General features: G+C 69.2%; 116 protein-coding genes, 4 tRNA genes and 7 pseudogenes (1 of these 127 only partly in view). 102 read left to right on the forward strand and 25 right to left on the reverse strand.

Features of this window, described 5'->3' with window-relative positions:
* Window positions 1–94 precede the first annotated feature (94 nt).
* Together AB0N06_RS04225 and AB0N06_RS04230 are read right to left on the reverse strand one after the other, a co-directional pair.
* Entirely contained in the window at window positions 95–1,450 is a 1,356-nt protein-coding gene (locus AB0N06_RS04225; RefSeq protein WP_366133216.1) for a sensor domain-containing protein, read from the reverse strand.
* Between the two features lie 248 nt (window positions 1,451–1,698).
* Window positions 1,699–2,898 (reverse strand): sensor domain-containing protein, encoded by a 1,200-nt coding sequence (locus AB0N06_RS04230; protein WP_366133217.1) that lies wholly within the window; start codon window positions 2,896–2,898, stop codon window positions 1,699–1,701.
* A 178-nt stretch (window positions 2,899–3,076) separates the two neighbouring features.
* On the opposite strand from AB0N06_RS04230, the gene AB0N06_RS04235 reads away from it, so the two are divergent.
* From AB0N06_RS04235 to AB0N06_RS04305, 15 genes are all read left to right on the forward strand, one after another.
* On the forward strand, window positions 3,077–3,478 hold the full coding sequence (locus AB0N06_RS04235) for an NADH-quinone oxidoreductase subunit A (protein ID WP_358856921.1): 402 nt from the start codon (window positions 3,077–3,079) through the stop codon (window positions 3,476–3,478).
* Entirely contained in the window at window positions 3,469–4,098 is a 630-nt protein-coding gene (locus tag AB0N06_RS04240; protein ID WP_366133218.1) for an NADH-quinone oxidoreductase subunit B family protein, read from the forward strand. Before AB0N06_RS04235 ends, AB0N06_RS04240 begins: the two co-directional genes overlap by 10 nt.
* Window positions 4,095–5,357, forward strand: coding sequence for an NADH-quinone oxidoreductase subunit C (locus AB0N06_RS04245; protein ID WP_366133219.1), 1,263 nt, complete (start codon window positions 4,095–4,097; stop codon window positions 5,355–5,357). Before AB0N06_RS04240 ends, AB0N06_RS04245 begins: the two co-directional genes overlap by 4 nt.
* Complete coding sequence (locus AB0N06_RS04250) at window positions 5,354–6,322, forward strand: complex I subunit 1 family protein (RefSeq protein WP_366133220.1); 969 nt, start codon at window positions 5,354–5,356, stop codon at window positions 6,320–6,322. The genes AB0N06_RS04245 and AB0N06_RS04250 overlap by 4 nt, the downstream gene beginning before the upstream one ends.
* On the forward strand, window positions 6,322–6,918 hold the full coding sequence (locus tag AB0N06_RS04255; protein WP_366133221.1) for an NADH-quinone oxidoreductase subunit I: 597 nt from the start codon (window positions 6,322–6,324) through the stop codon (window positions 6,916–6,918). Before AB0N06_RS04250 ends, AB0N06_RS04255 begins: the two co-directional genes overlap by 1 nt.
* Window positions 6,915–7,469, forward strand: a complete 555-nt coding sequence (locus AB0N06_RS04260) for an NADH-quinone oxidoreductase subunit J (protein WP_327244868.1) — start codon at window positions 6,915–6,917, stop codon at window positions 7,467–7,469. Before AB0N06_RS04255 ends, AB0N06_RS04260 begins: the two co-directional genes overlap by 4 nt.
* Window positions 7,469–7,879 (forward strand): NADH-quinone oxidoreductase subunit NuoK, encoded by a 411-nt coding sequence (nuoK, locus tag AB0N06_RS04265; RefSeq protein ID WP_358856874.1) that lies wholly within the window; start codon window positions 7,469–7,471, stop codon window positions 7,877–7,879. Before AB0N06_RS04260 ends, nuoK begins: the two co-directional genes overlap by 1 nt.
* Window positions 7,876–9,876 (forward strand): NADH-quinone oxidoreductase subunit L, encoded by a 2,001-nt coding sequence (locus AB0N06_RS04270; protein ID WP_366133222.1) that lies wholly within the window; start codon window positions 7,876–7,878, stop codon window positions 9,874–9,876. Before nuoK ends, AB0N06_RS04270 begins: the two co-directional genes overlap by 4 nt.
* A 27-nt stretch (window positions 9,877–9,903) precedes the next feature.
* On the forward strand, window positions 9,904–11,454 hold the full coding sequence (locus AB0N06_RS04275; RefSeq protein ID WP_366133325.1) for an NADH-quinone oxidoreductase subunit M: 1,551 nt from the start codon (window positions 9,904–9,906) through the stop codon (window positions 11,452–11,454).
* On the forward strand, window positions 11,451–12,995 hold the full coding sequence (locus tag AB0N06_RS04280) for an NADH-quinone oxidoreductase subunit N (protein WP_366133223.1): 1,545 nt from the start codon (window positions 11,451–11,453) through the stop codon (window positions 12,993–12,995). The genes AB0N06_RS04275 and AB0N06_RS04280 overlap by 4 nt, the downstream gene beginning before the upstream one ends.
* Before the next feature lie 106 nt (window positions 12,996–13,101).
* On the forward strand, window positions 13,102–13,563 hold the full coding sequence (gene mscL / locus AB0N06_RS04285) for a large conductance mechanosensitive channel protein MscL (protein ID WP_366133224.1): 462 nt from the start codon (window positions 13,102–13,104) through the stop codon (window positions 13,561–13,563).
* Between the two features lie 212 nt (window positions 13,564–13,775).
* A complete protein-coding gene (htpX, locus tag AB0N06_RS04290; protein WP_366133225.1) occupies window positions 13,776–14,639 on the forward strand; it encodes a zinc metalloprotease HtpX in 864 nt (287 codons plus the stop codon).
* Window positions 14,636–15,028 (forward strand): YccF domain-containing protein, encoded by a 393-nt coding sequence (locus AB0N06_RS04295; RefSeq protein WP_358856879.1) that lies wholly within the window; start codon window positions 14,636–14,638, stop codon window positions 15,026–15,028. The genes htpX and AB0N06_RS04295 overlap by 4 nt, the downstream gene beginning before the upstream one ends.
* A gap of 124 nt (window positions 15,029–15,152) precedes the next feature.
* The gene (locus AB0N06_RS04300) at window positions 15,153–15,710 is read left to right on the forward strand and encodes an SMI1/KNR4 family protein (RefSeq protein ID WP_366133226.1); all 558 of its coding nucleotides are present in this window, start codon (window positions 15,153–15,155) and stop codon (window positions 15,708–15,710) included.
* Window positions 15,711–15,809: 99 nt separating this feature from the next.
* Window positions 15,810–16,082: a GlsB/YeaQ/YmgE family stress response membrane protein gene (locus tag AB0N06_RS04305; protein ID WP_366133227.1), complete on the forward strand. Its 273-nt coding sequence runs from the start codon at window positions 15,810–15,812 to the stop codon at window positions 16,080–16,082.
* Window positions 16,083–16,097: 15 nt separating this feature from the next.
* On the opposite strand, the gene AB0N06_RS04310 is transcribed toward AB0N06_RS04305, so the two are convergent.
* The 3 genes from AB0N06_RS04310 to AB0N06_RS04320 form a co-directional block, all read right to left on the reverse strand.
* Window positions 16,098–16,757, reverse strand: coding sequence for an alpha-ketoglutarate-dependent dioxygenase AlkB (locus AB0N06_RS04310; protein WP_366133228.1), 660 nt, complete (start codon window positions 16,755–16,757; stop codon window positions 16,098–16,100).
* A gap of 56 nt (window positions 16,758–16,813) precedes the next feature.
* Window positions 16,814–17,323 (reverse strand): methylated-DNA--[protein]-cysteine S-methyltransferase, encoded by a 510-nt coding sequence (locus tag AB0N06_RS04315; protein ID WP_366133229.1) that lies wholly within the window; start codon window positions 17,321–17,323, stop codon window positions 16,814–16,816.
* A 191-nt stretch (window positions 17,324–17,514) separates the two neighbouring features.
* Window positions 17,515–18,003, reverse strand: a complete 489-nt coding sequence (locus AB0N06_RS04320; protein ID WP_030926258.1) for a YajQ family cyclic di-GMP-binding protein — start codon at window positions 18,001–18,003, stop codon at window positions 17,515–17,517.
* A gap of 168 nt (window positions 18,004–18,171) precedes the next feature.
* On the opposite strand from AB0N06_RS04320, the gene AB0N06_RS04325 reads away from it, so the two are divergent.
* Window positions 18,172–18,253, forward strand: a tRNA-Tyr gene (locus tag AB0N06_RS04325).
* Window positions 18,254–18,342: 89 nt separating this feature from the next.
* Here the strand turns inward: AB0N06_RS04325 and AB0N06_RS04330 are convergent.
* A pseudogene (locus AB0N06_RS04330) lies at window positions 18,343–18,489 on the reverse strand (site-specific integrase); the annotation flags it as partial.
* A 35-nt stretch (window positions 18,490–18,524) separates the two neighbouring features.
* Window positions 18,525–18,662, reverse strand: a pseudogene (locus AB0N06_RS04335) (hypothetical protein); the annotation flags it as partial.
* A 402-nt stretch (window positions 18,663–19,064) separates the two neighbouring features.
* Between AB0N06_RS04335 and AB0N06_RS04340 the strand changes: the two are divergent.
* On the forward strand, window positions 19,065–21,059 hold the full coding sequence (locus AB0N06_RS04340; protein WP_366133230.1) for an NAD(P)-binding protein: 1,995 nt from the start codon (window positions 19,065–19,067) through the stop codon (window positions 21,057–21,059).
* A gap of 279 nt (window positions 21,060–21,338) precedes the next feature.
* Here AB0N06_RS04340 and AB0N06_RS04345 read toward each other — a convergent pair whose 3' ends face one another.
* Window positions 21,339–21,995 (reverse strand): SDR family oxidoreductase, encoded by a 657-nt coding sequence (locus tag AB0N06_RS04345; protein ID WP_366133231.1) that lies wholly within the window; start codon window positions 21,993–21,995, stop codon window positions 21,339–21,341.
* 34 nt (window positions 21,996–22,029) lie between these two features.
* Window positions 22,030–23,292 carry an amidohydrolase family protein gene (locus AB0N06_RS04350; protein ID WP_366133232.1) on the reverse strand — a complete coding sequence of 421 codons (1,263 nt, stop codon included), beginning with the start codon at window positions 23,290–23,292 and terminating at the stop codon, window positions 22,030–22,032.
* A gap of 368 nt (window positions 23,293–23,660) precedes the next feature.
* Here AB0N06_RS04350 and AB0N06_RS04355 point away from each other — a divergent pair.
* The 8 genes from AB0N06_RS04355 to AB0N06_RS04390 all read left to right on the forward strand — a co-directional run bounded on the left by AB0N06_RS04355 (window position 23,661) and on the right by AB0N06_RS04390 (window position 28,687).
* Window positions 23,661–23,733, forward strand: a tRNA-Thr gene (locus tag AB0N06_RS04355).
* 47 nt (window positions 23,734–23,780) lie between these two features.
* Window positions 23,781–23,853: transfer RNA gene (locus tag AB0N06_RS04360), tRNA-Met, on the forward strand.
* An 89-nt stretch (window positions 23,854–23,942) separates the two neighbouring features.
* Entirely contained in the window at window positions 23,943–24,107 is a 165-nt protein-coding gene (gene rpmG, locus AB0N06_RS04365) for a 50S ribosomal protein L33 (RefSeq protein WP_003956487.1), read from the forward strand.
* Between the two features lie 117 nt (window positions 24,108–24,224).
* Complete coding sequence (locus AB0N06_RS04370) at window positions 24,225–24,677, forward strand: MaoC family dehydratase N-terminal domain-containing protein (protein ID WP_366133233.1); 453 nt, start codon at window positions 24,225–24,227, stop codon at window positions 24,675–24,677.
* Window positions 24,677–25,105: a MaoC family dehydratase gene (locus AB0N06_RS04375; RefSeq protein WP_366133234.1), complete on the forward strand. Its 429-nt coding sequence runs from the start codon at window positions 24,677–24,679 to the stop codon at window positions 25,103–25,105. Before AB0N06_RS04370 ends, AB0N06_RS04375 begins: the two co-directional genes overlap by 1 nt.
* Before the next feature lie 162 nt (window positions 25,106–25,267).
* A complete protein-coding gene (locus AB0N06_RS04380; RefSeq protein WP_366133235.1) occupies window positions 25,268–25,816 on the forward strand; it encodes a TetR/AcrR family transcriptional regulator in 549 nt (182 codons plus the stop codon).
* A gap of 297 nt (window positions 25,817–26,113) precedes the next feature.
* Window positions 26,114–27,538 carry a DHA2 family efflux MFS transporter permease subunit gene (locus AB0N06_RS04385; RefSeq protein WP_366133236.1) on the forward strand — a complete coding sequence of 475 codons (1,425 nt, stop codon included), beginning with the start codon at window positions 26,114–26,116 and terminating at the stop codon, window positions 27,536–27,538.
* Window positions 27,539–27,631: 93 nt separating this feature from the next.
* Window positions 27,632–28,687 (forward strand): UDP-N-acetylmuramate dehydrogenase, encoded by a 1,056-nt coding sequence (locus tag AB0N06_RS04390; RefSeq protein ID WP_366133237.1) that lies wholly within the window; start codon window positions 27,632–27,634, stop codon window positions 28,685–28,687.
* A 13-nt stretch (window positions 28,688–28,700) separates the two neighbouring features.
* Here the strand turns inward: AB0N06_RS04390 and AB0N06_RS04395 are convergent, their stop codons facing one another.
* Window positions 28,701–29,336, reverse strand: a complete 636-nt coding sequence (locus AB0N06_RS04395; RefSeq protein ID WP_358856889.1) for an NAD(P)H-binding protein — start codon at window positions 29,334–29,336, stop codon at window positions 28,701–28,703.
* Window positions 29,337–29,422: 86 nt separating this feature from the next.
* Here AB0N06_RS04395 and AB0N06_RS04400 point away from each other — a divergent pair, with 86 nt between their 5' ends.
* The gene (locus AB0N06_RS04400; protein ID WP_366133238.1) at window positions 29,423–30,028 is read left to right on the forward strand and encodes a TetR/AcrR family transcriptional regulator; all 606 of its coding nucleotides are present in this window, start codon (window positions 29,423–29,425) and stop codon (window positions 30,026–30,028) included.
* 50 nt (window positions 30,029–30,078) lie between these two features.
* On the opposite strand, the gene AB0N06_RS04405 is transcribed toward AB0N06_RS04400, so the two are convergent.
* Both AB0N06_RS04405 and AB0N06_RS04410 read right to left on the reverse strand, forming a co-directional pair.
* Window positions 30,079–31,104: an adenosine deaminase gene (locus tag AB0N06_RS04405; RefSeq protein WP_366133239.1), complete on the reverse strand. Its 1,026-nt coding sequence runs from the start codon at window positions 31,102–31,104 to the stop codon at window positions 30,079–30,081.
* Window positions 31,105–31,344: 240 nt separating this feature from the next.
* Window positions 31,345–32,571 carry a pyridoxal phosphate-dependent aminotransferase gene (locus AB0N06_RS04410; RefSeq protein WP_366133240.1) on the reverse strand — a complete coding sequence of 409 codons (1,227 nt, stop codon included), beginning with the start codon at window positions 32,569–32,571 and terminating at the stop codon, window positions 31,345–31,347.
* 225 nt (window positions 32,572–32,796) lie between these two features.
* Between AB0N06_RS04410 and AB0N06_RS04415 the strand changes: the two genes are divergently transcribed.
* The 13 genes from AB0N06_RS04415 to tuf all read left to right on the forward strand — a co-directional run bounded on the left by AB0N06_RS04415 (window position 32,797) and on the right by tuf (window position 50,492).
* Window positions 32,797–32,869, forward strand: a tRNA-Trp gene (locus AB0N06_RS04415).
* A 106-nt stretch (window positions 32,870–32,975) separates the two neighbouring features.
* Window positions 32,976–33,263, forward strand: coding sequence for a preprotein translocase subunit SecE (gene secE, locus AB0N06_RS04420; RefSeq protein ID WP_037687986.1), 288 nt, complete (start codon window positions 32,976–32,978; stop codon window positions 33,261–33,263).
* 73 nt (window positions 33,264–33,336) lie between these two features.
* Window positions 33,337–34,209: a transcription termination/antitermination protein NusG gene (nusG, locus tag AB0N06_RS04425; protein ID WP_366133241.1), complete on the forward strand. Its 873-nt coding sequence runs from the start codon at window positions 33,337–33,339 to the stop codon at window positions 34,207–34,209.
* A 231-nt stretch (window positions 34,210–34,440) separates the two neighbouring features.
* Complete coding sequence (rplK, locus tag AB0N06_RS04430) at window positions 34,441–34,875, forward strand: 50S ribosomal protein L11 (protein ID WP_358856895.1); 435 nt, start codon at window positions 34,441–34,443, stop codon at window positions 34,873–34,875.
* A gap of 80 nt (window positions 34,876–34,955) precedes the next feature.
* Window positions 34,956–35,678, forward strand: a complete 723-nt coding sequence (gene rplA, locus AB0N06_RS04435; RefSeq protein ID WP_358856896.1) for a 50S ribosomal protein L1 — start codon at window positions 34,956–34,958, stop codon at window positions 35,676–35,678.
* A 569-nt stretch (window positions 35,679–36,247) separates the two neighbouring features.
* Window positions 36,248–36,778: a 50S ribosomal protein L10 gene (gene rplJ / locus AB0N06_RS04440; protein WP_093540771.1), complete on the forward strand. Its 531-nt coding sequence runs from the start codon at window positions 36,248–36,250 to the stop codon at window positions 36,776–36,778.
* 111 nt (window positions 36,779–36,889) lie between these two features.
* Complete coding sequence (gene rplL, locus AB0N06_RS04445) at window positions 36,890–37,273, forward strand: 50S ribosomal protein L7/L12 (protein WP_114246089.1); 384 nt, start codon at window positions 36,890–36,892, stop codon at window positions 37,271–37,273.
* 599 nt (window positions 37,274–37,872) lie between these two features.
* Window positions 37,873–41,358 (forward strand): DNA-directed RNA polymerase subunit beta, encoded by a 3,486-nt coding sequence (gene rpoB / locus AB0N06_RS04450; protein WP_366133242.1) that lies wholly within the window; start codon window positions 37,873–37,875, stop codon window positions 41,356–41,358.
* A 98-nt stretch (window positions 41,359–41,456) separates the two neighbouring features.
* Window positions 41,457–45,356, forward strand: a complete 3,900-nt coding sequence (locus AB0N06_RS04455) for a DNA-directed RNA polymerase subunit beta' (RefSeq protein WP_366133243.1) — start codon at window positions 41,457–41,459, stop codon at window positions 45,354–45,356.
* Window positions 45,357–46,128: 772 nt separating this feature from the next.
* Complete coding sequence (rpsL, locus tag AB0N06_RS04460) at window positions 46,129–46,500, forward strand: 30S ribosomal protein S12 (RefSeq protein WP_003948652.1); 372 nt, start codon at window positions 46,129–46,131, stop codon at window positions 46,498–46,500.
* Between the two features lie 2 nt (window positions 46,501–46,502).
* Window positions 46,503–46,973 carry a 30S ribosomal protein S7 gene (gene rpsG, locus AB0N06_RS04465; RefSeq protein WP_030977935.1) on the forward strand — a complete coding sequence of 157 codons (471 nt, stop codon included), beginning with the start codon at window positions 46,503–46,505 and terminating at the stop codon, window positions 46,971–46,973.
* Window positions 46,974–47,011: 38 nt separating this feature from the next.
* Complete coding sequence (gene fusA / locus AB0N06_RS04470) at window positions 47,012–49,138, forward strand: elongation factor G (RefSeq protein ID WP_366133244.1); 2,127 nt, start codon at window positions 47,012–47,014, stop codon at window positions 49,136–49,138.
* Window positions 49,139–49,298: 160 nt separating this feature from the next.
* Window positions 49,299–50,492: an elongation factor Tu gene (tuf, locus tag AB0N06_RS04475; RefSeq protein ID WP_266358734.1), complete on the forward strand. Its 1,194-nt coding sequence runs from the start codon at window positions 49,299–49,301 to the stop codon at window positions 50,490–50,492.
* Between the two features lie 105 nt (window positions 50,493–50,597).
* On the opposite strand, the gene AB0N06_RS04480 is transcribed toward tuf, so the two are convergent.
* The 3 genes from AB0N06_RS04480 to AB0N06_RS04490 form a co-directional block, all read right to left on the reverse strand.
* Window positions 50,598–52,577 (reverse strand): PIG-L family deacetylase, encoded by a 1,980-nt coding sequence (locus AB0N06_RS04480; RefSeq protein ID WP_366133326.1) that lies wholly within the window; start codon window positions 52,575–52,577, stop codon window positions 50,598–50,600.
* Window positions 52,578–52,885: 308 nt separating this feature from the next.
* On the reverse strand, window positions 52,886–55,693 hold the full coding sequence (locus tag AB0N06_RS04485) for a poly(A) polymerase (RefSeq protein WP_366133245.1): 2,808 nt from the start codon (window positions 55,691–55,693) through the stop codon (window positions 52,886–52,888).
* A gap of 2 nt (window positions 55,694–55,695) precedes the next feature.
* Entirely contained in the window at window positions 55,696–55,944 is a 249-nt protein-coding gene (locus AB0N06_RS04490; RefSeq protein ID WP_366133332.1) for a hypothetical protein, read from the reverse strand.
* Between the two features lie 408 nt (window positions 55,945–56,352).
* On the opposite strand from AB0N06_RS04490, the gene rpsJ reads away from it, so the two are divergent.
* The 32 genes from rpsJ to truA all read left to right on the forward strand — a co-directional run bounded on the left by rpsJ (window position 56,353) and on the right by truA (window position 74,336).
* Entirely contained in the window at window positions 56,353–56,661 is a 309-nt protein-coding gene (gene rpsJ, locus AB0N06_RS04495) for a 30S ribosomal protein S10 (protein WP_003948644.1), read from the forward strand.
* A gap of 13 nt (window positions 56,662–56,674) precedes the next feature.
* Complete coding sequence (rplC, locus tag AB0N06_RS04500) at window positions 56,675–57,319, forward strand: 50S ribosomal protein L3 (RefSeq protein WP_366133246.1); 645 nt, start codon at window positions 56,675–56,677, stop codon at window positions 57,317–57,319.
* A 4-nt stretch (window positions 57,320–57,323) separates the two neighbouring features.
* Window positions 57,324–57,974, forward strand: coding sequence for a 50S ribosomal protein L4 (gene rplD / locus AB0N06_RS04505; protein ID WP_366133247.1), 651 nt, complete (start codon window positions 57,324–57,326; stop codon window positions 57,972–57,974).
* Window positions 57,974–58,297: a 50S ribosomal protein L23 gene (rplW, locus tag AB0N06_RS04510; RefSeq protein ID WP_037688005.1), complete on the forward strand. Its 324-nt coding sequence runs from the start codon at window positions 57,974–57,976 to the stop codon at window positions 58,295–58,297. The genes rplD and rplW overlap by 1 nt, the downstream gene beginning before the upstream one ends.
* 39 nt (window positions 58,298–58,336) lie before the next feature.
* Window positions 58,337–59,173, forward strand: coding sequence for a 50S ribosomal protein L2 (gene rplB / locus AB0N06_RS04515; protein WP_266982598.1), 837 nt, complete (start codon window positions 58,337–58,339; stop codon window positions 59,171–59,173).
* A gap of 12 nt (window positions 59,174–59,185) precedes the next feature.
* Window positions 59,186–59,467, forward strand: coding sequence for a 30S ribosomal protein S19 (rpsS, locus tag AB0N06_RS04520; protein WP_003966956.1), 282 nt, complete (start codon window positions 59,186–59,188; stop codon window positions 59,465–59,467).
* Between the two features lie 42 nt (window positions 59,468–59,509).
* Entirely contained in the window at window positions 59,510–59,857 is a 348-nt protein-coding gene (gene rplV, locus AB0N06_RS04525; RefSeq protein ID WP_004571827.1) for a 50S ribosomal protein L22, read from the forward strand.
* Window positions 59,857–60,693, forward strand: coding sequence for a 30S ribosomal protein S3 (gene rpsC / locus AB0N06_RS04530; protein ID WP_037688007.1), 837 nt, complete (start codon window positions 59,857–59,859; stop codon window positions 60,691–60,693). Before rplV ends, rpsC begins: the two co-directional genes overlap by 1 nt.
* 5 nt (window positions 60,694–60,698) lie before the next feature.
* A complete protein-coding gene (rplP, locus tag AB0N06_RS04535) occupies window positions 60,699–61,118 on the forward strand; it encodes a 50S ribosomal protein L16 (RefSeq protein ID WP_072485538.1) in 420 nt (139 codons plus the stop codon).
* Complete coding sequence (gene rpmC, locus AB0N06_RS04540; RefSeq protein ID WP_014047786.1) at window positions 61,118–61,342, forward strand: 50S ribosomal protein L29; 225 nt, start codon at window positions 61,118–61,120, stop codon at window positions 61,340–61,342. Before rplP ends, rpmC begins: the two co-directional genes overlap by 1 nt.
* Entirely contained in the window at window positions 61,342–61,626 is a 285-nt protein-coding gene (gene rpsQ, locus AB0N06_RS04545) for a 30S ribosomal protein S17 (protein WP_030977953.1), read from the forward strand. Before rpmC ends, rpsQ begins: the two co-directional genes overlap by 1 nt.
* A 106-nt stretch (window positions 61,627–61,732) precedes the next feature.
* Window positions 61,733–62,101: a 50S ribosomal protein L14 gene (gene rplN / locus AB0N06_RS04550; protein WP_003966950.1), complete on the forward strand. Its 369-nt coding sequence runs from the start codon at window positions 61,733–61,735 to the stop codon at window positions 62,099–62,101.
* 2 nt (window positions 62,102–62,103) lie between these two features.
* Window positions 62,104–62,427, forward strand: coding sequence for a 50S ribosomal protein L24 (gene rplX / locus AB0N06_RS04555; protein ID WP_073786786.1), 324 nt, complete (start codon window positions 62,104–62,106; stop codon window positions 62,425–62,427).
* Window positions 62,427–62,984, forward strand: a complete 558-nt coding sequence (gene rplE / locus AB0N06_RS04560; protein ID WP_037688009.1) for a 50S ribosomal protein L5 — start codon at window positions 62,427–62,429, stop codon at window positions 62,982–62,984. The genes rplX and rplE overlap by 1 nt, the downstream gene beginning before the upstream one ends.
* A gap of 2 nt (window positions 62,985–62,986) precedes the next feature.
* Complete coding sequence (locus tag AB0N06_RS04565; RefSeq protein WP_003948630.1) at window positions 62,987–63,172, forward strand: type Z 30S ribosomal protein S14; 186 nt, start codon at window positions 62,987–62,989, stop codon at window positions 63,170–63,172.
* Window positions 63,173–63,396: 224 nt separating this feature from the next.
* On the forward strand, window positions 63,397–63,795 hold the full coding sequence (gene rpsH / locus AB0N06_RS04570) for a 30S ribosomal protein S8 (RefSeq protein ID WP_005313538.1): 399 nt from the start codon (window positions 63,397–63,399) through the stop codon (window positions 63,793–63,795).
* 21 nt (window positions 63,796–63,816) lie between these two features.
* Window positions 63,817–64,356 (forward strand): 50S ribosomal protein L6, encoded by a 540-nt coding sequence (rplF, locus tag AB0N06_RS04575; protein ID WP_366133248.1) that lies wholly within the window; start codon window positions 63,817–63,819, stop codon window positions 64,354–64,356.
* Window positions 64,357–64,358: 2 nt separating this feature from the next.
* Window positions 64,359–64,742 carry a 50S ribosomal protein L18 gene (rplR, locus tag AB0N06_RS04580; protein WP_030914149.1) on the forward strand — a complete coding sequence of 128 codons (384 nt, stop codon included), beginning with the start codon at window positions 64,359–64,361 and terminating at the stop codon, window positions 64,740–64,742.
* Between the two features lie 47 nt (window positions 64,743–64,789).
* Complete coding sequence (rpsE, locus tag AB0N06_RS04585; protein WP_072485533.1) at window positions 64,790–65,395, forward strand: 30S ribosomal protein S5; 606 nt, start codon at window positions 64,790–64,792, stop codon at window positions 65,393–65,395.
* On the forward strand, window positions 65,395–65,577 hold the full coding sequence (rpmD, locus tag AB0N06_RS04590) for a 50S ribosomal protein L30 (RefSeq protein WP_030914154.1): 183 nt from the start codon (window positions 65,395–65,397) through the stop codon (window positions 65,575–65,577). Before rpsE ends, rpmD begins: the two co-directional genes overlap by 1 nt.
* 1 nt (window position 65,578) lies before the next feature.
* Entirely contained in the window at window positions 65,579–66,034 is a 456-nt protein-coding gene (gene rplO / locus AB0N06_RS04595) for a 50S ribosomal protein L15 (RefSeq protein ID WP_037688017.1), read from the forward strand.
* Between the two features lie 223 nt (window positions 66,035–66,257).
* The gene (gene secY, locus AB0N06_RS04600) at window positions 66,258–67,577 is read left to right on the forward strand and encodes a preprotein translocase subunit SecY (RefSeq protein ID WP_366133249.1); all 1,320 of its coding nucleotides are present in this window, start codon (window positions 66,258–66,260) and stop codon (window positions 67,575–67,577) included.
* On the forward strand, window positions 67,577–68,236 hold the full coding sequence (locus AB0N06_RS04605) for an adenylate kinase (protein ID WP_366133250.1): 660 nt from the start codon (window positions 67,577–67,579) through the stop codon (window positions 68,234–68,236). Before secY ends, AB0N06_RS04605 begins: the two co-directional genes overlap by 1 nt.
* Window positions 68,237–68,359: 123 nt before the next feature.
* Window positions 68,360–69,196 (forward strand): type I methionyl aminopeptidase, encoded by an 837-nt coding sequence (gene map, locus AB0N06_RS04610; protein WP_358856907.1) that lies wholly within the window; start codon window positions 68,360–68,362, stop codon window positions 69,194–69,196.
* A gap of 180 nt (window positions 69,197–69,376) precedes the next feature.
* Complete coding sequence (gene infA, locus AB0N06_RS04615; RefSeq protein WP_003956442.1) at window positions 69,377–69,598, forward strand: translation initiation factor IF-1; 222 nt, start codon at window positions 69,377–69,379, stop codon at window positions 69,596–69,598.
* Window positions 69,599–69,658: 60 nt separating this feature from the next.
* A complete protein-coding gene (gene rpmJ, locus AB0N06_RS04620) occupies window positions 69,659–69,772 on the forward strand; it encodes a 50S ribosomal protein L36 (RefSeq protein ID WP_003956441.1) in 114 nt (37 codons plus the stop codon).
* Between the two features lie 198 nt (window positions 69,773–69,970).
* Window positions 69,971–70,351: a 30S ribosomal protein S13 gene (rpsM, locus tag AB0N06_RS04625; protein ID WP_018519286.1), complete on the forward strand. Its 381-nt coding sequence runs from the start codon at window positions 69,971–69,973 to the stop codon at window positions 70,349–70,351.
* 105 nt (window positions 70,352–70,456) lie between these two features.
* Window positions 70,457–70,861: a 30S ribosomal protein S11 gene (rpsK, locus tag AB0N06_RS04630; protein WP_003956432.1), complete on the forward strand. Its 405-nt coding sequence runs from the start codon at window positions 70,457–70,459 to the stop codon at window positions 70,859–70,861.
* 29 nt (window positions 70,862–70,890) lie between these two features.
* Window positions 70,891–71,517 carry a 30S ribosomal protein S4 gene (gene rpsD, locus AB0N06_RS04635; RefSeq protein ID WP_366133251.1) on the forward strand — a complete coding sequence of 209 codons (627 nt, stop codon included), beginning with the start codon at window positions 70,891–70,893 and terminating at the stop codon, window positions 71,515–71,517.
* A gap of 109 nt (window positions 71,518–71,626) precedes the next feature.
* Entirely contained in the window at window positions 71,627–72,649 is a 1,023-nt protein-coding gene (locus tag AB0N06_RS04640; RefSeq protein WP_024755423.1) for a DNA-directed RNA polymerase subunit alpha, read from the forward strand.
* A gap of 244 nt (window positions 72,650–72,893) precedes the next feature.
* Window positions 72,894–73,394, forward strand: a complete 501-nt coding sequence (rplQ, locus tag AB0N06_RS04645) for a 50S ribosomal protein L17 (RefSeq protein WP_266982582.1) — start codon at window positions 72,894–72,896, stop codon at window positions 73,392–73,394.
* An 87-nt stretch (window positions 73,395–73,481) separates the two neighbouring features.
* A complete protein-coding gene (gene truA, locus AB0N06_RS04650) occupies window positions 73,482–74,336 on the forward strand; it encodes a tRNA pseudouridine(38-40) synthase TruA (protein WP_366133252.1) in 855 nt (284 codons plus the stop codon).
* A 196-nt stretch (window positions 74,337–74,532) separates the two neighbouring features.
* Here the strand turns inward: truA and AB0N06_RS04655 are convergent, their stop codons facing one another.
* The gene (locus AB0N06_RS04655; protein ID WP_366133253.1) at window positions 74,533–75,387 is read right to left on the reverse strand and encodes a hypothetical protein; all 855 of its coding nucleotides are present in this window, start codon (window positions 75,385–75,387) and stop codon (window positions 74,533–74,535) included.
* Between the two features lie 261 nt (window positions 75,388–75,648).
* On the opposite strand from AB0N06_RS04655, the gene AB0N06_RS04660 reads away from it, so the two are divergent.
* From AB0N06_RS04660 to glmM, 4 genes are all read left to right on the forward strand, one after another.
* Window positions 75,649–77,277 (forward strand): ATP-binding cassette domain-containing protein, encoded by a 1,629-nt coding sequence (locus AB0N06_RS04660; RefSeq protein WP_366133327.1) that lies wholly within the window; start codon window positions 75,649–75,651, stop codon window positions 77,275–77,277.
* A 227-nt stretch (window positions 77,278–77,504) separates the two neighbouring features.
* Complete coding sequence (gene rplM, locus AB0N06_RS04665) at window positions 77,505–77,948, forward strand: 50S ribosomal protein L13 (RefSeq protein WP_018960214.1); 444 nt, start codon at window positions 77,505–77,507, stop codon at window positions 77,946–77,948.
* Between the two features lie 44 nt (window positions 77,949–77,992).
* Entirely contained in the window at window positions 77,993–78,520 is a 528-nt protein-coding gene (gene rpsI / locus AB0N06_RS04670; RefSeq protein WP_358861585.1) for a 30S ribosomal protein S9, read from the forward strand.
* A 218-nt stretch (window positions 78,521–78,738) separates the two neighbouring features.
* Window positions 78,739–80,097, forward strand: a complete 1,359-nt coding sequence (gene glmM / locus AB0N06_RS04675) for a phosphoglucosamine mutase (RefSeq protein WP_366133254.1) — start codon at window positions 78,739–78,741, stop codon at window positions 80,095–80,097.
* A gap of 141 nt (window positions 80,098–80,238) precedes the next feature.
* Here the strand turns inward: glmM and AB0N06_RS04680 are convergent, their stop codons facing one another.
* The 5 genes and pseudogenes from AB0N06_RS04680 to AB0N06_RS04700 all read right to left on the reverse strand — a co-directional run.
* A complete protein-coding gene (locus tag AB0N06_RS04680; protein WP_366133255.1) occupies window positions 80,239–81,177 on the reverse strand; it encodes a DUF389 domain-containing protein in 939 nt (312 codons plus the stop codon).
* A gap of 29 nt (window positions 81,178–81,206) precedes the next feature.
* Window positions 81,207–82,202: a type I pantothenate kinase gene (coaA, locus tag AB0N06_RS04685; RefSeq protein WP_366133256.1), complete on the reverse strand. Its 996-nt coding sequence runs from the start codon at window positions 82,200–82,202 to the stop codon at window positions 81,207–81,209.
* Between the two features lie 121 nt (window positions 82,203–82,323).
* Window positions 82,324–83,322 (reverse strand): CU044_5270 family protein, encoded by a 999-nt coding sequence (locus AB0N06_RS04690; protein ID WP_366133257.1) that lies wholly within the window; start codon window positions 83,320–83,322, stop codon window positions 82,324–82,326.
* On the reverse strand, window positions 83,310–83,924 hold the full coding sequence (locus AB0N06_RS04695) for a sigma-70 family RNA polymerase sigma factor (protein WP_366133258.1): 615 nt from the start codon (window positions 83,922–83,924) through the stop codon (window positions 83,310–83,312). The genes AB0N06_RS04690 and AB0N06_RS04695 overlap by 13 nt, the downstream gene beginning before the upstream one ends.
* Before the next feature lie 246 nt (window positions 83,925–84,170).
* Window positions 84,171–84,431, reverse strand: a pseudogene (locus AB0N06_RS04700) (ROK family protein); the annotation flags it as partial.
* Between the two features lie 77 nt (window positions 84,432–84,508).
* On the opposite strand from AB0N06_RS04700, the pseudogene AB0N06_RS04705 reads away from it, so the two are divergent.
* From AB0N06_RS04705 to AB0N06_RS04750, 10 genes and pseudogenes are all read left to right on the forward strand, one after another.
* Window positions 84,509–85,102: pseudogene (locus AB0N06_RS04705) on the forward strand (ROK family protein); the annotation flags it as partial.
* A gap of 23 nt (window positions 85,103–85,125) precedes the next feature.
* Window positions 85,126–86,022 (forward strand): annotated as a pseudogene (locus AB0N06_RS04710) (M81 family metallopeptidase); the annotation flags it as partial.
* 161 nt (window positions 86,023–86,183) lie between these two features.
* On the forward strand, window positions 86,184–88,031 hold the full coding sequence (glmS, locus tag AB0N06_RS04715) for a glutamine--fructose-6-phosphate transaminase (isomerizing) (protein ID WP_366133259.1): 1,848 nt from the start codon (window positions 86,184–86,186) through the stop codon (window positions 88,029–88,031).
* A gap of 24 nt (window positions 88,032–88,055) precedes the next feature.
* Complete coding sequence (locus AB0N06_RS04720; RefSeq protein ID WP_358861589.1) at window positions 88,056–88,424, forward strand: holo-ACP synthase; 369 nt, start codon at window positions 88,056–88,058, stop codon at window positions 88,422–88,424.
* Window positions 88,425–88,428: 4 nt separating this feature from the next.
* The gene (locus tag AB0N06_RS04725; protein ID WP_366133260.1) at window positions 88,429–89,889 is read left to right on the forward strand and encodes an NAD(P)H-hydrate dehydratase; all 1,461 of its coding nucleotides are present in this window, start codon (window positions 88,429–88,431) and stop codon (window positions 89,887–89,889) included.
* 58 nt (window positions 89,890–89,947) lie between these two features.
* On the forward strand, window positions 89,948–90,331 hold the full coding sequence (locus tag AB0N06_RS04730; RefSeq protein WP_366133261.1) for a DUF488 family protein: 384 nt from the start codon (window positions 89,948–89,950) through the stop codon (window positions 90,329–90,331).
* A 165-nt stretch (window positions 90,332–90,496) separates the two neighbouring features.
* Window positions 90,497–91,654, forward strand: a complete 1,158-nt coding sequence (gene alr / locus AB0N06_RS04735) for an alanine racemase (RefSeq protein ID WP_366133262.1) — start codon at window positions 90,497–90,499, stop codon at window positions 91,652–91,654.
* A gap of 64 nt (window positions 91,655–91,718) precedes the next feature.
* Complete coding sequence (locus AB0N06_RS04740) at window positions 91,719–92,981, forward strand: alpha/beta hydrolase (protein ID WP_366133263.1); 1,263 nt, start codon at window positions 91,719–91,721, stop codon at window positions 92,979–92,981.
* Window positions 92,950–93,507: a tRNA (adenosine(37)-N6)-threonylcarbamoyltransferase complex ATPase subunit type 1 TsaE gene (gene tsaE / locus AB0N06_RS04745; protein ID WP_366133264.1), complete on the forward strand. Its 558-nt coding sequence runs from the start codon at window positions 92,950–92,952 to the stop codon at window positions 93,505–93,507. The genes AB0N06_RS04740 and tsaE overlap by 32 nt, the downstream gene beginning before the upstream one ends.
* A 130-nt stretch (window positions 93,508–93,637) precedes the next feature.
* Window positions 93,638–93,838 carry a hypothetical protein gene (locus AB0N06_RS04750; protein WP_366133265.1) on the forward strand — a complete coding sequence of 67 codons (201 nt, stop codon included), beginning with the start codon at window positions 93,638–93,640 and terminating at the stop codon, window positions 93,836–93,838.
* Window positions 93,839–93,864: 26 nt separating this feature from the next.
* Here the strand turns inward: AB0N06_RS04750 and AB0N06_RS04755 are convergent, their stop codons facing one another.
* Complete coding sequence (locus AB0N06_RS04755) at window positions 93,865–94,428, reverse strand: hypothetical protein (protein WP_366133266.1); 564 nt, start codon at window positions 94,426–94,428, stop codon at window positions 93,865–93,867.
* 150 nt (window positions 94,429–94,578) lie between these two features.
* Between AB0N06_RS04755 and tsaB the strand changes: the two genes are divergently transcribed.
* The 9 genes and pseudogenes from tsaB to AB0N06_RS04800 all read left to right on the forward strand — a co-directional run bounded on the left by tsaB (window position 94,579) and on the right by AB0N06_RS04800 (window position 100,150).
* A complete protein-coding gene (tsaB, locus tag AB0N06_RS04760; RefSeq protein WP_366133267.1) occupies window positions 94,579–95,241 on the forward strand; it encodes a tRNA (adenosine(37)-N6)-threonylcarbamoyltransferase complex dimerization subunit type 1 TsaB in 663 nt (220 codons plus the stop codon).
* Window positions 95,238–95,753, forward strand: a complete 516-nt coding sequence (gene rimI / locus AB0N06_RS04765) for a ribosomal protein S18-alanine N-acetyltransferase (protein ID WP_345515005.1) — start codon at window positions 95,238–95,240, stop codon at window positions 95,751–95,753. The genes tsaB and rimI overlap by 4 nt, the downstream gene beginning before the upstream one ends.
* Window positions 95,753–96,850, forward strand: coding sequence for a tRNA (adenosine(37)-N6)-threonylcarbamoyltransferase complex transferase subunit TsaD (gene tsaD, locus AB0N06_RS04770; RefSeq protein WP_366133268.1), 1,098 nt, complete (start codon window positions 95,753–95,755; stop codon window positions 96,848–96,850). The genes rimI and tsaD overlap by 1 nt, the downstream gene beginning before the upstream one ends.
* Window positions 96,847–97,137 carry a hypothetical protein gene (locus AB0N06_RS04775; protein WP_366133269.1) on the forward strand — a complete coding sequence of 97 codons (291 nt, stop codon included), beginning with the start codon at window positions 96,847–96,849 and terminating at the stop codon, window positions 97,135–97,137. The genes tsaD and AB0N06_RS04775 overlap by 4 nt, the downstream gene beginning before the upstream one ends.
* A pseudogene (locus AB0N06_RS04780) lies at window positions 97,134–97,235 on the forward strand (LytR family transcriptional regulator); the annotation flags it as partial. The gene AB0N06_RS04775 and the pseudogene AB0N06_RS04780, both read left to right, overlap by 4 nt.
* 124 nt (window positions 97,236–97,359) lie before the next feature.
* Window positions 97,360–97,716 (forward strand): YciI family protein, encoded by a 357-nt coding sequence (locus tag AB0N06_RS04785; RefSeq protein ID WP_366133270.1) that lies wholly within the window; start codon window positions 97,360–97,362, stop codon window positions 97,714–97,716.
* Between the two features lie 235 nt (window positions 97,717–97,951).
* Complete coding sequence (locus AB0N06_RS04790; protein WP_366133271.1) at window positions 97,952–99,232, forward strand: RNA polymerase sigma factor; 1,281 nt, start codon at window positions 97,952–97,954, stop codon at window positions 99,230–99,232.
* 66 nt (window positions 99,233–99,298) lie between these two features.
* Window positions 99,299–99,763 (forward strand): VOC family protein, encoded by a 465-nt coding sequence (locus AB0N06_RS04795; RefSeq protein WP_366133272.1) that lies wholly within the window; start codon window positions 99,299–99,301, stop codon window positions 99,761–99,763.
* 255 nt (window positions 99,764–100,018) lie between these two features.
* Window positions 100,019–100,150 (forward strand): hypothetical protein, encoded by a 132-nt coding sequence (locus AB0N06_RS04800; protein ID WP_366133273.1) that lies wholly within the window; start codon window positions 100,019–100,021, stop codon window positions 100,148–100,150.
* Window positions 100,151–100,255: 105 nt separating this feature from the next.
* Here AB0N06_RS04800 and AB0N06_RS04805 read toward each other — a convergent pair whose 3' ends face one another.
* Both AB0N06_RS04805 and AB0N06_RS04810 read right to left on the reverse strand, forming a co-directional pair.
* Window positions 100,256–100,423 carry a hypothetical protein gene (locus AB0N06_RS04805; RefSeq protein ID WP_366133274.1) on the reverse strand — a complete coding sequence of 56 codons (168 nt, stop codon included), beginning with the start codon at window positions 100,421–100,423 and terminating at the stop codon, window positions 100,256–100,258.
* A gap of 22 nt (window positions 100,424–100,445) precedes the next feature.
* Window positions 100,446–101,504 carry an aldo/keto reductase gene (locus tag AB0N06_RS04810; RefSeq protein WP_366133275.1) on the reverse strand — a complete coding sequence of 353 codons (1,059 nt, stop codon included), beginning with the start codon at window positions 101,502–101,504 and terminating at the stop codon, window positions 100,446–100,448.
* A 125-nt stretch (window positions 101,505–101,629) separates the two neighbouring features.
* Between AB0N06_RS04810 and AB0N06_RS04815 the strand changes: the two genes are divergently transcribed.
* Both AB0N06_RS04815 and AB0N06_RS04820 read left to right on the forward strand, forming a co-directional pair.
* On the forward strand, window positions 101,630–102,295 hold the full coding sequence (locus tag AB0N06_RS04815) for a hypothetical protein (RefSeq protein ID WP_366133276.1): 666 nt from the start codon (window positions 101,630–101,632) through the stop codon (window positions 102,293–102,295).
* A 53-nt stretch (window positions 102,296–102,348) separates the two neighbouring features.
* Window positions 102,349–102,714 (forward strand): hypothetical protein, encoded by a 366-nt coding sequence (locus tag AB0N06_RS04820; protein WP_366133277.1) that lies wholly within the window; start codon window positions 102,349–102,351, stop codon window positions 102,712–102,714.
* A 306-nt stretch (window positions 102,715–103,020) separates the two neighbouring features.
* Here the strand turns inward: AB0N06_RS04820 and AB0N06_RS04825 are convergent, their stop codons facing one another.
* A complete protein-coding gene (locus tag AB0N06_RS04825) occupies window positions 103,021–104,193 on the reverse strand; it encodes a class I SAM-dependent methyltransferase (RefSeq protein WP_366133328.1) in 1,173 nt (390 codons plus the stop codon).
* 195 nt (window positions 104,194–104,388) lie between these two features.
* On the opposite strand from AB0N06_RS04825, the gene AB0N06_RS04830 reads away from it, so the two are divergent.
* From AB0N06_RS04830 to groL, 6 genes and pseudogenes are all read left to right on the forward strand, one after another.
* The gene (locus AB0N06_RS04830) at window positions 104,389–104,649 is read left to right on the forward strand and encodes a hypothetical protein (RefSeq protein WP_366133278.1); all 261 of its coding nucleotides are present in this window, start codon (window positions 104,389–104,391) and stop codon (window positions 104,647–104,649) included.
* A pseudogene (locus tag AB0N06_RS04835) lies at window positions 104,646–104,780 on the forward strand (polysaccharide deacetylase family protein); the annotation flags it as partial. The gene AB0N06_RS04830 and the pseudogene AB0N06_RS04835, both read left to right, overlap by 4 nt.
* A gap of 703 nt (window positions 104,781–105,483) precedes the next feature.
* Window positions 105,484–110,103 (forward strand): DNRLRE domain-containing protein, encoded by a 4,620-nt coding sequence (locus AB0N06_RS04840; RefSeq protein ID WP_366133279.1) that lies wholly within the window; start codon window positions 105,484–105,486, stop codon window positions 110,101–110,103.
* Between the two features lies 1 nt (window position 110,104).
* Window positions 110,105–110,554 carry a hypothetical protein gene (locus tag AB0N06_RS04845; protein ID WP_366133280.1) on the forward strand — a complete coding sequence of 150 codons (450 nt, stop codon included), beginning with the start codon at window positions 110,105–110,107 and terminating at the stop codon, window positions 110,552–110,554.
* A gap of 488 nt (window positions 110,555–111,042) precedes the next feature.
* Window positions 111,043–111,351, forward strand: coding sequence for a co-chaperone GroES (gene groES, locus AB0N06_RS04850; RefSeq protein WP_003998759.1), 309 nt, complete (start codon window positions 111,043–111,045; stop codon window positions 111,349–111,351).
* Between the two features lie 100 nt (window positions 111,352–111,451).
* On the forward strand, window positions 111,452–111,948 hold the beginning of the coding sequence (groL, locus tag AB0N06_RS04855) for a chaperonin GroEL (protein WP_327244799.1). Its footprint extends 1,129 nt past the window's final position; only the first 497 of its 1,626 coding nucleotides appear in the window; it begins with the start codon at window positions 111,452–111,454; its stop codon lies off the right edge, out of view.

Raw genomic sequence — 111,948 nt, forward strand, 5'->3', positions numbered from 1 at the left:
GGAGGGGCCCCCTCCGCGTCGCCTCCCTCCTCCGCCTTGCCAGGCTTGCCCCTCGCCCCGCTCCTTCCTCCACCCCACCCATGTGCGCGGCCTCTTAGCCGCGCCACGGGAGCTCGGCCGTGACCCGCGTCGGCCCGCCCACCGGGGAGTCGACGACGAGGATGCCGTCCACCGCGTCCAGCCGCTCGGTCAGACCGGCCAGACCGCTGCCCGCCGACAGGTCCGCGCCGCCCCGCCCGTTGTCGGTGACCTGCAGCATCAGCCGGTCGGCCGTACGCCACACATCAACCGTCGCATGCGTCGCGCAGGCATGCTTGCTGACGTTCTGCAGCAGCTCGGACACGGTGAAGTACGCAATCCCCTCGATGGCCTGCGCGGGCCGCGACGCCAGGTCGACCTCGACCGTCACCGGGACGGTGCAGCGGGAGGCGACGGCGGAGAGCGCGGCGTCCAGGCCGCGGTCGGTGAGGACGGCGGGATGGATCCCCCGGGCGAGGTCGCGGAGCTCCTGCAGGGCGACCTTCACCTCGCCGTGCGCCTCGTCGACCATGCGGGCGGCGGCCTCGGGGTCCTGCGCCAGCTTCTCCTTCGCGAGACCCAGATCCATGGCGAGGGCGACGAGGCGGGCCTGCGCGCCGTCGTGCAGATCGCGTTCGATGCGCCGCAGGTCGGCGGCGGCGGTGTCCACGACCACACCCCGGTCCGACTCCAGCTCCGAGACGCGCGACGCGAGCCGGGACGGCCCGAGCAGCCCGTACACCATCACCCGGTCCACGCACGTCAGGCCACGGACGATCCACGGGGTGACGAGGACGAGTATCAGGCCGGTCGCACTGGTCTTGGCCAGCTCGAAGGGCGAGTCGAGATAGATGTCGTGCGAGGCGTCGCCGTACAGCTGGATGCCGCCGGTCCCCGCGTAGGTGGGGAAGACCCACTGCCACAGCGGATACGTGAAGGCCGCCCACGCGCACGTCCACAACGTCAACGAGAAGATGAACGCGAAGACGGCCCACGGGAAGTGCAGCAGCGCATAGAGAAGGTGCCGCCAGGACGCCCCGCTCTTCAGCACCGCGCCGACCCAGGACATCAGCCCGCCGGTGCTGCCGCGCACCGGCGCCGGATCCGCCACCTGGAGCCTCAGCAGCCCCCGCGCCCGGGCCCGCTCCATGGCGCCGATTCCGCGGCACATGGCCAGGGTGCCGGCAAGGAGCGGAATGCCGAGGAACGTGATCAGCAGACCCGCGCTGGCAGAGGTCAGGGCCACCGCGAGGCCGAACACCACCGTACTGATGGGCAGACTCAGCAACAGATAGCCGAACTCGCGCCAGGTCCTCGCCTCGAACGGCGCGCGCAGCGCCGCCGCAACGACGTGCTTCACCGTGGAGTGGTCCTCGGGGCCGGAACCGGACCGCTGAGGGTCGCGAGTGTCCGGTCCGTATGCCGTGGCCATGGTGCCGTCCGTTTCTCCGCTCGGCGGATGGAGTGGGTCTTCTTCGGCAGCCCGTACAGGCCGCCACCTCAAGAGTGCTGTCCGGCAAGGCCCCTCACCATGAGGCCGGTATCCCTTTTCGGCCGGGGGTTTTCCCCACCCCCGGCTGCGGCCTGGGCCCCCTCCTGCGGGGTCGGACCGGAACGGGGCGCGGGTCCGACGCGTGTACCCGCAACCCCGCGAGCCCGGCACGATCCGCAAGAAAGGCCCTATGGCCGTTTTGCGGCGCCTGCACCGTCCCCGCCCCGGTCCCGCCAGGGCAGCTCGGCCACGACTGTCGTCGGCCCGCCGACCGGCGAGGTCAGGACGAACAGCCCGTCCACCGCCCCCAGCCGCTCCGCCAGCCCGGACATCCCCGTACCGCCGCCCATCTGCGCCCCGCCCCGGCCGTCGTCACTGACCTGGATCAGCAGCCGTTCCTCCGACCGCCACACCTCGACGGACGCCGAACTCGCACCACTGTGCTTGCTGACGTTCTGCAGCAGCTCGGACACGGTGAAGTACGCAATCCCCTCGATCGCCTCCGCAGGGCGCGACGGCAGATCCACGCCCACCGTCACCGGGACGGTGCAGCGGGAGGCGACGGCGGAGAGCGCGGCGTCCAGGCCGCGGTCGGTGAGGACGGCGGGATGGATTCCCCGGGCGAGGTCGCGGAGCTCCTGCAGGGCGACCTTCACCTCGCCGTGCGCCTCGTCGACCATGCGGGCGGCGGCCTCGGGGTCCTGCGTCAGTCTCTCCTTCGCCAGGCCGAGCCCCATGGCGAGGGCGACGAGGCGGGCCTGCGCGCCGTCGTGCAGATCGCGTTCGATGCGCCGCAGGTCGGCGGCGGCGGTGTCCACGACCACACCCCGGTCCGACTCCAGCTCGGCGATCCTGCGCTCCAGCTCGTCCGAGGGCGAGAGCAGCCCCCGCGCCATCGCCCGGTCCGCGTTGGCCAGCAGCCGCGCCGTGAAGGGCAGCACGGGCCACAGGACGAACAGACTCAGGAACGTCACCGTGAACGTGAGCACGCCCCAGGGCAGCCGGATGAAGGAATACAGCACCGCCCGCCAGCCCACCGGATCCTTGAGACTCGACCACAGCCACGGAAGGACGCCGCGGTCACGGCGGCCCAGTGCGGTCGCGCTCGGCTCGTCGATACGCACCCCCAGCAGCGCCCGGGCCCGGCCCCGCTCCGCCCTGCCGAGCAGCCGCGCCCCCTGCAGCCCGCCGGCGAGAAGCGGCAGACCCACCACCGTGACGGAAAGCCCCACGCCGATACCGATCATGAAAACTGTGTAAACGAACCCGGCAACGGCCATCGGCAGGTTGGACAGGAGATAGGAGATCTCCTTCCACGTCCACGGATCCAGTGCGAAGCGGGCGGGCGGCGGCCGGTCGTTGTCGGGCGCCGGGGGGCTCAAGGTCATGCGCCCAGCCTGCCGGGCCGGGCCCGCGCACGCCATGGGGTTCATGGGCGGGGTGAGGTAGGGATAACCCCACCCCTTGCCCGACGCGGCTGCTTACCACTTCTTTAGCAGGGCCTAGACTCCCGTGCGTACAGACGTCGAACAGGTATGAGGGAGCGGAGGGGCGGACGTGGCCTACGTGGCGGACCTGCCGGAATCGACCGTTCTCGCGACGGACTACTTCCAGAGCTATTCGGTCGTCGGACTGCTCGCCGTGATCGGCGTGCTGTTCGTCGCCGTCGCCTTCGGAGCGGGCCGGCTGCTGCGCCCCGTGGTGCCGACACCGGAGAAGCTCCTCACCTACGAATGTGGCGTGGACCCCGTCGGCGAGGGCTGGGCGCACACCCAGGTTCGCTACTACGTCTACGCATTCCTCTATGTGATCTTCGCTGTCGACTCGATCTTCTTGTTCCCGTGGGCGACTGTATTTGCAGCACCCGGATACGGCGCGACCACACTGGTGGAAATGTTCATCTTCCTCGGTTTCCTCGCCGTGGGACTGCTCTACGCATGGAAGAAGGGCGTCCTCGAATGGACGTGACGAGCCCGCAGACCCCCGAGCCGCAGCACCGGCCCGAACCAATGCTGCTGCCCGAACCGAAACGGCTCGGCGTGCTCTCCCGGCTCGCACCCGAGCCCATGAAGGTGGTTCTGAACTGGGGCCGCCGCTACAGCCTCTGGGTCTTCAACTTCGGGCTCGCCTGCTGCGCCATCGAATTCATCGCCGCCTCCATGGCCCGGCACGACTTCATCCGCCTCGGCGTGATCCCGTTCGCACCGGGGCCCCGCCAGGCCGACCTCATGGTCGTTTCCGGCACGGTGACGGACAAGATGGCCCCGGCCGTCAAGCGGCTGTACGAGCAGATGCCCGAGCCCAAGTACGTCATCTCCTTCGGCGCCTGCTCCAACTGCGGCGGCCCGTACTGGGACTCGTACTCCGTGACCAAGGGCGTCGACCAGATCATCCCCGTCGACGTGTACGTACCGGGCTGCCCGCCGCGCCCGGAAGCCCTGCTCCAGGGCATCCTCAAGCTCCAGGAGAAGATCGCCCGCGAGTCGCTGGGCGAGCGGTACGCGACCGGCGGCAGCCGCCCCTCCACCGCCGCACTCCGCAGCGGCCTGGTCGCCGCCCCGCCGGCCCCGGGGGAGGAGCGGAAGTGACTGATCCGGAAACGGCGCAGGCCTACGACCGCCTGCCGGAAGCCGTCACCGAACTCTTCGGCGAGGACGCCACGGCGGAGTACGCGTACGACCTGCTGACCGTCGACGTCCCGCCGGCCGCCTGGACCACCGCCCTCGAGACGGCCCGCTCCCTGCTGGGCTGCACCTATTTCGACTGGCTGAGCGCAGTCGATGAACCCGGCACAGGCTTCCGTGTCTGCGCCCATGTCGCCGCCCCGGCGGCGGGCAAGGTCCGTCGGCTCCTGCTCCGTACGACCGTTCCGCACGACGCCGCGGTCCTGCCGACCGCCACCCACGTCTACGCGGGCGCCGCCTGGCACGAGCGCGAGACCCACGAAATGTTCGGCATCGGCTTCGAGGGCCACCCGCACCTGGTCCCCCTTCTTCTCCCCGAAGGTTTTGAGGGTCACCCGCTGCGCAAGGACTTCGTCCTGGCGGCGAGGGTCGCCAAAGCATGGCCGGGCGCCAAGGAACCGGGCGAATCCGAGCACGGCGGCCCCAAGCGGCGCACGATGCTGCCGCCGGGCGTGCCCGACCCGAATGAATGGGGCCCCCTCAAGGGCCAGCTCCCGCCTGCCCCGGCCCGCCCGGCCCGAGCAGCCCGCCCCGCGGGCGACCGCCCCGTGCGCAGGGCCCGCAGCGTGAGCGAGGGCTCGGCGAGCCAGCAGCCCGAGCCGGCAGCCCCGGCCGCCGCGGGTACCGGGACCACGCCGCCGGCCACCACCCCGACCGCGACTCCGCGCCGCACCCGCAGCGCGTCCCAGGGCTCGGCGAGCCAGCAGGGGGCTCCGGTGGAGCAGACGCCGGGAGTGACGGAAGCGGCGCCTTCGGCGGCCACGCCGAAGTCCGGCGCGCCGGGCACTGCGGCGACGGACTCGACCACCTTCCCGTCGGCAGCGGCGGGGACCGCGCCCTCAAAGACCGCGCCCTTGGAACCGACGCCGGAGGCGGCAGCCCCGGAGCAGGCACCCAGGTCCCGCGGCGCGGACGCGCCCTGGCACCACGCCCGCCCGGCCTTCGACGCGACCCCCGAACCGGACACCTCGCAACCCCCCCGGCGTCCGAGGAGCGGCGGCCCGGAGGCGGAGCCCCCGGTGCGGGAAGGGGCGGACAGGGGAGAGGCCCCGCGCAGCGGCCCCACCCCCGAAGGCACCGAACCCGCGGTCGCCCCCGAAACCCCCGAAACCCCTGAAACCCCTGAAACCCCTGACCACCCCGCCGGAGGCGATACCGCGTGAACGACGTACTCGACGTCGCCCTCCGGCTCATCATCGTCTTCGGGGTGTTCATGGTCGTCCCCCTCGTCGTGGGCCAGACCGAACACAAGGTGATGGCCCACATGCAGGGCCGCCTGGGCCCCATGTACGCGGGCGGTTTCCACGGCTGGGCCCAGCTCGTTGCCGACGGCGTGAAGTTCGCGCAGAAGGAAGACGTCGTCCCGGCCGAGGCCGACCGCCGCATCTTCCAGCTCGCCCCCGCCGTCGCCCTCCTCCCGTACCTCCTCGTACTCGTCGCCATTCCGATCGGCCCGAGCGAGGGCGCGGTCGGCCAGGTGGTCGACGCGGGCATCTTCTTCGTCCTCGCCGTCATGGGCGTGGGAGTGCTCGGCTCACTGATGGCGGGCTGGGCATCGGCCAACAAGTTCTCCCTCCTCGGCGGTCTCCGCACCGCCGCCCAGCTCCTCGCGTACGAACTTCCGATGCTGCTCGCCGCGGCCTCCGTCGCGATGGCCGCAGGCACCGTCTCCCTTCCCGGCATCGTCAACGCCTTCGAGTGGTGGTGGCTGCCGTGGCAGATCGTCGGTGCCCTGGTCTTCTTCGTGGCCGGACTCGCCGAACTGCAGCGCCCGCCGTTCGACATGCCGATCGCCGACTCGGAGATCATCTTCGGCGCGTACACCGAGTACACGGGCCTCCGCTTCGCCCTGTTCCTGCTCGCCGAGTACGCGGGTATCGTCGTCCTGAGCGCACTGACCACCGTCCTCTTCCTCGGCGGCTGGCACGGCCCGCTCGGTGCCGACGGACTCGGCTGGGTCTGGACGCTCCTCAAGATCGCGGTCCTCGCCTTCGTCGTCATCTGGCTGCGGGTGAGTTACCCCCGCCTCCGCGAGGACCAGCTGCAGAAGCTCGCCTGGACCACGCTCATCCCGCTCGCTCTCGCGCAGATCGCGCTCACCGGCATCGTGAAGGTGGCGATCAGCTAATGCCTCCGATCCCCGGCTCCGGCCTCGCCAAGGGTCTGGCCGTCACCCTGCGGACGATGACGAAGAAGACGGTCACCGCCCAGTACCCCGACGTTCAGCCCGAACTCCCGCCGCGCTCCCGCGGCGTCATCGGGCTGTTCGAGGAGAACTGCACGGTCTGCATGCTCTGCGCCCGTGAGTGCCCGGACTGGTGCATCTACATCGACTCCCACAAGGAGACGGTGCCCGCCGCCGCACCGGGTGGCCGCGAACGCAGCCGCAACGTGCTCGACCGCTTCGCCATCGACTTCTCCCTCTGCATGTACTGCGGTATCTGCATCGAGGTCTGTCCCTTCGACGCGCTGTTCTGGTCGCCGGAGTTCGAGTACGCGGAGACCGACATCCTCGAACTCACCCATGAGCGGGACAAGCTCCGCGAATGGATGTGGACGGTGCCCGAGCCGCCCGCACTCGATCCGGGTGCGGAGGAGCCGAAGGAGATCGCCGCCGCCCGCAAGACGGCGGAGAAGCTCGAAGCTCAGCGCGCCCAAGAAGCCCAGCAAGCCCAGCAAGCCCAGCAGACCCCGCAGCAGGAAGAAGAGGAAGGAAAGGAGTGACCCTCGCAGCCGCCGCGGCCCACCCCGGTTTCCTCTCCCCGACCGGCATCGAGATCGCCTTCGTCCTGGTCGGCGTCGCCACCATCGGCGCAGCCCTCATCACCGTCACGACCAAGCAGCTGGTGCACGCCGCCCTCTGGCTGGTCGTGGCGCTCGGCGGCCTCGCCGTCGAGTACCTCCTGCTGACCGCGGAGTTCATCGCCTGGGTACAGGTACTGATCTACGTCGGTTCCGTCGTCGTCCTCCTTCTCTTCGGGCTGATGCTCACCAAGGCCCCCATCGGCCGCTCCCCGGACGCCGACTCCGAAAACCGCTGGGCCGCCCTCGGTGTCGCCGTCGCCGCCGCGGCCGCCCTCGTCTGGGTCGTCGTGGACGCCTTCCGCACGACCTGGATCGACCTGGACGGACCGGCCCACGGATCCACCGAAGCCACCGGCGCCTTCCTCTTCCGGCACTGGGTGCTGCCCTTCGAAGCACTCTCCGTCCTGCTGCTCGCCGCCCTTGTCGGCGCGATCGTCCTGTCCCGCAAGCGCAGTAAGGAGCAGAGCTGATGCACCTCGCCTATCCCGCCGTGCTCGCCGCCCTCCTCTTCTGCACCGGGCTGTACGGAGTCCTCGCACGCCGCAACGCGATCCTGGTCCTGATGTCCGTCGAGCTGATGCTCAACGCCGTCAACCTCAACCTCGTCGCCTTCGACGTCTGGTTCCGCGACGCCCTGCACTCCGGCCAGGCCCTCACCCTCTTCACCATCGCCATCGCCGCAGCCGAGATCGGCATCGGCCTCGCGATCGTCCTCGCCGTCCACCGCAACCGCGGCAGCTCGGACGTCGACCGCCTCCGCGACACCGCCGAGACCGACGCCGCGGAATCCCTCCCCGGCGACGAGGACGACACCACCGGCACCGAAGACCAGGCCACTGCTGCGGCAGGGAAGGCAAAGAAGGCAGAGGCCACCGCGTGACCACCACGACCCTCGCCGTCCTCGTTCCCCTCCTTCCGTTCCTGGGCGCAGCCACCGGCCTGCTCCTCGGCCGCACCGCCCCCGGGTACGTACGCCCCCTCGCGATCCTCCCCACCCTCGGCGCGGCCGTGATCGCCGTCGTCGTCGCCGCACGCCAAGGCGGCGGCCCGGCCATCGATGCGTCGACCCGGCTCACACCCACCGGCTCGGTCCCGATCGACCTCGCCCTCCACCTCGACGGCTTCGCGGTCCTCGTCGCCGTCCTGGTCGGTCTCGTCGCGACCTGCGTACAGATCTACTCGACCGCCTATCTGCGCCACGACCCCCGCTACCCCTCGTACGCGGCACTCGTCTCCCTGTTCACCTCCGCGATGCTGCTCGTCGTCTACTCCGGCGACCTGATGGTGCTGCTGGTCGGCTGGGAAGTCATGGGCATCTGCTCGTACTTCCTCGTCGGCCACTACTGGGAGACACCCGAAGCCCGCGCCGCCTCCCTCAAGGCGTTCCTGGTCACCAAGCTCGGCGACGTCCCCTTCCTGATCGGCCTGTTCGCGCTTGCCGCCGACACCGGCACATTCCGGATCACCGGCATCCTCGGCGCCGTCGCCCACGGCGGGCTCGACCACCCCACTCTCATCGCCCTGCTGCTCCTCGCGGGCGTCGCGGGCAAGTCCGCGCAGTTCCCCCTGCACACCTGGCTGCCCGACGCGATGGCCGGCCCGACCCCGGTCTCCGCGCTGATCCACGCCGCGACGATGGTCGCCGCCGGCATCTACTTCGTGGCCCGGCTCCTCCCGGTCTTCGCCGAATCCGGCGCCGCCCTCGTCGTCCTCGCCGTCATGGCGGCGGTCACGATGATCGGGTCGGGACTCGCCGCGCTCGCCCAGGACGACATCAAGCGGGTCCTCGCCTACTCGACCATCGGCCAGCTCGGCTACATGGCCGGCGCCCTGGCCGTCGGCGACCGCGGCGCCGCCGTCTTCCATCTCCTCTCGCACGGCGCGTTCAAAGCCGTCCTCTTCCTCGCGGCCGGCGTGGTCATCCACGCCGCCGGGACCAACTCGCTCACCGCCATGTCCCGCATGGGCGGACTGGCGAAGCGCATCCCGGACGCCTACTGGACGATGACCGTCGCCCTCCTCGCGCTCGCCGCCATCCCGCCGTTCGCCGGCTTCTTCTCCAAGGAAGCCATCCTCGTCGCCGCCGAACACACCGCCCTGGGCGAACGCCACGTCGCCCCGGCCGCCGCCGGCTGGACCGTCCTCGTCGCCGGACTGCTCGCCGCCGTCCTCACCGCCGCGTACGCCACCCGCCTCTGGCTCCTCGCCTTCCGCGGCCGCGGCGCCGAGGCCCCCGACCACGGCAGGCAGCCCGTCGCGATGACCGCCGTCCTCTGGGTCCTCGCCATCCCCACCATCGGCTTCGGACTCACCGTCGGCGTGATCACCGACTGGTTCGACGGCCACAGCCTCACCCCGTCCGTGACCACCGCCGTCCTCTCCACCGGCGTCGGCCTCGTCGGCGGCCTCGTCACCTACGGCGCCTGGCGCCACACCACGGCCCTCGCCGCCCGCACCCCCGCCGGTGCCGTCGTCGCCCACCCCGACGCCGAACCCGCACTCATCGAGGCCGAGGCCATGACCCACCACACCGCCGGATACGGCGACACCCCGGGGACCCCCGACCCGGCCGACCCCGGACGGCTCCTGCTCGGCCCGCTCCACCGCCACGCCGCCACCGGCTTCCACCTGGACGCCCTCTACGCGACGCTGTTCGTCCGCCCCGTCCAGGCCGCGGCGAGCCTCGTCAGCTTCCTGGACCGCGAGGTCGTCGACACCTACGTACGCGGCGCCGGCACCGGCGCGCGCTGGCTCGGCGCCGCCGTCCGCCGCGCCCAGACCGGCAACGTGCAGACCTACCTCAGCGCACTGCTCGCCGGTTCCCTTGTCCTGGCGATCGCCGCCGTCGTTTTTGCCAACGTCAACGCCGGGTCGTGAGCCGTGATCGATATCAGCGAATCCGTGATGCAGTTCCTTCTCGCGTTCATCGTCGTCGGCCCGCTCATCGGCGCCGTCGCCGCTCTCCTGCCCGCCCCGCCCGGGCTGAAGGGAAAGAGCCCCGACCAGGCCGTGCTCCGCCACGGCGTGACCGTCACCGGCGCGATCCTCATCGCCGCGATCGTCCTGGCCCTCGGCTTCGACCACGCCCACCCGTCGAAAATGCAGGCCACCACCGACATCAGCTGGATCCCGGCGCTCGACGTCCGCATCCACCTCGGCATCGACGGCATCTCGCTCCCCCTTCTCGTCATGACCGCGCTGCTGACCTTCCTCTGCGCGCTCTACAGCTACTTCAAAATGCCCGAGGGCCCCTCCCCGAAGGCCTTCGTCGCACTCGTCCTCGTCCTCGAGTCCGGCACTCTCGCGACCTTCGCCGTCCTCGACCTGCTGCTGTTCTTCCTGGCATTCGAGATGGTCCTCATCCCGATGTACTTCCTCATCGCCCGCTGGGGCGGCGCACAGAAGCAGGCTGCCGCCTGGAAGTTCATCCTCTACACACTGCTCGGCTCAGTGATCATGCTGCTGGGCCTGCTCCTCATCGGACTGACGAGCGGCACCTTCGACATGGTGGCACTCGCCGCTGACAACGGCCGTGGGCTCACCTCGTCCGTGCAGGTCATCGCCGTTCTCGCCATCGGCATCGGACTCGCGATCAAGACCCCGATGTGGCCGCTGCACAGCTGGCTCCCGGACGCCCACACCGCCGCCCCGACCGTCGGCTCGGTGCTCCTCGCGGGCGTCCTGCTGAAGATGGGCACGTACGGATTCGTCCGCATCCTGCTCCCCATCACCCCCGACGGGATGCAGACCTTCGCGCCCTACCTCGCCGCCTTCGCCGTCGTCGGCATCGTCTACGGATCCCTCGCCTGCCTCGCGCTCGCCCGCCCCGGCTCCAAGGGCGACCTCAAGCGCCTGATCGCGTACTCCTCCGTCGGCCACATGGGCTTCGTCCTCCTCGGCATCGCGAGCATGACCCCCACCGGCGTCAACGGCGCGCTCTTCGCCAACATCGCCCACGGCCTCATCACCGGCCTGCTGTTCTTCCTGGTCGGCGCAGTCAAGGACCGCTACGGCACCGCCGACCTCGACACCCTCTCCGGCGCCACCGGGGCCGCCCTCTACGGCCGCGCCCCCCGCCTCGGCGGTCTCCTCGCCTTCGCCGCGGTCGCCTCGCTCGGCCTGCCCGGCCTCGCCGGATTCTGGGGCGAGATGCTCGCTCTGTTCGGCGCCTTCGACCCGGCCGGCGGCCTCAGCCGCCCCGCCTTCCTCACCTTCATGTCGATCGGCGCGTTCGGCACACTGCTCACCGCCGCGTACATGCTCATCGTCGTACGCCGCGTCTGCATGGGCGAGAAGCGCGAGGAACCGCACCGCATCGCCGACATCCGGACGTACGAATTCGCCGCCTGGACGCCGCTCGCCGCCCTCACCGTCCTCGCCGGCCTGTGGCCCGCCGTCCTCCTCGGACTCACCGACCCGGCCGTGCAGAAGCTCCTCGCAGGAGGCAAGTCGTGACCACAGCGGCCGAGACCACCAGCCTCGTCCAGTCCGTCGACTGGCTCGCCATCGCACCCCCCGTGATCGTCGCGACGGTCGCCCTGATCATCCTCGTCGCCGACCTCTTCCTCCCCCGGGAGCGCAAGCCGCTGCTCGGCTGGGCGACCATCGCCGGACTCGTCGCCGCACTCGCCTTCCTCGTCCCGCTGCGCGACGGCGACCACTCCACCTTCTGCCTCACCACCGGCACCGGCACGGCCTGCAGCTACACGGCCGACCACTTCGCCCTGGTCATCCAGTTCCTCGTCCTCGGCGGCGCGCTTCTCACCGCACTGCTCTCCCTCGGCGACATCCGCAAGCTCCCCGCGGGCGAGTTCTGGTTCCTGCTGCTGTCCTCCGCGGCCGGTGCCGCACTCCTGCCCGCCGCCCGCGACCTCGCCACCCTCGTCGTCGCCCTCGAAGTCGCCTCCCTGCCCGCCTTCGCCCTCATCGGCATCAAGCGCGGCGACCGGCGCTCCTCCGAGTCAGCCCTGAAATTCTTCCTCTCCTCGGTCGTCGCGACCGCCGTCACGCTCCTCGGCGTCAGCTTCGTGTACGCGACAACCGGCACCCTCCACCTCACGGAACTCGCCACCCGACTCGACGCCGTCCCAGGTCAGCTCGACACCCTCGCCCAGGCGGGCGTCGCTCTCACCCTCGTCGGCTTCGCCTTCAAGACAGCCGCCGCACCCTTCCACTTCTGGGTTCCCGACACCTACATCGGCGCCCCGCTCCCCGTCGCCGCGTACCTCTCGGTCGTCGGTAAGGCAGTCGGCTTCTCCGGGCTCATCCTCGTCACCGTGATCGGATTCCCGTCCTACGCCGACGTCTGGGGACCCGCACTTGCCGTCGTCGCCGCACTCACCATGACCATCGGCAATGTCGCCGCCCTCCGCCAGACCGCCACCCGCGCCCGCAGCGCCGTACGCCTGCTCGCCTGGTCGTCCGTCGGCCAGGCCGGCTACCTCCTGGTGCCGATCGCCTCCGCCGCGTACTCCAGCGACGACCAGATCGGCTCCACCGTCGCCTACGCCCTCATGTACGCCGTCGTGAACCTCGGCGCCTTCGCGGTGGTCGCCCTCGTCTCCCGCACAAGCCCGGACAACCGTCTCTCCGACTACCGCGGCCTGTACGCCACCCGCCCCCTCGCCGCCCTCGCCATGGCCTTCTTCCTGCTCTGCCTCGCCGGACTGCCGCCAGGCATCGTCGGCCTCTTCGCCAAGGTCACGGTCTTCTCCGCCGCCGTCGACGCAGGCCTCGGCTGGCTCGCGGTCGTCATGGCCGTCAACGTCGTGATCGCGCTCTACTACTACCTCCAGTGGACGGCGGCACTCTTCCGCGGACCGGAAGAGCCCGAGGCGGCGGCGGCCCCGGCAGGCGCAGCGGGCACGGAACCCACCCTGCGCGTGACCGCACCGGCGTCCCTCACCGCCGCGATCGCCCTCACCGCCGCCGTCGGCATCGTGCTCTCCGGAGCCCCGCAGCTCGTGCTCAGGTTCGCCGCGGTCAACCTCTTCTGACCACGCACCGGCCCCGCCCAAGATCGGCTTGCCTCGGCCGGACCGCACAGGGCAGGGTCATGCCCGCACACCACGCATACGTACACACAAAAGAGGAGCCAGGGCAGTGCTGAACGGGTTCAAGGACTTCATCCTGCGCGGAAACGTGATCTCCATGGCGGTCGGACTCGCCGTCGGAGCCGCGTTCACCGCAGTCGTCACGGGATTCAGCAACGCATTCATCGTGCCGCTGATCGGAGTCATCACCCGAGGCACCGGAGACTTCAACAAGGCCACCTTCCAGGTCGAGGGCGTGACGTTCCCCTACGGCCTGTTCGTCAGCGCCGCCATCGCCTTCCTGATCACCGCCGCCGTCCTCTACTTCTGCGTCGTCGTCCCCATGGCGAAGGTCCAGAGCCGCTTCACAGCCAAGGCCGAGGAGAAGCTCGACATCAAGGCCACCCTGCGCGACTGCCCCCGCTGCTACACGGCCATCCCGGCCATCGCCTCCCGCTGCGCCCACTGCACCAGCGAGATCAAGCCCGACCCCGAGGCCCTCGCGCTCGCCGGAATCCCCGCCCAGCGCTGACCCACCCCCGCGGCCGCCCGCACCGACACCGCGACACCCGTACGGCCCAGCGCCTGCTCCGGCCCGAACAGCCGGACAGGCCCCGCCCTCCGGCCGCACGCACAAGGGAACTAGCTCTCCTCGCCTGGCGTTGACCAGTACGGGAGGCTCCACTGGGGAGTGGAGCACCACCCAGCAAGGGTTCCCCTGCTGCACCACTTGGAGGGCGTACCGTGCACCGCCGGCACAACGGGCTGAAGACCGCCGTACTCCTCGGGGGCCTGTCCGCACTCATCATCGTCATCGGCAGTTTCTTCGGACGTACGGGCCTGATCGTCGCGCTCTTCGTAGCCGTCGGCACCAACGCCTACGCCTACTGGAACAGCGACAAACTCGCACTACGGGCCATGCGGGCCCGCCCGGTCAGTGAATTCGAGGCGCCACAGCTCTACCGCATGGTCCGCGAACTCTCCACCACGGCCCGCCAACCCATGCCACGGCTGTACATCTCCCCGACCCAGGCACCCAACGCCTTCGCCACCGGCCGCAACCCGCGCAACGCGGCAGTGTGCTGCACCGAAGGCATCCTGCAGATCCTGGACGAACGCGAACTGCGAGGCGTCCTCGGCCACGAACTCAGCCATGTCTACAACCGCGACATCCTGATCTCGTCAGTCGCCGGAGCACTCGCCTCCGTCGTCATGTTCCTGGTCAACTTCGCATGGCTGATCCCGGTCGGCCGGTCCAACGACGACGAAGGCCCCGGCATCTTCGGCATGCTGCTGATCATGATCCTCGGCCCGCTCGCCGCCAGTGTCATCCAACTTGCCGTCAGCCGCTCCCGCGAGTACGAGGCAGACGCCTCGGGCGCCCAACTGACCGGCGACCCCCTGGCCCTCGCCGGCGCCCTGCGCAAACTGGACGCAGGAACGAAACAGCTCCCCCTGCCACCCGAGCCGAGGATCGAGACCGCGAGCCACATGATGATCGCGAACCCCTTCCGCCCCGGCCAGGGCATGTCCAAGATGTTCTCCACGCACCCGCCGATGGCGGAGCGCATTGCCCGACTTGAGCAGATGGCAGGTCATCGCCCATGAAGACAATCCTGAACGTCATATGGCTGGTCCTGTGCGGATTCTGGATGTTCCTCGGTTACATGCTCGCCGGCGTCCTGCTGTGCATCACCATCATCGGCATTCCCTTTGGCCTCGCAGCCTTCCGCATCGGCATCTACGCACTGTGGCCCTTCGGCTACACCGTCGTCGACCGCCGCGACGCCGGCGCGCCCTCCTGCGTGGGCAACATCCTCTGGCTGATCCTCGCAGGCTGGTGGCTGGCCCTCGGCCACATCACCACCGGAATCGCCCTCTGCATCACGATCATCGGCATCCCGCTCGGCATCGCGAACTTCAAGATGATCCCGGTCTCCCTCATGCCCTTCGGCAAGGAAATCGTCCGAACGGATCAGCCGTTCGCCACCCGGTAGAACACAACACGACCAGGGGGCAGTGGGGAGCCGGGCGGCCCATCCGTCGAAACGCCCCCGACTGCACAGGAGGGCATCAGGCCACCCTCCACTGATTGTCAGTGCCGTCCTCCACCATGAACCCATGAACGACACCGAGCAGTTGCTGACGGCCGTGGAGAAGACTGCGCACACCACCCCACGGTGGGAGAAGCACCCCCTCCCGGCAGCTCTGTCCACCCAGGACATCGCCCAGGCCGAAGCGGCCCTCGGCTTCGCGCTGCCGCCACTGCTGACCGCCCTCTACACCCGGATCGCCAACGGCGGCTTCGGCCCGGAATACGGTCTGCTGCCCCTCACTGGCAGCCCCGCCCCCGACGGCGAGCACTCCGCCGTCGAGCAATACCTCGCCCACCGCAGATCCGCGAGCGAGGAAGGGCAGTGGCCGTGGCCGGAAGGCGTACTGCCGATATGCAGCCTGGGGTGCGGCATGTACAGCTGCGTGGACTGCCGCACCGACCGCACCACCGTCCTGCTCTTCGAGCCGAACGCCGACGAACCGCAGCACGCCTGGTATGTCGACCAGCCTGATCTCGCCACCTGGCTGCGCACATGGTTGGACGGAGCGGGCTGGTACGGGGAGGACGCCGACGACGAAGCAATGGACCTGCAGCCCTGGCCGGACTACAACACCCGCATATGAACAGGCTGTGAGCTGCCGCTCATCCCGCTCGACCAGCAACCGTCCACGCCCACCCGACGTCTTGGATTCCACAGCCAAGTGAACGGTAGGTTCGCCAGCATGACGATTATCGGTTGGATCATTCTCGGACTGCTTGCCGGAGTCATTGCCAAGGTGCTGCTCCCGGGCCGCGATCCGGGCGGGCTGGTCGGCACCACCCTCATCGGGGTCGTCGGCGCCTTCATCGGTGGCTGGATCTCCTCACGCTTCCTCGACCACCCCATATCCAAGAACTTCTACGACACCGCGACATGGATCTCGGCCATCGGCGGCTCGCTGGTACTGCTCATCGTCTACCGGCTGCTCTTCGGGAACTCCCGGGACCGCCACTGACGCCCCGTCCGCGCCTCAGACACCCAACCCGGTCTCGCGCAGGGTCAGATTGAGCCGGCCCCTGCTCATGCCCGTCGCGGGATCGGCCGTCCCCGGACAGACCTTCGGCACACCGTGGAACGCGAAGCGTGACTCCCCACCGAAGACGAACAAGTCACCGGAAGCCAACTCCACATCCGTATAAGGCCGTCCACGGTCCTTCGTGTTGCCGAAGCGGAAGACACATGTATCACCGATGCTGAGCGAGACCACCGGCGCACCGGACCGCTCCTCCTTGTCCTGGTGCATGCCCATCCTCGCCGCGCCGTCATAAAAATTGATCAGCGCGGTGTCCGGCGCGTACGTCCCGACCGGGCTCTCCTCCCCGTACGCCTCGACCAGCGCCGCCCGCCCCAACTCCGCCAGCCAGTCCGGAAAATCGGCGACCCGCGCCCCGTTCACATCATCCGCGGTCCGCGAATACCGGTACGGCTGCCAGTGCCACCCCACACAGACCGTCTGGACGGACATCACCCCTCCACCCGGCAACACCGTGTGCCGCAGGGGCACCGGCCCCCGCGCCCACTCCCGGCAGACCTCGACCAGCATCCGCTGGCGCTCCACCGGCAACCACTCCGGCACATGCACGGCACCCGGGCCCACGACGGCCCGCGGCCTCGGGAAGAGACCCGCCATGTCGCCCACCCCCCCATCCGTACACAGCCGCTCAACGCGCCCGGCGCACAGGCCGCTCAGCGCGCCGTCAGAGCGCCTTCCAGCCCCAGAAGCCGCTCCTTGCACTCCAGCCCGCCCGCGTAACCCCGCAGGGCCCCGTCCGCACCGATCACCCGGTGGCACGGGCGCACGATCAGCAGCGGATTGCGGCCGATCGCCGTCCCCACGGCCCGCACACCCGCCCCGGGTGCGCCGATCCGCTCGGCGATCTGCCCGTAGGACACCGTCTCCCCGTACGGGACGGTGTCCAGCGCGCTCCACACCCGACGCTGGAACTCCGTGCCCCGACCCTTCGCGTACGCGATGTCGAAGCGGGTCAGCCGCCCCTCGAAATACGCCCCCAGCTGCGCGGCGATCCCGGCGAAGGCCCCCGGCGCATGGATCCACCCGTCCTGGACGACCTCGCCGCCCTTCTGGCCCGGCAGGGCGAGCGAGGCGAGCGCCACACCTCCGGTGGCGGCCGGTGATTCCTCGCCGACCAGCAGCAGTTCACCCAGCGGGCTGTCGACGGTCGCGTACATGGTCATGGCCGGTCCCTCTCTTCTCCGTACAGGGCGACGAATCACCCGCATCGCCGTTCCGTACGGACAAGTCTGCGACCGCCCGCCACCCGCGACCGGCGGCATTCGGACATCACGTCCGATGGGGTGCGTGGCGGGCCGGTGCGTATCTCCCGGCCTGCCCCACCCGCGCCCGGACGGACGACCGGAAGACGGACCTACCGGTAGTTCACGAACTGCACGGCGAAGTCGAAGTCCTGGCCCTTCAGCAGCGCCTGCACGGCCTGCAGGTCGTCCCGGCTCTTCGAGCTGACCCGCAGCTCGTCGCCCTGGACCTGCGCCTTGACACCCTTCGGACCCTCATCGCGAATGATCTTCGCCACCTTCTTGGCGTTCTCCTGGGAGATGCCTTCCTCGATCGTGGCGAAGATCTTGTACTCCTTGCCGGACAGCTGCGGCTCGCCCGCGTCCAGCGACTTGAGCGAGATGCCCCGCTTGATCAGCTTGGACTGGAAGATGTCGAGGATCGCCTTGACTCGCTCCTCGCCGTTCGCCTCCATCAGGATCTTCTCGCCGGACCAGGAGATCGAGGCGCCCGTGCCCTTGAAGTCGTAGCGCTGCGAGATCTCCTTGGCGGCCTGGTTGAGGGCGTTGTCGACCTCCTGCCGCTCGACCTTCGAGACGATGTCGAAACTGGAGTCGGCCATGACGTGTGGCTCCTTGCGTCGAATGCTTGTGGGTACGACGTAAAGCCTAGCCATCGCCCACCGCCACGAGCACTGATCAATCAGGTGGCGGAGCACCCCACGTCATCAGGTATTGTTTACGTCGTCGCCAAGGAGCCCCGCTCAATGAGGTTCCGAAGCGTCGTTCGAGGCGGTGTGCCCGAGTGGCCAAAGGGAGCAGACTGTAAATCTGCCGGCTCAGCCTACCCAGGTTCGAACCCTGGCGCCGCCACACGAACAAAAGGGTCTGTGACCAGCGGAAACGTTGGTCACAGACCCTTTCGCTTTAGGTGAAGACCGACAGCCCGCTATAGAGCCTGTCCATACCTCGCCGTACCCGGTGTCCTGGACCAGGCCACCGTGCCGGGTGCGGAAGAGCCGACCATCGGGGGCCACTCCGTGGGCGACGATGTGCCAGCGGAGCAGGACGACCAGGTCAGGGGGGATCGGCACGGTGCGTGCCGCTTCGGCCGCGTGGTAGTGCAGGGCGAACATGCGTCTCCGCCGATGCCCGCGCTGCCCGGCTCCGTCAACCCCAGGACCGCTGCCTTCGCCGCGGCGCCGTCCACGGAGTTGCCGCCCTGCTGCAGGTGCAGGATCCGCGGGCCGGCCTGAGCCGCCAGTGGCTGACTGATGGTCACGGCACCGTTATGGGCCAGGACTTCGGAACGCCCCTGGCCGCTCCAGCCGCCGTACCGGCCCCTCGTATGGCGGTGATGCCGGCCGACGGTTCGCCCGTGGATGCGGTCGGCTCGCCGATAGGGCAATACGCCTAGGCCCTATCGGTGTCGCCTGCGGGTGCCCGGCAATGGACCTTCCCGCACACGTCACGCTCCTCCTCGCCCGCCGGGCGGCTGGTCCTGGATGTCCTGCGCGACGAACTACGGCGCCAGATGCGGTCCGTTCGGGCCTCCCGGCGACCCGAGCACCATTGACCGCACCATTGACCGCCGATGAGCAGATCCGTAGCATCAGGCCGCGTTGCTGTGCGGATTCAGTTGCGAACGATCCGCATGACGCTTGGATCCGCACATTCTCCGAGAGTGTTGGGGGCGAGCCAGTTGAGCGACTTCACCAACGACGAGCTGGGCATGAACCGGAAGATCCGTCGTCGCGACTTCCTGGACGGCGTCGCCCTGGGCGTGGGCGCGCTGGTGGCGGGGGGCATCGCGGGCAGCGCGGCGGCGGGGCCGGCCTCGGCCGCCGAGGCCCCGAGGGCCGATGCACGCTACTACCCGCCGACTTGGCAAGGCCTGCGCGGGTACTCCGACGCCGCCATGAAGGTGCCGCACGCCCTGCGAGACGGAACCTTCTGGGACGACGCGCCGGAGCCCCGCGACACCCACGAGAAGTATGACCTCGTCGTCGTGGGCGGCGGCATCAGCGGGCTCTCGGCTGCGCGCTACTACCAGATGGAGTTCGGCAAGAACTGCAAAATCCTCGTGCTCGATGCGATGGACGACATCGGCGGGCACGCGCGGCGCAACGAGTTCCGCACCACCGCTCGAACACTGCTGAGCTACGGCGGGTCGCAATCGCTGGAGTCGCCCTCGACGTACGCGCCGCCCGCCCGACAACTGCTCACCGACATCGGGATCCGCGTCGAGCGGTTCGAGAAGTACTTCGATTCCGGCTTCAACGCGCGCCACGGCCTGGGGCGTGGCCTGTTCTTCGACAAGGAGTCCTGGGGCAAGGACCACCTGGTCACCTGGCAGCGCGGCACGCCGTACTCGACGATCCTCGAGGGCGCGCCGATGGCGGCCCAAGCCAAGGCCGACCTCGCCGCCATCTACGACGACCCCCGGGACTGGATGCCCGGGCTCTCCGACCAGCAGAAGAAGGACAAGCTCGCCGACATCACCTACCTCGACTACCTGCGCGACTACGTCAAGGCACACCCCGACGCTCAGAAGTTCCTGCAGACCACGCCGAACGGCAACTGGGGCTATGGCGCCGACGCCGTCGGGGCGCTCGACGCGTCGATCGAGTTCGCCGGATTCGACGGGCTCGGCCTCGACTGGGACGGTGGCCCCGATCCGCGGATCGCGCCTACCGGCCACAAGGTGTGGACCTCGGAGGACGACTACATCTACCACTTCCCCGAGGGCAACGCAGGGGTCGTCTACTCGCTCGTGCGGAAGTTGATCCCGCATGCCATGCCGGGTCAGGGGATGGAGACCATCCCGACCAGTCGGATCCAGTACGGCGAGCTCGATCGGCGCCGCAACAACGTGCGGATCCGGCTGAACTCGCCGGCGGTGCGCGTCGTACACGAGGGCGACCCGGACTCCGCCCGCCAGGTGCAGGTCTCCTACGTGCGCAAGGACCGCTTGGAGACCATCCGCGCCGAGCACGTCGTTCTCGCCTGCAACAACCAGATCATCCCGTTCCTGACCAGCGAGATCCCTCAGCGGCAGCGGGACGCTCTCAAGGACAGCCCGCGTCTTGCCCTCGTGTACACCAGCGTTCTGGTCCGCAACTGGAAGGCCTTGGACAACCTCAAGATCTCCAGCGTTCGGTTCCCGACCGGCTACTGGACGGGCGCCGAACTGGACTTCCCGGTCAGCATGGGTGGCTACCGCTTCCCCGACAAGCCGAGCGAGTCCGCGATCCTGCATGTCTCTCGCGCGGCGTGCCGGCCCGGTCTCCCGCCCCGCCGGCAGGGCGCGGCAGGCCGGGGCGAGCTGATCAGGACGAGCTTCGCAGAGATGGAGCGCAATCTTCGCGACCAGCTGGCCCGCGCCCTCGGCCCGGGTGGCTTCGACCCGGCGCGCGACATCAAGGGCATCACGGTCAACCGCTGGGCCCACGCCTACGCCTACGAGTACGGCCGTCCCTGGGACACGTTCTGGCCCTACGGCGAGCTGCCGAGCCACGTCGCCCGGCGGACGTGGGGGCGGGTCGCGATCGCGAACACCGACTCGGCCCCTCGTGCCTACGTCGACTCAGCGATGGACATGGCCTGGCGGGCGGTCCGCGACCTGGCGGGCAAGCCCAGCGACATCGTCTCCCGCGGTGTCGACGGCATCGCCTTCTGACGGCGCCCGAAATGGCCCGCCCACATCACGGCGCGCACGACGGCACCGCCCGGACAGCCGACGATTCCCGCTGAGGACAACCGAGGCGCCAGTCAGACGATCAGGGCTGTTGAGCGACGCATGGATCCTCTCCGGGCGGGACTCACGAGCCGTCGGGAGGATCAACGACGCGGGCGGCTGATGGTCACCCGTTCGGCCGAAGACACGTCGTGCAAGGGAGAGCGAGGGAGAGGGGGGAGGGGCGTTCAGGGCTCTGTGCTCCTCCCCCCGTCGCCCCGCTCAGTTCCCCGCGACGTCTTTCATCGCCACCGCCAACGGCACGTTCCCCGAGATCAGTTCCAGGGTCAGTCCCGCTGTCGCCGGGGTGTCCAGCAGTTCCAGCAGCGTCGCCGCCACGTCGTCGCGCGGTACCGTTCCGCGCCCCGTTGAGGCTGCCAGCAGAACCTGCCCCTTGCCCGCGTCGTCGGTGAGCATTCCGGGGCGCAGGATCGTCCAGTCGAGTGCGGTCCTGGAGCGTACGTAAGCGTCGGCGGCGCCCTTGGCCCGCAGGTACACGTCGAAGACCTCGTCGCCCGGGTGGTCCGGATCGGCGCCCATGGAGGAGACCACGATGCAGCGTCGTACGCCCGCCCGTTCCGCCGCGTCCGCGAACAGCACCGCCGCACCGCGGTCCACCGTGTCCTTGCGGGCCGCTCCGCTGTTCGGGCCCGCGCCGGCCGCGAATACCGCCGCGTCGGCGCCGCGCAGCACCTCGGCCACTTCGTCCACGGAGGCCAATTCGAGGTCCAGGACGACCGGTTCGGCGCCTCCCGACCGGAGGTCCTCGCCCTGTCCCGGGTTGCGGATGATGCCGACCGCTTCATCTCCGCGCGCAGCGAGCAGCCGCTCCAGCCGCAGCGCGATCTGACCATGTCCACCTGCGATGACAATGCGCATAGTCACGACCGTACGCCGCGGCACGCCGCCCCGCTCAGGACCCGCCGCCCGGCCCGGGTTCAGGGCGGGCCTGGCGGGGCAGATCGAGTGCGACGACGGTCTCGGAGTCGCAGTACTCGCGGACCGCGCTGGTGCGGGCCACCACGCGTCCGCGGTGCACGACGATCCGGCTGTACGCGAGCGAGAGCGCGCCGGCGAGCTGTTCTCCGCGTACGGCGAGGAGTTCGGCGGGGAAGCCTGCCTCGACGCGGATCTCGGGCAGCCCCATGGCCTTCCTGGCGGCCGTGGAGACGGCGTCGTACGCGTCCTCGGGGCGTAGGCCGCTCTGTGAGGCGAGCAGGTAGGCGGCCTCCAGCGGGTCTCCGCGGCCCACGGGGTTCGCGACGTCGCGCAGTGCCCCGCTGCCTGCCGCTGTGCGCACGCCGGCGGCGCGCAGCAGGCGTACGGGCGCGGTGCCCCTGCGTTCGGTGCCGCAGCAGCCGCCCTGGGGGAGGCAGATCACGGTCACTTCGGCGGCGGCGAGCCGATCGGCGGCGCGGGTCGCGGTTTCCGGGGGGAGCCGGTCGAGGGCGGCGCAGGGGCCTATGGAGACGCCGGGCCGGTGTCCGGCGGCCATGGCGGCGAGCCGGGCGAGGCGGGCGGGGTCGTCGCCGTCCATGTGCAGGTCGACGGGGCAGTGGTGTTCCGCGGCGATCTCCAGGACGGCTTCGGTGTATCCGGCCGGGTCGGGGTCGAGCTCGGGGCAGCCGCCGATCACGACGGCTCCTGTTCTCACCGCGTCGCGCAGCATGGCGAGGCTGTCGGCGCCTGCGATTCCGGTGAGCAGACGGGGTACGGCGACCGGGGTCAGTTCGGTGAGTCCGTGCAGGGAGCGGCGTGCCTGGAGTACTGCTTCGAGGCCGGCGAGTCCGGTGACGTCCCCGATCCGTACGTGTGAGCGCAGAGCGGTGGCGCCGTGGCCGAGTTGCAGCAGAGCGGCTTCGGTGGTGCGGCGCTGAATGTCCTCGGGGTGGTGCGAGGCGGGTGAGGAGCTGTCGGGGCCGGTGCTGTCGGCGGTGAGCGCGGTGTCGCTGTGGGCGTGGGGTTCCGCGGGGGCGGGGAGCAGGAGATAGCCGCGCAGGTCGACCCGGGGGCCGGGGGCGGTCAGGCTGCCTGTGGTGCCGACGGCCTCGATGCGGCCGCGGCCGAGCCGTACGTCGACGATGCGGCCGTCGGTGAGCCGGGCGCCGCACAGGATCAGGGCGCCTGCTTCGGTGGCGGCGTGGTCGTCGGGCTGCCGCGGCCGGCTGTCGGGCATCGCGCTCCTGGGAGGGTGCAAGATCACGCAGAGTGAGTCGAGCCTAGGGGCGTGTTCGTCCTGGTTCGAGGAGGAGGGAAATAGTCGTACCGGTGTGGCCTCGTGAGGTGTGCGCGGCGGGTGGGAGGGGCCGGCGCGATGGCGGTTCCGAGGCCGGCCGGGCGTGGCTCGCGGCGCCGGCCGGGTTGCCGGTCACCTGCTGATCAGGCGGTGGTTCCGGCCGCCGGCCGGGCTCCCGGCCGGTCGTCCGCCGGTCGTGGATCGGGGGTCGGTCGGGGGATCGGGGCAGGGCCGGTCACCGCTGTGGCGGGGGGCTCCGAAACGGATTTGGGCGATCGGCGGAGGACCGTGTAATGTCTTCATCGCTCGCCCCAATAGCTCAGTCGGTAGAGCGTCTCCATGGTAAGGAGAAGGTCTACGGTTCGATTCCGTATTGGGGCTCTGGTGATCGGAGAACCCCGCCTCACGGCGGGGGGATCCGTCATCAAAGCGGTGTAGCTCAGTCGGTAGAGCAAGCGGCTCATAATCGCTGTGTCACCGGTTCAAGTCCGGTCACCGCTACTTACGGTAGCCGATTGTGGGGTCGGTCCTTCGATCGGCTACTCTTTTTTGCGTTCATCCGTTCATCCGTCCGTCCAAGGAGCACTCACGTGGCTGCCACCGACGTCCGCCCGAAGATCACGCTGGCCTGCGTGGAGTGCAAGGAGCGGAACTACATCACCAAGAAGAACCGGCGTAACAACCCGGACCGTCTTGAGATGAAGAAGCACTGCCCGCGCTGCAACTCGCACACTGCGCACCGCGAAACGCGCTGAATCAGGCTCGTACACGAGGCCGTCCCTACTGGGGGCGGCCTCGTGTCGTTGTATAGGACTGTCCCGTACAGGGTTGTTCATCGGCCTTTTCGTCTTTCATCAGGAGGTAGCGAGCCCATGGCGCTCGACCAGTCCTTCGTCGGGCGGACCTATCCGCCCACCGCGCCGTACGAGGTCGGCCGGGAGAAGATCCGTGAGTTCGCCGAGGCGGTGGGAGACACCAATCCCGCGTACGTCGATCCGGCGGCCGCCCGGGCGCTCGGGCATTCCGATGTGATCGCGCCGCCCACTTTTGTCTTCTCGATCACTTTCAAGGCTGCGGGGCAGGTGGTGCAGGACCCGCAGCTGGGCCTGGACTACAGCCGTGTGGTGCATGGTGACCAGAAGTTCGTGTACGCGCGTCCGGTGCGGGCGGGGGACCGGCTGACGGTCACTTCGACGATCGAGGGCGTCAAGTCCATGGCGGGCAACGACATTCTCGACATCCGTGGTGAGGTCCATGACGAGGCCGGCGAGCATGTCGTGACCGCGTGGACGAAGCTGGTGGCGCGCGCCGCCGAGGAGGCGTGATGACGGCGAAGGTGAGTTACGCATCGGTCGAGGTCGGTACGGAGCTGCCGCCGCAGTCCTTCCGGGTGACCCGCGCGACGCTGGTGCAGTACGCGGGCGCCTCCGGTGACTTCAACCCGATCCACTGGAACGAGAAGTTCGCCCTCGAGGTCGGGCTGCCGGATGTGATCGCGCACGGCATGTTCACCATGGCGGAGGCGATCCGGGTGGTCACGGACTGGGCCGGCGACCCGGGTGCGGTCGTGGAGTACGGGGTGCGGTTCACCAAGCCGGTCGTCGTGCCGAACGACGACAAGGGTGCGCTGATCGAGGTCGGTGCCAAGGTGGCGGCCCTGCTGGACGACAAGCAGGTGCGAGTGGACCTGACGGTGATGAGCGAGGGCAAGAAGGTGCTGGGGATGTCCCGCGCCGTTGTGCGGCTCGCCTGAGCCGTTGTCGAGCCACGTTCATGAGTGAGGGGCACTCTCCGCTGGGGGGTGCCCCTCGCCCGTACTCGTATGCGCGAGGCCGTCGCGTCATGTTTCGGACCGGCTGTTCCGTACCGCTTGACGAAGTTAGTGATTGACTACTAACTTAGCTGCATGGTCAGGATGAGTGCAGAGGAGCGGCGCGAGAGCGTCATCCGTGCGGCGATCACCGAGTTCGCCCGCGGTGGGTACAACGCCACCTCCACGGAGGCGATCGCCAAGCGGGTAGGCGTCTCGCAGCCGTATCTCTTCCGTCTCTTCCCCAGCAAGCAGGCCATGTTCCTTGCCGCCTCCGACCGCTGCCTGGCGGACACCCGGAAGGTCTTCGCCGAGGCCGGTGAGGGCCTGGAGGGGCAGGAGGCGCTCCACGCCATGGCGGCGGCGTATCAGCGCCTCATCGTCGACGACCCCGACAAACTGCTGATGCAGATGCAGATGTATGCGGCGATCGCGGCGGCCGAGGCCTCCGGCGACCACGAGTTCGGTGAGTCGGCGCGGGCCGGCTGGCTGCAGATGTGGGACGAGGTCCACCTCGCGCTCGGCGCCGATCTCGGTGAGACCACGACCTTCCTCGCGTACGGCATGCTCGTCAACACCCTGACCTCGCTCGGCTTCCCGGTCGGTCACCGCGTCTGGGCCGGTTTCTATCCCTCGGGGCAGCCGGGGGCCTGAGAGGAGCTCACGAAATGGGAGTCCGATCAGCTCGCGGCGTCTGGTGCGTGCGATCGCAAGGCGCTGGAAGGTCCTCGGATGGGGCCTCCCCTGCTCGAACGAAGCTGAGAGCTTGGGGAAGGAGCTACTAGGGCATTTCGGCAACGCAGTGAGCGTGCGTGCCAGGCGTCGCGAGCCGGGCGCCCATTTTGTGAGCTCCTCTGAGTGCGGCCGGCCGTCCGAACAGTGCGACCCGGGTTCGGCCCGGTTTTCTGCCAAGGAAAGTTAGTCATTAATAACTAACCCACAGGGGGCGCAGTGAATCAGCACACGACAGGCCGCTCAGGGGCGGTCTGGGCGCTCGTCATCGCCAGCGTGGCCGGTTTCATGGCGGCCCTCGACAATCTCGTCGTCACCACCGCCCTGCCCTCCATCCGCAAGGGTCTCGGCGGCGAGCCGGCAGAGCTCGTATGGACGGTGAACGCGTACACCCTGACCTTCGCCGTTCTGCTGATGCTCGGCGCCGCTCTCGGCGACCGGTTCGGGCGGCGGCGGCTCTTCCTCGCCGGGCTCGCCGTCTTCACGGGTGCCTCCGCCGCGGCGGCCCTGTCGTCCGGGATCAACGAGCTGATCGCCTTCCGGGCCGTCCAGGGCGTCGGTGCGGCGATCATGATGCCGCTGACACTCACCCTGCTCACGGCCGCCGTGCCGGCCGCCCGCCGCGGCATGGCCCTCGGGATCTTCAGCGCCGTCACCGGACTCGCCGTGGCCAGCGGTCCGCTGATCGGCGGCAGCCTGACCGAGCACATCTCCTGGCAGTGGATCTTCTGGCTGAACGTGCCGGTCGGCCTGGTCCTGCTGCCGCTGGCCCGGCTGCGCCTGGCGGAGTCGTACGCCGCGGATGCCCGGCTCGACATCCCCGGCACGCTCCTCGTCAGCGGAGGTCTCTTCGGCATCGTCTACGGGCTGGTCAACGCCAACGCGGACGGCTGGACCAGCCCCACGGTCCTGACCGGACTGATCGCGGGTTCCGCGCTGATGGGCGGCTTCGTCCACCACGGCTTCCGGGCGAAGAACCCGATGCTGCCGATGCGGCTCTTCCGCAACCGCGGGTTCTTCGGGATCAACATGGCCGGCCTGCTGATGTTCCTCGGGATGTTCGGATCGATCTTCCTGCTCAGCCAGTACCTCCAGGGCGTGCTGGGCTACTCGCCGACCGAGGCAGGGCTGCGGATGCTGCCCTGGACCGGCATGCCGATGCTGGTCGCTCCGATGGCCGGGTATCTCTCCGACCGGTTCGGCGGGCGCCCGGTCGTCGTGACCGGTCTCGCGCTCCAGGCCGTCGGGCTGGCCCTCTTCGCCATGGTCATCGCCCCCGATGCCTCGTACACCGCGCAACTGCCCGCCCTGATGATCGGCGGTGTCGGCATGGCGCTCTACTTCGCGCCGGCCGCCAGCCTCGTCATGTCGAGCGTCCGGCCCGCCGAGCAGGGCATTGCCTCCGGCGCCAACAACGCCCTGCGTGAGGTCGGCGGAGCCCTCGGGGTCGCGGTGCTCGCTTCGGTCTTCTCCGCGCAGGGCGGTTACGGCTCCGCGCAGTCCTTCACGGACGGGACCGTCCCGGCGGTCTGGATCGGTGCCGGTTTCGTGGCGCTCGCCGCGCTCGTGGCACTGCTGATCCCGGGCCGCCGCCCGGCGGCGGCGCCGGAGCCGGTCGAGGAGTGGTCCGCCGTCGCTGCCTGATCCGTGGCGCGGTCCGGTCCGACCCGGCTGCCCTGTGTGTACGGTCCGTGGCCCCGCGCGAGCGGTGGCGCCGCGGACCGTACTCTTGTCCCCGTGCAGGAACTCCACGACGCCCCTCTCGCCCCCCTGACCACCTTCCGGCTCGGCGGCCCCGCGGCCCGCCTCCTCACGGCAACGACGGACGCCGAGGTGGTCGAAGCCGTGCGTGAGGCCGACAAGTACGGCACTCCGCTCCTCGTCGTCGGCGGCGGCAGCAACTTGGTCATCGGCGACAAGGGCTTCGACGGCACCGCTCTGCGCATCGCGACCAAGGGCTTCGCGCTCTCCGGTACGACGCTGGAACTGGCCGCCGGCGAGATCTGGACGGACGCCGTCGCCCGCACGGTCGATGCCGGTCTCGCGGGCATCGAGTGCCTGGCCGGAATTCCCGGCTCGGCGGGTGCGACGCCGATCCAGAACGTCGGTGCGTACGGCCAGGAGGTCGCGTCGACCATCACGGAAGTCGTCGCCTACGACCGGTACACCTGTGAAACGGTCACCATCCCGAACGCCGAGTGCGCATTCTCGTACCGCCACAGCCGCTTCAAGGCCGAACCCGACCGCTTCGTGGTGCTGCGTGTCCGTTTCGAGCTGGAAGACGCGGGCGGTCTTTCCGCGCCCCTCAAGTACCCCGAGACGGCCCGCGCCATGGGTGTCGAACAGGGCGACCGGGTGCCCGCGGCGGCGGCCCGTGAGACCGTGCTGCGGCTCCGGGCCGGCAAGGGCATGGTGCTCGACCCGGAGGACCACGACACCTGGTCGGCAGGGTCCTTCTTCACCAACCCGATCCTCGACGGCGCGCAGTACGAGGCGTTCCTCGCCCGTGCCAAGGACCGGCTCGGCCCCGAGGTGACGCCCCCCGCCTTCCCCGCGGACGGGGGACGCACCAAGACCTCGGCCGCCTGGCTCATCGACCGGGCCGGATTCACCAAGGGGTACGGAACCGGGCCCGCCCGCATCTCCACCAAGCACACGCTCGCCCTCACCAATCGCGGCGCGGCGACCACCGAGGACCTGCTCGCCCTCGCCCGCGAGGTCGTCGCGGGCGTTCACGACGCCTTCGGCGTCACGCTCGTCAACGAACCGGTGACGGTCGGCGTCACCCTCTGACGCGGGTGCGGCGTCAGTACGCCACGCCCACGCCCTGCTTCACCGCCGCCGGATCGTCGATCAGCGCCAGCATCGCGTGTGCCACATCGGCCCGGGAGATGGACCGGCCACTTCGCGGATTGCCGCCGTAGACCGTCCGGTACGTCCCGGTCAGCGGCCCGTTGGTGAGCTTCGGCGGCCGGACCGACGTCCAGTCCGTCGCGCTTCGGGCCAGTGCGGCCTCCATCAGCGTCAGGTCGGCATAGACCTCCTTGAGGATCGCTCCGATCGCCTTCAGCATCATCCGGTCCAGCAACGGAGCGTCCGCCGGCTTCGGCGCGACCGGGGCCGCGCTCACCACGAGCAGCCGCCGCGTCCCCTCCGCCTCCATCGCGCGCAGCACCGAGCCGGTGAGCCGCTCGGCGATCCCGTCGGCCTTCCGGCCGCGCGAGCCGAGTCCGGAGAGCACCGCGTCCCGCCCGGCGACGGCTTCGCGCAGCGCCTCCGGATCGTCGATCCGCGCCGCTGCGTGAACCGTGACGTCGGAGAGCGGGACCGGCAGCCGTGCCGGATCGCGGACCACTGCCGTCACGTCATGGCCCGCGGCCACCGCCTGGCGGACGATCTCCTGGCCGATGCCGCCTGTCGCGCCGAACACCGTGAGTCTCATTGCGCACCCTCCCGGGGTGGGTAAGTATTCACTCACCTCTAGAGTGAGTGGATACTCACCACGCGTCAAGCCTCATTGGAGTGCACATGGAGCAGAAGCCGGCCCGTGTCCGCATCGTCGACGCCGCCCACCAGCTGATGCTCACCATCGGCCTGGCCCGGGCCACCACCAAGGAAATTGCCCGGGCCGCGGGTTGTTCGGAGGCGGCCCTCTACAAGCACTTCCCGAGCAAGGAGGAGCTGTTCGTGGCTGTCCTCAAGGAGCGGCTGCCCAAGCTCAACCCGCTCCTGCGGCAGCTGACCGCCGACCCGGCGGCGGGGGAGCGGACGGTCGAGGAGAACCTCACCGAGATAGCCCGCGAGGCCGCGCTCTTCTACGCCCAGAGCTTCCCGATCGCCGCCTCCCTCTACGCCGAGCCGCGGCTCAAGAACCGCCACGACGCGGCCATGCGAGAGCTCGGCACCGGCCCGCACCTGCCGATCCAGGGCGTCGCCGCCTACCTCCGCAGCGAACAGTCCGCCGGCCGCGTCCGGCCCGGTGCCGACACCTACGCCGCCGCGTCGCTGCTGCTCGGCGCCTGCGTCCAGCGCGCGTTCGCCTACGACGCGACGGACGAGGGCCGCCCGCCGCAGTCACTCGACGAGTTCGCCGCGTCCGTGGCGTGGACGGTGCTGCACGGAATCGGGGCATAGCCGGGCCGGTGCGGGCTCGATGGTGGGCCCGGCTCCCGGCCGTCGCGCTGTCAGGCAGGCTTCGCCAGCCAGTCGTCGATCCCGGAGAGCAGCCGCCCCCGGACGTCGGACGGCGCCGCCGACCCCCGTACCGACTGCCGCGCCAGCTCCGCCAGCTCCTCGTCCGTGAACGCGTGATGGCGGCGTGCGAGTTCGTACTGCGCGGCCAGCCGGGAGCCGAAGAGCAGCGGGTCGTCCGCGCCGAGCGCCATCGGCACCCCGGCCTCGAACAGAGTGCGCAAGGGTACGTCCGACGGCTTCTCGTAGACGCCCAGCGCCACGTTCGACGCCGGGCACACCTCGCAGGTCACCCCGCGCTCCGCCAGTCTGCGCAGCAGCCGCGGGTCCTCGGCGGCCCGCACGCCGTGTCCGATCCGGGCCGCGTCCAGATCGTCCAGACAGTCCCGCACGCTCGAAGGGCCGGCCAGCTCCCCGCCGTGCGGGGCCGCCAGCAGGCCGCCCTCCCTGGCGATGGAGAAGGCCCGGTCGAAGTCGCGCGCCATCCCGCGCCGCTCGTCGTTGGAGAGCCCGAATCCGACGACGCCCCGGTCCGCGTACCGCACGGCGAGCCGTGCCAGCGTCCGCGCGTCCAGTGGGTGCTTCATCCGGTTCGCGGCGATCACCACCCGCATCCCGAGCCCGGTCTCGCGGGCGGCGGCGTCCACCGCGTCCAGAATGATCTCGATCGCCGGGATCAGCCCGCCGAGCAGCGGGGCGTACGAGGTGGGGTCGACCTGGATCTCCAGCCAGCCGGAGCCGTCGGCGACGTCCTCCTGGGCCGCCTCGCGCACCAGCCGCTGGATGTCCTCGGGCGCCCGCAGACAGGACCGGGCGATGTCGTAGAGCCGCTGGAAGCGGAACCAGCCGCGCTCGTCGGTGGCGCGCAGCTGGGGCGGTTCGCCGCCGGTCAGTGCCTCCGGCAGGCGTACGCCGTACTTGTCGGCGAGTTCGAGCAGCGTCGTGGGCCGCATCGACCCGGTGAAATGCAGGTGCAGGTGAGCCTTGGGCAGCAGGTGAAGGTTGCGAACGGCGTCCATTCACCCTCCGTAACTGTTACGCTCCGACCTGTGCCGCTAGGGCGCCGGGCAGGGCTTGTCCGTCATGAGGCCGCACAGTAGGCCAAGTGAGAAGCCCCCTGCTGAAGGGGGAGGAGTCACTCGAAGATCCTGCCGTAAGGATCTCGAATCAGGCAGCCCGGTTCACCGAACGAGTATTGCCTGAACGCACAAACGGGTCTCCGGATTTCACCGGAGACCCGTTCGCAGGTCCGAAGCTGATCAGGCCTTCGCCTCGCCCAGCAGCTTCTGGATCCGCGACACGCCCTCGACGAGGTCCTCGTCGCCCAGTGCGTACGACAGCCGCAGGTAGCCCGGCGTGCCGAAGGCCTCGCCCGGAACGACCGCGACCTCGGCCTCGTCCAGGATCAGTGCCGCCAGCTCGACCGAGGTGGCCGGGCGCCGGCCGCGGATCTCCTTGCCGAGCAGCGCCTTCACCGACGGGTAGGCGTAGAACGCGCCCTCGGGCTCCGGGCACAGCACGCCGTCGATCTCGTTCAGCATCCGCACGATGGTCTGCCGACGGCGGTCGAAGGCGGTCCGCATCTCGGCGACCGCGTCCAGGTTCCCGGAGACGGCGGCCAGCGCGGCGACCTGAGCGACGTTGGAGACGTTGGACGTGGCGTGCGACTGCAGGTTGGTCGCGGCCTTGACGACGTCCTTCGGGGCGATGAGCCAGCCCACCCGCCAGCCGGTCATCGCGTACGTCTTGGCGACACCGTTGACCACGATGCACTTCTCGCGCAGGGCGGGCACGAGCGCCGGCAGCGAGGTGAACGTCGCGGTGCCGTAGACCAGGTGCTCGTAGATCTCGTCGGTCAGCACCCACAGGCCGTGCTCGACGGCCCACTCGCCGATCGCCCTGGCGTCGGCCTCGCTGTACACCGCACCGGTCGGGTTCGACGGGGAGACGAACAGGACGACCTTCGTACGCTCGGTGCGCGCTGCCTCCAGCTGCTCGACGGAGACCCGGTAGCCGGTGGTCTCGTCGGCCACGACCTCCACCGGGACGCCGCCGGCGAGACGGATCGACTCGGGGTAGGTGGTCCAGTACGGCGCCGGGACGATGACCTCGTCGCCCGGGTCGAGGATCGCGGCGAACGCCTCGTAGATGGCCTGCTTGCCGCCGTTGGTCACCAGGATCTGGGAGGCGTCGACCTCGTAACCGGAGTCGCGCAGCGTCTTCTCCGCAATGGCGGCCTTGAGCTCGGGGAGCCCGCCGGCGGGGGTGTAGCGGTGGTACTTCGGGTCGCGGCAGGCCTCGACCGCGGCGTCGACGATGTAGCCGGGGGTCGGGAAGTCGGGCTCGCCGGCACCGAAGCCGATCACCGGACGGCCGGCGGCCTTGAGGGCCTTGGCCTTGGCGTCGACGGCGAGGGTGGCGGACTCGGAGATGGCACCGATGCGGGCGGAGACCCGGCGCTCGGAGGGAGGAGTTGCAGCGCTCATGGGTCCCATCGTCCCAGACCCCGATCCCTGTCGGCACACGGGTTTCAGGGACCGGACAGGACTCGGACAGCATGCGGACAAGATGCGGCCACGAGTTGTCGGGAGCTGTCTGTTCGACGCCGGGCCGCTGAGCACGTACACTCACCTGTCGTTGGCCTTCACCAGCCACACCGTTGCTGCACCCGGGGTATCGGGAAAGATGCGGTAGGTTGGTGGAAACCACAAAGGGTCGTAGCTCAATTGGTAGAGCACTGGTCTCCAAAACCAGCGGTTGGGGGTTCAAGTCCCTCCGGCCCTGCTACACACTCCTTCGCCAGGATGTGTGCGCATGTACGTACTTCAATGCACCGCCGTGCGGCTCCACCGGGCGCGGCACGGCCATGACCCGGAATCAGGTGAGTAGCGTGACGGACGCCGTGGGCTCCATCGACATGCCTGATGCTGAGGATGAAGTACCCGAGTCGAAGAAGAAGACTCGGAAGGGCGGCAAGCGCGGCAAGAAGGGCCCCCTGGGCCGTCTCGCGCTGTTCTACCGCCAGATCATCGCCGAGTTGCGCAAGGTTGTCTGGCCGACTCGTAACCAGCTCACGACGTACACGTCCGTGGTGATTGTCTTCGTCGTCGTCATGATCGGTCTTGTGACCGTGATTGACTTCGGATTCCAGCGGGTCATCAAGTACGTCTTCGGCTGATCCCGCGGAGGGCGCCCCAAGGGCGCCCCTTTCGCATGTTCCACCCATTTGTATCCAGGAAGAAGCAGCCACCGTGTCTGACCCGAACCTGAACGACGCCGTCGACTCGACGGCGGGCGACGTCGAGTCCGCCGAGGACGAGTTCGAGATCGTCGAGGCGGCGGACGCTGTGGAGCCGGACCAGGCCGAAGCCGGCGACGCCGCCGCGGGCGAGCCCGCCGAGCAGGCCGCCCTGCACGCCGAGGACGACTCCGAGGACGAGACCGACTCCGAGGACGAGGACAGCGCGTCCGAGGAGGCCGAGGAAGAGGTCGAGGCGGCCGCTCCCGTCGACGCCGTCACCGCGCTCCGTGACGAGCTCCGCGGTCTCCCCGGCGAGTGGTACGTCATCCACACGTACGCCGGTTACGAGAAGCGTGTGAAGGCCAACCTGGAGCAGCGCGCCGTCTCGCTCAACGTCGAGGAGTTCATCTACCAGGCCGAGGTGCCCGAGGAAGAGATCGTCCAGATCAAGAACGGCGAGCGGAAGAACGTCCGTCAGAACAAGCTCCCGGGTTACGTCCTGGTGCGCATGGACCTGACGAACGAGTCCTGGGGCGTCGTCCGCAACACGCCCGGCGTCACCGGCTTCGTGGGCAACGCCTACGACCCGTACCCGCTGACCCTGGACGAGATCGTCAAGATGCTCGCCCCGGAGGCCGAGGAGAAGGCCGCCCGCGAGGCCGCGGAGGCCGAGGGCAAGCCGGTTCCGTCCCGCAAGGTCGAGGTCCAGGTGCTGGACTTCGAGGTGGGCGACTCGGTCACGGTCACCGACGGCCCGTTCGCGACACTGCAGGCGACGATCAACGAGATCAACGCCGACTCGAAGAAGGTCAAGGGTCTCGTCGAGATCTTCGGCCGCGAGACCCCGGTCGAGCTCAGCTTCGACCAGATCCAGAAGAACTAGTGCCCCTCCCGGCAAGCTTTGCCCCGTCGGGCAACGCTTGCCGGTCACGGCACCAGCGGTTTCCGCCGACTCCTGGACACATGCCTACCGAGCAGGTCAGAGAGGCTTCGCAGCTTCTCTGACCTGCTCGGTTTTTGGTCGCGCAGCTATACCCGTTATCGTTGTGCGGTATGCCTGCATCCGGATGACCGGATGACGGCGAAAAACTCTCACTAGGACCCGGAGAGAGCAATGCCTCCCAAGAAGAAGAAGGTCACGGGGCTTATCAAGCTCCAGATCAACGCCGGTGCGGCCAACCCGGCCCCGCCGGTCGGCCCCGCGCTCGGCCAGCACGGCGTCAACATCATGGAGTTCTGCAAGGCCTACAACGCCGCGACCGAGTCGCAGCGTGGCATGGTCGTGCCGGTGGAGATCACGGTCTACGAGGACCGTTCCTTCACCTTCGTGACGAAGACCCCGCCGGCTGCCAAGCTCATCCTCAAGGCCGCAGGTGTGGACAAGGGCTCCGGCGAGCCGCACAAGACCAAGGTCGCGAAGCTCACGAGCGCCCAGGTCCGCGAGATCGCCACGGTCAAGCTGCCCGACCTGAACGCCAACGACCTGGACGCCGCCGAGAAGATCATCGCCGGCACTGCCCGTTCGATGGGCGTCACGGTCGAGGGCTGATCAGCCCCCGTAGTCCTTCAGTGGCAGGGCCAAGCGCTGGCCCGTACCACGCCTCCACACCTGAAACCACAGGAGCAGAAGTGAAGCGCAGCAAGAACCTCCGCGCTGCGGACGCCAAGGTCGACCGGGAGCGGAACTACGCCCCCCTCGAGGCCGTCCGTCTCGCCAAGGAAACCGCCACCACCAAGTTCGACGGCACCGTCGAGGTCGCGTTCTGCCTGGGTGTAGACCCTCGCAAGGCCGACCAGATGGTCCGTGGCACCGTGAACCTCCCGCACGGCACCGGCAAGACCGCCCGGGTCCTGGTCTTCGCGACCGGTGACCGTGCTGCGGCCGCGGAAGCCGCGGGCGCCGACATCGTCGGCGCCGACGAGCTCATCGACGAGGTGGCGAAGGGCCGTCTGGACTTCGACGCCGTCGTCGCCACCCCGGACCTCATGGGCAAGGTCGGCCGTCTCGGCCGCGTGCTCGGTCCGCGTGGTCTGATGCCGAACCCGAAGACCGGTACGGTCACCCCCGATGTCGCGAAGGCTGTCAACGACATCAAGGGCGGCAAGATCGAGTTCCGTGTCGACAAGCACTCGAACCTGCACTTCATCATCGGCAAGGTCTCCTTCGATGACACGAAGCTGGTCGAGAACTACGCCGCGGCGCTGGAGGAGATCCTCCGTCTGAAGCCGTCCGCCGCCAAGGGCCGCTACATCAAGAAGGCCACCCTGGCCACCACGATGGGCCCCGGCATCCCGCTGGACGCCAACCGCACCCGTAACCTCCTCGTCGAGGAGGACCCGGCCGCCGTCTGAGCCTCCGCGCTCGCACGAAAGCCGTGTCACGTGTGACATGGACGGGCCCCGCAACCTTTCGAGGTGCGGGGCCCGTCCTCGTATCCACCAGGGGACGTACGGGGCGTCGCCACGACGCCCTACTCCGGGACGGCCGACGTGGCAGGCCGACCGCGAAGGACTCCCGGCTCGACGCCGGTGCGGCACCCAGGTCACGGTCGAGGAGCCTCCTGCTGCCGGCACGATGGACGTCCAGAAGCTCGTGGAGCAGCCGGGCAGCCCCGCGAGGCCACCTGCCATGTGCCGGTCGGTCTAAACCTCCCGCACCGCCCGAACCGGGACGGATTTGCTAGGCGCGACCCCGGTCGCGTACTCTCCTCCAGAAGCCAAAGACCGCTGGTCGTTGCTGCGCTCTCGCAAGAGGGGCAGTGACCGAAGGATCCGTTGAGTGCGGGCGACCTGCGCAGGTGACTGTGGAAAGCTCCCGGACTTCGTTCGGTCGAGCTACGCCCTGGCGCCTGCGCCGGGGCGTTTCGTCTTTCCCGGCCCCTTCTGAGCGGTCCTCATCACCCGGAAGGAGGCCGACGCTCATGGCAAGGCCCGACAAGGCTGCCGCGGTAGCCGAGCTCGCGGACCAGTTCCGCAGCTCGAACGCCGCCGTGCTGACCGAGTACCGGGGTCTCACCGTGGCGCAGCTCAAGACGCTGCGTCGTTCGCTCGGTGAGAACGCCCAGTACGCCGTGGTGAAGAACACGCTGACCAAGATTGCGGCCAACGAGGCCGGGATCACTTCGCTGGACGACCAGTTCACTGGTCCGACGGCGGTTGCCTTCATCACCGGTGACCCGGTGGAGTCGGCGAAGGGTCTTCGTGACTTCGCCAAGGAGAACCCGAACCTGATCATCAAGGGCGGTGTCCTTGATGGCAAGGCGCTGTCCGCCGATGAGATCAAGAAGCTTGCGGACCTCGAGTCCCGCGAGGTTCTGCTCAGCAAGCTGGCCGGTGCCTTCAAGGGCAAGCAGTCTCAGGCTGCCTCGCTCTTCCAGGCGCTGCCGTCGAAGTTCGTCCGCACCGCGGAGGCGCTTCGCGTCAAGCTCGAAGAGCAGGGCGGTGCCGAGTAATTCGGCTCGCGCAATGATCGTCGCCCACTAGGGAGACGGTCGCAGCGGGCCGAACGTACGCCCGCCTACATGTACATCCGGCACCTGCCGAATTAGTGGAAGGACGCCATCATGGCGAAGCTGTCCCAGGACGACCTGCTCGCGCAGTTCGAAGAGATGACCCTCATCGAGCTCTCCGAGTTCGTGAAGGCCTTCGAGGAGAAGTTCGACGTCACCGCCGCTGCGGCCGTCGCCGTCGCCGGTCCGGCCGGCCCGGGCGCCGTTGCCGAGGCCGTCGAGGAGAAGGACGAGTTCGACGTCATCCTCACCGGCGCCGGCGAGAAGAAGATCCAGGTCATCAAGGTCGTGCGTGAGCTGACCTCGCTGGGTCTGAAGGAGGCCAAGGACCTCGTCGACGGCACCCCGAAGCCGGTCCTCGAGAAGGTCGCCAAGGAGGCCGCCGAGAAGGCTGCCGAGTCCCTCAAGGCCGCCGGCGCTTCCGTCGAGGTCAAGTGACTCAGGGAGTCTGCTGACTCCTTCTGACGGCCCGCGCCGCACGGCACGGGCAGTCACATCACGAAGGGCGAGCACCCGTACGGGTGGTCGCCCTTCGGCGTACCCGAGGCGGTTGCCTTGCTCTTCCGCGGTTGACGAGTAGGGTGATCTTCGCCGTACGCCTCTCGGGGCCGTCGGCCGATGCCGAGGGGCGGCGGGTGACGGTCTCGGCGGCTCTGTCCTGGCAGGGGGGCCTTGACGAACCGCACGCGGCGCGCAATTCTCAGGACGCGTCGTCACATCGATCCGGATTCGAGGCATGGATCGATGACGAAGCGGGCAGTAAAGAAGAGCGCATCCCGCGCGAGGGCGATTCATAGGTGTTGAGAACAGCTGTTGCGAGCTACAAGGGTCTCTGAGAACCCGGACTGGACATCAGTGTGCCGTTTGGCTACACTGTCCCTTTGCGCTGCCTGTTAGCTGCCTCCTGCCCGTCACCAGGGGCATGCCCACGCTTGAGCACCGACGACCGAACGTCTCTGACCTGGGATTTCTGTCTCCGTGTCCAACTTGGGACCGGTACGCGCGTAGTGAGTCCGAGCCCTCGGAAGGACCCCCTCTTGGCCGCCTCGCGCAACGCCTCGACCGCGAATACGAACAACGGTGCCAGCACCGCCCCGCTGCGCATCTCTTTTGCAAAGATCAAGGAGCCCCTCGAGGTTCCGAACCTCCTCGCGCTGCAGACCGAGAGCTTTGACTGGCTCCTCGGCAATGCCGCCTGGAAGGCTCGCGTCGAGGCTGCTCTGGACAGTGGACAAGACGTCCCCACCAAGTCCGGCCTGGAGGAAATCTTCGAGGAGATTTCACCGATCGAGGACTTCTCCGGGTCGATGTCGCTTACGTTCCGCGACCACCGCTTCGAGCCCCCGAAGAACTCGATCGACGAGTGCAAGGAGCGCGACTTCACGTTCGCCGCCCCGCTCTTCGTCACGGCCGAGTTCACCAACAACGAGACCGGCGAGATCAAGTCCCAGACGGTCTTCATGGGCGACTTCCCGCTCATGACCAACAAGGGCACCTTCGTCATCAACGGCACCGAGCGTGTCGTCGTGTCGCAGCTCGTCCGCTCGCCGGGTGTCTACTTCGACTCCTCCATCGACAAGACGTCCGACAAGGACATCTTCTCCGCCAAGATCATCCCGTCCCGGGGTGCCTGGCTGGAGATGGAGATCGACAAGCGCGACATGGTCGGTGTCCGCATCGACCGCAAGCGCAAGCAGTCCGTGACCGTTCTCCTGAAGGCTCTCGGTTGGACCACCGAGCAGATCCTCGAGGAGTTCGGCGAGTACGAGTCCATGCGCGCCACCCTGGAGAAGGACCACACCCAGGGCCAGGACGACGCGCTGCTCGACATCTACCGCAAGCTGCGCCCGGGCGAGCCGCCCACCCGCGAGGCCGCTCAGACGCTGCTCGAGAACCTCTACTTCAACCCGAAGCGCTACGACCTCGCGAAGGTCGGACGCTACAAGGTGAACAAGAAGCTCGGCGCCGATGAGCCGCTGGACGCCGGGGTGCTCACCACCGACGACGTCATCGCGACCATCAAGTACCTGGTCAAGCTGCACGCCGGGGAGACCGAGACGGTCGGCGAGTCCGGCCGGACGATCGTCGTCGAGACCGACGACATCGACCACTTCGGCAACCGTCGTCTGCGCAACGTCGGCGAGCTCATCCAGAACCAGGTCCGTACGGGTCTCGCCCGTATGGAGCGCGTCGTGCGCGAGCGCATGACGACCCAGGACGTCGAGGCGATCACGCCGCAGACCCTGATCAACATCCGGCCGGTCGTCGCCTCCATCAAGGAGTTCTTCGGCACCAGCCAGCTGTCTCAGTTCATGGACCAGAACAACCCGCTGTCGGGTCTCACCCACAAGCGCCGTCTGTCGGCACTTGGCCCGGGTGGTCTCTCCCGTGAGCGGGCCGGCTTCGAGGTCCGTGACGTGCACCCGTCCCACTACGGACGCATGTGCCCGATCGAGACCCCTGAAGGCCCGAACATCGGTCTGATCGGTTCGCTCGCCTCGTACGGACGTGTCAACGCGTTCGGCTTCATCGAGACGCCGTACCGCAAGGTCGTCGACGGCCAGGTCACCGACGAGGTCGACTACATCACCGCTGACGAGGAAGACCGCTTCGTCATCGCCCAGGCGAACGCGACCCTCTCCGAGGAGCTGCGCTTCACCGAGCCCCGCGTCCTGGTCCGCCGTCGTGGCGGAGAGGTCGACTACGTGCCGCCGGCCGAGGTCGACTACATGGACGTCTCGCCGCGCCAGATGGTGTCCGTCGCGACCGCGATGATCCCCTTCCTGGAGCACGACGACGCCAACCGTGCCCTCATGGGCGCGAACATGATGCGTCAGGCGGTGCCGCTGATTAAGTCGGAGGCTCCGCTCGTCGGCACGGGCATGGAGTACCGCTGCGCCACCGACGCCGGTGACGTCCTGAAGGCCGAGAAGGACGGTGTGGTCCAGGAGGTCTCCGCGGACTACGTCACCGTCACCAACGACGACGGCACGTACACCACGTACCGCATCGCCAAGTTCTCGCGCTCCAACCAGGGCACCTCGGTCAACCAGAAGGTCGTCGTCTCCGAGGGCGACCGGGTCATCGAGGGCCAGGTCCTCGCCGACGGGCCGGCCACCGAGAACGGTGAGATGGCGCTCGGCAAGAACCTGCTCGTGGCGTTCATGCCGTGGGAGGGTCACAACTACGAGGACGCGATCATCCTGTCGCAGCGCCTCGTGCAGGACGACGTCCTCTCCTCGATCCACATCGAGGAGCACGAGGTCGACGCCCGTGACACCAAGCTCGGCCCGGAGGAGATCACCCGGGACATCCCGAACGTCTCCGAAGAGGTCCTCGCCGACCTCGACGAGCGCGGCATCATCCGTATCGGTGCCGAGGTCGTCGCCGGTGACATCCTCGTCGGCAAGGTCACGCCCAAGGGTGAGACCGAGCTGACCCCCGAGGAGCGCCTGCTCCGCGCGATCTTCGGTGAGAAGGCGCGCGAGGTGCGCGACACCTCGCTGAAGGTGCCGCACGGTGAGATCGGCAAGGTCATCGGCGTCCGCGTCTTCGACCGCGAAGAGGGCGACGAGCTGCCGCCGGGCGTGAACCAGCTGGTCCGCGTCTACGTCGCGCAGAAGCGCAAGATCACCGATGGTGACAAGCTCGCCGGCCGTCACGGCAACAAGGGCGTCATCTCGAAGATCCTCCCGATCGAGGACATGCCGTTCCTGGAGGACGGCACCCCGGTCGACATCATCCTCAACCCGCTGGGTGTCCCGTCCCGAATGAACCCGGGACAGGTCCTGGAGATCCACCTCGGCTGGCTCGCCAGCCGCGGCTGGGACGTCTCCGGCCTCGGTGACGAGTGGGCCAAGCGCCTGCAGGCCATCGGCGCCGACCAGGTCGCCCCCGGCACCAACGTCGCCACCCCCGTCTTCGACGGTGCGCGCGAGGACGAGATCTCCGGCCTCTTCGAGGCCACGATCCCGAACCGCGACGGCGACCGCCTGGTTCAGCCCTCCGGCAAGGCCAAGCTGTTCGACGGCCGCTCCGGTGAGCCGTTCCCGGACCCGGTTTCGGTCGGGTACATGTACATCCTCAAGCTCCACCACCTCGTCGACGACAAGCTGCACGCTCGCTCGACGGGTCCGTACTCCATGATCACCCAGCAGCCGCTGGGTGGTAAGGCTCAGTTCGGTGGACAGCGCTTCGGTGAGATGGAGGTGTGGGCGCTGGAGGCATATGGCGCCGCTTACGCCCTCCAGGAGCTGCTGACGATCAAGTCCGACGACGTGACCGGCCGCGTGAAGGTCTACGAGGCCATCGTCAAGGGCGAGAACATCCCCGAGCCGGGCATCCCTGAGTCCTTCAAGGTGCTCATCAAGGAAATGCAGTCGCTCTGCCTCAACGTGGAGGTGCTCTCCTCGGACGGCATGTCCATCGAGATGCGCGACACGGACGAGGACGTCTTCCGCGCGGCGGAGGAGCTCGGTATCGACCTGTCCCGGCGCGAGCCGAGCAGCGTCGAAGAGGTCTGACGGGCCGGCCGGCCGCCCCGCTCAGGGGCGGCCGGCTCTCCCCGGACCCGTTCAGACCATTGATTGAGACTCGACCCCGAAAGAGGGATTGACGACAAGTGCTCGACGTCAACTTCTTCGACGAGCTGCGGATCGGCCTTGCCACCGCGGACGACATCCGGACCTGGTCGCACGGCGAAGTGAAGAAGCCGGAGACCATCAACTACCGCACGCTCAAGCCCGAAAAGGACGGACTCTTCTGCGAGAAGATCTTCGGTCCGACCCGGGACTGGGAGTGCTACTGCGGCAAGTACAAGCGTGTCCGCTTCAAGGGCATCATCTGTGAGCGCTGTGGCGTGGAGGTCACGCGCGCCAAGGTGCGTCGTGAGCGCATGGGCCACATCGAGCTTGCTGCTCCCGTCACTCACATCTGGTACTTCAAGGGCGTCCCGTCGCGCCTCGGCTACCTGCTCGATCTCGCGCCGAAGGACCTCGAGAAGGTCATCTACTTCGCCGCGTACATGATCACGTTCGTGGACGAGGAGCGCCGTGCGCGCGACCTGCCCTCGCTGGAGGCGCACGTCTCCGTCGAGCGTCAGCAGGTCGAGAACCGTCGCGACTCCGACCTGGAGGCCCGCGCCAAGAAGCTCGAGGCCGACCTGGCCGAGCTCGAGGCCGAGGGCGCCAAGGCCGACGTACGCCGCAAGGTGCGCGAGGGTGCCGAGCGTGAGATGAAGCAGCTGCGCGACCGTGCGCAGCGCGAGATCGACCGTCTCGACGAGGTGTGGAACCGCTTCAAGAACCTCAAGGTCCAGGACCTCGAGGGCGACGAGCTGCTCTACCGCGAGCTGCGTGACCGCTTCGGCACGTACTTCGACGGCTCCATGGGTGCCGCTGCCCTGCAGAAGCGCCTGGAGTCCTTCGACCTCGACGAGGAGGCCGAGCGCCTCCGCGAGATCATCCGTACCGGCAAGGGCCAGAAGAAGACCCGTGCGCTCAAGCGCCTCAAGGTCGTCTCCGCGTTCCTGCAGACCAGCAACAGCCCCAAGGGCATGGTGCTCGACTGCGTGCCGGTCATCCCGCCGGACCTGCGTCCGATGGTGCAGCTGGACGGTGGCCGCTTCGCGACCTCCGACCTGAACGACCTGTACCGCCGTGTGATCAACCGCAACAACCGCCTGAAGCGTCTCCTTGACCTCGGTGCCCCCGAGATCATCGTGAACAACGAGAAGCGGATGCTGCAGGAGGCCGTCGACGCGCTGTTCGACAACGGCCGCCGTGGTCGCCCGGTCACCGGTCCGGGCAACCGCCCGCTGAAGTCCCTGAGCGACATGCTCAAGGGCAAGCAGGGTCGTTTCCGTCAGAACCTTCTCGGTAAGCGTGTGGACTACTCCGCGCGTTCCGTGATCGTCGTCGGTCCGCAGCTGAAGCTGCACCAGTGCGGTCTGCCGAAGGCGATGGCGCTGGAGCTCTTCAAGCCGTTCGTGATGAAGCGCCTGGTCGACCTGAACCACGCGCAGAACATCAAGTCGGCCAAGCGCATGGTCGAGCGCGGCCGCACCGTGGTGTACGACGTCCTCGAAGAGGTCATCGCCGAGCACCCGGTGCTGCTGAACCGTGCACCGACCCTGCACCGCCTCGGCATCCAGGCCTTCGAGCCGCAGCTGGTCGAGGGCAAGGCCATCCAGATCCACCCGCTCGTCTGCACCGCGTTCAACGCGGACTTCGACGGTGACCAGATGGCCGTGCACCTGCCGCTCTCCGCGGAGGCGCAGGCCGAGGCCCGCATCCTGATGCTGTCCTCGAACAACATCCTGAAGCCGGCCGACGGTCGTCCCGTCACCATGCCGACCCAGGACATGGTGCTGGGCCTGTTCTTCCTCACCACGGACGAGGAGGAGCGCAAGGTCATCGGCCAGGGCCGTTCCTTCGGTTCCACGGCCGAGGCGATCATGGCCTTCGACGCCGGCGAGCTGTCGCTCCAGGCGCAGGTCGACATCCGCTTCCCGGTGGGCACCATCCCGCCGCGTGGCTGGGTGCCGCCGGTCGCCGAGGAGGGCGAGCAGGAGTACCAGCAGGGCGACACGTTCCGGCTGCGTACGTCCCTGGGCCGCGCGCTCTTCAACGAGCTGCTGCCCGAGGACTACCCGTTCGTCGACTACTCGGTGGGCAAGAAGCAGCTCTCCGAGATCGTCAACGACCTGGCCGAGCGCTACCCCAAGGTCATCGTGGCGGCGACGCTCGACAACCTGAAGGCGGCCGGTTTCCACTGGGCGACCCGCTCGGGTGTCACCGTGGCCATCTCCGACGTCGTCGTGCCCGAGGCCAAGAAGGCCATCGTCGCGGGTTACGAGGCTCAGGACGAGAAGGTCCAGAAGCAGTACGAGCGCGGTCTGATCACCAAGGACGAGCGCACGCAGGAGCTCATCGCGATCTGGACCAAGGCGACCAACGAGGTCGCCGAGGCGATGAACGCGAACTTCCCCAAGACGAACCCCATCTTCATGATGGTTGACTCGGGTGCCCGAGGAAACATGATGCAGATGCGTCAGATCGCCGGTATGCGTGGTCTGGTGTCCAACGCCAAGAACGAGACCATCCCGCGTCCGATCAAGGCGTCCTTCCGTGAGGGCCTCACCGTTCTGGAGTACTTCATCTCCACGCACGGTGCCCGTAAGGGTCTGGCGGACACCGCCCTGCGTACCGCCGACTCGGGTTACCTGACCCGTCGTCTGGTGGACGTCTCGCAGGACGTGATCATCCGCGAGGAGGACTGCGGCACCGACCGTGGCCTCAAGCTGAAGATCGCCGTCAAGGGTGCGGACGGTGTGCTCCGCAAGACGGAGGACGTCGAGACCTCGGTCTACGCCCGCATGCTCGCCGAGGACGTCGTCGTCGACGGCAAGGTCATCGCGCCTGCCAACGTCGACCTCGGTGACGTCCTGATCGACGCCCTGGTGGGCGCCGGAGTCGAGGAGGTCAAGACCCGTTCGGTCCTGACCTGTGAGTCCGCGGTCGGCACCTGTGCCTTCTGCTACGGACGCTCGCTCGCCACCGGCAAGCTGGTCGACATCGGTGAGGCGGTCGGCATCATCGCCGCCCAGTCCATCGGTGAGCCCGGTACCCAGCTGACGATGCGTACCTTCCACACCGGTGGTGTGGCCGGTGACGACATCACCCAGGGTCTGCCCCGTGTCGTCGAGCTCTTCGAAGCCCGTACGCCCAAGGGTGTCGCCCCGATCTCGGAGGCGGCCGGCCGCATCCGTATCGAGGAGACCGAGAAGACCAAGAAGATCGTCGTCACCCCGGACGACGGCAGCGACGAGACGGCGTTCCCGATCTCGAAGCGTGCCCGTCTGCTGGTGGGCGAGGGCGACCACGTCGAGGTGGGCCAGAAGCTCACCGTGGGTGCCACCAACCCGCACGACGTGCTGCGCATCCTCGGTCAGCGCGCGGTCCAGGTCCACCTGGTCGGCGAAGTCCAGAAGGTGTACAACTCGCAGGGCGTGTCGATCCACGACAAGCACATCGAGATCATCATCCGGCAGATGCTGCGCCGCGTGACGATCATCGAGTCCGGCGACGCGGAGCTGCTGCCGGGCGAGCTGGTCGAGCGGTCGAAGTTCGAGACCGAGAACCGTCGTGTGGTCACTGAGGGCGGTCACCCCGCCTCCGGCCGTCCGCAGCTGATGGGTATCACCAAGGCCTCGCTCGCCACCGAGTCGTGGCTCTCGGCGGCGTCCTTCCAGGAGACGACCAGGGTTCTGACCGACGCGGCGATCAACGCCAAGTCGGACTCCCTGATCGGCCTCAAGGAGAACGTCATCATCGGTAAGCTCATCCCGGCCGGTACGGGCCTGTCCCGTTACCGCAACATCCGGGTCGAGCCGACCGAGGAGGCCAAGGCCGCGATGTACTCGGCCGTCGGCTACGACGACATCGACTACTCGCCGTTCGGCACGGGCTCCGGCCAGGCCGTTCCGCTGGAGGACTACGACTACGGTCCGTACAACCAGTAAGCGAGTCGCCTGATCGACCGGAGGGCGGTCACCCCGTACGCAACGGGGTGACCGCCCTCCGGCGTGTGCGGGGTCGGTGTCCGGGCTGCGGCCCGGAATGCCGCGGCTCGCCGGACGGCGGCGGGGCCGTGCGCGCGGTCCAGCCGGTCCCGTGTACGGCCCCGTCCGGGCGTCCAACGGCGGCTGTGGTGTCGCGGGGTTTGCGGGGTCCACCCGGGAAGCCGCTGGTTCGGAACAGGGCTCAGTGCCCGCAGAGCGAGCTTCTTCGGCCCCTCCCGCTCGTAGCTCTCTGTCGCTGCCGAGCGACGGGCCAGGCGGGTCCATCTGGGCCTGGATCATGCGGAGTCGGTTCTCACGCATGCCGTCCAGGGCGAGCCGGGAGTTTTTGGGTGGTCAGCGAGGGGGAGTGCCCCTCGGCGCGCCCCGCCGGCCGGTGGGGCGAGAGGCTGATGAAAGTGACCCGGGCATGTGCGGGGAACGACTGGTTTGTACCAGGTGGTGAACGGGACGCAACGCTCTGTCCCGCGCATCCCGGCGGACAGCATTTGTTTTGACCGGAGTCCGTGAGGTAGGTACGCTCAGACCTTGTGCCTGGGGTGTGCCTGGGCTCGTGTGCGTGTCCTCAACCGCACGGCGAGCCCGTCAGTGGCCACCGTGATCTGTGCCCCTTCTGCCCTCGGGCGGGAGTCCGCAGCATTCGACACACCCGACCGCGTGGGTCGGTGACGTTCCAGGTTAGTTTCACGAACGGCACACAGAAACCGGAGAAGTAGTGCCTACGATCCAGCAGCTGGTCCGGAAGGGCCGGCAGGACAAGGTCGAGAAGAACAAGACGCCCGCGCTTGAGGGTTCGCCCCAGCGCCGCGGCGTCTGCACGCGTGTGTTCACGACCACCCCGAAGAAGCCGAACTCGGCCCTCCGTAAGGTCGCGCGTGTGCGTCTGACCTCCGGTATCGAGGTCACGGCCTACATCCCGGGTGAGGGACACAACCTGCAGGAGCACTCCATCGTGCTCGTGCGTGGTGGCCGTGTGAAGGACCTGCCGGGTGTTCGTTACAAGATCATCCGCGGCTCCCTTGACACCCAGGGTGTCAAGAACCGCAAGCAGGCCCGCAGCCGCTACGGCGCCAAGAAGGAGAAGTAAGAATGCCTCGTAAGGGCCCCGCCCCGAAGCGCCCGGTCATCATCGACCCGGTCTACGGTTCTCCTCTTGTCACCTCGCTGATCAACAAGATCCTGCTCAACGGCAAGCGTTCCACCGCCGAGCGGATCGTGTACGGCGCCATGGAAGGCCTCCGCGAGAAGACCGGCAACGACCCGGTCATCACGCTGAAGCGCGCGCTTGAGAACGTCAAGCCCTCGCTCGAGGTCAAGTCCCGCCGTGTCGGTGGCGCCACCTACCAGGTGCCGATCGAGGTCAAGCCCGGTCGCGCCGCCACCCTCGCGCTGCGCTGGGTCGTGGGTTACTCCCGCGCCCGCCGCGAGAAGACCATGACCGAGCGCCTCATGAACGAGCTGCTCGACGCCTCCAACGGTCTTGGCGCTGCCGTCAAGAAGCGCGAGGACACCCACAAGATGGCCGAGTCCAACAAGGCCTTCGCGCACTACCGCTGGTAGTCGCTACCCACATCGAGACCGAGAGAAGATTGAGCCTTATGGCCACCACTTCGCTTGACCTGGCCAAGGTCCGCAACATCGGGATCATGGCCCACATCGACGCGGGCAAGACGACCACCACCGAGCGGATCCTCTTCTACACCGGCGTTTCGTACAAGATCGGTGAAGTCCACGACGGCGCTGCCACGATGGACTGGATGGAGCAGGAGCAGGAGCGCGGCATCACGATCACGTCGGCCGCGACGACCTGCCACTGGCCGCTCAATGATGTTGACCACACCATCAACATCATCGACACCCCGGGTCACGTCGACTTCACCGTCGAGGTGGAGCGTTCGCTCCGCGTCCTCGACGGCGCCGTCACCGTGTTCGACGGTGTCGCCGGCGTCGAGCCGCAGTCCGAGACCGTCTGGCGTCAGGCGGACCGCTACGGCGTGCCGCGTATCTGCTTCGTCAACAAGCTCGACCGCACCGGTGCCGACTTCTTCCGCTGCGTCCAGATGATCACGGACCGCCTCGGCGCGACCCCGATCGTCATGCAGCTCCCGATCGGTGCCGAGGCCGACTTCACGGGCGTCGTCGACCTCGTGACGATGAAGGCGTTCGTCTACCCGGTGGAAGCCACCAAGGGCGAGGCGTACGACATCGTCGACATCCCCGCGAACCTCGTGGAGAAGGCCGACGAGTACCGGGCCAAGCTCCTCGAAGCCGCCGCGGACAACGACGACGAGCTCATGGAGCTCTACCTGGAGGGCGAAGAGCCTTCCGTGGAGCAGCTCTACGCGGGCATCCGTCGCATCACCATCAACTCGGGCAAGGGCGGCGCGAAGACCGTCACCCCCGTGTTCTGCGGCACCGCGTTCAAGAACAAGGGCGTTCAGCCCCTGCTCGACGCCGTCGTGCGCTACCTCCCCTCCCCCCTGGACGTCGAGGCCATCGAGGGCCACAGCGTCAAGGACCCGGAGGAGGTCGTCAAGCGCAAGCCGTCCGAGGACGAGCCGCTCGCGGCCCTCGCGTTCAAGATCATGAGCGACCCGCACCTCGGCAAGCTCACCTTCGTCCGGGTCTACTCGGGCCGCCTGGAGTCCGGCACCTCGGTGCTGAACTCCGTCAAGGGCAAGAAGGAGCGCATCGGCAAGATCTACCGCATGCACGCGAACAAGCGTGAGGAGATCGAGTCGGTGGGCGCCGGCGACATCATCGCCGTCATGGGCCTGAAGCAGACCACCACCGGTGAGACGCTGTGCGACGAGAAGAACCCGGTGATCCTGGAGTCCATGGACTTCCCGGCGCCGGTCATCCAGGTCGCCATCGAGCCCAAGTCCAAGGGTGACCAGGAGAAGCTGGGTGTCGCCATCCAGCGCCTCTCCGAGGAGGACCCGTCCTTCCAGGTGCACTCCGACGAGGAGACCGGCCAGACCATCATCGGTGGTATGGGCGAGCTGCACCTCGAGGTGCTCGTCGACCGCATGAAGCGCGAATTCCGCGTCGAGGCCAACGTCGGCAAGCCCCAGGTCGCGTACCGCGAGACGATCCGCAAGGCCGTCGAGCGCATCGACTACACCCACAAGAAGCAGACCGGTGGTACCGGTCAGTTCGCCAAGGTGCAGATCGCGATCGAGCCCATCGAGGGCGGCGAGGCCTCGTACGAGTTCGTCAACAAGGTCACCGGTGGCCGCATCCCCCGTGAGTACATCCCCTCGGTGGACGCGGGTGCTCAGGAAGCCATGCAGTTCGGCATCCTGGCCGGTTACGAGATGGTCGGCGTCCGCGTCATCCTTCTCGACGGTGGCTACCACGAGGTCGACTCCTCCGAGCTGGCGTTCAAGATCGCCGGTTCGCAGGCGTTCAAGGAGGGTGCCCGCAAGGCGTCCCCCGTGCTCCTCGAGCCGATGATGGCCATCGAGGTGACCACGCCCGAGGACTACATGGGCGATGTCATCGGTGACATCAACTCCCGCCGTGGCCAGATCCAGGCCATGGAGGAGCGCAGCGGCGCTCGCGTCGTGAAGGGCCTCGTGCCCCTCTCGGAGATGTTCGGCTACGTCGGAGACCTCCGCAGCAAGACCTCGGGTCGCGCAAGCTACTCGATGCAGTTCGACTCCTACGCCGAGGTTCCGCGGAACGTCGCCGAGGAGATCATCGCGAAGGCCAAGGGCGAGTAACTCTCCCGAGCTCACGCTTTAGGCTTGTCACCGGAGCCTGATGGGGCATTCGTCGCAGAGCGCAAGCAATGCGGTGAATGCCCCTGGCCCCGGCATCCCAGCAAAGATCACCTGGCGCCGATGAAGCAAGGCGTACAGAACCACTCCACAGGAGGACCCAGTGGCGAAGGCGAAGTTCGAGCGGACTAAGCCGCACGTCAACATCGGCACCATCGGTCACATTGACCACGGTAAGACGACCCTCACGGCCGCCATTACCAAGGTGCTGCACGACGCGTACCCGGACCTGAACGAGGCCTCGGCCTTCGACCAGATCGACAAGGCTCCCGAGGAGCGCCAGCGCGGTATCACGATCTCGATCGCGCACGTCGAGTACCAGACGGAGTCGCGTCACTACGCGCACGTCGACTGCCCGGGTCACGCGGACTACATCAAGAACATGATCACGGGTGCCGCGCAGATGGACGGTGCCATCCTCGTGGTCGCCGCCACCGACGGCCCGATGCCGCAGACCAAGGAGCACGTGCTCCTGGCCCGCCAGGTCGGCGTTCCGTACATCGTCGTCGCCCTGAACAAGGCCGACATGGTGGACGACGAGGAGATCCTGGAGCTCGTCGAGCTCGAGGTCCGTGAGCTCCTCTCCGAGTACGAGTTCCCGGGCGACGACCTGCCGGTCGTCAAGGTCTCGGCGCTCAAGGCTCTTGAGGGCGACAAGGAGTGGGGCCAGACCGTCCTCGACCTGATGAAGGCCGTCGACGAGTCGATCCCGCAGCCCGAGCGCGACGTCGACAAGCCGTTCCTGATGCCGATCGAGGACGTCTTCACGATCACCGGTCGTGGCACCGTCGTCACCGGTCGTATCGAGCGTGGTGTCCTGAAGGTCAACGAGACCGTCGACATCGTCGGTATCAAGCAGGAGAAGACCACCACCACGGTCACCGGCATCGAGATGTTCCGCAAGCTGCTCGACGAGGGCCAGGCCGGTGAGAACGTCGGTCTGCTTCTCCGTGGCATCAAGCGCGAGGACGTCGAGCGCGGCCAGGTCATCATCAAGCCCGGTTCGGTCACGCCGCACACCGAGTTCGAGGCCCAGGCCTACATCCTGTCGAAGGACGAGGGTGGCCGTCACACCCCGTTCTTCAACAACTACCGCCCGCAGTTCTACTTCCGTACCACGGACGTGACGGGCGTTGTGACCCTTCCCGAGGGCACCGAGATGGTCATGCCGGGCGACAACACCGTCATGAACGTCGTGCTGATCCAGCCGGTCGCCATGGAAGAGGGCCTGAAGTTCGCCATCCGTGAGGGTGGCCGGACCGTGGGCGCCGGCCAGGTCACCAAGATCGTCAAGTAATTACTTGACTGTCTGACCTGGTTGCTCCGCACAGAGCACCAAGAAGGGCCCCGGCCCGCCGCGCAAGCGGTGGACCGGGGCCCTTCGCCATGTCCCGGTGCGGCGTCACGGGCGCCAGAACCAGGGGCGGGCATCCGGCCCCAGCCCCACCACCGCCGGGCGCCGCATGCCCTCCGCGTACAGTGCGGGACCGTCGAGCGCCACTGGTCCCCGGGTGCGTACGGACAGCCGCGCGCCGGTACGGAGCTGGATCCGGCCCTTCTCGGTGCGGCCCAGCAGCACCTGCCCGAACGGCGAACCGGCCACGGTCACCGGCCCGTACCCGTCGAAGTCGGTGCGTTCCTCCGCCGCCCCCGCGCGGACGACCGTCAGTGCGGCCCGCGCCGCCGCCCGGTACAGCAGCTCCACGGACCCGTCCGCGACGACCTGCGCGGCCGGCCCGTCGCCCGGCACCGGCACCCCGCCGATCTGCGGATGGGCGGTCAGTCCGGCTCCGGGTGTCTCCTGCGTCCAGTGGTGCACCGTGTGATGCCCGGCAGCGAACACATGGACCAGGCCCTCTCCGTCCACCACGGCGCTCAGTTCGTCCTGGACCTCGCCGCCGCCCGTGTCCCTCCAGTCGCTCCATCGCCCGGACCGTTCCCGCACCCGCGTGCTGAGGCCCTTCTCCGCGTTCCGTACGAAGAGATGGACCCGCCCGTCGGGCGCTGTCACCGCCACCGGGGCGCCGATCCTGCGGCTGCGGTCCTGGTCCCGCTCCGGGTTGCCCAGCCCCCGCCAGGCGCGGAAGGCGCCTGCCGGGGAGCTCTGTTCGAGGAGCACGATCTCCCGCTCGTCGGCCGCCCCGTGCCCGCCGAGCGCCGCGAAGCGCAGCCCGAACAGCAGCTGCCTGCCGTCCGCCGTCGTCGCCCCGCCGAGCACCGGGGCCAGCGGTCCGCCGCCGAGATCGTCGGGATCGCCCCAGACCCCGCTGCCGGGTGCGCTCTCGCGCCACCGCACCGCCCGCAGTCCGAGGACTCCGTACGCGGTGAGCCGCCCGTCCGTTCCGGCGGCGAGGGTGGGGCGGGGGCCCGGGTAGCGGTAATGGGTGGAGCGGACCCAGCCCTTGCGGTTGGTCAGCGGCCTGTTGCCGCCCACGTTGTAGTCCCCGCAGCCCGCCACGTTCCCGCACCGCCAGTCGGCGTCACCCCCGTACGGGACGAGATGCGCCGCCTTCTCCTTCAGCACGCGGTACGGCAGGTTCTTCGGCCAGTGCCGGTTGTAGTAGCCGCGGTACGCCGTGGTGACGAACCGCGGCACGGGCCCACCGTCCCCGGTGGCGCGGGCCACCCACCGGATCAGCGCCGCCCAGGTGAACGAGGCGGTCGCGGTGTGGTCGGGGTGGTCGGAGTAGCCGGGCTGCTCGCTGTCCCGGCGGCGGACGGCCTCGGTGCTGTGCTGGATGTCCGGGTCCGGATCCATGGTGTGGACGAGGGTCGGCCGGTAGCGGTCGAGGAGCCCGACGAGGACGTCGATCATCCCGTCGTACGTGTACGAGCCCGTCCGCTTCAGCGGCGAGCCCTCGGCGACGACGGTGGGCAGACCGAGTTCCCGGTCGTGCCAGAGGCTGGGCAGCCCCAGTCGGCCGCGGCCGGTGTGCATCGCCGTGTTGAGGAAGATCAGCTCGACTCGACGTCCGCCGTGCGCCAGGGTGTTGATCTCGGCCCGGCGCCCGCCCGCCAGCGCGGTGACGGACTTCTGCCAGGCGGTGAACATCGGCAGCCCGAGCTGGATCGCGTACGACTGGCGCAGCCCCTGGTGCCGGGCGGAGGAGTACGCCGCCTTGTCGGCGGCGGGCCGCGGCGCGCCGGGAATCCGGTTGATGCCGATGGCCTCACCGGCGGTGAGGTACACACAGACCACCGGGGTCCCGGCGTCCAAAGCCTGCTGGGTGTCCGGGTTCATGAAGTACAGGTCGTCGTCCGGGTGGGCGAGGATCTGCATCAGCAGGGACTGCCGGGCGTCGCCGATCACCATTCCGGGCGCCGGATCGGCCATGGGGTCACTGCGCCGGGGGGCCGGTACGGAACAGGCGCCGACGCCCATCAGGACGGCTGCTGCGGCGGCTGCCACGACGCTGCGCCGCCGCACCGCGGCACGGCCCGGTTCCAGGCCGAATCGATCCTTCACGCCCCGTGCTCCGTCCGCTCACTCCGTCGAAGCAGCCGGTCAGTGCCGCTTCCCGCGGCAGGTTAGACGGGGATCGGAGCGGTCGCGTTGCTTGTCGCGGCTCCACGCCGGACCGGCGCACCATCCGGCGTCGGCGCGTTCCAGCAGGCCGCGCAGGACGGCGGTGCCGATCCCGTGGCCCTGGAGCGCGGCGCGACTCGCTGAGGGCCGGTCGGCCGGTCGGGTCAGTGCAGGGTGGGCACGGCCCCGCCATCGACGCGCGTGAGCGTGACCCCGGTGAGTCCCCGCAGTCGGCGCTCCGCGACCTCGTCGACCAGTGTGCGGTCCGGAGGGACCGGACCGAGACCGATCGCGTAGCGGACCGGGTTCGTGCCGAAGGGACGGGGCCAGGCGTGGCACTCGGGGGCCATGTGCGACAGGTCGCCGATCAGGGCGCGCATCCGGCCGCACACTCGGCCCTCGTCCGGTTCCGGTGGTACGGCCACGACCGCCCAGGCCGCGTGGCGGCGGTGCAGCGGCGGCGGTGACAGCAGCCCGGGGGAGCCCGTCTCCAGCAGCTCCCAGGCGCGGAACAGCTCCTGGGTGAGCAGGTCGCGCATGCCCGGCGTGACCTGGTCGGTGCAGGGGCGTACGGGCTCCGACGGAGTCGTGATCGTGACCGGCCGTTCCGGTACCTGCGGTCCCGCCGTGCCCACCGGCACGCGCCAGTCCCAGGCCGCCCAGGTCGCGAAGAAGTGCCGCAGCAGCGCGTCGGGCGACAGGTCATCCGCCCCGCGGACCGTACGGACCGCCAGGACGGACCACGCCAGTCCGGGCAGTCCGCCGAAGGGCGCCGAGTCCAGGCCGCGTGCCTTCGCCCAGGCCTTGACCTCCCGGGCCAGTCGCGCGAAAGCCTCCTGCCGGTCGCCCGCCAGGGCGAGCACCGCCTCCGCGTCGCTCACCGCGCTGAGCGCGACCGCCGCCGGCTCGCCCAACTCCGCTCGGTGCTCCACCGCATCGGCCGGGTCCATCGGACCGGTGGGGACCACGACCAGGTCCACGCGCAGGCCGTCGACGTCCGTCCGCAGACCGGGGACCCGCGCTCCGGTCACCTCCCGGACGTCCGCTGCCTCCGGCAGCGCCGTCGCCAACCGGGCTCGTACAACGGTCAGTTCGGCATCGCCCGGCAGCGCCGCCACCAGATCCAGATCTGCTCCGGGCAGGGCGCAGCCCATGCGCCGGGAGCCGACGACATGGACGACCCCGTCGGCCAGTGCCTCGCGGACCCGGCGTACGACGCCGGTGGCGTCCGCGACCGGGTGGGCGCCACCCGAGGCCGGGCCGGGGTTCCCGTGGCCGGGCGCGGGGGGCTCGTCCGGCGACGGTGCGTCCGGTACCCAGCGCACCTCGCCCGTTCCCAGCGCCACCGTCGCCCGTACCCGCATCGGCTCGTCGCCGCGGCGCGACAGAAGCGCCAGCTCCCCGACCCGGACCGGCATCGGATCGAGCCGCCAACCGCACTCGGTGGCCAGGGCGTGCGGGTCCGTGGTCCGGCCCAGGCTGAGGTGCGGGGTGAAGCCTCCGTGGTGGCCGCGGCAGGCGGGGAACCGCCGCACCAGCTCCTCCCACAGGCCGGCCCAGGGCTCCTCGCCCGCGGCCGCCGGGTCCAGCCACACCGTGGCCCCCTCGCGGTGCCCGAACCAGTGCACACCTGCCAGCCGCGCATGGAAGGGCGCACACGCAGCGGCTGCGGCGGCGAGCAAAGGGGCCGCCTGCTCGAAGGCGTACTCGGGGACGAAGCCGAAGAGCAGATTGACGTGCGGTGGCCAGCGGCGGATCTGCGGGTCGTGGTCCCGCCGGATCGCCTGCAGCGGCGGCCAGAGCTCCTGCGGCGGGATCCATGCCAGTGCCGTACGGGCCGTGGGCGGTACGTCCAGGACCTCGGCGCTCTCCGTGACCACAGGGGCCAGTTCGGCCAGCACGCCGTAGTGGTCGGAGATGTACAGGCCCTCGGCCGTGGGGACATCGCCGCGGAGTTCGGCGCGCCGCACCCGCAGTCCGTCCGCGCGCAGCAGCACCCGGTCCAGCCGGGACGCCCGCCCGCTCAGCGAGGAGACCGCGGCCAGCGGATTGACGCGCGGGTCGAACGTCGGCGTCGCGTCGTCCGGGCCGTGGGCCTCGCTCCACGCGTCGCGCATCCCGAGCACCGTGCCCGGCGCCTCGGTGCCATCGTTGAAGTCGCCCATGAGGACGAGGTCGCCGTCGAGGGTTGCCAGACCCTCGGCGATCCGGTCCAGTTCGGCGTCCCGCCGCTCTGCGCCGTTCTCCGAGTGGTTGCTGCTCAGATGGGTCGCGGCGACCGTGACCGGCCCGGCACCGGTCTCCACGACGAGGGCGACCACCGCCTTGTGCGGCCCGAGCGCGTGGTGTCCGGCCTCCCGCACGGGCAGTCTGCTCAGCAGCAGCACACCGCACTCGTCGACGTCCCGCGAGGCCGGCTCCGTTCCCAGGGTGTACGTCTCACGCACCCACGGCTCCTGGAGCAGCAGCGTGAGCAGCGAGGGTTCCACCTCCTGGAGCGCGACGACGTCGGCGTCGGCCTCGCGCAGTGCGGTCATCAGCAGCGGTCTGCGCACGGCGGTGCCGATGCGGTCGGCGTCGTAGCGGTCCCACAGGGCATTCCAGGTCAGCACGCGCAGCCGTCCCGCGGGCCCGGCAGCCCGGGGCGTCCGCGCGGGGACCCAGTCGGCACCGTCCCAGGCGTACGGCGTGCGGGCCGTGAAGAACGGCGCCCGCAGCCGGCGTGCCTCCCGCACCCTCCCGGCGTCCGTGTCGTCGATCCGGTCGACGCCCGTGGCCCGGTTCCATACGACCTCGCCGTCGGCCTCGAAGAACAGCACCCGGTGCCAGGGGATCTCGCCGCCCGGCACGAACGCGGGCAGCGGGATGCGCTCGGGCGGGGCGCCGCGCTGGTTGATCCCGACCACGAAACGGGCGGGGTCGAAGCGCGCGTCCCAGCACACCCGGTGGTAGATCTCTTCGCTGGTGCGCACGGCTACGCCTCCTCCTCGATGGTCCCACTCGCCCCGATGTACCAGGTGCGGTGCGCCTGGCCCGGGTAAGGCGGGCCGAAGCGGTGCAGCTGGGCGGCGAGGACGCGGGGCGGCACCGGGTGCTCGCGTGCGGCGTTGCGCTGGGTCAGCTCTTCAGCGCAGGAGGACGGGGGAGCGGCGTTCCAGCGGATATTCCTCCTGCGCCTCTTCCGGCGTCCGGACGCCGCGTCGCAGGGCGTTGGGTGAGGCACGGTTTGACACGCAACACCCGCGGGGTAATCTCTTCGGCCGGATTGGCCAGGCTCCCGCCACGTATGGCACACTGACCAGGTTGCTCGGTTGAGTGTCAATGCTGCGCGCCTCCCGCCGGGAGGACCGGAAGCGAGTCCCACAGTACTCGTCGGCCCCATGTGGGCCGGACGTACGGGAATCTTTCGGGAAGCGTAAGTGGGGCGCCGACCAGGCACCCGGTGGGTGTTCCACCCCCGACGCTCTTGATTGAGCACAGCGCGGTCCACGGCCCGCACCCCCTTGGTTGGGAAATCCTTCGGGAGATCTGCGTAGAGGGGATGCGACACGCCCGACCGCGTGGGTCGGAGGAGGAGTCACGAGAACCCCCGGGTTCCAGAGCGTTACGAGAGACAGGACTACTAGTAGCCATGGCGGGACAGAAGATCCGCATCCGGCTCAAGGCCTACGACCACGAGGTCATCGACTCCTCGGCGAAGAAGATCGTCGAGACGGTGACCCGCACTGGTGCGTCGGTCGCGGGCCCGGTGCCGCTGCCCACTGAGAAGAACGTGTACTGCGTCATCAAGTCGCCGCACAAGTACAAGGACTCGCGCGAGCACTTCGAGATGCGCACGCACAAGCGCCTCATCGACATCCTCGACCCCACGCCGAAGACGGTTGACTCGCTGATGCGTCTCGACCTGCCGGCCGGCGTCGACATCGAGATCAAGCTCTGAGGTGACGCGCGAGATGGCTAAGAACATTAAGGGCGTCCTGGGCGAGAAGCTCGGCATGACCCAGGTCTGGGACGAGAACAACCGGGTCGTCCCGGTGACCGTCGTCAAGGCCGGGCCCTGCGTCGTCACCCAGGTCCGCACCAACGACAACGACGGTTACGAGTCGGTCCAGATCGCCTTCGGCGAGATCGACCCGCGCAAGGTGAACAAGCCCCTCAAGGGCCACTTCGCCAAGGCCGACGTCACCCCGCGCCGCCACCTGGTGGAGCTCCGCACCCCTGACGCCAGCGAGTACACGCTGGGCCAGGAGGTCACTGCCGCAGTGTTCGAGTCCGGCGTCAAGGTTGACGTCACGGGCAAGAGCAAGGGCAAGGGCTTCGCCGGTGTGATGAAGCGTCACAACTTCAAGGGTGGTAAGGCGTCCCACGGTGCCCACCGTGTGCACCGTATGCCCGGCTCCATCGGTGGCTGCGCCACCCCCGGCCGTGTCTTCAAGGGCATGCGCATGGCGGGTCGCATGGGCAACGAGCGTGTCACCACCCAGAACCTGACCATCCACGCGGTTGACGCGGAGAAGGGTCTGCTCCTCATCAAGGGCGCAGTCCCCGGTCCGAACGGCGGCCTCGTCCTGGTCCGTACCGCGGCCAAGGGGGCTTGAGGTAATGAGCACCATTGACATCCTTTCGCCGGCAGGCGTCAAGGCCGGTACCGTCGAGCTCCCCGCGGAGATCTTCGACGCGAAGACCAGCGTTCCGCTGATCCACCAGGTCGTTGTCGCTCAGCTGGCTGCTGCCCGTCAGGGCACGCACAAGACCAAGCGTCGCGGCGAAGTCCGTGGTGGTGGCCGCAAGCCGTACCGCCAGAAGGGCACCGGCCGCGCCCGCCAGGGTTCGACCCGCGCACCGCAGTTCGTCGGCGGTGGCGTCGTCCACGGTCCGCAGCCGCGTGACTACTCGCAGCGCACCCCGAAGAAGATGAAGGCCGCCGCCCTGCGCGGTGCCCTCTCCGACCGGGCACGCCACTCCCGTATCCACGTCGTCACCGGCGTGGTCGACGGTGCAGTCTCCACGAAGGCCGCGAAGACGCTGCTCGGCAAGATCTCGGAGCGCAAGAACCTGCTCCTGGTCGTCGACCGCGCCGACGAGGCCGCGTGGCTGTCCGCCCGCAACCTGCCCCAGGTGCACATCCTGGAGCCGGGCCAGCTCAACACGTACGACGTGATCGTCTCTGACGACGTGGTCTTCACCCAGGCCGCTTTCGAGTCCTTCGTGTCTGGCCCCAAGGCCGATGAGACCGAAGGGAGCGACGCCTGATGAGCGAGGCGACCGTAACCAGCAAGACCTTCACGGACCCGCGCGACGTTCTCGTCAAGCCGGTCGTTTCCGAGAAGAGCTACGCGCTGCTCGACGAGAACAAGTACACGTTCATCGTCGCGCCCGGCTCCAACAAGACCCAGATCAAGCAGGCCGTGGAAGCGGTCTTCTCGGTCAAGGTCACCGGGGTCAACACGATCAACCGGCAGGGTAAGCGCAAGCGCACCAAGACCGGTTTCGGCAAGCGCGCTGACACCAAGCGCGCCATCGTGACCCTCGCCGAGGGCGACCGTATCGACATCTTCGGCGGCCCGACCTCCTGACGGAGGTCGAGTCGTCCGGAATCGGACGAGGACTGAGAAATGGGTATCCGCAAGTACAAGCCGACGACCCCGGGCCGTCGTGGCTCCAGCGTCGCCGACTTTGTCGAGATCACGCGGTCCACGCCGGAGAAGTCGCTGGTCCGCCCCCTGCACAGCAAGGGCGGCCGTAACAACGCCGGTCGTGTGACCGTTCGCCACCAGGGCGGTGGCCACAAGCGCGCCTACCGAGTGATCGACTTCCGTCGTCACGACAAGGACGGCGTGCCGGCCAAGGTCGCGCACATCGAGTACGACCCCAACCGCACCGCGCGCATCGCGCTCCTGCACTACGCGGACGGCGAGAAGCGCTACATCATCGCGCCGCGTGGACTGACGCAGGGCGACCGGGTCGAGAACGGCCCGACGGCCGACATCAAGCCCGGTAACAACCTGGCGCTGCGCAACATCCCGGTCGGTACGACCATCCACGCCATCGAGCTGCGGCCCGGCGGCGGCGCGAAGTTCGCCCGTTCCGCGGGTGCCTCCGTGCAGCTGCTGGCGAAGGAGGGCACCATGGCCCACCTTCGTATGCCGTCGGGTGAGATCCGCCTGGTCGACGCCCGCTGCCGCGCCACGATCGGCGAGGTCGGCAACGCCGAGCAGTCGAACATCAACTGGGGCAAGGCCGGCCGCATGCGCTGGAAGGGCGTTCGCCCGACCGTCCGCGGTGTCGCGATGAACCCGGTTGACCACCCGCACGGTGGTGGTGAGGGCAAGACCTCCGGTGGTCGCCACCCGGTCTCGCCGTGGGGTCAGAAGGAGGGTCGTACTCGCTCGCCGAAGAAGGCATCGAGCAAGTACATCGTCCGCCGCCGCAAGACGAACAAGAAGCGCTAGGAGCGGGTTTAGATGCCGCGCAGTCTCAAGAAGGGGCCCTTCGTCGACGGCCACCTCATCAAGAAGGTGGACGTACAGAACGAGGCAGGCACCAAGAACGTCATCAAGACCTGGTCCCGTCGCTCGATGATCGTCCCGGCCATGCTGGGTCACACCATCGCGGTGCACAACGGCAAGATCCACGTCCCGGTGTTCGTCACCGAGTCGATGGTCGGCCACAAGCTCGGCGAGTTCTCGCCGACTCGCACCTTCCGCGGCCACGTCAAGGACGACCGGAAGTCGAAGCGCCGCTAACCGCGGAGTGGAACGACTATGACTTACACCGAAGGGACAACCATGGAAGCCAGGGCCCAGGCGCGGTACATCCGCGTCACGCCCATGAAGGCCCGCCGCGTGGTGGACCTCATCCGTGGCATGGATGCCACGGAGGCTCAGGCGGTCCTGCGTTTCGCCCCGCAGGCCGCGAGCGTGCCGGTTGGCAAGGTGCTGGACAGCGCCATTGCCAACGCTGCACACAACTACGACCACACCGACGCCTCTTCGCTGGTCATCAGCGAGGCGTACGTGGACGAGGGCCCGACCCTGAAGCGGTTCCGTCCGCGTGCTCAGGGCCGTGCCTACCGGATCCGTAAGCGGACCAGCCACATCACCGTGGTCGTCAGCAGCAAGGAAGGAACCCGGTAATGGGCCAGAAGGTAAACCCGCACGGGTTCCGACTCGGCATTACCACGGACTTCAAGTCCCGTTGGTACGCCGACAAGCTGTACAAGGACTACGTCAAGGAAGACGTCGCCATTCGTCGCATGATGACGAAGGGCATGGAGCGGGCCGGTATCTCGAAGGTTGAGATCGAGCGCACCCGCGACCGCGTCCGCGTTGACATCCACACCGCCCGCCCGGGCATCGTCATCGGTCGCCGTGGCGCCGAGGCCGACCGCATCCGTGGCGAGCTGGAGAAGCTGACCGGCAAGCAGGTCCAGCTGAACATCCTCGAGGTCAAGAACCCCGAGGTGGACGCTCAGCTGGTGGCCCAGGCCGTCGCCGAGCAGCTCTCCTCCCGCGTCTCCTTCCGTCGTGCGATGCGCAAGAGCATGCAGAGCTCGATGAAGGCCGGCGCCAAGGGCATCAAGATCCAGTGCGGTGGCCGCCTCGGCGGCGCCGAGATGTCCCGCTCGGAGTTCTACCGCGAGGGCCGCGTGCCCCTGCACACGCTCCGCGCGAACGTCGACTACGGCTTCTTCGAGGCCAAGACGACCTTCGGCCGCATCGGTGTGAAGGTCTGGATCTACAAGGGCGACGTCAAGAACATCGCCGAGGTCCGCGCCGAGAACGCTGCTGCCCGCGCAGGCAACCGCCCGGCCCGTGGCGGCGCTGACCGCCCGGCCGGCCGCGGTGGCCGCGGTGGCGAGCGTGGCGGTCGCGGTCGCAAGCCGCAGCAGTCCGCGCCGGCAGCCGAGGCCCCCAAGGCCGACGCTCCCGCCGCCGCTGCTCCGGCTGAGAGCACCGGAACGGAGGCCTGACCGAAATGCTGATCCCCCGTAGGGTCAAGCACCGCAAGCAGCACCACCCGAAGCGCAGCGGTATGTCCAAGGGTGGCACGCAGGTTGCGTTCGGCGAGTACGGCATCCAGGCGCTGACCCCGGCGTACGTGACGAACCGCCAGATCGAGGCAGCTCGTATCGCGATGACCCGCCACATCAAGCGTGGCGGCAAGGTCTGGATCAACATCTACCCGGACCGTCCCCTGACGAAGAAGCCCGCCGAGACCCGCATGGGTTCCGGTAAGGGTTCTCCCGAGTGGTGGATCGCGAACGTCAAGCCGGGTCGGGTGATGTTCGAGCTGTCCTACCCGAACGAGAAGATTGCTCGTGAGGCGCTTACCCGCGCTGCTCACAAGCTTCCGATGAAGTGCCGCATCGTTCGGCGCGAGGCAGGTGAGGCGTGATGTCGGCCGGAACCAAGGCGTCCGAGCTGCGCGAGCTGGGCAACGAGGAGCTGCTCAACAAGCTCCGCGAGGCCAAGGAAGAGCTGTTCAACCTCCGCTTCCAGGCGGCGACCGGACAGCTCGAGAACCACGGCCGGCTCAAGTCCGTCCGTAAGGACATCGCCCGGATCTACACCCTGATGCGCGAGCGCGAGCTGGGCATCGAGACGGTGGAGAGCGTCTGATGAGCGAGAAGACTGTGACTGAGACGAACACCGACCGCGGTTTCCGCAAGACCCGTGAGGGTCTCGTCGTCAGCGACAAGATGGACAAGACTGTCGTCGTCGCTGTCGAGGACCGCGTCAAGCACGCCCTGTACGGCAAGGTCATCCGCCGTACGAACAAGCTGAAGGCTCACGACGAGCAGAACGCTGCGGGCGTCGGCGACCGTGTCCTCCTCATGGAGACCCGGCCGCTGTCTGCGACGAAGCGCTGGCGCGTCGTCGAGATCCTCGAGAAGGCCAAGTAATTCCTGAGGGGCATTCCCCTCAGGCAAGTTCCGCCAGGCTCGGTGGGGTTCGACCCGTTCAGGGTTCGAACCCCACCGGGAACCGGCAGACGATCAGGAGATAGACGTGATCCAGCAGGAGTCGCGACTTCGCGTCGCCGACAACACGGGTGCGAAGGAAATCCTCACCATCCGTGTTCTCGGTGGTTCGGGTCGCCGCTACGCGGGCATCGGTGACGTCATCGTCGCCACCGTCAAGGACGCGATCCCCGGTGGCAACGTGAAGAAGGGTGACGTCGTCAAGGCCGTCATCGTTCGCACCGTCAAGGAGCGTCGTCGTCAGGATGGCTCGTACATCCGCTTCGACGAGAACGCCGCCGTCATTCTGAAGAACGACGGCGACCCCCGCGGCACCCGTATCTTCGGCCCGGTGGGCCGTGAGCTGCGCGAGAAGAAGTTCATGAAGATCATCTCGCTCGCGCCGGAGGTGCTGTAAGCATGAAGATCAAGAAGGGCGACCTGGTTCAGGTCATCACCGGTAAGGACAAGGGCAAGCAGGGCAAGGTCATCGTGGCCTACCCCGCTCAGGACCGCGTCCTCGTCGAGGGTGTCAACCGGGTCAAGAAGCACACCAAGGCCGGTCAGACGGCTCGCGGTTCGCAGACCGGCGGCATCGTCACCACCGAGGCCCCGATTCACGTCAGCAACGTTCAGCTGGTTGTGGAGAAGGACGGCAAGAAGGTCGTCACCCGCGTCGGCTACCGCTTTGACGACGAGGGCAACAAGATCCGCGTTGCCAAGCGGACCGGTGAGGACATCTGATGACTGCCACCACTGCGCCGCGTCTCAAGACGCGCTACCGCGAGGAAATCGCCGGCAAGCTGCGTGAGGAGTTCTCGTACGAGAACGTCATGCAGATCCCCGGCCTGGTCAAGATCGTGGTCAACATGGGTGTGGGCGACGCCGCCCGCGACTCCAAGCTGATCGATGGCGCCGTGCGCGACCTCACCACGATCACGGGCCAGAAGCCGGCCGTCACCAAGGCCCGCAAGTCCATCGCGCAGTTCAAGCTGCGCGAGGGTCAGCCGATCGGCTGCCACGTCACCCTCCGCGGTGACCGGATGTGGGAGTTCCTGGACCGTACGCTGTCGCTCGCGCTGCCGCGTATCCGTGACTTCCGTGGCCTGTCGCCGAAGCAGTTCGACGGCCGTGGCAACTACACCTTCGGTCTCACGGAGCAGGTCATGTTCCACGAGATCGACCAGGACAAGATCGACCGGGTCCGGGGCATGGACATCACCGTGGTCACCACGGCGACCAATGACGACGAGGGTCGTGCCCTCCTTCGTCACCTCGGCTTCCCGTTCAAGGAGAACTGACCGTGGCGAAGAAGGCTCTGATCGCTAAGGCCGCCCGTAAGCCGAAGTTCGGCGTCCGCGGGTACACCCGCTGCCAGCGCTGCGGCCGGCCCCACTCCGTCTACCGCAAGTTCGGCCTGTGCCGCGTGTGCCTTCGTGAGATGGCTCACCGTGGCGAGCTGCCGGGCGTGACCAAGAGTTCCTGGTAAATCTCCCTCGCCCTTTGGGCGTTGGAACTACCCGGAAGCTCTCGGTAAGCATCTGGTCGGCAGGAGTCCGGCTCTTCATGCCGTAGGCTTGAAGGGTTGGGCGCCTGCCGCCCTGGACCGACTTACTACGCCGTAGGTCCCCGCACCGCACCCGTCCCGCCACTGAGTGGGGAGAGGGATGGCGCATACAGGAAACCCCGGCGAGAGAGGCCGAAGGCCAATTCATGACCATGACTGATCCCATCGCAGACATGCTCACGCGTCTGCGTAACGCGAACTCGGCGTACCACGACTCCGTCGTGATGCCGCACAGCAAGATCAAGTCGCACATCGCGGAGATCCTCCAGCAGGAGGGTTTCATCACCGGCTGGAAGGTCGAGGACGCCGAGGTCGGCAAGAACCTCGTCCTCGAGCTGAAGTTCGGCCCGAACCGCGAGCGCTCGATCGCCGGCATCAAGCGAATCTCGAAGCCGGGTCTGCGTGTATACGCAAAGTCCACCAACCTGCCGAAGGTCCTCGGCGGCCTGGGCGTGGCGATCATCTCCACGTCCCACGGTCTCCTGACCGGCCAGCAGGCGCAGAAGAAGGGCGTAGGTGGGGAAGTCCTCGCCTACGTCTGGTAGTCGGGAACGGAGGAATAGCTCATGTCGCGAATCGGCAAGCTCCCCATCCAGGTTCCCGCCGGTGTGGACGTCACCATCGATGGCCGCACGGTCGCGGTGAAGGGCCCCAAGGGCACCCTCTCGCACACCGTTGCCGCGCCGATCGAGGTCACCAAGGGTGAGGACGGCGTCCTGAACGTCGTCCGCCCGAACGACGAGCGTCAGAACAAGGCCCTTCACGGCCTGTCCCGCACGCTGGTGGCGAACATGATCACCGGTGTGACCCAGGGATACATCAAGGCGCTCGAGATCAGTGGTGTCGGTTACCGCGTCCAGGCGAAGGGCTCCAACCTGGAGTTCGCCCTGGGCTACAGCCACCCGATCCTGATCGAGGCCCCGGAGGGCATCACCTTCAAGGTGGAGTCCCCCACGAAGTTCACTGTCGAGGGCATCGACAAGCAGAAGGTCGGCGAGACCGCGGCCAAGATCCGCAAGCTGCGGAAGCCTGACCCGTACAAGGCCAAGGGCGTCAAGTACGCCGGCGAGGTCATCCGCCGCAAGGTCGGAAAGGCTGGTAAGTAGCCATGGCATACGGCGTAAAGATCGCCAAGGGCGACGCCTACAAGCGTGCCGCCCTCAAGCGTCGCCACATCCGCGTCCGCAAGCACATCTCCGGTTCGCCGGAGCGTCCGCGCTTGGTCGTGACGCGGTCCAACCGCCACATGGTCGCTCAGGTCATCGACGACATCGCGGGCCACACGCTCGCGTCGGCGTCGACCCTGGACGTGTCCATCCGTGGTGGCGAGGGTGACAAGAGCGCCCAGGCCAAGCAGGTCGGCGCCCTGGTCGCTGAGCGTGCCAAGGCCGCAGGCGTCGAGGCCGTCGTGTTTGACCGCGGTGGTAACCAGTACGCCGGGCGGATTGCCGCTCTGGCTGACGCCGCCCGTGAAGCCGGGCTGAAGTTCTAAGCCCCGGTTCCTACGCACAGCGGACGTAACAGAGAGAGGTAAATCCAATGGCTGGACCCCAGCGCCGCGGAAGCGGTGCCGGTGGCGGCGAGCGGCGGGACCGGAAGGGCCGTGACGGCGGCGCAGCTGCCGCCGAGAAGACCGCGTACGTTGAGCGCGTTGTCGCGATCAACCGCGTCGCCAAGGTTGTGAAGGGTGGTCGTCGCTTCAGCTTCACCGCGCTGGTCGTGGTGGGCGATGGTGACGGCACCGTCGGTGTCGGTTACGGCAAGGCCAAGGAAGTTCCCGCGGCCATTGCCAAGGGCGTGGAAGAAGCCAAGAAGAACTTCTTCAAGGTTCCGCGTATCCAGGGCACCATTCCTCACCCGATCCAGGGCGAGAAGGCTGCGGGCGTCGTCCTGCTGAAGCCTGCTTCCCCCGGTACCGGTGTTATCGCCGGTGGCCCGGTGCGCGCCGTTCTGGAGTGCGCCGGCGTTCACGACATCCTGTCGAAGTCGCTCGGCTCCGACAACGCGATCAACATCGTGCACGCGACCGTGGAGGCCCTCAAGGGCCTGCAGCGTCCCGAGGAGATCGCGGCTCGCCGTGGTCTGCCGCTCGAGGACGTCGCCCCCGCGGCTCTGCTTCGTGCACGTGCGGGAGCGGGTGCGTAATGGCTCGCCTCAAGATCACGCAGACGAAGTCGTACATCGGCAGCAAGCAGAACCACCGCGACACCCTGCGTTCGCTCGGGCTCAAGCGCCTGAACGACGTGGTTGTCAAGGAGGACCGTCCCGAGTTCCGCGGCATGGCTCACACCGTCCGCCACCTCGTGACGGTTGAGGAGGTCGACTGACATGGCGGAGAACAACCCGCTGAAGGCCCACGACCTCCGGCCTGCCCCGGGCGCCAAGACCGCCAAGACCCGTGTGGGTCGTGGTGAGGCGTCCAAGGGTAAGACCGCTGGTCGTGGCACCAAGGGCACGAAGGCCCGCTACCAGGTTCCGGAGCGCTTCGAGGGTGGCCAGATGCCCCTCCACATGCGTCTCCCGAAGCTCAAGGGCTTCAAGAACCCGTTCCGCACCGAGTACCAGGTCGTGAACCTGGACAAGCTCGCGACGCTCTACCCCGAGGGTGGAGAGGTCACCGTGGCCGACCTGGTCGCCAAGGGTGCGGTGCGCAACAACCACCTCGTCAAGGTCCTCGGACAGGGCGAGATCTCCGTGGCGCTGCAGGTTTCGGTTGACGCCGTCTCCGGCTCCGCCAAGGAGAAGATTGCCGCCGCCGGCGGCACCGTCACTGAGCTCGTCTGAGACAACTCGGACAACTCGATGGCTTGAACATCCGACCGGGGATGCCTCTTATTTGGGGCATCCCCGGTTGGTCGTTCCTAGGGAGGCATGGTCGCCGGTAAGGTGGCGTGCACTGTTGTTGTGGTAACCCCTGGGCGCATGTCCGGGAATCTTTGACTCTTTCGTATTTGTCGATCCTCAAGACCGTCACCTCTCGCTCTGCGCGGGGGTCGCAGGAGGCACCGTGCTCACCGCGTTCGCCCGGGCGTTCAAGACGCCCGACCTGCGCAAGAAGCTGCTCTTCACGCTCGGCATCATCGTGCTCTACCGGCTCGGGGCGCACATCCCGGTACCGGGAGTGAGCTACGAGAACGTCCAGACCTGTGTTGACCAGGCAAGCAAGGGCAACAACAGCCTCTTCGGCCTGGTGAACATGTTCAGCGGTGGTGCACTGCTGCAGATCACGATCTTCGCGCTCGGCATCATGCCGTACATCACGGCCAGCATCATCCTTCAGCTGCTGACCGTGGTCATTCCCCGACTCGAGGCGCTCAAGAAGGAGGGGCAGTCCGGCCAGGCCAAGATCACGCAGTACACGCGTTATCTGACCGTCGCGCTCGCCATCCTCCAGGGCACCGGCCTGGTGGCCACCGCCACCAGCGGCGCGCTGTTCAGCGGCTGCCCGGTCGCCGACCAGATCGTTCCGAACCACTCGATCTTCACGACCGTCGTCATGGTGATCACCATGACCGCGGGCACCGCTGCCGTCATGTGGCTCGGTGAGCTCATCACCGACCGCGGTATCGGCAACGGCATGTCGATCCTGATGTTCATCTCGATCGCTGCCAGCTTCCCCGGCTCCCTGTGGGCCATCAAGCAGAGCGGCAAGCTGGCGGACGGCTGGATCGAGTTCAGCACCGTCATCCTGGTCGGCTTCGTCATGGTGGCCCTCGTGGTCTTCGTCGAGCAGGCCCAGCGCCGTATCCCGGTGCAGTACGCGAAGCGCATGATCGGCCGCAGGTCGTACGGCGGTACGTCCACGTACATCCCGCTGAAGGTGAATCAGGCGGGTGTGATTCCCGTCATCTTCGCTTCTTCGCTGCTCTACATTCCGGCCCTGATCGTCCAGTTCTCCAACTCCACTGCGGGCTGGGCCACATGGATCAAGGACAACTTCGTCAAGGGCGACCACCCGTACTACATCACGACGTACTTCCTGTTGATCGTCTTCTTCGCCTTCTTCTATGTGGCGATTTCGTTCAACCCCGAGGAAGTCGCCGACAACATGAAGAAGTATGGTGGGTTCATCCCGGGTATCCGGGCTGGTCGACCTACTGCCGAGTACCTGAGCTACGTGCTCAACAGGATCACTTGGCCGGGCTCGCTGTACCTGGGTCTGATCGCTCTCGTGCCGACGATGGCGTTGGCAGGCTTCGGTGGCGCTAACCAGAACTTCCCGTTCGGCGGGACGAGCATCCTCATCATCGTGGGTGTGGGTCTGGAGACCGTGAAGCAGATTGAGAGTCAGCTCCAGCAGCGCAATTACGAAGGGTTCCTCCGCTGATGCGAATCGTCCTCGTCGGGCCGCCCGGTGCCGGCAAGGGAACGCAGGCTGCGTACCTTGCCAAGAACCTGTCGATTCCGCACATCTCCACGGGCGATCTCTTCCGCGCCAACATCAGCCAGGGCACTGACCTTGGCAAGCGGGCCCGCGGCTACATGGACGCGGGGCAGCTGGTGCCGGACGAGGTCACCATTGCGATGGCCAAGGACCGCATGTCCCAGCCGGACGCCGTGAACGGCTTCCTGCTCGACGGCTTCCCGCGCAACGTGGGCCAGGCCGAGGCGCTCGACGAGATGCTCAAGAGCGAGGGCGTGACGTTGGACGCGGTTCTCGACCTGGAGGTCCCCGAGGACGAGGTCGTCATGCGCATCGCGGGCCGGCGTATCTGCCGCAACGACAGCGCGCACGTCTTCCACGTGACGTACAACCCGCCGAAGACCGAGGGTGTCTGCGACACCTGCGGCGGCGAGCTGTACCAGCGCGACGACGACACCGAGGACACGGTCCGGACCCGGCTCGAGGTCTACCACACCCAGACCGAGCCGATCATCGACTACTACCGGGCCCAGGGCCTGGTGGTGACGATCTCGGCGCTCGGCAAGGTCGAGGACGTGACCAAGCGGTCGATGGAAGCCCTCAAGAAGGTCCGCGAGGACTGAGGAACACCCGTAACACCTGTACAGACGGCCGCGGCGTCCTTGGGCGCCGCGGCCGACTGTTTGCGCCGTATCGTGGAGTACGCCGCACACCCGTTCCCGTTCGATGCAGAAAGGCGCCGCGCAATGGTGCAGATCAAGACCCCCGAGCAGATCGCGAAGATGCGTGAGGCGGGGCTGGTGGTCGCTGCCATTCACGCCGCCACCCGCGAGGCAGCGGTGCCCGGCGCCACCACTCACGACCTGGACCAGGTCGCACGCAAGGTGATCGCCGACCACGGTGCGAAGTCGAACTTCCTCGGGTACGGCGGGTTCCCCGCGACCATCTGCGCCTCGGTCAACGAGGTCGTCGTGCACGGCATCCCGGACGAGAAGACGGTCCTCAAGGACGGCGACATCATCTCCATCGACGCCGGCGCGATCGTGGACGGCTGGCACGGCGACGCGGCGTACACGGCGTTCGTCGGCACCGGTCACGCCCCGGAGCTCATCGAGCTGTCCCGGGTGACCGAGGAGTCCATGTGGGCCGGGATCGCGGCGATGAAGGTGAACAACCGCCTCGTCGACATCTCGAAGGCGATCGAGTCCTACATCCGCCGCCAGCCGCGTCCGGCCACCGGCAAGTACGGGATCATCGAGGACTACGGCGGCCACGGCATCGGTACCGAGATGCACATGGACCCGCACCTGCTGAACTACGTCGCGCGCAAGCGCGGCAAGGGGATCAAGCTGGTTCCCGGCGTCTGCCTGGCCATCGAGCCGATGGTCTCGCTCGGCACGCCGCGGACCGAGGTGCTCGAGGACAACTGGACGGTCATCACGACCGACGGCACCTGGTCCTCGCACTGGGAGCACTCGATCGCCCTGACCGAGCAGGGCCCCCTGGTCCTGACGGCCCCCGACTGCGGCCGCGCGAAGCTGGCGGAGTACGGGATCCAGGCCGCTCCGGACCCGCTGGGCTGAGGCCCCCACCCGCTGAGAACGCGCCCCCGATCGGGTCTAAGGATCTCCTCCGGTGGGCAAACTTGACGGATTCGTCTTTTGGGGTCCGCTGACGTAGACTGACTCGTCGGCTCTTGTGCATCCGTGTGTCCGCATATGGAGCAGAGAGTCGATCAAGGTAGCCGATTCGAAAGGCGAAGCGTGGCCAAGAAGCAAGGTGCCATCGAAATTGAGGGCACCGTGATCGAGTCCCTCCCGAACGCCATGTTCAAGGTGGAACTCCAGAACGGTCACAAGGTCCTCGCGCACATCAGCGGCAAGATGCGGATGCACTACATCCGTATCCTTCCGGATGACCGGGTCGTGGTGGAGCTCTCTCCGTACGACCTGACGCGTGGCCGGATCGTCTACCGATACAAGTAGATCTTGCCCACGCCCTGCTGCGGCGGGGTGATGGCACTGACCCGGAGAACCTGACATCCCATGAAGGTCAAGCCGAGCGTCAAGAAGATCTGCGACAAGTGCAAGGTGATCCGCCGTCACGGTCGGGTCATGGTCATCTGCGACAACCTGCGCCACAAGCAGCGCCAGGGCTGACGCACGACCCCCTGCATCTCGCAGCACTTCGCGCGACGCACGTAATACGTACATACGCAGTGCCCGTCCAAGCTTCGGCTGACGACACCTCCGGCGGGGGCCGGGGACCCGGACGTACCACCGCTTCCGTTTCGGGAGCGGTCGGCGGCCGGGAGTGGTATTGCGGAAGACCCCCGAAATAACAACTGGAGCCATTCAATGGCACGCGTTTCAGGTGTTGACATCCCGCGCGAAAAGCGCGTGGAGGTTGCCCTCACCTACGTCTTCGGTATCGGGCGCACCCGGTCCAAGGAGATCCTCGCCACCACGGGTGTGAACCCGAACACGCGCGTTCGCGACCTGGCCGAAGAGGACCTGGTCAAGATCCGCGAGTACGTGGACGCCAACCTCCGCACCGAGGGTGACCTCCGTCGCGAGATTCAGGCCGACATCCGCCGCAAGGTCGAGATCGGCTGCTACCAGGGTCTGCGCCACCGCCGCGGCCTGCCGGTCCACGGCCAGCGCACCAGCACGAACGCTCGTACCCGCAAGGGTCCGCGTCGCGCGATCGCCGGTAAGAAGAAGCCGGGCAAGAAGTAGTCCTCAGCGGACGCACTGCGGCAGTCCGGATCCCCGGGCCGTCGCAGCATCCAGCGGTCTTCGCTGTAGGACCGATCACCTCCCCTCTCCATCTGGAGTAAAGACATGCCCCCCAAGGGACGTCAGGGCGCAGCCAAGAAGGTGCGTCGCAAGGAAAAGAAGAACGTTGCTCACGGCCACGCGCACATCAAGAGCACGTTCAACAACACGATCGTTTCGATCACGGACCCCTCGGGCAACGTGATCTCCTGGGCCTCTGCCGGCCACGTCGGCTTCAAGGGCTCGCGCAAGTCCACCCCCTTCGCCGCGCAGATGGCCGCCGAGTCGGCCGCCCGCCGCGCGCAGGAGCACGGCATGCGCAAGGTTGACGTTTTCGTCAAGGGTCCCGGCTCCGGCCGCGAGACCGCGATCCGCTCCCTCCAGGCCACTGGCCTCGAGGTCGGTTCGATCCAGGACGTCACCCCCACTCCGCACAACGGATGCCGGCCGCCCAAGCGCCGTCGCGTCTGACGCACTGAAGCAACGGAGACAACTGGAAAATGGCGCGATACACCGGGGCCGACTGCAAGCGTTGCCGTCGGGAGAAGCAGAAGCTGTTCCTTAAGGGCAGCAAGTGCGAGAGCGCGAAGTGCCCGATCGAGATCCGTCCTTACCCCCCGGGTGAGCACGGACGCGGGCGCACCAAGGACAGCGAGTACCTTCTTCAGCTTCGTGAGAAGCAGAAGTGCTCGCGGATCTACGGTGTCCTTGAGAAGCAGTTCGTGAACTACTACAAGGAAGCGAACCAGAAGACCGGCAAGACCGGTGAGAACCTTCTGCGCATCCTTGAGACCCGCCTCGACAACGTGATCTACCGGGCCGGTTTTGCCAAGTCCAGGGACCACGCCCGTCAGCTGGTGCGTCACGGACACATCGCCGTGAACGGCACGAAGACCGACATTCCGTCGGCCCGCGTCGCCGTGAACGACGTCATCGAGGTCCGCCAGAAGTCCAAGGCCCTGACCCCCTTCCAGGTGGCCCAGGCCGAGGCCGGCGAGCGCACCGTCCCGGCATGGCTCGAAGCCGTGCCGTCGACGCTGCGGATCCTCGTGCACTCCCTGCCCGAGCGCCAGGTGATCGACACCCAGGTGCAGGAGCAGCTGATCGTCGAGCTCTACTCCAAGTAGGAGAGCTCGCGGGTTCGGGCGGTACGGCTCTTTCGGGTCGTGCCGCCCGTACCCTTGTCAGTATCTGGGGGCGTCAAATAGTGGGCGCCCACGACTGAAGGACCACAGCATGCTTATCGCTCAGCGTCCGTCGCTGACCGAAGAGGTCGTCGACGAGTTCCGCTCCCGGTTCGTGATCGAGCCGCTGGAGCCGGGCTTCGGCTACACCCTCGGTAACTCTCTCCGCCGCACGCTCCTCTCCTCGATCCCCGGCGCTGCTGTCACCAGCATCCGGATCGACGGGGTCCTGCACGAGTTCACCACCGTGCCGGGCGTCAAGGAGGACGTCACCGACCTCATCCTCAACATCAAGCAGCTGGTCGTCTCCTCGGAGCACGACGAGCCGGTCGTGATGTACCTGCGCAAGCAGGGTCCCGGCCTGGTCACCGCTGCTGACATCGCCCCGCCGGCCGGTGTCGAGGTCCACAACCCGGACCTGGTCCTCGCCACTCTGAACGGCAAGGGCAAGCTGGAGATGGAGCTGACCGTCGAGCGCGGTCGCGGCTACGTCTCCGCCGTCCAGAACAAGCAGGCGGGCCAGGAGATCGGCCGTATCCCGGTCGACTCCATCTACTCGCCGGTGCTCAAGGTCACGTACAAGGTCGAGGCGACCCGTGTCGAGCAGCGCACCGACTTCGACAAGCTGATCGTCGACGTCGAGACCAAGCAGGCCATGCGTCCGCGTGACGCCATGGCGTCGGCCGGTAAGACCCTGGTCGAGCTGTTCGGTCTGGCCCGCGAGCTCAACATCGACGCCGAGGGCATCGACATGGGTCCGTCGCCGACGGACGCCGCGCTCGCCGCCGATCTGGCGCTGCCGATCGAGGAGCTTGAGCTCACGGTCCGTTCGTACAACTGCCTCAAGCGTGAGGGCATCCACTCCGTGGGTGAGCTCGTGGCGCGCTCGGAGGCCGACCTGCTCGACATCCGCAACTTCGGTGCGAAGTCGATCGACGAGGTCAAGGCGAAGCTGGCCGGTATGGGCCTGGCGCTCAAGGACAGCCCGCCCGGATTCGACCCGACCGCTGCCGCCGACGCCTTCGGCGCCGACGACGACGCGGACGCGGGCTTCGTCGAGACCGAGCAGTACTAGTACACCTCCGGCTGGGGTGCCTGGGTTTCCGGGCACCCCGGACCGGATGAGGGCTTGGCCTCAATCTCCCCCAAAGCCTGAAGGGCATGGGGGGACCCCCTCGACGGGCTTGATTTCGGCCGATGACTGATCTCATCGGCCGGGATGGTGTCCGGATGGCCCATGATCTTCCGTGGAGCGGCCGCTTCACGGGAACTGACACCGGTACCTGATACGGCCGGTGCAGCACACAAGGAGAAACACCATGCCGCGTCCCGCAAAGGGTGCCCGTCTGGGCGGCAGCGCCGCGCACGAGCGTCTGCTTCTCGCGAACCTCGCGAAGTCGCTGTTCGAGCACGGCCGCATCACGACGACCGAGGCCAAGGCCCGCCGCCTGCGTCCGGTCGCCGAGCGTCTGATCACCAAGGCGAAGAAGGGCGACATCCACAACCGTCGCCTCGTTCTGCAGACGATCACGGACAAGAGCATCGTGCACACGCTCTTCACCGAGATCGCCCCGCGCTACGAGAACCGCCCCGGTGGTTACACGCGCATCACCAAGATCGGCAACCGTCGTGGCGACAACGCCCCGATGGCCGTCATCGAGCTGGTCGAGGCGCTGACCGTGGCGCAGCAGGCCACCGGTGAGGCCGAGGCCGCGACGAAGCGTGCGGTCAAGGAGGACTCCCTCAAGAAGGACGAGTCCGCCGAGGTCGTCGAGGACGCCAAGCCGGCCGAGGCCGACGCGGAGTCCAAGGACGCCTGAGCGTTCTGAGACCACTGGACGGGCCCGCATCACCCTTCGGGGAGGTGCGGGCCCGTTCCGTACGTTCAGGCTTGAGAGGATCGTTGAGTGAGTGACGAAGTAGAGCCCGGTTTCGTACGGGTGCGGCTGGACCTGGCGTACGACGGCAAGGACTTCTCCGGCTGGGCGAAGCAGACGGCGCGGCGCACGGTGCAGGGGGAGATCGAGGACGCGCTGCGTACCGTGACGCGGTCCGAGCGGACGTACGACCTGACGGTCGCCGGGCGCACCGATGCCGGGGTGCATGCCCGCGGCCAGGTCGCGCATGTCGATCTGCCGGACGAGGTGTGGGCCGAGCACGGTGCGCTGCTGCTGCGTCGGATGGCCGGCCGGATGGCCCCCGACGTACGGATCTGGCGGGTGGCCGAGGCTCCGGCGGGGTTCAACGCGCGTTTCTCGGCGCTGTGGCGGCGGTACGCGTACCGGATCTCGGACCGGCCCGGCGGCGCGGATCCCCTGACGCGCGGACATGTGCTCTGGCACGACCGGCCGTTGGACGTGGATGCGATGAACGCGGCCGCGGCCAGGATGGTCGGGGAGCACGATTTCGCCGCGTACTGCAGGAAGCGCGAGGGTGCGACGACCATCCGTACGCTGCAGAAGCTGAGTTGGGTACGGGACGAGGCGTCCGGAGTCATCACGGGGACCGTGCAGGCCGATGCCTTCTGCCACAACATGGTGCGCGCGCTGGTCGGCGCCATGCTGTTCGTGGGTGACGGACGCCGCCCCGACCCGTGGCCGGCCCAGGTGCTGGCGGTGGGGGTGCGGGACCCGGGGGTGCACGTGGTGCGGCCGCACGGACTGACGCTGGAGGAAGTCGCCTACCCGGCCGACGAGTTGCTCGCCGCGCGCAACAAGGCGGCACGCAACATGCGGACGCTGCCGGGGGGCGGCTGCTGCTGAGTGGCGGGCCGTCCGCTGCCTCCGGACCTTCTCGATGCGTGCGCCGCCGCCGTTCCTCGGCCCTGCCGGTGACGTTCCGGTGCTGCGACGCGTCCGAGCGAGGCCGGGACGCGCCCGATGAGGGTGCCGGCCGTCCCGAGGAGGCGGGGCTGGTCGGCGAAGCCCGCGGCGGCCGCCACCGACTCCTGCGGTCGTGTCAGCTGGTGGGCGCAGTCGCCGCCGCCGAGGCCTGGACCTCGCCGCGGTGGCGGATCTGACGGAACGTGAAGTCCGTCAGGTCGTCGCCGACCGCGTAGACGTTCTTGTCGGCCGTGGTGACGTTCTTGCCGTTGGTGAAGCCCCCGACGGTGAAGTAGGCGTAGCGCCCGTACGAGTTGGCGGTGCGGCGGCAGATGGAACCGCCGCGGCAGAACGTCGGCACGCCCACGCCGCTCAGCGACGCCAGACCGCCGGACGCCTGTTGCGCCGCCTTCTTGGCCTGCGCCTCCGTCTCGAAGACCGCGACGCCGACGGTGACGGCGATCCCCTCCTTGCTGTACGTGGCGCGGATGACCTCGTCGCAGCCGTTGTTCGTGAGGATCGAGCCGAGCGCGCCCTGGGTGGTCGCGGCGCAGTTCGTCGTGCGGTGCGTGGCGCCCTTGGCGTACACGCGGTCGCCCATCGTCAGCTTCCTGCCGGGGTAGAAGGAGTCGATGGAGATCGGCGCCCTGTCCTTCTTCACATCGGATATGTAGTCCTTCGGGTCCGGCGGGGGCGGAGGTGCCACCGTGGAGAAGGACGGCTCGGGCTCCGCCGAGTCGGTCGGCAGATCGGCGGGTCCCGGCAACTGGCTCGCGTTCTTGCCCGAGCCGGTGGAGCCGCCGTTGTTGTTGGTCGAGATGACGGCGGTGGCGACGATCGCCGCTATCGCGGCGGTGGCGAGGGCGCCGCCGCCGATCATCAGCCATTTCTTGCGACGGCTCCGCGCGGCGGATTCATCGGCCAGTGCTGCCCAGTCCGGAGTGCGATTGCCTCCGGGCCCCCAGGAGGGCCCCCCTTGCCCAAAGCTCATGCGGCGAATCCTAGTGCCCCTCCCGGCAAGCTTTGCCCCGTCGCGTCGTCCGGTGCGCACGCTCGCCGCGTTGGCCAAAAGCCCTGGTAGCTCCGTCCCCAAGCTCTCAGCTTCGTTCGAGCAGGGGAGACCCCACCCAAGGACTTCCGGCCGCCTTGCGATCGCACGCACCGGACGACGCTCCTTACGGGGCAAACATTGCCGGTCACGGCACTAGAGGAGGCATAAACCGGTTGGGCCGGGGCTTCGCGGGCCGTGACAATGCTGTGCATGGGACATCTTGAAGCAGGCCACCTGGAGTACTACCTACCGGACGGGCGGGTGCTGCTCGGCGATGCTTCGTTCCGGGTCGCGGACGGGGCCGTGGTCGCCCTCGTGGGGGCGAACGGCGCCGGGAAGACGACGCTGCTGCGGCTGCTGTCCGGGGAGCTCCAGCCGCACGGCGGCACGGTGTCGGTGAGCGGCGGACTCGGCGTGATGCCGCAGTTCGTGGGCTCGGTGCGGGACGAACGTACGGTCCGCGACCTCCTCGTCTCCGTCGCCCAGCCGCGCATCCGGGAGGCGGCGCAGGCCGTCGACAAGGCCGAGGAGCTGATCCTCACCGTCGACGACGAGGCCGCGCAGATGGCGTACGCGCAGGCCCTCAGCGACTGGGCGGAGGCCCGCGGGTACGAGGCCGAGACCGTCTGGGACATGTGCACCATGGCCGCGCTCGGTGTCCCGTACGAGAAGGCGCAGTGGCGCGAGGTCCGCACGCTCAGTGGTGGTGAGCAGAAGCGGCTCGTGCTCGAAGCGCTGCTGCGCGGGCCCGACGAGGTGCTGCTGCTCGACGAGCCGGACAACTATCTCGACGTGCCGGGCAAGCGGTGGCTGGAGGGGAAGCTCAAGGAGACCCGTAAGACGGTCCTCTTCGTCTCGCACGACCGGGAGCTGCTGTCCCGGGCCGCGGAGAAGATCGTCAGCGTGGAGCCCGGTCCGGCGGGCAGCGACGTGTGGGTACACGGTGGCGGTTTCGACACGTACCACGAGGCCCGCAAGGACCGGTTCGCCCGGTTCGAGGAACTGAAGCGACGCTGGGACGAGAAGCACGCTCAGCTGAAAAAACTGGTGCTCAGCCTTCGGCAGGCGGCGTCCGTCAGCCACGAGCTGGCCTCGCGCTACCAGGCGGCGCAGACCCGGCTGCGGAAGTTCGAGGAGGCCGGGCCCCCGCCGGAGCCGCCGCGCGAGCAGGACATCAAGATGCGGCTGCGCGGCGGCCGGACCGGGGTGCGGGCGGTGACCTGCAAGGGGCTGGAGCTGACCGGGCTGATGAAGCCGTTCGACCTGGAGATCTTCTACGGCGAACGGGTGGCCGTCCTCGGCTCGAACGGCTCGGGCAAGTCGCACTTCCTGCGGCTGCTGGCCGGGGAACCGGTCGCGCACACGGGGGAGTGGAAGCTCGGTGCGCGGGTCGTGCCCGGGCACTTCGCTCAGACGCACGCCCATCCGGAGCTGATGGGGCACGCGCTCGTCGAGATCCTGTGGACGGAGCACGCGAAGGACCGGGGCGGGGCGATGTCCGTACTGCGCCGGTACGAACTGGAGCGGCAGGGCGACCAGCCCTTCGAGAAGCTGTCCGGCGGGCAGCAGGCACGGTTCCAGATCCTGCTGCTGGAGCTGGCGGGAACCACGGCGCTGCTGCTGGACGAGCCGACGGACAACCTGGACCTGGAGTCGGCGGAGGCGCTGCAGGACGGGCTCGAGGTGTACGACGGGACCGTGCTGGCCGTCACGCACGACCGGTGGTTCGCGAAGTCCTTCGACCGGTACCTGGTGTTCGGGTCGGACGGGGTGGTGCGGGAGACCGTGGAGCCGGTCTGGGACGAGCGCAGGGTCGAGCGGGAACGGTAGGGCCGGCGCGTTTTGACCCGTCCCGGGCGGTGCGGGTACTGTCGGGGGTTGTTATACGTATCGGCTTCGTCGTTCTCACGCGAAGAGCCCTTACGTAGGTTCTCTGGAGCAGTTACCAGTGGCTCGCATACGGGCAGCGTTCCCGGCATTGTGGGCCCCAGCTGCATGATCGCTTCAGGGGTGCCATGTGTCTGGACCTCATCCACTGAAGAAGCGAAGGCTACGAAGTGCGTACGTACAGCCCCAAGCCCGGCGATGTGACGCGCCAGTGGCACATCATTGACGCGCAGGACATCGTCCTGGGTCGTCTGGCCACCACGGCTGCGAACCTCCTCCGAGGCAAGCACAAGGCGATTTACGCCCCCCACATGGACATGGGCGACTTCGTCATCATCATCAACGCCGACAAGGTTCACCTGTCCGGCAACAAGAAGACCCAGAAGATGGCGTACCGCCACTCCGGGTTCCCGGGTGGTCTGCGCTCCGTGCGTTACGACGAGCTCCTCTCCAAGAACCCGGAGAAGGCTGTCGAGAAGGCCATCAAGGGCATGATCCCCAAGAACACCCTGGGCCGTCAGATGCTCTCGAAGCTCAAGGTCTACGCGGGCGACCAGCACCCGCACGCTGCGCAGCAGCCGGTCCCGTTCGAGATCACCCAGGTCGCGCAGTAGTTCCGGCCTCCCCCTAAGACGTAAAGAAAGATCTGAGGAGAATCGTGGCCGAGACCACTGTTGAGAACCCCATCGAGGGCACCGAGGGCGAAGAGGTCTACGCCGAGGTGACCACCTTCGAATCGGAGGTTCCCGTCGAGGGCGAGTACACCAGCGAGTCGCTGGCGTCCCGCTTCGGCGAGCCGCAGCCTGCCGCCGGCCTTGGCCGTCGCAAGAACGCCATTGCCCGCGTCCGGATCGTTCCGGGCACCGGCAAGTGGAAGATCAACGGTCGCACCCTTGAGGACTACTTCCCCAACAAGGTGCACCAGCAGGAAGTCAACGAGCCCTTCAAGGTGCTCGAGCTCGACAACCGCTACGACGTCATCGCCCGCATCGCGGGTGGCGGCGTCTCGGGTCAGGCCGGTGCCCTGCGCCTCGGTGTCGCCCGTGCGCTGAACGAGGCGGACGTGGACAACAACCGCGCCCCGCTGAAGAAGGCCGGCTTCCTCTCCCGCGACGACCGTGCGGTCGAGCGCAAGAAGGCCGGTCTCAAGAAGGCCCGTAAGGCTCCGCAGTACAGCAAGCGCTAATCCGCCTGCTCACCTGCTGTACACGTTCGCCCCGGAGGCACTCCTGTGCCCCCGGGGCGTTCGTTTATTGGCACCCACAGGCGTATAACGGCATCAGACGTTCATAGGCCCTCCATGCTTGGCATGGCTCTTTGTTGCCTTGCGTCGTTCTGGGTCATGCCTGTCATGACGTGTTTTGTTTTCGCAGTTCGGTTTCGGAGCATCTTCGGAGGACATCAGTGGGACGACTCTTCGGCACGGACGGTGTGCGCGGCGTCGCCAATGCGGACCTGACGGCCGAGCTCGCGCTCGGTCTGTCGGTCGCTGCGGCGCATGTGCTCGCCGAGACGGGCACCCTTGAGGGGCATCGGCCGACCGCAGTGGTGGGCCGTGACCCGCGCGCGTCCGGAGAGTTCCTGGAGGCTGCCGTGGTGGCCGGTCTGGCGAGCGCGGGCGTGGACGTCCTGCGCGTCGGTGTGCTGCCCACCCCCGCGGTGGCGTACCTCACCGGCGCGCTGGGCGCCGACCTCGGCGTGATGCTCTCCGCCAGTCACAACGCCATGCCGGACAACGGTGTCAAGTTCTTCGCCCGCGGTGGTCACAAGCTCGCCGACGAGCTGGAGGACCGGATCGAGACGCTCTACGAGCAGCACCGCACCGGTGAGCCGTGGGCGCGTCCGACCGGTGCCGGCGTGGGACGGGTCACGGATTACACCGAGGGCTTCGACCGGTACGTGGCCCACCTCGTCGCGGTCCTGCCGAACCGGCTCGACGGGCTGAAGGTCGTCCTCGACGAGGCGCACGGCGCGGCCGCCCGGGTCTCGCCCGAGGCATTCGCCCGGGCCGGCGCCGAGGTCATCACCATCGGGGCCGATCCGAACGGCCTGAACATCAACGACGGCTGCGGCTCCACCCACCTGGAGCTGCTGAAGACCGCCGTCGTCGAGCACGGCGCCGACTTCGGTGTCGCGCACGACGGCGACGCCGACCGCTGCCTCGCCGTGGACGCCTCGGGCGAGGAGGTCGACGGCGACCAGATCCTGGCCGTGCTGGCCCTCGCCATGCGCGAGGCCGGGCAGCTGCGCAAGGACACCGTGGTCGGCACGGTCATGTCCAACCTCGGCTTCAAGATCGCCATGGAGCGGGAGGGCATCCACCTCGTCCAGACCGCCGTCGGTGACCGATACGTCCTCGAGTCGATGAAGGCGGAGGGCTACGCGCTGGGCGGCGAGCAGTCCGGCCATGTCATCGTCCTCGACCACGCCACGACCGGTGACGGCACACTGACCGGCCTGATGCTGGCGGCCCGGGTCGTCGCCACCGGCCGTACGCTCGCCGACCTGGCCGGTGTCATGCAGCGGCTCCCGCAGATCCTGGTCAATGTCCGGGACGTCGACAAGTCCCGGGTCGACACCTCTCCGGAGCTGGCCGCCGCGGTCGAGGATGCCGAGCGCGAGCTGGGCGACACCGGGCGCGTACTGCTGCGCCAGTCGGGCACCGAGCCGCTGGTGCGGGTCATGGTCGAGGCGGCCGACATCGAGCAGGCACGGTCGGTGGCCGGGCGGCTGGCCGACGTGGTGAAGTCCGCCCTGGGGTGACCTCGGAAAGCCGTACGGGGTTTCGCCGTACGAGGGTGAGGTGCCGCCCGGTGTTCCTCCTGGAGGGGCGCCGGGCGGCGCCGTGTGCGGCCGCTGCCGGACGACAGCCGAAAGGACCGTCGCCGGCTCCGGGCCGTCGCGTCAGGCAGCCCGGATCCGACGCCGGTGTATTGCCCACAGCGCCTTGAGGACCAGCAGTGTCAGCGTGCCCGCGAGCACGATCCCGCCGAGGTTCGCCATCAGCTGGCCCACCGAACCCCACGTCTGGGAAAGGTCCTGGTAGCTGAAGGCCACCGCCGCATTGGCGGCCGCGGGCACTGTCGTCACCGAGATCGCGACGCCGATCAGCGCACCCGACTTCGCCGAGGTGAGGGAGAGCGTCCCGCCGATACCCGCCAGGAACGCCACCACGAACGACATCCAGTCCGGCTGCCAGATGAACGCCGTATTGGGCCGCTTCGCCTCGATCATCGCCTCCGTGAACAGCCCGAGGCTGTTCATCATCCAGGCGAATCCGGCCGTCAGCACCATCGCTACGGCGAAACCGCCGACCAGCGCCCACAGCGACCGCCACACCAGCCGCGGGGCGCGCTGCACCAGCGCCGTGGAAATGCCGGCCAGTGGCCCGAACTCCGGGCCCACCGCCATGGCGCCCACGATCAGGATCGCGTTGTCCAGCATCACACCGCAGGCCGCGAGCATCGTGGCGATCGCGAGGAACGCCAGGTAGGTGACGCTGAGCGTCGACTCCTCGTGGGTCGCGTCCGCCAGCTCCTCCCACAGCACCGCGTCCGCGCCCTCGCCCGGCGCCTCCTCCTCGGCCCGGTCGGCATGCGCGGAGAGCGTCAGGTCCGTTTCCTCGACGCTGATCGAGCCGGACTCGTCGATGCCGAGCTCGCGCAGTGATGCGATCAGCTCGTCGCCCGCCTCGCGCGCCACGTCGCACGTCACGAGATCGCCCGCGGGGTCGAGGGCGACACCGGGCATGACCACCAGATGCGTGGCGCCGACGGTGCGCTGCACGACGTGCACCACCTCGTCCGTGCGGCCGTGAGGGACGATCAGGCGCAGATGCAGCACGCGGATACTCCCGGGGAGGCTCGGGGGACTCAGAGTTTGCGCAGCGAAAGACGCTGGACCTTGTGGTCCGGGCCCTTGCGCAGCACCAGAGTGGCACGGCCGCGTGTGGGTGCCACATTTTCCAGCAGATTGGGCTTGTTGATGGTCCGCCACATGGTGCGGGCGTACTCCATGGCCTCCTCCTCGGAGACCTGGGTGTACGTGCGGAAGTACGAGAACGGGTTCTGGAAGGCCGTCTCGCGCAGCTCGCGGAAGCGGTTGAGGTACCAGGTCTCGATGTCCTCGGCCCGCGCGTCCACGTACACACTGAAGTCGAAGTAGTCGGCGAGCCCGACCCTGGTGCGGCCGTCCTTGCCGGGGAGCGCGGGCTGCAGCACGTTGAGGCCCTCGACGATCAGGATGTCGGGGCGGCGTACGGTGAGCCGCTCGCCCGGCACGATGTCGTAGATCAGGTGCGAGTAGACGGGCGCCGTCACCTCGTCCTTGCCGGCCTTGATGTCGGCGACGAAACGGGTCAGGGCGCGCCGGTCGTACGACTCGGGGAACCCCTTGCGCGACGTCAGCCCGCGCGCCCGGAGCTCCTTCATCGGCAGCAGGAACCCGTCCGTGGTCACCAGCTCGACCCGCGGGTGCTCGGGCCAGCGGGCCAGCAGCGCCTGGAGGATACGGGCGGTGGTCGACTTGCCGACCGCGACACTGCCGGCGACCCCGATGACGAACGGGGTGCCCCGCTGCTCGCCGTGGCCGTTGCCCGCGTCCCCGAGGAAGGTGTTGAGGGCGCCGCGCAGGCCGGAGGTGGCCTGGACGTAGAGGTTGAGGAGGCGGGAGAGCGGCAGGTAGACGTCCCGTACCTCGTCGAGGTCGATGACGTCCCCGAGCCCGCGCAGCTGCTCCACCTCGTCGGCGGTCAGCGGCAGCGGCGTCTTGTCGCGCAGGGCGCTCCACTCGGCGCGCGACAGATCGACGTACGGCGTCGAAGCGTGCTCGACGCGTCGCTGGGAGCTCCGTGGCGGCGAAGTGATCACGGGTTCATTGTCGCGGGAGTTTTGACGCAGTGGGGGGTGGAGTCGGTCACGTGGAACGGACTGCGGGCCGGTGTCCGCACCCCTGTAGCGGACACCGGCCCGTTTCGTACCACCCTGCCGGTCAGGGCTTCTGGCCCTTGGCGTCGACGACGGCGGCCCTGATCCGCGCCTCGCTGGTGAGGACCTCCCCGGCCTTGTACTTCTCGGTCGGGACCTTCATCCCGGCGGGAGCCTTCATCTCGTAGTCCTCGGCGGCCACGAAGCGCATGCCCGCGTAGCTGTAGTCGCGGGGACTGATGAGGATCTCGCGCTGGTCGTGCGAGCCGTCCTCCTTCCGGGTGATGGCAATGGCATCGCGCCCGGCGGCGTCCTTCACGAGATGCCCGGTGACCTTCACCCCCGGGACGGTGGCCAGCGCACGGTAGATCCGGGCGAGGGCGTCCGGGGCGATCGGGTACGCCTCGACCATCAGACCCATGGCGCGGAAGCTGTGCTGGGCCTCGGCCTCGGGAGGGCTCTCGGCGGTGTGACCCGTCGGATAGAACGAGCGGACCTTCGCCAGCAGACGCGCCGGATCGTCGGGCAGCTCATCGGCGGCACGGTAGACCTGGCGGGCCGTGCGGTAGTCGCTGTCCTTGCCGTTCTTCGCCGCCGCGGAGTTGTCGTACGGAACCCAGGAATCCGGGTCGTACGAGAACCGGCCCGCGGCGGCCGAGTCCGACCGGCCCGCGGCGGCCGAGTCCGCCTTGGGCTCCTGCTGGGCGATCTTCGTCCGGGTGTAGATCCATTGGTCGTCGCGCGGTTCCGGCGCGGCCTGCTGCTTCGCCAGCTCGTCGGCGGCCCGGTTCAGGACCTCGGCCGGGCTGTCCAGGGTCAGGGGGGCCGCCGCGGTGGCCCCGTGGGTGGGACCGTCCGCGCCGATCTGCGTGGTCAGCAGGGCGGCCGCGGTGATCGCCGCCGCGGCGCCGATCGACGCGATCCGCCAGTCGGCACGCAGCCGGCGGGTGCGCCGGCCGCCCGCAAGAGAGTCCGTCAGCCGCTGCCGGCCGGGGGCGAGCGCGGCACGGTCGGGGACGGGAGCATCTGCGCGCAGCTCGCGCAGCCGGGTCATTTCGTCCATGACGGGCTCAGCTCCATGACGTCGGATGTGAACGCGGGGTCGGTGTGCAGCGCCTCGCGGACCTTGCGGCGGGCGCGGTTGAGCCGGGACCGTACGGTGCCGAGCGGGATGCCCAGCGCCTGCGCGACCTCCTCGTATCCGAGGTCCGCCCAGGCGACGAGCAGCAGCACATGGCGGTCGCCGGGGGAGAGCGCGGCGAGCGCTCCGGCCAGCGGCACCTGGGCGGCGATCCGGTCGTCGGAGCGGTCGCTCCAGGACGCGGCGACCGTGTCCTGTCCGGTACGGGCCAGGGCGCGCAGGCTCCGCTCCTCGCTGCGCCGGTGCTTGCCGATGAGGTTGGCGGCGATGCCGTACAGCCAGGGCCGGGCGCCCCGGCGGGTGGTGTCGTAGCGGCGCCGGGAGCGGAACGCGATGAGGAACGTCTCCGCCGTGATGTCGTCGGCCGCGCCCTCCCCGAGCCGCCGGGCGGCGTACCGGTGGATGTCGGGCGCGTGGCGGTCGTAGAGCCCTGCGAAGATCTCCGGCTGCTCCAGTGACTGGGCGACGATCTCGGCGTCGTCGTCGGCTTCCGTGATGGGCTGTCCGGTCGGGGGTCCGGTCACAGGGGCTCCTCTGGGGGCTCGGTCGGTGAGCGTGTCACCCCTTGTTCCCCACAGGGCGCAGAAAGGTTCACGGGGCGGGGAGCAGAGGGCGCCGGCCGCCGGGCAGGCGCCCTCACCTCCCGTACGAGCCCCGTATCAGCTGCGGCGGCCGATCCGCAGCGACCTCAGCACGGACCGGGTCCGGCACTTCAGCCCGCCGCCTCCCGGCGAGGACGCCGGCCGGGGGACGGAGTCGGCGCCACGCCCGGCCACCAGGATGCGGCCGGTGGCGGAGTCCACCAGGCCGGCTGCGCCGACCCCGCCACCGGCGAGGCGGCCGGGGGTGCGCTCCAGCAGCGGGGCCAGCGCGCCCAGGGCCGCGCCGATCATGGCCTGGCCGCCGTCGGCCGCCGGGGTCGCCACCTCGGCGCGGTCCAGCACGGTCAGGTCCTCGTCGCAGAGCACCACCTGGGTGGTGGTGCCGCCGATGTCCACTCCGGCGAAGAGCGTACGGTCATGGGCGCTCACCCCTGGGCCTCCGTCCGGCCGGCCGCGAGGGTGGCCAGGCGTTCGGCTCTGCGGCCGCGCTGGATCACCGGGTCGGGCACCGGCAGACGATCATGGTGAAGATCGGCTCGGCGATCGGCACCGGCGTCATCGCCGACGGACGTCTCTACCGGGGCGCCACCGGCGCGGCCGGTGACATCACCCACATCCGGATCGACGGCGGCGCCGACATCCCCTGTTCCTGCGGCAACACCGGCTGCCTGGAAACCGTGGCGTCCGGCGCCGCCCTGGTCCGCATCCTGCGCAAGCGCGGGGCCGACGTCAGCAGTATCGAGGACGTGGCCCGGCTGGCCATCGACGCCGACCCGGAGGCCACCCGCGCGGTCCGCAGGGTCGGCGACTACCTCGGCCAAGTGCTCGCCGCCAACGTCAACTTCTTCAACCCGGACGCCGTCTATCTCGGCGGCATCCTCTCCACCCTGGAGCCGTTCGTCGCCGCCGTGCGCAGCCAGCTCTACGAGAGCTGCCACCCGCTGGTCACCGAACACCTCACCATCGAGCGGGCCAGCCTGGGCGCCGACGCCGGACTGGTCGGCGCCGGGCAGTTCGCCCTGCAGCGCGCCCTGGCCCTCGCGCTGGGCGAGGTCGTCGGCACCGACCCATTCCGCGCCCCGGCGCCCCGCCACGCCTGACACCCCATCCCCTACGAGGAGCCATGCCGCATTCCCGCACCGCCGCAGCCCGCCCGGTCATCGCCATCGCCGGGCTCGGCATCGAGTCGTCCACCTTCTCTCCCGCCCGCACCCAGGCCCCCGCCTTCCACCCCTCGCGGGGCGCCGAGGTGCTGGACCGCTACCCCTTCCTGACGCCCGGTGAGGAACTGCGCGAGGCAGCTGACTGGCACGGCGCCCTGGTCGGCAAGTCGCTGCCGGGCGGCACCGTCACCGCCGCCGCCTGGGCCGAGCTCACCGACGAGCTGATCGAGCGGCTCGCCGCGCTGCCCAAGCCGGACGGCCTCTGGTACGACATCCACGGCGCGATGACCGTGGAGGGCATCGACGACGCCGAGGCGGTGCTGCTGGAGCGCATCCGCGCCACCGTCGGCCCCGACGTGATCATCTCCACCTCGATGGACCTGCACGGCAACGTCTCCCGCGAGCTCGCCCACGGCAGCGACCTGATCACCTGTTACCGGATGGCCCCGCACGAGGACCACATGGAGACCAAGGAGCGGGCCGTCCGCAATCTGGTGGACCTGCTGGTCTCCGGCGCGCCCCGCCCGGTCAAGGCCTGGGTGCCGGTGCCGGTGCTGCTGGCCGGAGAGCAGACCTCCACCCGGATCGAGCCGGCCAGGAGCGTGTACGCGGCCGTGGACGAGGTCGAGGCCATGGACGGCGTGATCGACGCCGCGATATGGGTCGGCTACGCCTGGGCCGACGAACCGCGCAACCGCGCCGTGGTGGTGGTGACCGGCACCGACCGGGCCGCCGTTTCGGCCGGTTCCGAGCGCCTGGCCCAGGGCTTCTGGAAGGCCCGCGGCGACTTCGACTTCGTCGCCCCGACCGGCACCTTCGACGGCATCCTGGACGAGGCCCTGGCCTCCGACCAGCGGCGGTTCGCGGAGGTCCGGCGGTGGGCGCGGGAGCGGGCAGCGGACCCGGGGCCGCCGCTCGCAGCGGTTCGCGACGACTCCACCGACGAATGATCCCAGCCGCCCCGCGCCCCTTCTGCGACGATGCCAAGCGAGGGGAGGGCGACCACGAAAGGATCGTTATGTGTGGAATCGTCGGCTATGTCGGTGGGCAGTCCGCGCTTGATGTTGTCGTCGCTGGGCTGAAGCGCCTCGAATACCGCGGGTACGACTCCGCGGGTGTCGCCGTTCTCGCGGACGGCGGGCTGGCCTCCATGAAGAAGGCCGGCAAGCTCGTCAATCTGGAGAAGGCACTGGTCGAACAGCCTCTTCCGGCCGGGACCACCGCGATCGGGCACACCCGGTGGGCCACCCACGGCGGGCCCACCGATGCCAACGCCCACCCGCACCTCGACAACGCGGGCCGCGTCGCCGTCGTGCACAACGGAATCATCGAGAACTTCGCCGGGCTGCGCGCCGAACTCGCCGAGCGCGGGCATGATCTGGCGTCCGAGACCGACACCGAGGTCGTCGCCCATCTGCTCGCCGAGGCGTACTCGTCGACCGGTGACCCGGCAGAGGCGATGCGACAGGTCTGCCGGCAGCTCGAAGGGGCGTTCACCCTGGTCGCCGTGCATGCCGATGAGCCGGATGTGGTGGTGGGAGCCCGGCGGAACTCACCGCTCGTGGTCGGGGTGGGGGATGGCGAGGCGTTCCTGGCCTCCGACGTGGCCGCGTTCATCGCGCACACCCGGTCAGCGATCGAGCTGGGGCAGGATCAGGTCGTCGAGCTGCGCCGGGAGTCCGTCACGGTCACCGACTTCGACGGGGAGCCCGCCGAGGTCCGTAGGTACCACGTGGACTGGGACGCCTCCGCCGCCGAGAAGGACGGCTACGACTACTTCATGCTCAAGGAGATCGCCGAGCAGCCGAAGGCCGTGGCCGACACGCTCCTCGGGCGGATCGACCGCTCGGGCTCGCTCCACCTCGACGAGGTGCGCATCGCGCCGAGCGTGCTCCGGGAGGTCGACAAGGTCGTCGTCGTGGCCTGCGGGACCGCGTACCACGCCGGGATGATCGCCAAGTACGCCATCGAGCACTGGACCAGGCTGCCCTGCGAGACGGAGCTCGCCAGCGAGTTCCGGTACCGCGACCCGATCCTCGACCAGCGTACCCTCGTCATCGCGATCTCCCAGTCCGGCGAGACGATGGACACACTGATGGCGCTGCGGCACGCCCGTGAGCAGGGGGCGAAGGTCCTCGCCATCTGCAATACGAACGGATCGACCATTCCGCGTGAGTCCGACGCGGTGCTGTACACGCACGCCGGGCCGGAGGTCGCCGTCGCCTCGACCAAGGCGTTTCTGACGCAGCTCGTCGCCTGTTACCTCGTCGCCCTCTATCTCGGTCAGACCCGCGGTACGAAGTGGGGCGACGAGATCCGGACCGTCGTCCGGCAGCTCTCCGAGGTCCCCGGGCAGGTCGAACGGGTCCTGGAGACCATGGAGCCGGTGCGCGCGCTGGCCCGTTCGCTCGCGCGCAAGAACACCGTCCTCTTCCTGGGGCGCCACGTCGGTTATCCGGTCGCCCTCGAAGGCGCGCTGAAGCTCAAGGAACTCGCCTACATGCACGCCGAGGGCTTCGCCGCCGGCGAGCTCAAGCACGGGCCGATCGCGCTGATCGAGGACGATCTGCCGGTCGTCGTGGTGGTGCCGTCGCCGCGCGGGCGTTCGGTGCTCCACGAAAAGATCGTGTCGAACATCCAGGAGATCCGGGCCCGCGGCGCCCGCACCATCGTCATCGCCGAGGAGGGCGACGAGGCGGTCGTTCCGTACGCCGACCATCTGATCTGGATCCCCGCTGCGCCTACGCTGCTTCAGCCGCTGGTGGCAACCGTGCCCTTGCAGGTCTTCGCCTGCGAACTGGCCACCGCCCGCGGCAACGAGGTGGACCAGCCGCGCAATCTGGCGAAGTCCGTGACCGTCGAGTGAGTCGAAGAATGAGTGAGTGAGCGCGTGATCATCGGGGTCGGGATCGATGTGGCGGAGATCGAGCGGTTCGGCGAGGCGCTGGAGCGCACGCCGCATCTGGCTCAGCGGCTCTTCCTGGAGCGGGAGTTGCTGCTGCCCAGCGGTGAGCGGCGCGGTATCGCCTCGCTGGCCGCCAGGTTCGCCGCCAAGGAAGCCGTCGCGAAGGCGCTCGGTGCGCCGGGCGGGCTGCTGTGGACGGACGCCGAGGTGTACGTCGAGGACAGCGGCCGGCCCCGGCTGCGGGTCCGCGGCAGCGTCGCCGCCTGCGCCGCCGAGCGGGGCGTACGGCACTGGCACGTCTCGCTGAGCCATGACGCGGGGGTGGCGTCGGCCGTGGTGATCGCGGAAGGTTGACCGTATGCGAACTGCGTACAGCGTGAAGACCGTACGGGCCGCCGAGCGTGCCCTGATGGCACGGCTGCCGGAGGGGGCCCTGATGCAGCGGGCCGCCGCGGGACTCGCCGTGGCCTGCGGCGATCTGCTGCGGCGCAATGGCCGCGTGTACGGGTCCCGGGTCGTCCTGCTCGTCGGCAGCGGCGACAACGGCGGCGACGCGCTGTACGCGGGCGCCCGGCTGGCCCGGCGCGGCGCGGGCGTCCGCGCTCTGCTGACCTCGCCGGGCCGCGCCCACGAGGGCGGGGTCGCGGCGCTCCGCGCGGCGGGCGGGCTGGCCCAGGACGCGGCGCAGGTGGTCACGGACCAGATCGGCCGCGTCGATCTGGTGGTCGACGGCATCACCGGCATCGGCGGGCGCGGCGGGCTGCGCCCGGACGCGGCCGCGCTGGTGCGCGCCTACGAGGCGACCGGGGCGCCGATCCTCGCCGTCGACCTGCCCAGCGGCATCGAGGCGGACACCGGGGAGGTGCTCGGCGACGCCGTGCGGGCCGATGCGACGGTCACCTTCGGTACGTACAAGCCGGGGCTGCTCATCGACCCGGCCGCCGACCTGGCGGGTGCGCTGCACCTCGTCGACATCGGGCTCGGCGACGAGCTGCCCGCCGTACCCGATCTGGAGGCGCTGCAGTACGCCGATGTCGCCGCGCTGCTGCCGCTCCCCGGCAGCGAGAGCGACAAGTACCGGCGTGGTGTCGTCGGCATCGTTGCCGGGTCCGCGCGGTATCCGGGCGCGGCGGTGCTCGCCGTGGGCGGGGCGCTGCGGGGCGGTGCGGGCGCGGTGCGGTACGTCGGTCCGGGCGCCGGTGCCGTGATCGCCCGGCACCCGGAGACCCTGGTCCACACGGGCCCGCCGTCGAAGGCGGGGCGGGTGCAGGCATGGGTCGTCGGACCCGGGCTCGGGGACGGTACGGACGCCGTCTCGGCGGTCGCCGATGTGCTGGACGCCGAGGTTCCGGTGCTTGTCGACGCGGACGGGCTGCGGCTGCTCGACGCCGCCGTCGTGCTGTCGCGCACCGCGCCGACGCTGCTCACCCCGCACGCCGGGGAGGCCGCCGCGCTGCTCGGCGTACCGCGCGAGGAGGTCGAGGCGGAGCGGCTCGCCGCCGTCCGGGAACTCGCCGCCCGCTACCGCGCCACCGTGCTGCTCAAGGGGTCGACGACCCTGGTCGCCGACGGCACCGGACACGCTCCCGTACGGGTCAACCCGACCGGCACGTCCTGGCTGGCCACGGCGGGCAGCGGCGACGTCCTTTCCGGGCTGACCGGTTCCCTGCTGGCCGCGGGTCTCGACCCACGCGACGCCGCCTCCGCCGGCGCCTACCTGCACGGCCTCGCCGCCCGCCACGCCTCGGACGGCGGCCCGGTCTCCGCCCAGGACGTCGCGGACGCGGTCCCCGCGGCGTGGCGTGACGTGCGGGCCTGAGAGATCCTGGGCACCAGAGACGGAACCGCGGAGGAGAGCCGGTGAGGAGTGGTCGACGGTGGGCAGCGACTCCGTACGCGTACGCCGGGTGTACGACCCGCAGGAGGACGGTGACGGGACCCGCGTCCTCGTCGACCGGCTCTGGCCCCGCGGCGTCGCCAAGGACCGGGCACGGATCGACCGGTGGCTGAAGGACCTCACCCCGTCGAACGAACTCCGCTCCTGGTACCACGAGGACCGCAGCGGCACCCGGTACGACGACTTCGTGGACCGCTACCGCGCCGAACTCGCCGACCCCGCCCACACGGCGGCGGTGCGGGAGCTGGTCGAGCTGGTCCGCGCGGGCGGGCCGGTGACCCTCGTCACAGCGGTGAAGGACATCCCGCACAGCCATGTCCCGGTCCTCGTCGACCACGTGGAACATGAGCTGCGCCATCGGTGACATCAGCGGCCTCGCGACCGCTGCCGCCACCGATGACGCACCCCGGGCCGCACGTACGGATCGGACCGGACCGGAGCCGGCGAGCCCGGCATGATCCGAAAGAAAGGCGCTGACCGCACCCGGCACCTGAGGGTCCTGGCGTACGCCTCTGAGAGACTGGGCGCGATGAACGAGACCGCGTCCTTGAGAGCCCGAGCCGAGATCGACCTCGCCGCACTGCGCGCCAACGTGCGTGTTCTGCGCGCCCGTGCGGCCGGCGCGCAACTCATGGCCGTCGTCAAATCCGATGCGTACGGGCACGGAGCGGTGCCCTGCGCCAGGGCCGCGCTCGAAGCCGGGGCGACCTGGCTCGGCACCGCGACCCCGCACGAGGCGCTCGCCCTGCGCGCCGCCGGGCTCGGCGGCCGGGTGATGTGCTGGCTGTGGACACCCGGCGGCCCCTGGCGCGAGGCGATCGAGGCCGACATCGATGTGTCGGTCAGCGGCATGTGGGCGCTGCGCGAGGTCGTCGCCGCGGCCCGGGAGGCCGGACGGCCGGCCCGCATCCAGCTCAAGGCCGACACCGGACTGGGGCGCAACGGCTGCCAGCCCGCCGACTGGCCCGAACTGGTCTCCGCCGCCCGCACCGCCGAGAGCGAGGGCACGGTGAAGGTCACCGGCCTCTGGTCGCACTTCGCCTGTGCCGACGAGCCCGGCCATCCGTCGATCGCCGCCCAGCTGGCGGTGTACCGCGACATGGTCGCGCACGCGGAGAAGGCGGGCGTCGAACCCGAGGTGCGGCACATGGCCAACTCCCCGGCGACGCTGACGATCCCCGAGTCGCACTTCGACCTCGTGCGGACCGGCATCGCCATGTACGGCATCTCACCCAGCCCGGAGCTGGGCACCCCGGCCGACTTCGGGCTGCGCCCCGTGATGACGCTCGCCGCGTCGGTCGCCCTGGTCAAGCAGGTGCCGGCCGGGCACGGCATCAGCTACGGGCACCACTACACGACCTCCGCCGAGACGACACTCGGCCTGATCCCGCTCGGCTACGCGGACGGGATTCCGCGCCAGGCCTCCGGGCGCGGCCCGGTCCTGGTCGGCGGCGTCCGGCGGCGGGTCGCGGGCCGGGTGGCCATGGACCAGTTCGTCGTCGATCTGGACGGGGACACCGTCGAGGTGGGCAGCGACGCGGTGCTCTTCGGCCCCGGGGACCGGGGCGAGCCGAGCGCCGAGGACTGGGCGGAGGCGGCCGGCACGATCGCGTACGAGATCGTCACCCGCATCAGCGGCCGCGTGCCGCGCGTCTATCTGAACGAGATCCCGACCGGTTCTCTCTGATCCGCTCTGTCCTGCACGTCCTGATCTGACCTGACGGACAACGACCGACGAGGAGCACGGCACGGTGAGCGAGATCAGCGCGGGGGACGCGGTGGCGACGGCCGCTTCGGCGGTCGGCTGGCGCCGAGCGGGCATCGCCGGAGCCGCCATAGGCGTGATCGCCGCCGGTGCGGCGGCCGGTGTCGCGGTCGAGCGGATGACCGTCGGCCGGGGCATGCGCAGGCGGGCCAGGCTGGCGCTGGACGCCTCGGGGCCGTACGGCTCGCTGCGCGGCATGCCCGGCCGGGCCGCCGCCGACGACGGCACCGAGCTGTACTACGAGACCGACGAGGTCGAACCCGACGGCGGTACGGGCGCGGGCACCGGCCCGGGTGCGGGCTCCGGGCCCGCCGGTACCGGACCGCGCAGACGCCGGCTCTTCGGCCGCAAGGTCCCCGGGCCCGTCACCGTCGTCTTCAGCCACGGCTACTGCCTCAGCCAGGACTCCTGGCACTTCCAGCGGGCGGCGCTGCGTGGCCTGGTGCGCACCGTGCACTGGGACCAGCGCAGCCACGGCAGGTCCGAGCGCGGCCGGGCCCAGGCGCAGGGCGTGACGGTCGGGATCGACCAGCTCGGCCGCGATCTGAAGGCCGTCATCGACGCGGCGGCCCCCGAGGGGCGGCTGGTACTGGTCGGGCACTCGATGGGCGGCATGACGATCATGGCGCTCGCCGAGCAGTACCCGCAGCTGATCCGGGACCGGGTCGCCGCCGTCGCCTTCGTGGGTACGTCGAGCGGGAAGCTCGGCGAGGTCAGTTTCGGGCTGCCGGTCGCGGGTGTGAACGCCGTGCGGCGGGTGCTGCCCGGGGTGCTGAAGGCGCTCGGCTCGCAGGCGGAGCTGGTGGAGCGGGGGCGGCGGGCGACCGCCGATCTCTTCGCCGGACTCATCAAGCGGTACTCGTTCGGCTCGCGGGACGTGGACCCGGCGGTCGAGCGGTTCGCCGAGCGGCTCATCGAGTCCACACCGATCGACGTGGTCGCGGAGTTCTACCCGGCCTTCACCGAGCACGACAAGAGCACGGCGCTGCCCGCGTTCCGGGACGTGCCGGTGCTGATCCTGGCGGGCGACAAGGACCTGGTGACACCCAGTTCGCACAGCGAGGCGATCGCCGACCACTTGCCGGACGCGGAGCTTGTCATCGTGCCGGACGGCGGGCATCTGGTGATGCTGGAGCACCCGGAGACGGTGACCGACCGGCTGGCGGACCTGCTGGTACGGATCGGAGCCGTACCGGCAGCGGCTAACGTTGGCGGGCATGGAAGCACCGCACAACAGCCCGGCAGCTGAAACCGCGCACACCCCGGCGGCCATGACCGCACAGGCCCACGTCATCGCCCGTTTCGATGTCACGTCCGCCGAACAGATGCAGGCGCTGGGCCGCCGTCTCGCCGGTCTGCTGCGCCCCGGCGACCTCGTGATGCTCAGCGGCGAGCTCGGCGCCGGAAAGACGACACTGACCCGGGGGCTCGGCGAGGGCCTCGGGGTGCGAGGCGCCGTCACCTCTCCCACCTTTGTGATCGCCCGCGTCCACCCGTCCCTGAGCGGGGGTCCGGCGCTCGTCCATGTCGACGCCTACCGGCTGGGCGGCGGCCTCGACGAGATGGAGGACCTGGACCTCGATGTGTCGCTGCCCGAGTCGGTGGTGGTCGTGGAGTGGGGCGACGGCAAGGTCGAGGACCTCTCGGACGACCGGCTGCAGGTGGTGATCCACCGCGCGGTCGGTGACACGGACGACGAACGGCGCTCGGTCACGCTGGTCGGGATCGGGGAGCGCTGGTCAGGACTGGAGGCGGCGCTGGAAGCCGGCCGCTGAGAGCACCGACACGTTTCCGACAGGCTGTCGGCAAATTGTTGCGCGGGGCGGGCCGGGCGTGGTCACATGGATGCCGAGAGCTGGTTAGGTCTGCCTAACCACGCCTTCCACCGGAGCCCAGGAGGCATCCATGCCGACGCCCGAGCGTGAAGAGCAGCCGCAGCCGCCAGAGACGTCCGCGGTGTCGATGAAGGATCTGCTGGCGGCCTGCGCCGCGGCGACCGCGGTCTCGACGCCGCCGTCGGAGGAACGGCAGGAGTGCCAGGAGCGGCACGAGCCCGGGGAGCAGCAGGGGCCCCAGGGATGTGACGGGGAGCGCGACGCCGCCTGAGGTCTTTCGTGTGGACCCCGGTGGCCTTACGGGACGACGACCACCGTGGCGCCGACCGTCGCGAACGCCCACATCGCGTCGCCGTCCGCGCGCTTCATCCGTACCCCGCCGGTCTTCAGCTTCGGGTCCGGGCTCTCCATCGAGCCGTCCTGCGCCGCGCTGAACCCCACGGGCACATCCCCGTCGGCCATCGCGAACCGCACCACGTGCTCGATCAGCACGCCGTCCGAGCCCTTGATCGAGCCCGAGCGCGAACCCACCTTGTAGGTCCCGGGCCGCGGGCTCAGGGCACTCGGCATGACGGCGAAGGTCCGGGTCACCTTTCCCTGCGCGTCGACCAGCCACACGCGCCGGTCGCCCAGTGCGTACACCACTCGCGCCCCGGTCCCGGATTCGGCGGGAAGCGCGGCCGGACGCTTTTTGTCCTTCGGCTTGTCGTGGCGGACGGCGGGGGCGCTGCTGGACGCCCCCGGCTTGGGGACGGCGACGGAGTCGGGGGCGTTCGCCGATGCCTGGTAGGCCAGGAAGCCGACCGCGGCAATGGCCGCCGCGGTGAGCCCGGCCACGATTCCCGAGCTGCCCCTTGCCACCGTGCGTGCCCCTTTCGCCGACGTACGTATGTCGTACAAGCGTTTACGTCGTACCCGCGTCTACCCGGTGACGGTAGCAGCAGGGGCCGGTGGGAGCGGGATGCCGTACGGGGCGCCATGGAGCCGTCGGCGGAGCCGTAGGCTGTTTGCGTGCTCTTGCTCGCCGTGGATACCGCCACCCCCGCCGTCACCGTCGCCCTGCACGACGGGAAAACCGTCGTCGCCGAGTCGGGCCAGGTCGACGCCCGAAGGCACGGGGAGCTGCTGCTGCCCGCCGTCGACCGGGTCCTCGCCGAGGCCGGGGTGAAACTCGACGCCGTGACCGGTGTGGTCGTGGGCGTCGGCCCCGGCCCGTACACCGGTCTGCGGGTCGGTCTTGTGACGGCCGCGACGTTCGGCTCGGCGCTCTCCGTGCCGGTCCACGGGCTGTGCACGCTGGACGGTCTCGCGTACGCCGCCGGGCAGGGCGGACTGGAGGGCCCGTTCGCCGTGGCGACGGACGCCCGCCGCAAGGAGGTCTACTGGGCGCGGTACGAGGATCCCCGTACCCGCGTCGGCGAACCCGCCGTCGACCGGCCGGCCGACATCGCCGAGCAGCTCGCCGGGCTCCCCGTGGTCGGGGCGGGCGCGGCGCTCTACCCCGACGCGTTCCCGGACGCCCGCGGTCCCGAGCACGTCAGCGCCGGGGCGCTCGCGGCGCTGGCCGCCGAGCGGCTCGCCGCCGGAGCGGAGCTGCTGCCGCCGCAGCCGCTGTATCTGCGCCGGCCCGACGCCCAGGTCCCGAAGAACTACAAGGTGGTCACCCCGAAGTGACGAGCCCGACTGCCGTGCTGCGTGAGATGCGCTGGTGGGACATCGATCCGGTGCTGCAGCTCGAACACGAGCTGTTCCCGGAGGACGCCTGGTCGGCCGGCATGTTCTGGTCCGAGCTGGCGCACGCCCGCGGGCCGCAGGCCACCCGCCGCTATGTCGTCGCCGAGGCCCCGGACACCGGACGTATCGTCGGATATGCGGGACTCGCCGCCGCCGGTGACCTCGCCGACGTCCAGACGATCGGCGTCACCCGCGACCACTGGGGCGGCGGGCTGGGCTCCGAACTCCTCACCGATCTGCTGAAGCACGCCACGGCCTTCGAGTGCGCGGAGGTGCTCCTCGAAGTCCGGGTCGACAACACCCGTGCGCAGAAGCTGTACGAACGCTTCGGCTTCGAACCGATCGGCTTCCGCCGCGGCTACTACCAGCCGGGCAACATCGACGCACTCGTCATGCGTCTCCACGTACAAGAACCCGCACCAGAGCACGTACAGGAAACTGGGACTGACTGATGGCTGACGAACCGCTCGTACTCGGTATCGAGACCTCCTGCGACGAGACCGGCGTCGGCATCGTCCGCGGTACGACACTGCTCGCGGACGCCGTCGCGTCCAGCGTCGACACCCACGCCCGCTTCGGCGGCGTCGTCCCGGAGATCGCTTCCCGCGCGCACCTGGAGTCGATGGTCCCCACCATCGAACGCGCCCTGAAGGACGCGGGCATCAGTGCCCGCGACCTCGACGGCATCGCCGTCACCGCCGGTCCCGGGCTGGCGGGCGCGCTGCTCGTCGGCGTCTCGGCGGCGAAGGCGTACGCGTACGCCCTGAACAAGCCGCTGTACGGGGTGAACCACCTCGCCTCGCACATCTGTGTCGACCAGCTGGAGCACGGCCCGCTGCCCGAACCGACGATGGCGCTGCTGGTCAGCGGCGGCCACTCCTCGCTGCTGCTCGCGCCGGACATCACCAACGACGTACGGCCGCTGGGCGCGACCATCGACGACGCGGCGGGCGAGGCGTTCGACAAGATCGCCCGGGTGCTGAACCTCGGCTTCCCCGGCGGCCCGGTCATCGACCGGCTGGCGAAGGAGGGCGATCCGAAGGCGATCGCGTTCCCGCGCGGACTGAGCGGCTCGCGCGACCCCGCGTACGACTTCTCCTTCTCCGGTCTGAAGACGTCCGTCGCCCGCTGGATCGAGGCGAAGCAGGCCGCGGGCGAGGAGGTGCCGGTACGGGACGTGGCGGCGTCCTTCCAGGAGGCCGTCGTCGATGTGCTCACCCGGAAGGCCGTTCGGGCCTGCAAGGACGAGGGTGTCGACCACCTGATGATCGGCGGCGGCGTCGCGGCCAACTCGCGGCTGCGGGCGCTCGCCGAGGAGCGCTGCGAGCGGGCCGGCATCCGGCTGCGGGTGCCGCGGCCCGGACTGTGCACGGACAACGGGGCGATGGTCGCGGCGCTGGGCGCCGAGATGGTGGCGCGCAACCGTCCCGCGTCCGATCTGGAACTGTCGGCGGACTCGTCGCTCCCGGTGACGGACACGCATGTGCCGGGCAGCGCGCACGACCACGACCATGTGCACGAGATCAGCAAGGACAACCTCTACTCATGACCGTCGCCCTCATGTGGGAGGCCCGGGCCGTGGACGGCCGGGGCGCCGAACTGCTGGAGTGGGCGCGGGCGCGCACCGGTGAACTGGCGGACGAGCCGCTGCGGTACGAGCTGCTGCGCGCCCCGCAGGACCGGGTGCTCGTCATCACCTGGTGGGAGGCGGCATACGGCGCCGAGCTGCCCGAGCTGCCCGAACCCGCAGCCGAGTTGATCACCCGGGCGGTGCACCGATGGCGGTTCGAGGTGGCCGGCGGCTCCACCGGCGGAACATCCTCTCGCGTGGGCTGAAGACGGTCTCCATGCCTGTCGTCACCGCCCCGTCCGACCCCAGCCGGGTGGTGGCGCAGGAACCGGCCGCGAGCACGCTGTGGGCGTCCCTGCGGTAGCCCGGAAAGTCTCCCGGAAGTTTCTTCAATTTCTTCGGGGGAGTGTGTCGATTGCGGCGTGTCCCGTTCGACGCAAGGGTGAGAGGCAGGGAAAGCCCCCGCCCTTCTGCACCGAGGAGTCACCATGCCGCGCTTCCTGTCGATGGTCCGCATCGATGAGCAGAACCTCGCCTCCGAGGCCCCCGACCCCGACTTCGAGGCGCGCATGGGTGCGCTGTTCGAGGAGATCACCAAGGCCGGGGTCATGCTGGAGACCGCCGGGCTCACCCCCACCTCGCAGGGGACCCGGGTCACCTGGGAGGACGGCAAGCTGAGCTACACCGACGGGCCCTTCACCGAGACGAAGGAAGTCGTCGGCGGCTACGCCATCACCCAGTGCAAGGACATGGCCGAGGCGCTGGAGTGGACCAAGCGGTTCCTGGAGATCCACCCGAAGAACTGGACCGTCACCTCCGAGGTCCGCGAGATCGCCGAGAGCTAGGGCGTGTTTCGCCCATGGGGAGGGTCGTCCAGTGCGTGCGATCGCAAGGAGGCCCGACGTCCTTGGGTGGGGCCTCCCCTGCTTGAACGAAGCTGAGAGCTTGGGGAAGGAACTGGCAGGACTTGTGGCCAACGCGGCGAGCGGGCGTGCCGGGCGGCGCGACGGGGCAGAGCCTGCCGGGAGGGGCACCGGTGCCTTTCGCGCTTGCTGCGTCCCGGTACGGCTGCTCTGATGGGTGGCCGTGACGGAAGCAAGAGCCACGCAGGCGGTCGAGGCGGTATTCAGGATCGAGTCCGCGCGGATCATCGCCGGTGTCGCCCGCATCGTGCGGGACGTCGGCATCGCCGAGGAGCTCGCGCAGGACGCTCTGGTCGCCGCGCTGGAACAGTGGCCGGAGTCGGGTGTCCCGGACAGACCGGGCGCCTGGCTCATGGCCACGGCCAAGCACCGCGCGATCGACCTCGTACGCCGCAAGGAGACGTACGCGCGGAAGCTGGCCGAGGTCGGGCGGAGCCTGCAGGACGTGCCGCCGCCCGAGCCGGGAGACTTCGACAGCATCGAGGACCCCCACCGCATCGACGACGACCTGCTGCGGCTGATCTTCACCGCCTGCCACCCCGTGCTGTCGACCGAGGCCCGGATCGCGCTCACCCTGCGGCTGCTCGGCGGACTCACCACCGACGAGATCGCCCGGGCCTTCCTGGCGTCCGAGCCGACCGTCGCCCAGCGCATCGTCCGTGCGAAACGCACCCTGGGCCGGGCGGGCGTCCCCTTCGAAGTGCCGTACGGCCTCGAGCGCGCGGCCCGGCTCGTCTCCGTCCTCGAAGTCATCTATCTGATCTTCAATGAGGGCTACTCGGCCACCGCAGGCGACGACTGGCTGCGCCCGGCGCTCTGCGAGGACGCGCTGCGGCTGGCCCGGGTGCTGGCCGGACTGATGGACAAGGAACCCGAAGTGCACGGCCTGGTGGCCCTGTTGGAACTCCAGGCGTCCCGCATCGCGGCCAGGACCGGGCCGGACGGTGCGCCCGTGCTGCTCGCCGACCAGAACCGGTCCCGCTGGGACCGGCTGCTGATCCGGCGCGGATACGCGGCCCTGGAGCGGGCGAACGCGGCGGGCGACGCACCGGGCCCCTACGCCCTGCAGGCCGCGATCGCCGCGTGCCACGCCCACGCGGTGACGTACGAGGAGACGGACTGGACGGTCATCGCCACGCTCTACGGGCTGCTGCTGAAGGCGGCCCCGTCGCCGGTCGTCGAGCTGAACCGGGCGGTCGCCGTCTCGATGGCGCAGGGGCCGGAGGCGGGGCTCGCGCTGGTCGACGCCCTGGCCGGGGACCCGGCGCTGAGGGCGTACCACCTGCTGCCGAGCGTGCGCGGCGATCTGCTGGCGCGGCTGGGGCGCACGGACGAGGCACGGACGGAGTTCCTGCGGGCGGCGGACCTGACCCGTAACGCGCGCGAGCGGGCGCTGCTGCTGGCCCGGGCGGAGAAGGAATCCGGCGCGGCGCGATGAGTTTCCGCGGCCCGACCGGTCTACCTTGCACAGCCAACGCCCGTACGAACAGCCGAGGAGCAGGCCATGCAGAAGATCAAGACCTTCCTGTGGTTCGACAGCCAGGCCGAGGAGGCCGCGAACTTCTACGTCTCCGTCTTCGGGGGCGACTCGAAGGTGCTCGGTGTGTCGCACTACACCGAGTCGTCGCCCGGCGAGCCGGGCGCCGTCATGACCGTCGACTTCCGGCTGGCCGGCCAGGAGTACGTGGCGCTCAACGGGGGTCCGCAGTTCTCCTTCACCGAGGCGATCTCGCTCGCAGTCGACTGCGAGACGCAGGCGGAGGTCGACGAGCTGTGGGCCAGGCTCACCGACGGCGGCGAGGAGAGCCAGTGCGGCTGGCTCAAGGACAAGTACGGGCTGTCCTGGCAGATCGTCCCGCGCGGGCTGTCCGAGGCGCTCTCCCACCCTGACCCGGCCAAGGCGGACCGGGCCATGAAGGCCATGCTCGGCATGAAGAAGCTCGACATCGAGGCGCTGCGCAACGCCTGACGGCGTCCGTGCAGCCCGGCCGGCGGCTCCCGGCCGATGCGGACCGGGGGCCCGGTGGGCCGGGTGTGCGAGACGTGCTTCAAAGCCGCCCTGGTGATCGGCAACTGACGGGCCGTGGGCGGGAATCGGTCAACCGGCCGATCGGGCTGTACGCCACTGAGGTGGCCCGGGTCGCGCGGGCGCATCGGCCGGTCCGGCAGCCTCGTTGACCGCGTGACCGGGGCGCATCGGGCGCCCGTCGCGAGAGGAGCCATCATGTCCGACCAGTACGACTACAGCCCCGAGTCGGGGGCGGGCGGCGACGGCGCCGACGACTCCGAGTACGACAGCGCGGACGCCGGGTTCGACGGCTACAGCGAGTACCCGGACGGCCGGTCGGACAGCTGAGAGACCGGACGGAACGGGCGGGAACCCCGTCGCCACCGGCCCCGCCCGTCCCGTACATGGCTCCGGCCTCACCTCATCGGACCAGCGCCGTCGCGATCCCGTCGGTCACGGCGATCTGCCACTCCGGGTCCCGGTACAGCCGCCCCCAGTGCGCGCCGTCACCGCACGCGCCTGCGCCCAGCGGCGCACCCGGTCGCGGTCCAGCCAGGCCCGGCCGCGTGCGCCTTCCCGGCCGACCGTGGTCCGCTCGAAGTTCGCCGGTATCGCGATCATCCGGACAGCCTACGGAGCGCCGCTAGCGGATCTCGCTCGCCGTCCGGCGGTAGGTCGAGCGCCGGTCCGTGATGTCCGCCCAGAGGTCCCCGTACACGTTCCTCGTGACCCCCGGCTCCCGCAGGAAGTCGTGCGGGAATCCGAGCGGCACCTCGCTGGCCATATCGAGCTGGTGCACCGCGTCGGCGTCGAGTGCGACATCGACAGCGGCGAGATTGTCGACGAGCTGGCTCACCCTGGTGGCGGCGATGATCGGGATGATGTTCCCGGGCCGTCCGCGCAGCCACGCCAGCGACACCTGCGCCGGGCTCCAGCCGCCCTGTTCGGCGACCTCCAGCACCGCGGTGAGGACCTCCTCCTCCCGGCGATCGGCCCGGTTGTCGAAGGCGGGCGAGTCCAGCCGGCCCGTTTCGCCGCGACGGTACTTCCCGGTGAGCTTGCCTGCGGCGAGCGGGCTCCACGCCAGCACGGCCTGGTCGAAGGCGCGGGCCTGCGGCAGCAGTTCGCGTTCCGGGGTGCGCTCCAGCAGGTTGTACCGCAGTTGCGAACCGGTGAACGAGGTCCAGCCCCGCAGCTCGGCCATGGTGTTCGCCTGTGCGATCTCCCACGCCGCCCAGTCCGACACCCCGAGATAGAGCACCTTGCCGGACCGTACGAGGTCGTCGAGGGCGCGCATGACCTCCTCGACCGGGGTGAAGTTGTCCCGTGCGTGCACCCACAGCACGTCGATGCGGTCGGTACGCAGCCGGGCGAGGCTCGCCTCCACCGACTGGACCAGGTTCTTCCGGTGGTTGCCCGCCGCGTTCACATCGCCGGTGCGGGTGGCGCAGCTGTACTTCGTGGCGAGGACGAACCGGTCCCGGCGGCCTTGGAGCAGCTCGCCGAGGATCGTCTCCGAGCTGCCGTTGGTGTAGTTGTTGGCGGTGTCGATCAAGTTGCCGCCCTCGTCCGCGTACGCGTCGACGATCCGGGCGCTGGTCTCCGTGTCCGCACCCCACCCCCAGTCCTCGCCGATGGTCATGGCGCCGAGGCTCAGCTCGCTCACCCGCAGGCCGGTCCGGCCGAACAGCGTGTACTGCACAATGTTCTCCCTCGGTACGTGCGTGCTTCCGGTCAGCCGGTCGCATTCGGACGTTACGAGCCGGAGCGCGCTTCAACGCAAGCCACGCCGAACCGTGCCCGCACCCGGTCGGTAGGGTCGGGCCCATGCCCCGCCGCACACTGCTGCCGCCGCCCCCTCCGCCCGTCGAGATACGTTCCTGGCCCGACAGGGGAGCCCTGCTCGCCGACCGGGCGGTCGTCCTCGGCGAGCTGGTCACCCTGCATGTGGGGCGCGGCCGGCTGGTGCTGCTGTGGCTGTGGGGCGTCCTGTGCGCGCTCGGCTGGTCGCTGGTGGGGACCGCGATCCTCACGTTCGAGGAGTCGTACGACATCGTCAGTGCCGTCCTCGGCGTCGTCCTCGCCACCCTGGGCGCCTGCTGTGTCGTGCCGTCGGTGGTCTTCGTCGTCGTCGGCCTGCGCCGCGACCGGCAGATCCGCCGACTGCTCTACGCCTGGGGCGAGTTGGACCGCGATCCGGACGGCGACAAGCGGCTGCGGGCCCCCGGTGCGAGCTTCGCCTGGATGCTGCCGTCGTTCGCGCTGTGCGCGGTCGGGCTGTACGCCTGCGTGGCCGTCCCGGCGAATGCGGAGGCGCCCGAGGACACCTACGGTGCGGTCGCCCTCGTCATGGGACTCGGGATGATCGGCTGGCTGCTCGGTCTGATCGGCGTCACCAAGGCGTTCGCGCACCGCCGTTGGGTGCTGAGGGTGCTCGTCGGGGCGCCCGGGCCCGAGCCGCTGTTCTCCGTCGGCGGCGGTGCTCACCGCTGAAATCGCCTCTATCCTGGCCGCGCAACAGGATCCGCTCAGGGGGAGGGTGTCACATGGAGTGGTACTGGTGGGTGCTCATCATCTTCTGGACCGGCGGCTTCGGATGGGCGGTCGACAACGTCCGTACGGCGCTGCGCAACCGGCACACCCGCAAGCTGGAACTGCTGGAGGCGGGCAAACAGGAACGCCTGGCCGTCGAGGCGGCGAACCGGCCGCCGGAGCCGGTCTGCGGCTGCACGCACCACCTTGCGAAGCATGACAAGCAGGGCAGGTGCCATGAGCGGGTCGAGGTGCCGACGGCCTGGGACGAGAGCAAGAAGCCGGTCCGCTTCGAAGCCGGGCAGTGCAACTGCCAGCAGTACGTGGGCCCGCAGCCGCTCTCCCAGGTGTACGCGGACGACCTGACCGACCTGGCCTGACGGCCTCCCCCGCGACAGGGAGTGGGCTCCCGACGCCCTGCGACTGCGCTTGCGGCGTTGTCGTCGAAGCCGCGCGACGCCGCACGCTGATCCACCCCCATGTGCTGGTCGGTCTAAGACCGCCGGCACATGGGGGGTGGGGGAAGGAGCGGGGCTGGGTGCGTGCAGCTGCAAGGCGGAGGAGGGAGGCAACGCGAAGGGGGCCCCTCCCATGCCTTTCGGGCTATGGGGGAGTTGTTGACTGACGACAACGCCGCAGATGTGCGCACCCAGCCCCGCGACGCCGCCTCCCATGTGCTGGTCGGTCTAAGGCATGTCGGGCCGCACGGGGTGGCCGATCAGCATGGTCGGCGCCCCGGCGACCCGGGTCAGGAACACCGTCGCCGCGTTGGGGCCCTGGAGCTTCATCTTCCTGCGCAGCTCCTCCGGTTCGACGGCCGAGCCTCGCTTCTTGACGGTCAGGACGCCGACCTTCCGCTCCCGCAGCAGCGCCTTCAGCTTCTTCATGCTGAAGGGCAGTTGGTCGGTGATCTCGTACGCGGAGGCGTAGGGGGAGTCGTACGGCTCGTCGCTCGTGACGTACGCGATCGTCTCGTCGACCAGCCGGCCGCCCGACCGCTCCACGATGTCGGCGACCAGATGGGCGCGGATGACGGCGCCGTCCGGCTCGTACAGATAGCGGCCCACCGGCCCGACGGGCGGGGCGGGCAGTGCGGCCGGGGCCGACAGGGTCGCGCCCGCCGGCAGAAGTGTGGCGCGGTACGAGCCCGGGGTGAACCCTTCGCCGAACCAGAGCACCGCCTCCTTCACATCGCCGTGGTCCGAGATCCACTCCGCCTCCGCCTGTGCCGGGATCGCCTCGTGCGGGATGCCGGGGGCGATCTTCAGCGCGGCGCGGGGGGCCGCCAGCGCGGCGCCGGTCGCCCAGGAGAGCGGCGGCGAGTACGCCTCGGGGTCGAAGATCCTGCCGCGCCCGCCACGCCGGGCCGGGTCGACGAAGACCGCGTCGTACGCGGACGTGTCGATCTCGGTGACATCGGAGCAGCGCACCTCGATCAGGGTGTCGAGACCGAGTGCGGCGGCATTGGCGCGTGCCACCTCGGCGGTCAGCGGGTCGCGGTCCACGGCGAGGACGGAGATGCCCGCGCGGGCGAGGGCGAGGGCGTCACCGCCGATCCCGCAGCAGAGGTCGGCGACGCTGCGCACGCCCGCTTCGGCGAAGCGCCGGGCGCGGTAGGTGGCGACCGAGGTGCGGGTCGCCTGCTCGACGCCGTTCGGTGTGAAGAACATCCGGTACGCGTCCTCGGCGCCGAACTTCGCCACCGCCCGCTGCCGCAGCCGCGCCTGCCCCAGCGCCGCCGACACCAGCGGGGCCGGATGACTGCGGCGCAGCCGGGTGGCGGTGGCGAGCTCCTGGGAGGGGTCGTAGGCCCGCAGCTCGGCGAGGAGCGCCTCGCCCTCGGGTGTGCGCAGGGCCATGAAGGCGGCGAGCGGGTCGGTCGGGTCGGTCGGATCGAAGGCGTTCACCGGCCCATTGTGAGCCAGCCGGGGGACCGCGCGGGCCAGGCGGAGGTGTCGGCCCCAGTGGCCGGGCAACCACTGGCAGTATGCGAAACCATGCGGCTTGTACGACAAAAGGAAGATTTAACCGCACAGCGGCATGATCCGGGCGTCATGTGGCGCGGACCGGGCCATGTGGTCCTGGCCGCACTCCTCGTCGCAGCCGCGCCCGGCTGCGCCTCCGAGTCCGGTGGCGGCCCCGCCGTCGGACATCCCGGCGGCTCCGCCCGGCGGACGCAGGCCGCACGCGCGGCGTACGCCAGGAAGTGGGGGCCGGCCACCACGCCGCTGGCCGCGGCCGACCTGGTCCGCGCGGTCACGAGGACCATCACGGACGAGGGGTACGCCGTGGCCCGGCTGGAGGACTACGTATGAGAAGGGCGCACCGGCTGCTCGCCGGACTGCTGGCAACCGGTGCGCTCCTGGCCGCCGCCGGGTGCGCGCAGTCGGTCGACCCGATCGAACGGCTGGGCCGGAAGGCCGCGCAGAAGGTGAGCCGGCCGCACCGGACGCCGGGGGCGGGACCGGCGGCGGACTCGGAGCGCCGGCAGGGTGTGCGGGGTGATCAGGGGGAGGCGGGGCCGATGGTCGTCGGCTCCTGCGGCCGGCCGGGGCGGTTGCAGGAGCCCGGGCCTCCGTGGTTGTCCCCGCCGCTGAGGCACTGGTGGCCCGACCGGTCGGGGCCGTCCGGCGGAGCGGGTGCCGGGACGGGATGCGGCCGGCGGTAGCCGGGGTGCCCGATCCGTGCCGCCACGAGGTGCGGTGCGATCGCGGCGAAGGCCTGAACCGAGCCCGCCCGGGGTCGGTTCGCGCGCAGCGGCGCGCCGCTGTCCGCGGCTCCGCAAATCAACTGTCCTGCCCGCAGCCGACGTTCGTGCCGTCCGCCAGCGCATCGGGCAGTGGCGGGCCCGCCCAAGGAGTCTGCTGTCGGCGATAGCCGAGGTGGTCGGTCAGCAGGATGTCGTTGGGGTCCTCAAGGCCGACAACGATGTGTTCCGCAGGGAGCTGACGGAAGGTCAGAAAGCTGTCTGCGCGATGGCGTCGGGGCAGAACTCCTTGGTGCGGGCCATGATTTGATCCCCAGGTGGTCAAGAGCAATAGGCGATGATGGCCCGTCAGAAGCGGAGCGACCTCTTCCCTTTGTAGGCGTGACATGTGCAGGTCTTAAGATCATCCGATCTTCAGCCAGGATGACTGGAAGGATTCCCTGTGCACCACTCCGCGTCGTCCGTCCCGACCTCGGGCGGACGAAGATCCAGCTGGAAGCAACGAGCCTTGGCGGCAGCCCTGCTGGCCGCCCTCATATGCGCCCCGCTGCCCCCGTTCAACGAGCCCGCGTTCGCCGAGGACGCCGCCCCGGCCGCCAATGCCCCGGCGGGGCAGCAGGCGCCCGGGGCCCGGACCGAGATCGTCTCCGAGCGCACCGATTCGACCACCACCTGGGCCAACGCCGACGGCACGACCACCGTGGAGGCGTACACCGGCCCGATCCGGGTCAAGCAGCCGGACGGCAGCTGGCGGCCCGTCGACACCACCCTCGTGGCCGAGAAGGGTGTGGTGCGGCCCAAGACGGCCGCCGCCGACATCGCCTTCTCCGGCGGCGGCTCGAGCGAGCCGCTGGCCGAGGTCTCCCGTGGCGGCCGCACGCTCGGCCTCGACTGGCCGGGCGAGCTGCCCGAACCGCGGCTGGACGGCCCGACCGCCGTCTACCCCGACGTCGTGGAGGGCGGTGACCTCGTGGTGACCGCCCTCAAGGAGGGCTTCTCCCACTCCATCGTCCTGCACGAGCGCCCCGACGCCCCGGTCAGCTACCGGCTGCCCGTCTCCGCCGAGGGCCTGACCCTGCACGAGACCGCCGACAAACGGCTGCGCTGGAGCGACACCAGCGGCCGTACGGTGGCCACCGCGCCGCTGCCGGTCATGTGGGGCTCGGGGGAGAAGCGCGCCTCCGGTGAGCCCGAGGACCTCGCGCCCATCGACGTCACCATCGAGCAGGACGCGGACACCGGCGACCAGGTCCTGGTCCTGAAGCCCGACGCGGAGTTCCTCGCCGACCCGGCGCTGGAGTATCCGGTCACCATCGACCCGACCGACTCGCTCTTCGGCCCGGTCACCGACACCTGGGTCCAGTACGACGACTACCTCACCTCGCAGCGCGGCTCGACCGAGCTGAAGGCCGGTACCTACAACGGCACCGAGAAGGCCCGCTCGTACCTGAAGTTCGACGTGGCGAAGTACGCGGGCAAGCACATCCTCGACACCGACCTGCGCCTGTACTCGTACTACTCGTCCACATGCAACACGGTCAACTCCGGCAACCAGGTGCGCCGCATCACCTCCGTCTGGGACCCCTCAGCCATCACCTGGGCCGACCAGCCCACAACCACCGCGACCGGCGCCGTGACCTCCACCGCGGCCAAGGGCTACAACTCCGGCTGCGCCGCCGGCCACGTCTCCTGGGACGTCGACGGGATCGTCCAGGCGTGGGCCGACGGACAGCCCAACTACGGCGTGCGGATCGCGGCCGTCGACGAGACGGACCCGCTGACCTGGCGCCGCTACTACTCGGCGAATCAGACGGACGGTTCGCACAACGCCGCCTACGAGCCCTCGCTGACGGTCACCTACAACTCCAAGCCTGGTACCGCGGCAGCCGTCTCGCCGCTGTCCGGCACCTACACCTCGGACACCACGCCCACGCTGTCCGCCAAGGCCACCGACGCCGACGCGCAACAGCTCACGCTGAGCTTCGAGGTCTGGGCGGCAGACGGCACCGCGGCCCTGAAGTCCGGCACCTCCGCCGCCGTGGCCTCCGGAGCGGTGGCGACCCACACGGTCGCCGCCCTGACGCCGGGCAACTACAAGTGGCGGGCCAGGGCTTCGGACGGAACCGACACCGGTGCCTGGTCGGCATGGCAGACCTTCACCGTCGACACGACCGTGCCGTCCACCCCCACCATCACCTCCACCAGCCACCCGTCGGCGTCGGCCTGGTACAACGCCACCAGCTTCGCGGGCACGCTCGCCGCGACGGACGCCTCCGGTGTGACCGGGTACGCCGTCAAGCTCGACCAGAGCCCGACGACCGCCGCCGGTACCGCCGTCACGCAGACGGGAACCGCCGTCAGCTGGAGCGGGCGCACCGACGGCACCTGGTGGGTGCATGCCGCCGCCAGGGACAAGGCGGGGCTGTGGTCCCCGACCCGGCACTTCGGCTTCAACGTCGACACCACCGCGCCGGGCGCGCCCGGCAGCCTGGTCTCCTCCACGCACCCGGTGACGACCAATGCCTACGCCAACCGCACCGCGTCGTTCAGCTGGTCGGCGCCCGCCGACCTGTCCGGCGCCGCCGAGTACGCGGTCACCGTGGACCGCGCCGCCGACACCCTGCCAGTCACCACCGGCACGGTCAAGACGGCGACGAGCCTCACCACCACCGTCGACGCGGACGGCACCTGGTACCTGCACGTACGGGCCAAGGACCGGGCCGGCAACTGGTCGTCCACCGCCGCGCACCTGCCGTTCACGGTCGACATGACGCTGCCGCCGAGCCCCGTGATCAGCTCGTCCACCCACCCGGACCAGACGGGCGCGTACAAGAGCGGCTCCTTCAGCGCCACCTGGACCGCGCCGTCCGGCGCTTTTGCCGGGTACAGCATCGTCGTCGACGACACCACCGACACCGTGCCCGACAGCACGGCCGAGACGACCGGCACCTCATACAGCACGACCCGCACCGAGGGCACCTGGTATCTCCACGTGCGCGGCATCGACGGCAACGGCACGGGCGGGGCGACCTCGCACTACCGGTTCACCGTCGACACCACCGCGCCCGGCGCGCCGGCCGTGACCTCCGCGGCCTACCCGTCGGACGCCTGGGTCGGCGGCGCGCAGGTGACCGGGACGTTCACGCTGACGCCCGACGGCACTGACACCCGGAGCCTGACGTACAAGGTCGACGGCGGCGCTGCGCGGGCCGTCACCACCACCGGCGGTCCCGTGGAGCTGCCGATCACCCCGGCGACGGAGGGCAGCCACCAGCTCACCGTCACCGCAACCGACCGGGCCGGCAACGTCTCGGCGGAGACAAAGCGCGCCTTCCACGTCGGACGGGCGGCCGTGACCGCGCCCGCCAACGGCGAGGTGCTCGTCGGCTCGGTCGACCTCGCGGTCAGCGCCCCGGCCTCGCTGACGGACGTCACCTTCCTCCAGCGGGCCTCGGCCGCCGACCCGTGGCAGGTCGTCCCGGCCTCTCAGGTCACCGGTGCCGACGGCTCGGCCGTGACCTGGCCGGTGCCGCTCACCGGCGGCTCGGCACCGAAGCTGCTGTGGGACACCTCGTCTCTGTCCGGCAGCAGCGGCCTGCAGATCGGCGCCCGCTTCGGCGGCACGTACGCCCCGCCCGCCGCCGAACCCGTTTCGGTGGTCGTCGACCGTGTCGAGGTCATCGACGGCGGCCTGGGCGACGACATGCAAGAGTCCGAGCCCGCCCGGGCCTACGCCCTGGACCAGGCCGCGACCCGCGCGGCCGAGAACCCCGACGCCTTCGCCCCGCCCTACGTCGACCCGACCTCGGGCGAACTGGTCGCGCCGGTCGTCGAACCGGCCTCCACCGACGAGGCGTCCGCCCCGATCCAGGTGACGCAGGCTCCCGCGGACGAGGGCAGCGGCCTGCCCGTCGCGGACACGGAGGACGGCACCAAGCCCGACACCGAGCCCAACGAGGCGGAGACTCCGGCGCCGCCCGCCGACGGGTCCGCGGAGACCACCGGCGAGGAGTCGTTCGAGATGCCCGAGGACACCACGGAGACCACTCCCGCGCCCGACGGGCCGACCGTCACCGAGCAGGTCACCCCGCGCGCCGAGGTGGTGGAGCACAGCGTCACCGCGCTGGAGTCCGTGCGCGACGAGGTCCTCCAGCTGTCGGAGGCGGAGCTGCCCGGCGTGAGCGGACTGCACGTCGCGTTCGTGGACGCCGCGGAGAACCGTGTCGTCGTGGAGACCGAGACAGCCGCCCCGGCACTGGTCACGGCCCTGGGTGAGCGGTACGGCACCGACACCGTCGCCGTGCACCTCACGCCCGGCGCCGACGTGGCGGAACCCCAGGCGAACCGCCAGTACGACACCTCGCCCTACTACGGCGGGTCGCGCATCAAGTCGTACCTGAGCACCAGTTCGGCGGTCTGGTGCACGGCGGGCTTCACCTGGCGGTACGACGGCAAGTGGTACATGGTGACCGCGGGCCACTGCACCAGCGGCAACGGGGCCGTGTTGAACCCCAGCGAGAGCGACTACATCGGCCCCGTCGTCCGGGACAACTGGAAGAACGGGTACGGCTCCGTGAAGCTCTCCGGCCAGAGCTACTACTCGGGTGACCTGTCGCTGTACCGCGTCAACAGCGACAGCGCCGCGACGCCCCGGATCTACAAGGGCGGCAAGACGTCCAGCTCGTCGCGGCTCGTCCACGGCTACTGGAAGCGCTGGGCGCAGAGCGGCGACAAGGTCTGCACGGGCGGCATGATGACCGGCGAGATGTGCGGATGGAAGGTGACCGCGACCCAGGCGACCATCCACTATTCCGGCGGAACCACCGCCAAGAACATGGTCGTCGCCAAGAAGACGTCCGGATCCTGTTCCATCAAGGGTGACTCCGGCGCCCCGGTGTACACGGTCGACAGCAGCGGACAGGCGTACGCCAAGGGCATCCTGTCCGGCGGCGGTGGCGGCGGAAGCGACAACAGCGGCGGGTTCTTCGACCCCTGCTGGCTGTACTTCACCGACATCGGGCTGGCCAACAGCGCCTTTCCCGGCACGGTTGCGTGGTACTGACATGCGCCGAGCCCTTCTCACACCACTGCTGGCGGCGGCCCTGACCGGATGCTCGCTCCTCGGCCAGGACACGCCGTGCACCCTGGTCGACGCGGACTCGCAGGTCTCCGCCGTGTGGCGGCCCGCCGACTTCGGCGGCCGGGACGCGGCGCGGATCCGGCTGTGCGTGGACGGCACCTGCGAGGAGCGGACGTCGGGCAGTCCCGGCGACCCGTTCGCCTCGCTGTCGGTCCAACTCCCCGACGACATCGGTGCGTCCACCGTGCCGGTGCGGCTCACCGTGACGTCCGCGAAGAGCGGTGACACGGTCGTCGAAGACAGCACCCGGGCCAGGCTGACGGAGCAGCACCCCAACGGCACGTCCTGCCCGCCCACCATCTGGACGGCGACGTTCCGTGCCCACCCCGGCAAGGGCCTCACCTCAACCGAGGGCATGAAGCTCCAGGGGTGAGCGACCCTGCGCAAGCGCCCGTCCCCCCGGCAGCACCGGAGGGACGGGCGCTTCGCGCCGTTCGGGACCAGCTGTGGGCGTGCATGGTCTCGGTTTCCCGGCCCTCGAACAGCTTGGGCAGCGCCTTGGGGCCGCGGTCGGGGTCGCGATGCCGGCGGAGGAAGGCGCGGGCGCCGACGTGGGGGCCTGACGTCCGGCATTTCCTCACCGTCGTACGAAACGGTGCGGTTCGTCCCTTCGTTCCCCGTACGCCGTCCCGATCGGAGCAGCCCGGTGCGGTGACGCCACGACCGGACTGAATTGGCACTCCGCTTGACCGAGTGCTAATCGCGGTCATAGTCTCAGCTCTGGCACTCCCCACTGGAGAGTGCCAGCAGTACTGTGCGATCGGCAGGTCCGGCACCCGCGACGACGGACCCACCTGATCGCCACCCCAGACAGTTAACCCCGCAGTTAACCCCGAGATCTCCGAAGGGGGAGGCCGGATCGTGACGACCACCAGCTCCAAGGTTGCCATCAAGCCGCTTGAGGACCGCATTGTGGTCCAGCCGCTCGACGCCGAGCAGACCACGGCCTCTGGCCTGGTCATCCCGGACACTGCCAAGGAGAAGCCCCAGGAGGGCGTCGTCCTGGCCGTGGGCCCGGGCCGCTTCGAGAACGGCGAGCGTCTGCCGCTCGACGTCAAGACCGGTGACATCGTGCTGTACAGCAAGTACGGCGGCACCGAGGTGAAGTACAACGGCGAGGAGTACCTCGTCCTCTCGGCTCGCGACGTGCTCGCGATCATCGAGAAGTAATTCACACACGTTTGCTTCCGTTCTGCGCCCCTGGTCCCCTGCGAGATAACAAGCCGGGCGGTCAGGGGCGCAGTTCGTTCGAGAGGACAGTTCAGCTCCCATGGCGAAGATTCTGAAGTTCGACGAGGACGCCCGTCGCGCCCTTGAGCGCGGCGTCAACAAGCTTGCCGACACGGTCAAGGTGACGATCGGCCCCAAGGGCCGCAACGTCGTCATCGACAAGAAGTTCGGCGCTCCCACCATCACCAATGACGGTGTCACCATCGCGCGCGAGGTCGAGCTCGACGACCCGTACGAGAACCTCGGTGCCCAGCTGGTGAAGGAGGTGGCGACCAAGACCAACGACGTAGCGGGTGACGGCACCACCACCGCCACCGTGCTCGCCCAGGCGCTCGTCCGCGAGGGCCTGCGCAACGTTGCCGCGGGTGCTTCCCCGGCCGCCCTGAAGAAGGGCATCGACGCCGCGGTCAAGGCTGTGTCCGAGGAGCTCCTCGCGACCGCCCGCCCGATCGACGACAAGTCCGACATCGCCGCCGTGGCCGCGCTCTCCGCGCAGGACTCGCAGGTCGGCGAGCTCATCGCGGACGCGATGGACAA

The sequence above is a fragment of the Streptomyces sp. NPDC051020 genome (assembly GCF_040683105.1).
GTDB lineage: Bacteria > Actinomycetota > Actinomycetes > Streptomycetales > Streptomycetaceae > Streptomyces.

Bases quoted from the DNA above. Each gene is read 5' to 3' on its own strand.
- glmS (WP_366133259.1), top strand. From the start codon at position 86,184: ATGTGTGGAATCGTCGGCTATGTCGGTGGGCAGTCCGCGCTTGATGTT.
- rplQ (WP_266982582.1), top strand. From the start codon at position 72,894: ATGCCGCGTCCCGCAAAGGGTGCCCGTCTGGGCGGCAGCGCCGCGCAC.
- AB0N06_RS04750 (WP_366133265.1), top strand. From the start codon at position 93,638: ATGCCGACGCCCGAGCGTGAAGAGCAGCCGCAGCCGCCAGAGACGTCC.
- rpsE (WP_072485533.1), top strand. From the start codon at position 64,790: ATGGCTGGACCCCAGCGCCGCGGAAGCGGTGCCGGTGGCGGCGAGCGG.
- rpmJ (WP_003956441.1), top strand. From the start codon at position 69,659: ATGAAGGTCAAGCCGAGCGTCAAGAAGATCTGCGACAAGTGCAAGGTG.
- AB0N06_RS04315 (WP_366133229.1), bottom strand. From the start codon at position 17,323: ATGACCATGTACGCGACCGTCGACAGCCCGCTGGGTGAACTGCTGCTG.
- AB0N06_RS04310 (WP_366133228.1), bottom strand. From the start codon at position 16,757: ATGGCGGGTCTCTTCCCGAGGCCGCGGGCCGTCGTGGGCCCGGGTGCC.
- rplL (WP_114246089.1), top strand. From the start codon at position 36,890: ATGGCGAAGCTGTCCCAGGACGACCTGCTCGCGCAGTTCGAAGAGATG.
- rpsC (WP_037688007.1), top strand. From the start codon at position 59,857: ATGGGCCAGAAGGTAAACCCGCACGGGTTCCGACTCGGCATTACCACG.
- AB0N06_RS04375 (WP_366133234.1), top strand. From the start codon at position 24,677: ATGACGGCGAAGGTGAGTTACGCATCGGTCGAGGTCGGTACGGAGCTG.
- rplC (WP_366133246.1), top strand. From the start codon at position 56,675: ATGGCTAAGAACATTAAGGGCGTCCTGGGCGAGAAGCTCGGCATGACC.
- rplD (WP_366133247.1), top strand. From the start codon at position 57,324: ATGAGCACCATTGACATCCTTTCGCCGGCAGGCGTCAAGGCCGGTACC.
- AB0N06_RS04275 (WP_366133325.1), top strand. From the start codon at position 9,904: ATGCAGTTCCTTCTCGCGTTCATCGTCGTCGGCCCGCTCATCGGCGCC.
- AB0N06_RS04640 (WP_024755423.1), top strand. From the start codon at position 71,627: ATGCTTATCGCTCAGCGTCCGTCGCTGACCGAAGAGGTCGTCGACGAG.
- tsaD (WP_366133268.1), top strand. From the start codon at position 95,753: ATGGCTGACGAACCGCTCGTACTCGGTATCGAGACCTCCTGCGACGAG.
- AB0N06_RS04805 (WP_366133274.1), bottom strand. From the start codon at position 100,423: ATGATCGCGATACCGGCGAACTTCGAGCGGACCACGGTCGGCCGGGAA.
- rpsS (WP_003966956.1), top strand. From the start codon at position 59,186: ATGCCGCGCAGTCTCAAGAAGGGGCCCTTCGTCGACGGCCACCTCATC.
- AB0N06_RS04815 (WP_366133276.1), top strand. From the start codon at position 101,630: ATGCCCCGCCGCACACTGCTGCCGCCGCCCCCTCCGCCCGTCGAGATA.
- AB0N06_RS04845 (WP_366133280.1), top strand. From the start codon at position 110,105: ATGCGCCGAGCCCTTCTCACACCACTGCTGGCGGCGGCCCTGACCGGA.
- AB0N06_RS04825 (WP_366133328.1), bottom strand. From the start codon at position 104,193: ATGGCCCTGCGCACACCCGAGGGCGAGGCGCTCCTCGCCGAGCTGCGG.
- AB0N06_RS04605 (WP_366133250.1), top strand. From the start codon at position 67,577: ATGCGAATCGTCCTCGTCGGGCCGCCCGGTGCCGGCAAGGGAACGCAG.
- rpsQ (WP_030977953.1), top strand. From the start codon at position 61,342: ATGAGCGAGAAGACTGTGACTGAGACGAACACCGACCGCGGTTTCCGC.
- AB0N06_RS04350 (WP_366133232.1), bottom strand. From the start codon at position 23,292: ATGCCCGACAGCCGGCCGCGGCAGCCCGACGACCACGCCGCCACCGAA.
- AB0N06_RS04380 (WP_366133235.1), top strand. From the start codon at position 25,268: ATGAGTGCAGAGGAGCGGCGCGAGAGCGTCATCCGTGCGGCGATCACC.
- AB0N06_RS04240 (WP_366133218.1), top strand. From the start codon at position 3,469: ATGGACGTGACGAGCCCGCAGACCCCCGAGCCGCAGCACCGGCCCGAA.
- AB0N06_RS04320 (WP_030926258.1), bottom strand. From the start codon at position 18,003: ATGGCCGACTCCAGTTTCGACATCGTCTCGAAGGTCGAGCGGCAGGAG.
- rplP (WP_072485538.1), top strand. From the start codon at position 60,699: ATGCTGATCCCCCGTAGGGTCAAGCACCGCAAGCAGCACCACCCGAAG.
- AB0N06_RS04725 (WP_366133260.1), top strand. From the start codon at position 88,429: ATGCGAACTGCGTACAGCGTGAAGACCGTACGGGCCGCCGAGCGTGCC.
- AB0N06_RS04295 (WP_358856879.1), top strand. From the start codon at position 14,636: ATGAAGACAATCCTGAACGTCATATGGCTGGTCCTGTGCGGATTCTGG.
- AB0N06_RS04370 (WP_366133233.1), top strand. From the start codon at position 24,225: ATGGCGCTCGACCAGTCCTTCGTCGGGCGGACCTATCCGCCCACCGCG.
- map (WP_358856907.1), top strand. From the start codon at position 68,360: ATGGTGCAGATCAAGACCCCCGAGCAGATCGCGAAGATGCGTGAGGCG.
- AB0N06_RS04405 (WP_366133239.1), bottom strand. From the start codon at position 31,104: ATGGACGCCGTTCGCAACCTTCACCTGCTGCCCAAGGCTCACCTGCAC.
- AB0N06_RS04305 (WP_366133227.1), top strand. From the start codon at position 15,810: ATGACGATTATCGGTTGGATCATTCTCGGACTGCTTGCCGGAGTCATT.
- rplE (WP_037688009.1), top strand. From the start codon at position 62,427: ATGACTGCCACCACTGCGCCGCGTCTCAAGACGCGCTACCGCGAGGAA.
- AB0N06_RS04480 (WP_366133326.1), bottom strand. From the start codon at position 52,577: ATGGGCGTCGGCGCCTGTTCCGTACCGGCCCCCCGGCGCAGTGACCCC.
- rplW (WP_037688005.1), top strand. From the start codon at position 57,974: ATGAGCGAGGCGACCGTAACCAGCAAGACCTTCACGGACCCGCGCGAC.
- AB0N06_RS04775 (WP_366133269.1), top strand. From the start codon at position 96,847: ATGACCGTCGCCCTCATGTGGGAGGCCCGGGCCGTGGACGGCCGGGGC.
- AB0N06_RS04690 (WP_366133257.1), bottom strand. From the start codon at position 83,322: ATGGACGAAATGACCCGGCTGCGCGAGCTGCGCGCAGATGCTCCCGTC.
- rplK (WP_358856895.1), top strand. From the start codon at position 34,441: ATGCCTCCCAAGAAGAAGAAGGTCACGGGGCTTATCAAGCTCCAGATC.
- AB0N06_RS04655 (WP_366133253.1), bottom strand. From the start codon at position 75,387: ATGAGCTTTGGGCAAGGGGGGCCCTCCTGGGGGCCCGGAGGCAATCGC.
- rplX (WP_073786786.1), top strand. From the start codon at position 62,104: ATGAAGATCAAGAAGGGCGACCTGGTTCAGGTCATCACCGGTAAGGAC.
- rplV (WP_004571827.1), top strand. From the start codon at position 59,510: ATGGAAGCCAGGGCCCAGGCGCGGTACATCCGCGTCACGCCCATGAAG.
- alr (WP_366133262.1), top strand. From the start codon at position 90,497: ATGAACGAGACCGCGTCCTTGAGAGCCCGAGCCGAGATCGACCTCGCC.
- AB0N06_RS04830 (WP_366133278.1), top strand. From the start codon at position 104,389: ATGTGGCGCGGACCGGGCCATGTGGTCCTGGCCGCACTCCTCGTCGCA.
- AB0N06_RS04230 (WP_366133217.1), bottom strand. From the start codon at position 2,898: ATGACCTTGAGCCCCCCGGCGCCCGACAACGACCGGCCGCCGCCCGCC.
- rpsD (WP_366133251.1), top strand. From the start codon at position 70,891: ATGGCGCGATACACCGGGGCCGACTGCAAGCGTTGCCGTCGGGAGAAG.
- AB0N06_RS04395 (WP_358856889.1), bottom strand. From the start codon at position 29,336: ATGAGACTCACGGTGTTCGGCGCGACAGGCGGCATCGGCCAGGAGATC.
- rpsJ (WP_003948644.1), top strand. From the start codon at position 56,353: ATGGCGGGACAGAAGATCCGCATCCGGCTCAAGGCCTACGACCACGAG.
- AB0N06_RS04225 (WP_366133216.1), bottom strand. From the start codon at position 1,450: ATGGCCACGGCATACGGACCGGACACTCGCGACCCTCAGCGGTCCGGT.
- rplJ (WP_093540771.1), top strand. From the start codon at position 36,248: ATGGCAAGGCCCGACAAGGCTGCCGCGGTAGCCGAGCTCGCGGACCAG.
- nuoK (WP_358856874.1), top strand. From the start codon at position 7,469: ATGCACCTCGCCTATCCCGCCGTGCTCGCCGCCCTCCTCTTCTGCACC.
- rpsM (WP_018519286.1), top strand. From the start codon at position 69,971: ATGGCACGCGTTTCAGGTGTTGACATCCCGCGCGAAAAGCGCGTGGAG.
- AB0N06_RS04785 (WP_366133270.1), top strand. From the start codon at position 97,360: ATGCCGCGCTTCCTGTCGATGGTCCGCATCGATGAGCAGAACCTCGCC.
- rplO (WP_037688017.1), top strand. From the start codon at position 65,579: ATGGCGGAGAACAACCCGCTGAAGGCCCACGACCTCCGGCCTGCCCCG.
- AB0N06_RS04345 (WP_366133231.1), bottom strand. From the start codon at position 21,995: ATGCGCATTGTCATCGCAGGTGGACATGGTCAGATCGCGCTGCGGCTG.
- AB0N06_RS04800 (WP_366133273.1), top strand. From the start codon at position 100,019: ATGTCCGACCAGTACGACTACAGCCCCGAGTCGGGGGCGGGCGGCGAC.
- AB0N06_RS04820 (WP_366133277.1), top strand. From the start codon at position 102,349: ATGGAGTGGTACTGGTGGGTGCTCATCATCTTCTGGACCGGCGGCTTC.
- AB0N06_RS04410 (WP_366133240.1), bottom strand. From the start codon at position 32,571: ATGAGCGCTGCAACTCCTCCCTCCGAGCGCCGGGTCTCCGCCCGCATC.
- AB0N06_RS04795 (WP_366133272.1), top strand. From the start codon at position 99,299: ATGCAGAAGATCAAGACCTTCCTGTGGTTCGACAGCCAGGCCGAGGAG.
- rpsG (WP_030977935.1), top strand. From the start codon at position 46,503: ATGCCTCGTAAGGGCCCCGCCCCGAAGCGCCCGGTCATCATCGACCCG.
- rpsK (WP_003956432.1), top strand. From the start codon at position 70,457: ATGCCCCCCAAGGGACGTCAGGGCGCAGCCAAGAAGGTGCGTCGCAAG.
- rplF (WP_366133248.1), top strand. From the start codon at position 63,817: ATGTCGCGAATCGGCAAGCTCCCCATCCAGGTTCCCGCCGGTGTGGAC.
- rpmC (WP_014047786.1), top strand. From the start codon at position 61,118: ATGTCGGCCGGAACCAAGGCGTCCGAGCTGCGCGAGCTGGGCAACGAG.
- AB0N06_RS04400 (WP_366133238.1), top strand. From the start codon at position 29,423: ATGGAGCAGAAGCCGGCCCGTGTCCGCATCGTCGACGCCGCCCACCAG.
- rpsH (WP_005313538.1), top strand. From the start codon at position 63,397: ATGACCATGACTGATCCCATCGCAGACATGCTCACGCGTCTGCGTAAC.
- rpmD (WP_030914154.1), top strand. From the start codon at position 65,395: ATGGCTCGCCTCAAGATCACGCAGACGAAGTCGTACATCGGCAGCAAG.
- rplR (WP_030914149.1), top strand. From the start codon at position 64,359: ATGGCATACGGCGTAAAGATCGCCAAGGGCGACGCCTACAAGCGTGCC.
- rplB (WP_266982598.1), top strand. From the start codon at position 58,337: ATGGGTATCCGCAAGTACAAGCCGACGACCCCGGGCCGTCGTGGCTCC.
- AB0N06_RS04660 (WP_366133327.1), top strand. From the start codon at position 75,649: ATGCTGTGCATGGGACATCTTGAAGCAGGCCACCTGGAGTACTACCTA.
- AB0N06_RS04255 (WP_366133221.1), top strand. From the start codon at position 6,322: ATGCCTCCGATCCCCGGCTCCGGCCTCGCCAAGGGTCTGGCCGTCACC.
- fusA (WP_366133244.1), top strand. From the start codon at position 47,012: ATGGCCACCACTTCGCTTGACCTGGCCAAGGTCCGCAACATCGGGATC.
- tsaE (WP_366133264.1), top strand. From the start codon at position 92,950: ATGGAAGCACCGCACAACAGCCCGGCAGCTGAAACCGCGCACACCCCG.
- AB0N06_RS04300 (WP_366133226.1), top strand. From the start codon at position 15,153: ATGAACGACACCGAGCAGTTGCTGACGGCCGTGGAGAAGACTGCGCAC.